This window comes from Wenjunlia tyrosinilytica, from assembly GCF_014646055.1.
Classification (GTDB): Bacteria; Actinomycetota; Actinomycetes; order Streptomycetales; family Streptomycetaceae; genus Wenjunlia; species Wenjunlia tyrosinilytica.
This window is the reverse complement of the sequence record NZ_BMMS01000017.1, coordinates 57672-173014: the sequence shown is the minus strand read 5'-3', so window position 1 is coordinate 173014 and position 115343 is coordinate 57672. Positions and strand designations below refer to the sequence as shown.

The window sequence follows — 115343 nt, the reverse complement described above, 5'->3', positions numbered from 1 at the left end:
GGACCGGGTACGGCGCACATCTCGTCCGGGGCAGGCACACCTACGAGCCTCCACCGCCGAAATTACCACGCCGGTCGGCAGGGGCACCGGGACCCGACAGGCCGCCCCGGCGTCCCGCCGCCCTCGGTCGGCGGGACGCCGGGCCACTTGCCGGCGCCGCGGCCAAGGCGCTAGGTCGGCCCCCGGAAGGCGGGAAAGGTGGTGCGAGTGGCGAGGAGCCACGCGTCGTGGCCCGTCAGGACCGGCGGCGAGGTCTGCCGCGTTTGCCGGCGCCGGGGCGGCCGGAACCCTGCCGGGGGTTCTTGCCGGTCGGCTTGCCGGCTGAGGGCTTCTGCCGTGTCCCGCCCTTCTCGGGGCGCTTGCTCTTGGGCTGCGCCGGTGTCAGGGGGCGACCGCGGGTGCTGTTGACGGTCCGCCCGCGGACGATCCCGATGAATTCCTCCACCAGATCCGTGGTCCGGTCCTCCAGCCACGACAGTGCGATGCGTGACTGGGGACCATCCGTCATCGGCCGATATGTGAGGTCCTTGCGGTGGTGGAGGCGGGCGAGCGACTGCGGGACGACGAGGAGCCCCACTCCCGCCGCCACCAGCTCGATGGCGTCACCGGTCGTGGCCGGGCGCTCGTTCGCCGACTGTCCCGGCCGGTGCTCCCATTCGAGGGCGTCGTCGAGGGGGTGCATCACGATCTCGTCGGCCAGATCGTCGGCGGACACCTCTTCGACCGCCGCCACCACGTGGTCCTTGGGGACGACGACCACCGTGGTCTCGGTGTAGAGGGGGATCGCACTGAGCCCCGTCCGGTCGATCGGCAGCCGCACGAGACCCGCGTCGGCACCTCCGGCGCGCAAGAGGTCCGACGCTTCGGCGGCGGAGGCCGGAACAAGGGTCAGCGGGACCTCGGGCAGCCGCTCGTCCCAGGTCCGCAGCCATTTGGTGGGCGTCACGCCCGGGACGTACGCGAGCCGAAACGAAGGGGGTGCTTGCGAGCCTGTCACTTGGCCAGGCTACCGGTCGTGGTCGGAGGCACCGCACCCGCTCGATACCCTGGACACCATGACGTCGCACAAGACCGCCCAGACGATGAAGCCCGCGACCGCGGCGAAGAAACTGGGTGTGTACCTCGAGGCCACCCCCGCCGAGTTCCAGGAGGGTGTCGTCTCGCGCACCGAGTTGAGTGCGCTCCAGGCCGATCCGCCGGAGTGGCTGGTGGAACTGCGACGCGACGGCCCGCACCCCCGGCCGGTGGTCGCGGCCAAGCTGGGCGTCTCCATCTCGGGCCTCGCGCGGGGTGGGGTCACCGAGGCTCTCACCACGGACCAGATCGAGGCGTTGAAGGCGGAGCGTCCCGAGTGGCTCCAGCGTGAGCGTGCCATCCAGGCCGAGGTCCGGAAGGAAGCGGTGCGCATCAAGGACAAGAAGACGGAAACGGCCTAGGTGACGGTGCCGTCGCGGCGGTGGAGGGCCGCGGCGATGTGGATGAACGAGCGGATGAGCGGACCGGGTTCGGCGCTGTTCCAGGCGATGACGAGGTGACTCGGCGGTTTGTCGGTCAGGGGGACCGTTGTGAGGCCCTCGGGAAGGCCCACGCCGTCGCCGAGCGGTATCAGCCCCACGGTGCCGTTCCAGAGGACGGACTGCAGGCACTCGTGCGCCGTCCGTACGACCGGACCGTCACGATGGCGGCCGCTCTCCGCCGGTCCGCTCCAGAAGGCCTGCCACACCGGGTCCGTGCCCTCCGGCAGCCGGAACCATCGGCGGCCGGTGAGATCGTCCGAGCACAGGCTGTCGCGGTCGGCCAGCGGGTCGTCGACGCGGAGGACCACGCCGACGGGGTCCGAGCGCAGGACGCGGGTGGTGATGCCGGTGTCGTCGAACGGTGCTCGGGTCAGGGCCACGTCGACGAGGCCGGCCCGCAGTCCGGTGGTGGGGTCGGTCAGGTCGGCCTCGCGGATGCGGACGCGGACGCCGGGGTGGCGTTGCCGGTAGGCCGTGGCGAGTCGGGTGCCGACCTGCTCGGCGCTGTCGGCGAGGGTGCCGACGGTCAGGGTGTCGGCGCCGGCCGCCACCGCCACCCGGGCGCGCACCTCGTCCGCCTGCGCGAGCAGCGCGCGTGCCTCGTCGTAGAGCGAGATCCCGGCGGGGGTGAGGGCCACCCCGGTGGGGGAGCGGAGCAGCAAGGCGCAGCCGAGGTCGGTCTCCAGTTGCTTGACGGCCCGGCTCAGTGGGGGCTGGGTCATCCGCAGCCGCGCGGCGGCCCTGCCGAAGTGGAGTTCTTCAGCGACCGCCACGAAGTAGCGCAGTGTGCGTAGCTCCATCACCGGCAAGGATACCGGGACGGTATCGGCCGCACAGGATCGGTCTTGGACGCCTCGGGCGCCCTCGCGATGGAGTTGGGGCGTACCCGCAACGCTTACGGAGTCGCCATGGCCGAACACACGATGCCGGAACCCGTCGTCCACATCACGGGTGTACGGGAACTCGCCCATGACCTGGTGGTCATCCCGGAACGGCGGGTGCAACTCGTGCCGAACATCGGCGTCATCGGCGGGCAGCACTCCGTTCTGGTGGTCGAGACGGGCATGGGTCCTCGCAATGCCGAGAAGGTGCTGGAGTTCGCCAGGGACTACGCCAGGGGGCGCAAGCTGTATCTGACGACGACGCACTTTCACCCCGAGCACGCGTTCGGAGCGCAGGTCTTCGCGGGGGAGGCGACGTACCTGGTCAATCGGGACCAGGCCGAGGACCTGAAGGTGAAGGGCCCCGGCTACGCGGAGATGTTCAAGGAGCTCGGCGAACCGGTCGCACACCAGTTGGAGGGCGTCGAACTGGCGCGGGCCGACATCGTCTACGACCAGGCGTACGACCTCGATCTGGGCGGCCGGGTGGTGCGCCTGCGGGCCACCGGGCGGGCGCACAGCAAGGGCGACCAGGTGGTCGAGGTGCCGGACGCGGACGTTCTGTTCACGGGCGACCTCGTGGAAGCCGGGCAGTTCGCCATCTTCCCGTGGTTCCCTCCGTACGACACCGATGTCTCGGGCACCCGCTGGCTCGCGGTCATGGAACGCCTCGCAGCCGCGGGCCCCCGGGTGGTCGTGCCCGGCCACGGTGATGTCGGGGGCCCGCGGTTGCTGGCTGATGTCCGCGACTACCTCCGACTCCTCAGGGACGAGACCTGGGTCCGCCGCGATTCGGCGGTCGGCGAGCAGGCGATCGTCGAAGAGATCTCGGCGCTGATGATCCAGCGGCACCCGGACTGGGCAGGGCAGGAGTGGATCGAAAAGGGTGTCGGCTGCCTGTGCTCCGAGCATCGGGACGTCGCCCGGTGAGGGTACGGGTGCCGGTGGCGGCCGGGGAGCCGTCGGTCAGCGGTCGCCCACGCCGCCGCGTGGTACAGCGCCGCCGCCTCGCCGCGCGAGGCGACTCCCGACTTGGTCAGGATCTTCGCCACGTGGAACTTCACCGTGGACCGATCATCAGGATCTGAGCCGAGCGGCATGGATGTCCACGTGCCGTGCGTCGGCCGGGGGCATCCGCACGCGGGGCGCGGCGGCCGGTCGCAGGACTCGGCCGCCGCATGCCCAACGGCATCGGGACCCCGGGGCCGCCACGTGGTCCGGCACCGGGTCAGCGGTATTCGAGGTCGATGACCTGGTAGAAGGCGTTGCCCGTGTCGGCCACCTCCCACACGGCGAGCATCACCTGGTGGCCGGCGGGACGCTCGGGCAGGCGCATGATGTGTGTTGTCGGGTTCTCCGGCATGAGGTCGTCGCAGGACCAGTAGGGCTGGCAGGACAACTGGACGGAGTGGAAGGGCTCGCCCTCGAACTGGGCCCGGGTCAGGGGCGCGGACGGGTCCCAGCCGGGCCGGGTGAGGAAGTAGTTCCAACGGCGGGTCTTGTGCGGTGCGTGGAAGTTCCAGCTGATCTCAAGAGTCTGGCCCGCGTTGACCGGGTGCTTGGTCCAGTCGGTGCGTGGCTCGTCGAGCTTCATGGCGAAGTCCTTGCCGGCGCTGGCGATCCGGCCGTCCTCCGGCGGCTGCGCATTGACGGTGTCGTCAGGAGCGTAGGGGTCCCTGAGGCCCGCCTCCGTCGCTGGGAAGAACTTGCCCGCTTCCAGCCCGGCCGCCTGCCACGGCTCCAGGTAGATGTCGGCGCGGGACGGCGGCTCGCTCACCGATCCATGACGGGGTGCGTTGCTCACACTCTTCTCCAACCAGTCGAGGCGATGTGCGCCAAGAGTAATCACTTGGATGCGAAGAGTCGCTACCGCTGGTGGGCGTGCGTGTCGCCGTCCCCGAGGACGGCACCGTCCGCGACGCCGGGGCCGCGTGCGCCCACTGACCGGGAGCACCGGATCCGGCGGTGTTCCCGCCGCTCCCGACAGGCGCGGGCGCCCCGGTGGCGGAGGGCTTGTGGCGCCGGCAGGACGCCGCCCGCAGCGTGAAGCCGGCCACCACGGCCAGGTGTTCCCGGCTCGACCCAAGGGGCCCGCTTCCGCCCGACGTCCAGCTCTGCCACTCTGTGGTGCCCATGAGGACCACACAGGCATGGAGCCGTCTCCTGATGACGGCGGCCGGGGCGGCCGTGGCATTTTCCCTGGCCGCGTGCGGCGGCGGCCATGCGCCTTCCGGGGCAAAGGCGCCGCACGGCGACTTATCGAACTCCTCCATGGACGGCGGTGGGACGCGGTCGCAGGCTCCGCCCCAGGCCTTCGCGCCGGAGGCCATCGCATCGTTCAGCGGGCGCTGGCCCCGCCCGACGCTTCGAGGCGGCATCGCCGACTTCCTGACCCTCGGCGACCGTCTCGCGTACACGTACGACGTCGAGGACGTCGGCATCACCGCCTACCGGCTGGACACGGGGGAGATCGCCTGGCACAAGGCCGTGCAGGACGGCGACTCCGTGGCACAGGCGCCGCGTCTGGCAGGCACCGCGGTGGTGGGTGCCTTCGGCACGAGCACGGCGGGGTCGGGCACCTCCGCGGGCGGGCACACGGTCACGGTCGTCGCCTACGACGCCGCCACGGGAAGGCAGCTGTGGGCGCGTGAGGTGGAGAAGGGCAAGGGCACTTCGGCGGCGAGCCCTCGTGTGGTCGGGGCGGACGATCGGCGGGTACTGGTCTCCGTGTCCGAGGAGGGCTACTCGCAGACCCCTCCCATGAGCGCCCTGCTCGACACCCGGACCGGTCGAGTGGTGTGGACGGACCGGGACTTCGACGGCATCGACCTGGAGAAGTCGGTGGCCGTGGGGACGCGCGACGACGGCGATTTCGCCGGCAGGTCGACCGCTGACGGCCGTCGGATGTGGAAGCGGCAACTGGTCACCGGCGAGGCGTTGACGGCGGATCCGGGCCCCGGGCTGACGCTGGCGAACGGGATCGGGGCGGGTGAGAGCCGCCTCGTCGACCCGGTCACGGGCAAGGCGAGGCTGGACATGGGCGACGCGACGGTACGCGACTGCCACTACGACGGATGGACGACGACGGTCTGCTCGGGCGCCGACGGTTCCGGCTCCGCGGCCATCACGGCGGTGGACCTGCCCACCGGCCGTGTGCTGTGGCGCCTGCCGGACAGGACGGCGAACCGGATCGCGCCGGAGGTGACGACGGCATGGCACGGTGTCGTCTACGCCGAGGCCGACGCCCCCATGACACTCGACGCCCGCACGGGCAAGGACCTCCGCACGGACGTCGGCGCCGCCCCGTCCGTGGTCAACCACCGCTTCGGGCTCGGCTACGAGGACACGGAGGGAATCGTCGAGGTCTACCGCGCCAAGGGATGAACGGCCCGTGCGGCGGTGGGGTGCTCGGGGCAGGGGCCGGAACAGTTCAACGGCCGGTCGCGGACGGTGCGGCGCAGGTCGTCGACCCAGGCGTCCGGGATCTCCCGGGGGATGAAGTGGCCGCCGCTGTCGCGGGCGGTGAGGTTGACGTGCTTGTACCAGTCGGCGCGGTCGCTGGAGAGCCGGCTGTGGATCCGCTGTTCGCCGGTCGTGAGACGTTCTCCACGCTGCCGCCGTTGTCGCTCCAACCGGCCCAGCGCCGCGGAATCCGGCGAGCGGGCCGACGGGGCAGTCGCTGAGCCCGCACGCCACCGAGACCAGCGCCGGACGCCGATCTGCCGGCCGGCGTCCTCGGTCGGTCCGGTCGGCATCGTGCTCATCCTTCCTCGGAGCGGGCGCGCAGGGCCCGTACCTTGTGGCGGTTGCCGCAGTGCTCCATGGAGCACCAGCGGCGGCGGCCGGGGCGTGAGGTGTCGACGTAGACCAGGTGGCAGTCGTCGGCGGCGCAGGTGCGGATGCGGTGCGCGAGGGGGCCGGTCAGCAGGTCGACGGCGTCGCGGGCGACGGTGGAGATCAGATGCGTTCCGCCGGCGGTCCCGGCCCACTGCCGCTGTCCGCCCGGCCCGATCGCGGGCGCCAGCGGCGGGCGGGCGGCGGCTTCATTGACGACCTCCAGGTCGTGGGGCGGATAGGGCTCCCCGCCCGTGCGGGCGAGGACCGCCCGGAACAGCGCGTCCCGCAGCCGTCGGGCGTGCGCCACGTCGGCGGCGGAGATCTCGAGAGCGGGCGCCGGCGCGAGCCGCGACCGGTCCACCCAGGCGGCCAGGTCGGCGGGCCGGTGCAGCACCTCGTACCGGCGGAAGGGGCCGGGGCCGCCGGTGGTCAGCAGTTCCAGGCAGAGCGCGCCGGGGTCGAACCGGTAGGCGGCCCCGGTGCGGGAGCGCAATATCAGCCCTCTGGTTGCGGCGGCATCCATGTAACCAATATAACTGGTTACATGGCACTGAGCTGGAAGCTGGTCGTCGACAGCACGAACGCACCCGCGCTCGCGGACTTCTGGGCCGCGGCGCTCGAGTACGAGGTGGAGGACCCGAGCGCCCTGATCGAGCAGTTGCTGGGCGCCGGTCACATCGGCGAAGAGGCGGTTGTCGAGCACCGGGGCCGCAAGACGTTCCGCGGCTACGCCGCGATCCGCCATCCCGAGGACCCGTTCGACGAGACCAGCGGCATCGGCCGCGGTCGGCGCCTGCTCTTCCAGGACGTACCCGAGGGCAAGACGGGCAAGAACCGCCTGCACCTGGACATCCACAGCGAACCCGGCGGCCTGGAAGCCCTGGTGACCCGGCTGGAAGGCCTGGGGGCGACCCGCGTCCATGAGATGGACAAGGGCCCGGCGGGCCACTGGTGGGTGATGCGGGACCCCGAGGGGAACGAGTTCTGCGTGGCGTAGCTCCGGCGCCCCGCAGCCGGCGGAGGACACCTCCATCCTGGTCCCGGGCCTGGTCACCTGGCCCGGTCGCCGGGGTACCCCCGCCCGCAACGACGCACCGCCGCCCGCGGAGGTGGGCGGCGGTGCGCTGCCGGTTCCGCGAGTGCGCTCAGCCCTCGATGCGGTGCTGCGTCCAGAACGAGGTCAGGTCCGTGCCCGTGGCGGCCTGGGCCGCGGCCTTGAACTCGGCCGTGGTGGAGACGCCGTACCAGTGCGAGGTGGCGTAGTCCTTCAGCAGCTTGGCCATGACGGTGTCGCCGAGCACACGTCGCAGGTCGTGCAGGGCGCACTTGCCGTAGTTGTAGACGACGGTGGAGTACCGGGAGGAGTGGGCGTCCCAGTAGGCCATCGAGTTGGTGATCTTCTCGGCCGCGGAGGCCCACGAGACGCTGTTCCAGCAGCCGGTGCCGGTCTTGTTCAGCGCCAGGTCGGTGCCGTAGTCGGTGAACGCCTCGTCGAGCCACGGGCTGGTGTACTCGTCGTCGCCGACGATTCCGTACCACCACTGGTGGCCGATCTCGTGGGTGAGGGCCGTGGTGCTCACCAGGTCGAGAACGAACCCGGGGTACTCCATCCCGCCGAACCAGAAGTTGTTGTCGATCACCGCGTCCAACTCGCCGTACGGGTAGGCGCCGAACCGCGAGGCATGGGCGTCGACGGCGGACTTGGCGGTGGTGAGCATCGACTGGGCACTGGAGGAGCTGATCCCCGAGACGGAGTAGACATTGACCGGCGTGCCGGAGGCCGAGGTGCCGGAGATCTTGGTGAACGGGCCCGCGGCCCAGGCGAAGTCACGGACCTTGGTGGCGGTGGCGGTCGTGACGGTGCGTCCGCTGGAGCCGGGGGTGTCGACGGAGGCGCCGGTCGCCGGGACGAGCAGGCCGTTCGGGTGGTCGAGGGCGACGCTGAAGTCGGAGGCCAGGGAGTAGAACGACTCACCGTTGTTGGTGTAGGGGTCGAGATGCCAGTCGGCGCCGTCCTTGACCGCGAGTACGGGAAGGGCGTTGCCGATGAAGCTGAAGGCCCCGTCGTGGCCGAAGCGGTCGGCGCCGCTGGGCACGGTGATGCCGAGGTCGAAGCCGATCGTGGCCTTCTGGCCCTGCGCCAGCGGTCCGGGCAGGGTGACCTTGAGGGAGGTGCAGTCGCCCGACAGGCCGCCCGCGGTGCCCCCGGTGACGTTGGTCACCGAGATGGGCGTGGAGGCGCATGTGCCGTGGGCGTTGTCCCACAGCCTCAGATACACCTCGCCGAGCGGGGAGGAGGAGGCATTGGTGAAGGTGGCGCTCTGGTGGCCGGTCCAGACGGTGCCGTCGGTGTTGCTGGTCAGATTGACCGTGTAGGCGGGTGAGGAGGGGGTGCGGGTGGAGTCCGCGGGCGGGGTGGTGTCGCCCGAGGTGTCGAGGGCGACGTCGTCGATGACGAAGCTCGTCTGCAGACTGAAGTCCTCGGTGCCGGTGAACGCGACGGCCACGGTCCGGCCCGCGAAGGCCGACACGTCGAACGACTTCTGCGCGTAGCCGGTGTTCTTGTTCAGGTTCGAGTACGTCGCCAGCGTGGTGCCGCCGATCTTCGCCGTGAGCTTGTCGTACGCCGTGGACGAGGTCGTCTCGGCGGTGTCGATGTGCAGCCAGAAGGAGAGCTTGGCGCTGCCGCATCCGGACGGGATCGTGACGTTCTGCGAGAGGGTGTCGGTGTGTGTGCCGCCGACGCCGTTCAGCCAGGCGAAGGTCGTGCCGCCGTGAGCGGTCTGCCCGGCTCGGCTGGTGATCACGGCGGACGTCTGGCTCCAGGGCGAAGTGCCGCTCTCGAACCCGCCGTTGGCGACCACCTGCGTCGGGGTGCAGGCCGCAGCCGCCTTCGGGCCTGCCGGTGCCGCGGCCGTCGCCGGGGCGGCGGGGAGTGCGGCGGCGGCCAGCGCGGCGAGGGCGAGTGCGCTCGCTGCCAGGGCCTTTCGGGGGGATGCTCTCACGCGGAACTCCTTTGCGGCGGCCGGGATTCCCGGTCTGCTCGATGGCGGCCCGGACGGCTTGGGTGCGCCGGAGGGCAGCCGTGGGCTGTGCGAAGCGGTTGCGCGGGTCCCTGGAAGGTGAGATCGCAGCCGTCTCCCCGGTGGGGGCGACGGCTGCCGGAAGCCTGGCAGATTTGACCCAGACATGCCATCAGTGGGGGGTAAAGTGTTCACCTCGCGGGCCCACCGTGGCCTCCACGCTCCGCGCGGCCGCTTCGAGCGGGAGACCGGTCCGGGGTTCCGCTTCGACGGCTTCATGCGCGACTTCGTCGCCCGGGGCGCGGGGCGCACACCGGGCGCGACCGGTCGGCGGTCGCGCCCGCGGCGCATCGGATCGAGCGGGGCGCCCTTCCTGGCACACGTGGCACGCTCGGCCGCTCGGCCGGTCGTCGGCGCCGGGGCCCTGCTCGGCCTACGCGGCGCGATCAGCCCTTCGTCGGCACCGGTGCCGTCGGCTCGGGCAGACCGCCCGGACCCTCCCACGACGCCCCACGCGGGCCGGGCAGCGGCACCTGGCTCTGCTCACGCACCACAACGGTGCGGACGGGCAGCGGGATGTCGATGCCCTCCGCCTGGTACCGCCGATGCAGCCGTTTGATGAACTCATGCTTGATCACGTACTGATCGCTGAACTCCAGGGCCCGCAGGATGACCGAGAAGTCGATGCCCGATTCCCCGAACGTGTGGAAGCGCACGGCCGGTTCGTGGTCGGGGACACCGCCCGTCACCTCGGCCATCACGTCTTCGGCGACCTGCGAGGTCACCCGCTCCACGTGCTCGAGGTCGCTTCCGTAGCCGACCCTCGCCTGGACCAGGATCGACATCTGCTGTTCGGGCTGGTGGAAGTTGGTCATGATGGCGTCGGCGAGCTTGGCGTTGGGGATGATCACCAGGTTGTCGGGCAGTTGCCGCACCACGGTGTTCCGCCAGTTGATGTCGACGACGTAGCCCTCCTCACCGCTGCTGAGCCGGATGTAGTGGCCCGGCTGCACCGTTTTCGACGCCAGGATGTGCACTCCGGCGAACAGGTTGGCCAGTGTGTCCTGGAGGGCGAGGGCGACCGCCAGACCGCCCACGCCGAGGGCGGTGAGCAGCGGGGCGATCGAGATCCCCAGCGTCTCCAGCAGGACCAGGACGCCCATCGCCAGTACGGCTATGCGCGTGAGGTTGACGAAGATGGTGGCTGTGCCGGCCACACCGGAGCGGGACAGCGCCAGCGACCGCACCAGGTCGGCGACAACGCGAGCCGCCGTGGTCGTGGCGACCAGGATGAGCGTGGCGATCAGCACCTGGTCGACGTTGTGGCCGACGGTCGGGGTCAGCGGCAGAGCGGCGGCGGCTGCCGCGGCACCCGCGGTCAGCGCCGCCCAAGGGGCCAGCGCGGACAGCGTGTCGACGATGATGTCGTCGCCGCTCCAGCGCGTCCTGCGCGCCCGCTCGCCCAGCCACCGCAGCGCCAGCCGCAGAAGGACGCCCGATGCGGCACCGGCGGCGAGCGCGGCCCCGACGACCATCAGGTCGTGCAGGGTGACGGCCCGGTTCACCGGGTCCCCCTTCCCGGCGCGAAGGGTGCGCCCGGTCGGCAACCATGCTGTCGGGGCCTGCCCGGTCCCGGTCGCAAGGCGGCTGTGGCCGCCGGGAGTTCGGTGTGCTGCGTCGTCACTCGTCACCTGCTCATGCCTGGTTGTCTCGGTCACGTCGCAGCACGGACGGCCGGCGCGACGCGATCTGCCATCCTGCCTCATCCGGGGAGCCCGTCGTGAGCGCGGCACCCGCGCACGCGCCTGCCTTCGGCCGTGGGCCGTCCCACGACGGAACGCTCCACGTCCACTACCTCACGGCAACCGCCGACCTCACGGGCATCTGGCGGATCACCCCGGGCGGCTGGGTCACGCGCTTCGCCGCGACCCGGCCTTCATCCGGCGCGCAGAGACGGTCCTCGCCGCCCTGAACCCCAGCAGCCGGGTCGTGTGCTGCGGGCGCCGTGTCGACCGTCCTCGCGCCAGCACCGCCGGCGCATCCACCGCCGTGAGAGCCTGAGTGGAACGCTGGCCCTCAAGGAGGCAGGCTGTACCTATGCGGTCGATTCTCCGCTTGTCTTATTCACCGCGGGCGGGCGGTCACGGCCGGATCCTGTTCACATTCGCGCAGTGTGTGCCCTTCGTGATCGCACTCCTGGTGGTGGCCATCGAGCTGACCCCTGCGCACTTTCTGTACACCGGCCCCCTCCTCACGGCGACGCCCGCGCTGGCCGCGGTGACCTCGGGCCCCAAAGGCACCATGGCGGCAGCGTGCGTCGCCCTGGCCGTCAGCGTGACCACCGCCACGTACAACCAGGCCTGGGGCACCCAGCAGGTGTACACGAACTTCCTGGCCATCCTGCTGGTCTCCGTGGCCAGCGTCACGACCAGTAGCGCCATGCACACGCGCAGGCAGATCGAGCTCAACCAGGTCCGCCGGATCGCCGTGGCCGCCCAGGAAGTCCTTCTGCGGCCGGTACCTCCCCGGCTGGGTTCCGTGCGGGCGGCCAGCATGTACCTCGCGGCCGAGGTGGGGGCGCAGATCGGCGGTGACCTGTACGAGGCCGTGCAGACCCGCTACGGGGTCCGGATGATCATCGGGGACGTCCGGGGCAAGGGGTTGCCCGCCGTGCGAGTGGCCGCGGCGGTGCTGGGCGCGTTCCGCGAAGCCGTGCACTACGAGGACGAACTGGTCGAGGTGATGGACCACTGCGCGGCCGCGATGCAACGGGAGTGCGCCACCGTCTCCAGTGAAACCGATCCGGAAGCCGAGACGAGCCGGACGGAGTGCTTCGTCACCGTGCTGGTGGCCCAGGTGCCGGACAGCCCCGTCGTCCAGCTGGTCAACCGGGGTCATCCGCCCCCGCTGCTGCTGCGGCAGGGCCGGGTCGAGGCCCTGATGCCCCTCACACCGCTGCCCCCGCTCGGCCTGGAGGACTTCCTCAGCGGTCCTCCCACCAAGCCGGACAGCTATCCCTTCGTCCCCGGCGACCGGTTGCTGCTCTACACCGACGGAGTGATCGAGGCCCGCAGCCCCGACAATGACTTCTTCGCCCTGCCCGAGGCCATGCAAGCGATACGCGCCCGCACCCCGCCGGAGTTCCTGGAAGAGCTTCACCAGGGCTTGATCCGCCACACCCAGGCCCGTCTGACCGACGATGTGGCGATGATCCTCGCCGACCGGCTCGACGCCGAGCCATGACTCGACGCCGAGCGATGAGTGGAAATCTCATCCGCCTCGCCAGATGTTGTCGAAGGCCGCGTCCTCGACGGTTCGCCGTTGCCGTACGGCCTCCAGTTCCAGCACCGCGGTATTGACCGCCGCCAGCACGGTCTCGACCGCGTCGTCGGTCGTGGTCGTGAAGTCCGCCGCCGGCTTGCCGTCAATCCCGACAGCCGCCGCAAGGGCAGCGAGGACGGGTTCATCCGATCTCCAGCGGTCGACAGCCCGGCGGCGAGCGGGCGAATCGACCAGCGCGATCCGCGGAGTCCACGACGGCATCCAGCGGCGGCGTTGCCGAGTGAGCTGCCCGTCCGCCTCGAGGACGGCCGCATAGGCCGAGGACAGGCCGCGGCCTCTGCGCCACAGCCAGTCGTCGACCGACTCGTACGGCTCCTGCCGGGTGAGCGACGAGGCGGCCTCGTCCAACAGGCGATCACCTGTCGTCGGCGGTTGACCGGGCACGATGTGACCACCGTCCAGCGCGACGGCCCGGACCCCGAGGAGGTCGATCACCTCGGCTCCCGCGAGTGCGAGCGAAAGCTCACCTCGCTCCACAGGACGGCTGGATTCCACGTCCAAGGCGACGATCAACAGGTCCCGCGGTGTGGTCATGAGAGGCTCCACGTCTCGGACATCACCAAACGATACGTCGCTGAGCGGGCCCCGGCGAGCGCCGCGCCCGTGGCATGGCCGGGCCCCTCGCCGCGACCGTGCCGCCGCCGCGGCGAGGGCCCCGTACGCGCCGCCGCTCCCGCCGCCGCGTCGGCCCCGCTGCCGAAGCCCTGGACGGCGGCGGATCCTCTAGGCGCGTGGGTCGTCGCTTCCCCGGCGGCGGTGGGTGTTCCAGGTCCTGGCCCGGCGCACCAGTAACGGGCCGGTGGTGAGGATGAGGCCGGCGAGCAGGTTGCCGGCGAGGTCGTGGAGGACGAACGCGTACACCTTCACCCCACCGCCCCGGCAGTGGTCGGTACGGGTGCAATGCGGCGAATCGGGTGCGGTCGTCGGGTGTGTTTGAGCATGCTGGTCTCCTACAGCGGCAGGTGGGGTGGCCCGGCTGCGGGGTCCGCTCCGAAGCCGGTACACCTACCGTCGGGGACCGCGAATTCATCCTCAAGGGGTGAAAAAACTGAAATAACCGCAGGTCAGGGGTGAAACAATTCCGCTGCGGCGACAGAAGGGGGAGACCGGTGTCCGAGGAGAGCGGGGGCGGGTTGGTCCGCAGGTCCGGGCGGGGGCGTCCGCGCAGCGCCCTGGCCTCCGATCTGCCCGAGCCGGTGCGTGCGTTCGCCGATGTGATGCGGGAGCAGTTCTTCGACCGGATGAAGGAGCTCGGCTACGACTACAAGGCGATCAGCACCAAACTGGGGCCCGGATTCAGCCCCACCACACTGAGCCGGATCGCCAACGGGGAACGGGTGCCCAACCGCGACGTCCTCGAGGCGATCTTGGACCTGATTGAGGAGGTCGCCGGGGACGCCTTGACCAAGCCGGTGCGCGAGCACGTGAGGCAGGTGTACTACCGGGCCGCGGCTGTGGCCAAGCCGACGAAGCTGTTCAGGGACTATCTGTTCGACGACAAGGTCGAGGACGTCCAGGCGCGCAACGACCATCAGCGGCGCAACGAGCTGGCCGCCCGCGCCGCACCGGAGGGCGAGTCCTCCGACGAGGAACCTTCGGTGGGGGAGGAACTGGGGGAGGACCACCCGGCGGTGCAGGTGCACAACGAGGCCGTGCAGCTGGTCGAGGAGGCGGTGGAGGAGCAGATTCCCTTGGTCCGCCAGCCGCTGGTGCCGCCGGATCCACCGGGAGACTCCGGCCTGCGCTCCACGGTGGAGGCCATCCTCGACCGGACCGATCAGATCCTGAAGGTGCTGCGGCAGTCGGTGGCCCGCGACATCGCCCGCCTCGAAGCCGCCGAAGACCATGCGGACCGCACCGGCCCGCCCCCCGGCGCCTTACCCGACAACCGCCCGCTCCCGCCGCCCCCGCGACCGCAGCGCCCCTGGGCCGGGGCAACGCTGGCCGTCGTCGTGCTCGTTGTGCTGACAGCAGGCGCTGTGCGCTTCGGCCCGGAACTGCTGGACCGACAGCAACCGGCTGACACGGGCAAGGCCGCAACGGGCGGCCCCACCACGGGCGGCTCCACGTCGCCCCGACAGACAACCAGCGGCGGTGACGGTGGCGGCGGTCATGGCGGCGGCGGCACCTCCCACGCCACCACTGCGCCACGGCCGACAGCCACCCGGACGGACCGCAGGCCGTCAACCCATGGGTCCGCCTCCAAGCGCCCTTCCTCGCCGCCGCCTGTGACCGACCCGCCTGCGGAGGAGTTCACGGCCTCCGCCCCGGAGCACCTGGGCCCGGCGGACGGGAGCGTGCTGACCAACTATCCGCGCAATACCACGCTGGAGTGGGCGCGGAAGGAGAAGGCTGTCTCGTACCGGTACGAGGTGGAGTGCATGTGCTCGGGTGTGTGGGTCACCTCGTTCAACGACACCACCAACGGTACTTCGTTCACCTTCGACTGGTACGGCGACCAGCAGGGCCGATGGCACATCACGGCCATCGCCGCCGACGGCACGGAAAGCGATACCAGCAACTGGTGGTACTTCACCTACGACACCTCCGCGCAGGCCGCGCCGAGCAGTTGAGCCCGCGGTGCCGGCGCGGCGGGGCCGAAAGGGCTCTGGAGCGGCTCCACGGTCTCTTTGGCGTAGGGTCTCCGGGCGACGGCGCTGGTGCGGCTCGTCCTCGAAGGGCCCGACTCGTGGAGCTCGACGGCCCCGCGGCCGCGGCCGGTTCCCGACCCCCTAAATATGCATCTTGGATACCACTTGCTAGTCTCCCGGTGTGCGGTTGACGAAGTTCACCGACCTGGCGCTGCGTGTGACCATGCGTCTGGCGGTCGTGGATGACACGGAGGTGCCCACCTCGAGGGAGGTGGCGGACTCCGTGGCCGCGCCGTACACCCACGTCGCCAAGGTCGTGAGCCGCCTCCAGCATCTGGGAGTGCTCGAAGCCAGGCGCGGGCGCGGCGGCGGGCTGGAGCTCACGGGCCGGGGCCGGGCGGCCTCGGTCGGCTGGCTGGTGCGCGAGCTCGAGGGTGCGGGTGACGTGGTCGGCTGCGAGGATCCATCGGCGCCGTGCCCCTTGCGTGGTGCGTGCCGTCTGCGTACCGCGCTGCGTGAGGCGCAGGAGGCGTTCTTCCGCGTGCTCGATCCTTTGACGGTGCAGGACCTGGTCGGCACCCCCGCGCGACCGGTGCTCGTGCGACTGCTCACTTCACCGCCCGTGTAGAGATCCGGAGGCGAGGCCCCCGTGGCCGCGATTCCGCACACAAGAAAATACGCATCTGTGATGCATGTTCAGGAGGTCGTGATGCTGTCCGAGAAGTCCGCCGCTGTCGTGCGCACCACCCTGCCCCTCGTGGGCGCCTCGATCGACGAGATCACTTCGGTCTTCTACCGAAGGATGTTCGAGGCGCACCCCGAGTTGCTGCGGGACCTGTTCAACCGGGGCAACCAGGTCAACGGCACACAGAGCAGGGCACTGGCCGGCTCCATAGCGGGCTTCGCGGCCATGCTCGTCCACGACCCCGGCCGCCGCCCCGACCAGCTCCTCGCCCGCATCGCCCACAAGCACGCCTCCCTGGGCATCACCGCCCAGCAGTACACGATCGTCCACCGCCACTTGTTCGAGGCCATCGGCGCCGTGCTCGGCGACGCGGTCACCTCGGAGGTCGCCGCGGCGTGGGACGAGGTCTACTGGCTGATGGCGGGAGCGCTCATCGCCATGGAGACCCGCCTGTACGCCGAGGCGGGGGTCGCCGACGGGGACGTCTGGCGGCGCTGGCGGGTCGTCGGCCGACTGGAGGAGACGGACGAGGTCGTCACCTTCATGCTCCGCCCGGCCGACCGCGCTCCGGCACCGCTGTTCCGGCCCGGGCAGTACGTCTCGGTGCGGGCCGAACTGCCGGACGGGGCACGCCAGATACGCCAGTACAGCCTGTCCTGCGCTCCCGGAGGCACCGACCGCTGGATCTCGGTGAAGCGGATCAGGGGCGCCGTGGACGGCGAGGTGTCCAACTGGCTCCACGACAAAGTCGACGAGGGCGATGTCCTCAGCGTCAGCGCACCGTTCGGGGATGTGGTCCTGGACGACGGTGACAGCCCGGTCCTGCTCGCCTCGGCGGGAATCGGCAGCACCCCGATGATCAGCATGCTGGCCCATCTGGCCGCCACCGGTGCCACCCGCCCGGTGACCGTGGTGCACGCCGACCGCTGCGAGCGCACCCACCCCTTCCGCGGCGACCTGGCGCTGCTCACCGACAAGCTCCCGAACGCCACCGCGCATGTCTGGTACGAGCACCCCGAGGGCCCCTGGCCGGCCGAGCGCACCGGTCTGGCCGACCTGTCGGCCATCGAGATCGCCGACGGCACGCAGGTGCTCATGTGCGGACCGGTGCCGTTCATGCGCTCGATCAGGGGCCAGCTTCTGGAGCGGGGAGTGCCGGCCTCACGCATCCACTACGAGGCGTTCGGGCCCGACCTGGGTCTGTGAGGCGGGGCGGGGGCCGGCCGCGGCGCCGCCGTGGCGCCGCGACGTGGGCGCAGCCCGGCCGGGTGATCGCCCGCCGCAGCCGCTGAAGGTGCCCGTGGCGGTCAGGTGAAGGGGCCGTCGGCGATGAAGCGGCGGAGGTGGCGGGCGAAGGTCTCGGCTTCGCCGGGTGGCCAGGAGCTGAGGCTTGCCGCGATGCGGTCGGCCAAGCGCCGACGCAGTGCCTCCACGGTTCGTCGGCCGTGGTCGGTCAGGACCAGGAGTGCCGCTCGCCGGTCGGAGGGGTCGGGTTCACGCCGCACGAGCCCGGCGTCCTCGAGCCTGGAGGCGCGGCGGGTGACACCGGAGCGGTCGAGTCCCACGTCCCGGGCCAGTTCGGCGGCGCTGCGGGGACCGGTCCGGGCCAGCGCGCTCAGGAGCGGATAGGTCAGCTCGTCCACCGCCTCACCCATGCCTTCGGTCAGGGTGCGATGCAGCCGTGCGCGGGTGGCGCGCTTGAGCAGTGTGCCCAGCGCCTCGGCGATCTGCCGGCCTGCGTCATCCTCCACCCCGCCACAATAGCGTGCGCCGCGCACGCATGTGGTGTTACCGTGAGCGGGAAGCGTGCGCGGCGCACGCATATTCGGGATATGCGCTTCGAAAGGGATTGCCATGAACCGCAGCCGCATGGCCGTTGCCCTCACCGACCTCCTGTTCACTCCTGGGCTGGAACTGCACGAGGCCGCCGACCGGCACTTCGCTCCCGACCACCGCCAGCGCACGGACGGGGCATGGGACGACCGCGACGGCTTCCTCGAGCACATCGCCCATCTGCGCACGGTCGTGGCCGAAGGCTCCATCGAAGTGCACGACGAGCTCTGCGACGGCACCCTGTACGCCGATCGCCACACGGTCCACATCACAAAGAACGACGGATCCACCGTGCGCATGGAGGTCTACTTGTTCGGTGAACTCGCACCCGACGGCCGCTTCCGGCGCATCGAAGAGATCACGCTGATGCTCGAGGGCTCGGAAGCGGACCGGCGCACGGGCAGCGCCCGCTGAGGGAGAAGCCGTCCAAACCGTGTGCGTGCGCCAGGTCGGCCGCGCGGCTTTCTGTGGCACGCCACGCGGCCGACCTCCTCCTCCCGTTCCTGCTACGACGCGTCGAGCACCGTCCCGGTCAGCACCGGTCCTCCGTCCCGCGGCTCTTCGGTGTCGTCGGCCAACTGGAAGCGGACCGCCTCGGCCCGCTCCCGGACCTGATCCTTGACCGTGGGCACGCTCACCTCGGCACTCCTCCTGCCCGCCGGGACGGACACCCGGAGGTAGAGGTACTCCAGCTTGGACAACGGGCGCTCGGGATCGGGGGATTCACCGGAGTGCTCCTGCAGCCACTGCGGGTCGACGTCCTTCGTGGACAGTTCGGGCCCGCCGGTGACCGGCCGTACCACGAACAGCGACTCCACATCCATGTCGGCCGCCGCGGACAGGTCCACCCGCCACTTCAGGGGCTTGCCCTCAGTGACCCGGTCGGCGAGCGGCGTCACGGTGACCTTGGGCTTCGGGTCGTCGTTCTCGGCCGTGACCCCGCCCCGGTAGGAGCCGATCACCGAGGTGTGGACCGCCTTCACCAGCACGTCGTGCCGAACGTCCCAGTTGTAGCGGGTGTTGCCCTTGACCTGCACCGGCACCTCGATGTCGTGGCCGCCCGGCCGCACGGTCACCAACCGGTCCTTGGCCTTGCCCGTCACCGGGTCGAGGACGTACAGGCGCACCTGCCCGCTGCCGTGCCCGGACACCCGCACCGGCACCCGGTAGGTGCGCACTCCGGAGTCGCCCTCCTTCACCGCCAGGCGGCCGATGTCGACGCGCGGCAGCGCCGCCGTCCGCACCGCGGGGGTGCCGGGGCGCCAGCCCCAGGCGTCCATCAGCCAGGCGCGGCCCGAGCGCGTGCGCGGCGTCAGCTCCAAGGTCGCCACGTGGCGCAGGTCGAGACCGGCGCGGCGGGCGGCGGTGAGCGGTACACGCAGCTCGCGCGCCCAGTAGGAGGCGGTCCGCACGGTGCCCGGCAGCCCGTCCGCGCGGACGCGGCCGAGCTTCGCCCTGCGGCCGGAGGCGTCGGCGATGGACACCTCCATCCGGGTCCCGGAGGTGTTCGGCGGCACGATCACGCGCAGCGCCAGGTCCTTGGCGCCGTCGAGCGAGACGGGCTCGGCGGGCCGTACCCGCACCGCGGACCCCGCGGCGGACCAGCGCAGCGCCACCGCACGGCGGCCGGTCTCCCGGTCGGTCTCCCACTCGGCGAAGTGCGGCGATGCGCCGACCGTGCCGGATGCGAGGCAGGCGGCGGACGGGTGTGGGTCCACCGCCGAGCACAGCCGACCGCCGCCGGTCACCGAGACCGGGCCGTCCGGCAGGAAACCGCCGGTGCGCCTGGCGCCGACGGCGTGCGTGAGCACCCGCGCGGGATCCGCGGAGGGCGCCCTGGAGCCCGAGCCGTCGAGCAGCGGGCGCACCCGGTCGTCCCCGGCGAGGAACAGCCGTGCCGCCGCGGCGATGTATGTGGCGCCGGCCCTGTGCTGCCGGTCGGCGGTCAGGCGGGTCCCGGTGCCGGGGGAGCACACCGGGTCCCTGTGGTCGGGGTCGTCCCCGAAGTCGTCGTCGGCGGGCGCCTGCGCCTTGCCCGGCGTCCACTCGGTGTTGAAGAAGTTGTGGTTGGCGCCGACCACGTACACGGCGCTGTGCAGTGCGGTGCCGCGGCTGACGCCGCGGGTGCCGTCGATGTACACCTCGCCCTGCAGGTCGGAGACGTCGCCGTCGCAGCCCGGCAGGATCGTCACCGACGGCACGTCGGCGACCGGATTCTGGCCGAAGATCGTCGGGCCGATGAGGACCGTGCCGCCGATGTGCCATCGGGCCGGGCCGCGGGCGCCGTCCTGGTCGGCGGGCGGCGGATGGACGCTGTCCATGGCGGCGCGGTTCACGCCCTCGCCGCCGCGTGAGTGTCCGACGAGCAGGACGCGCGACAGGTCTGCCTTCGGTGCCTTGCGTACGACGTCCGGTGCCGAGGCCGGGTGGGCGGCCCAGTCGGCCCAGCGGGACAGGTGCAGCCGCACCAGCGAGGAACGGGCCTGCGCGCCGCCGTCCTCGGCGGCCCAGTCCTGGCTGTTGATTCCGTTGGCCGAGATCGACACCGTCACATAGCCCTGCGAGGCCAGAAGCCTCTGGTCCTGGAGATAGCCCCGGTGGCTCGGGATCGGCTTCGTACCGGTCGGGCATGGCCAGTCGCCGGTGACGTCGCCGTGAGGCTTGTAGCAGGTCGAGTGGCGGCCGTGCAGGAACAGCGCGAACGGGCGGCGGCCGGTGGCCCCCTTCGGCGCGACCACCACGGCGCGCATCTCGACCGGCACCGAAAGGCCGGGCAGCCGTACCGGGTTGAGGTTGTACTCGCCGGTGACGGTGCGGTACGAACCCGGCTTGCCCGGGTCGACGCTGCCCGCCGGGGCCTGTGCGGACGGCTGCTTCGGCACGGAGACGCGGTCGTGCGGTTGCGGCCGCGTGCCGGGGGCGTCCAGTCGCCTACCGGAGGCCCGGACTTGAAGGCCCTTCAGATCAGCGGTCCGCATGCCCTCCAGACCGAGGTGGAACGTGCGCCCGTCCCTTCCGGGCTGCGGCCGCCCGAGCAGCCGATGCCCGGTGTAGAACCCGACACGTGCGTCCCCCATGGGCACCGGCGTGTCCGACCGCCACACCAGCTCCCGGGCGGCCCCCTTCCCGGTGATCCGCCAACCCGGCGGAAGTCCGCCGCCGTTGTCGGCCGCTGCGGTGAACGGCCGGTTTCCGGGCGGTTGCTGTGCCGACGCCGGTATGGGCGCCGCCCCCGCCAGGGCGAGCACCGCCACGGCAGTGACCCCTGTTCGTCGGGCACGGAACAATGGTCCCCTCCTTGAAAACCCATGCTCGGGCGCCCGTCGGTCCCGGGGCCTCTCGCCTTCCGGATGACGGGATGTGAAGGCCGCGGGTTGCCGGTGAGGAGCGGAGCGGGGGAACCCGACGACGCGATCACGCCAACAATTGCGTCAGCGGGCACCGATTCCCACGGGCCGGACGCTCGGGAACTGCCTGGCCGGACGCTCGGGAGCCGCGTGAGCGGGGTCGGGCTCCAGGATTTGCACATCAGGGTTTGTAGACCTTGCCCGGTTCCGCCACGGCGGGCGCGAGCAGCTGGGGAACGGTGACGAAGGTGTAGCCACGGTTCTTGAGTTCCTTGACGATGCCCGGGACGGCCGGGACGGTTCCCTTGTAGATGTCGTGCAGGAGGATGATGCCGTCGCGTCCGGCCGCATCGAGGATGCGGCGGGTGATGAGGGCGGGGTCGGTGGTGGAGTAGTCCTTCGCGGTGGCGCTCCACAGCACCTGTGCCAGGCCCAGTTCCTTGCTGACCCGGGAGACCTCGTCGTTTGTGCGTCCCTGCGGAGGGCGCATCAGAGTGGGCTTGCGTCCGGTGATCCGCTCAACGGCGTCCTGTGTTCCGGACAGCTCCGCGCGTATGCCGTCCGCGCCCTGATCGGTGAGGATCCTGTGCGACCAGGTGTGGTTGGCCACCTCGTGACCCTCGGCCGCCATGCGCCGCACGGTGCCGGGGTACCGCAGGACATGGTTCCTGCCGAGCAGGAAGAAGGTCGCCCGTACCTTCTCCTCCTTGAGGATGTCCAGCAGGCGGGGTGTGTCCTCGCCGGGACCCGCGTCGAAGGTCAGAGCGATGCACTTGGCCCTTCGGCAGTCGACCTGGCCGGCGGGGACGGCCTTGGAGTGGGCGTTCGCCCGGGCTTCGCTCGGCGAGATGCGTTGCGGCCACAAGGAACTCGCCGTCAGGGAGGCGGCCGCCAGGACGGCTGCCGCCGCGCTCAACCAGCCTGCTCTCTTCTTCCAGGGCATGGCAAAGCTCGCTTTCGTTCAGTGGTGGGTGAGGTTCGGTGAGAGCGCTCGGGTGCGGAGGGTCTCCGGTGGGTCCGCGGTCCCGCGGCCGCGCGCGGTTTCACAGGGGTTGGCGGTGACGGTGATCGGGCCGCAGGTGCCTGCGCGGCCACGCCGTGGGCCGCGCGGGCCGTGCCGCCGCCGTGGCCGCGGATGGTCGCTTTCCTGGCGTTGACACTATGCGCGCAGGTCAGCGGGGGTATCGGCGGGAAGTTCAGATCCCGAGAGGCGGAAGTAGCGTCTCGGGGCGACCCGCACCCCTACCAAAGTCTCGTCGCTCCCCGGAGGGCTCTCGTTCGGCGTATTCGTCGCCTATGTTGACGGGCATGCAATCCCAGTTCCGCGGGAGAGCGCTCGACCTGCTGATCGTGCTGCTGGCCGCCGGCCTTTCCCTGGCGGTGATCCAGCTGACCGGGCGCGGCTTGGCGCTCTTCCCGCAGTTCACGTTCGAGTCCTTGGCCTACCCGCTGAACGCGCTTGGGCTCGGCGAAGCCTCCGACCAGTGGGTGCTGGGCGTGGCCGCCTGCGGTGTGCTGTGGTGGCGGCGCAGGTGGCCGGCCGCCCTGGCGGTCGGGCTCACGGTGGCCGGTCTGTCCTGCCCGCTCGTGATCCCGGCGACGGTGGCGCTGTTCTCCGTGGCGGTGTACCGCCCGCCGGTGATCACGGCGTGGGTGGCCGGTCTCGCCTGCGCCCCCGTAGTGCTGTACTACGTCCTGCTGGCCCACTACGTCGGGCCCCCCGCGACCACCGTCGAGCGCCTGGTTCCCGGACTGGCCGCGATGGCACTGATCGCGGTGGCGGTCGGGTGGGGACTGTTCGTCCGCTCCTTGCACGAGCGTGCCGAGCGCGCGGAGGCCGAGGCGGCGTTGCGCGCCGAGCAGGCGCAGCGGACGGCCCGGGAGGAGATGGCGCGGGAGATGCACGACGTGCTGGCGCACCGGTTGTCGCTGCTGAGCGTGCACGCCGGGGCCCTGGAGTTCAATCCGGGGGCGACCCGCAGCGAGATCGAGCACACGGCCGCGGTGATCCGGGACAGCGCGCACAGGGCGCTGCAGGACCTGCGTACGGTCATCGGTGTCCTGCGGGCACCCACAGCCGAGGAGACCGGCGCCCCGCCTCCCCAGCCCGAGATGGCGGATCTCGAGAGACTGGCACAGGAGTCGCGCGATGCCGGTATGCGGGTCCGGATCGACCAGCGGGTCACCGATGCGGACGCCGTGCCGGCACTCACCGGCCGGACCGTCTACCGCATCGTCCAGGAAGGACTGACCAACGCCCGCAAGCACGCCCCCGGCGCGGCGGTGCGCATTGAGATCACCGGCGGTCCGCCGGACGGGCTGACGCTCCTCGTGTGCAATCGCGCGACGCGCGACGGGACGCGGACCCCCATCCCCGGCAGCGGGCAGGGACTGATCGGTCTGGCCGAGCGCGCCACGCTGGCCGGCGGTCGGCTGGAGCACGGCCGGACCGGTGACGACTACCGTCTGCGGGCCTGGCTACCGTGGGCCACATGATCCGCATCCTGCTCGTCGACGACGACCCTCTCGTCCGCTCCGGCCTGCGCCTGCTGTTCGCCGGTGCACCCGACATCGAGGTCGTCGCCGAGGCCGCCGATGGCAGCGAGGTCCTGCCGCTGGTCCGCGCACTCGCGCCCGACCTGGTGCTCATGGACATCCGCATGCCGACGATGGACGGGCTGGCCGCGACCAAGGCGCTCCGAGGTCCCGCGCCTTCTCCGGAGATCGTGATGCTGACAACCTTCCACTCGGACGAGAACGTCCTGAGCGCGCTGCGCGCCGGAGCGGCCGGCTTCCTGCTGAAGGACACCCCGCCGCGGGAGATCGTCGACGCGGTACGCAAGGTCGCGGCGGGGGATCCGGTGCTCTCACCCCCGGTGATCCAGCAGCTGATCAGCGCGGTCGCCACGGACACGGGTGAGAAGCGGCACGGCGCACGGGCGCGCCTGGGCCTCCTCGGTGAGCGCGAACGGGAAGTGGCCGCCGCCGTGGGAAAGGGCCGGACGAACGCCGAGATCGCGGCCGAGTTGTTCATCAGCGTCCCCACGGTGAAGGCACACGTCTCCAACATCCTCACCAAGCTGGACCTCAACAACCGGGTCCAGATCGCGATGCTCATCCACGACGCGGCACTGTGACGGCCGGCCGACTCCGGGGGGCGAGCGCGCCGTACTCGGCCGGTTCACCCACCCGGTGGCCGCATGAGGCGCGGCCGTCCTCGCCGCCCGCGCCTCGTGCCCGCCCGACCGCCGGAGGTGGGGGAGCGGTCGGCCGATCAGGTCACCAGCCGATGCCGAGGGTCAAGGCTGTCGGGGGGTTGGCGTTGTTCAGGATCTGTACGGACGACTGGTCGTTGATGTCGTCGTAGGGGAAGCCGTATGCCCGCTTGTCGATGCCTATCGTGTGGAAGAAGCCGGCGTAGTCGTTCTTGGGCGTGCTGGTGTAGTAGGCCGACGGCGTGTACCAGTTGGCCGTGTTCTGCGCGACTCCTCGGTTGAACGCGGCGCAGAACTCCGCGCCGAGTTGTTTCTCGGTGTCGCTGCCGGAGGCCAGAGCGCCCGCGCAGGCCACCACGTCGGGTGAGGTCGGCTTGGCCAGGGTGAAGGGGCCCGCGCCGTTCTTGGTGAAGGTGAGGGCGTTGCCGCTGACCCGCCCGGTGAACGTCTCTCCCAGCCGGGTGAGGGTGAACTGATGGGTGGTGTAGTAGGACCAGGTCTGGTCGATGTACGACTGGAGGTGGTTCGCCTGCGAGCCACCGGCCAGGAACAGGTTCGACGAGCGTGGCGCCACGATGCGGTAGGTGTTCTGCAACGGCTTGAACGCCGCCCCCACGGAGGCCGCGTACTGCGACATGACCTGGGCGCGGCTCAGCGTGATGCCGGCGGTGCTGTCGTAGCCGCTCGACGTCTGCTGCAGCCGGGAGGTCATGGGGAAGCCGAACTGGTCCACCTGCGTGGTGTTTCCGCCGAACGCCACCTGGCCGTGGATATAGGTGTACTCGTACCAGTCGTAGTACACGTCGCTGTTGGGGTCGGCGGAGTTGCGCAGGTCAGGGCCGCCCCAGCCCTGGTCGTCGGGCGAGACCGGGATGTACATCGGCGAGCCCAGCGAGATGTAGATCCGTCCTCCTCGGATCTGTGTGGGCGACGGGACCGAGCCCGCCTGGGAGAGGGTGAACGACATATTCGGGTAGTTCACGCCGTTCTTGGTGAGGTGCCCGGGCGCGGTCGCGCCCAGGTGGCTGATGTGGGCCATTGTCCCGTCGGGCTTCATGTACGACCACTGACCGGGCGTGACCTGCCCCAGTACCGTCACATAGACCTGTGAATCGCCGTAGGCGCCATGGGTGTTGTTCTGGAAGGCGATGGGGAAGGAGCCGGCCCCGGCCCCTCCTCCACCACCGCTACCTTCGCCGCTGCCCGCCGTATAGGTGAAGTGCGGTGTGACGTGGAGCGGTCCGCCCTTGTCGTAGGTGAACCAGTACTCCAGCGTCGACCCGCTGCTGAGGCCGCTGACCGTCTGCTGCCACGTACCCCCGTTGTCGGTCATCCGGAAGTCCTGCTCGCCGCCGCCGTTGGGCAGGTAGTGCACGTCCACGAGGGCGGAGGGGGTGGTCGGCTTGAACCAGATCTGCGCCGAGCCGGTGGCCTGCGAGGTGACTCCTTGGGTGTAGTCCGCGGCTGCCTCCGCTTCGACGGCGTCCGCCGTCCCGAGGCCGAGCAGTGCGAACACGGTCAGTACGGCGATCAGAAGCCGCCCGATCACGGAACGCGATCCCGCTGGTCGGCGACCGGCGAGAGGGGTGGGGGGATGTGCCGTCATGAGTGTGCCTTCCGGGCGATTGAGGACAGCGGCCGCGGTACCGGTGGTGCGCGGCCCCGCCAGGAGTCGGATCGGAGATCGAGGTCGGGTGCGAGCAGGGTTTGAGAGCGCTGGTTTTGAGAGCGCTCTCAACTCCGCCCGGATACAGTGCTCTCAGAGCGCGGTTGGGTCAAGAGATGAAACGGTAAACGGTGACATTCATCTTCAATGCTTCATCTTGTGAACGTATGGCCGACGGCACAGGGAGAGAGCTCTGTCCGATCATTGAGGAGGGCGTCAACAGCGACAACGGCGCTGGTGCGGTCCCGGCGCCGACTCAGGAGAGTCCGCCGAACGCGGTGCCCGTCCTGAGGCTCGCCAGAGCCGCGCGGGACGGTGCGTCGGCCTTGCGGTAGATCGCGGACAGTTGGGTCTCGACCGTACGGCGGCTGAGGCAGAGCCTGGTCGCGACGGCCTGGTTGCTCAGTCCCTCCGCGACGGGTTCGGCGACCTCGGGTTCGCGTGCCGTCAACTGGGCGGGCTGTGCGGGAGGCCGGGGGGAGTCGTCCAGGACCTGGGTACGTATCAGCTCGGCCAGGTCGGCCGCACCGGCGACTCGCACAGTCCGGTGAGGTGGGGCGGTGCGGCGGGGGAGCGGGCCGGGGACGACCTGGGACGGGGTGTGGTGGTGTGACCGCCTGCCCTCCGGACTGGGCGGCCGGGCCGCGCGACGCTGCTCCGCCGACGGCGGCCGCGCTTCCCTGATGGCGCGTGATGGTCGAGCGGTCCGCGCCGAACCAGCGGCCCAGCACGTCATGTGTCGTGCCATGACTCAGGTGCGTCAACGTGGCCGGCAGCCGATGGGCGAACACGGAGATTTCCACGACACCTTGCGGTGGGCTACGGGTCCGAGCGCATCGTAGAAATTTCTTCGAGGAATATTGACATGGCTAGAAACCTCTGCGATTTTCTTGGTCAAGCCGCTGAGCCCACCGAACCGCTCACTCGGTAGCCCGACCGGGCGGAGGCACCAGGTGAAGGCGACGGCACCGAGGGCCACCCGCTACAGCGAACCGGCGCCCGGCGGGCGGCAACCCTCCCCAGCACCCCCAGCACGTCGAGAAAAGGCAACCTCATGGCACACCGCGTCAAGCTACGCTGCAGTGCGCTCGCGGCCTCGTCCGCGGGAATCGGCCTGACCCTGCTGCTCACCTCATGCGGGAGCGGCGTCGGGGCCCACAACGACGGGAAGACGATCGTCGGGCTGATCACCAAGACCAACGACAATCCGTTCTACGTGAAGATGCGCGAGGGTGCGCAGAAGAAGGCCGACGAGCTCGGCGTGGACCTGAGGACCTTCGCCGGCAAGGGCCAGGCCGACAACGATTCGCAGGTCAAGGCCGTGGAGAACCTGGTGGCGGCGGGCGCCAAGGGCATTTTGATCACCCCGGCGGACTCCAGCGCGATCATTCCCGCCCTCGACCGGGCCCGTAAGGCAGGCGTCATGGTCGTCGCCCTGGACTCGCCGACGGATCCGGCCTCCGCGGTGGACGGGACCTTTGCCACCGACAACCGGCTGGCCGGCCGCATGATCGGCAAGTGGGCCAAGTCGCGGATGGCGGGCAAGCCTGTGCACATCGCCCTCCTGGACCTCAGCCCCGAGCAGGTCAAGGTCGACGTCCTGCGGGACCAGGGCTTCCTGGAAGGCTTCGGTATCGATGTCGGCAATCCGGAGCGGATCGGCGATGAACGCGACTCGCGGATCGTCGGTCACGAGGTGACCGGGGCGAACGAGGAGGGCGGGCGCGGCGCCATGGAGAAGCTGCTGCAGAAGGACCGGTCCATCAACCTCGTCTACACCATCAACGAGCCCGCCGCCGCCGGCGCGTACCAGGCGATCAAGGCGGCCGGCAAGCAGAAGGACATCACCCTTGTGTCCGTCGACGGCGGCTGTCCCGGCGTCAAGAACGTGGCCGCCGGCATCATAGGCGCTACGTCGATGCAGTTCCCCGTGAAGATGGCCGCCGAGGGCGTCGCCGCCGTGGCCGCGTACGCCAAGGACGGCAGCAAACCCTCCAGCCCACGCGGACGGGACTTCACCGACACCGGAGTCGCCCTCATCACGGACACCCCCGCGGCCGGCCTGGATTCCAAGAAGTCGGACTGGGGCCTGACCCACTGCTGGGGCTAGGTCCTGTCCGCCGGACAGTACCTCGGGCGCGTCCGGCACTCGGCGCCGTCGCAGGCCTCACGGCCGAGGCCGGCATCTGCCGGGCAGCCCGCCCATTCCGCCTCGGACACGGGCCGGTTGCCGCCGCCCCCGGCAGCCGGTCCGGACCCCGGCGGCGCGCGGCGGCCTCCCCGGCCGCGCCGACCGCACCCCCAGACATCTCACACCGTTTCCAGGAGTTGACCGTGGCGCACGACACCGTCACCCCACACGCCGCAGACCCTCCCGCCACGCGGTCGGCGAAGCACGGCCTGATCGCTCGCGGACAGGCGGCCCTGCACACCAAGCCCCTCCTCGGCCCGCTCGTCGTCCTCCTCCTCGCCTCGCTGTTCTTCAGCGTCTGGGTGGGCTCCCGGTTCAGCGACCCGCTCAACATCTCGCTCATCGTCCAGCAGGTGCAGATCATCGGCATGGTCGGCATCGCGCAGACGCTGGTCGTGCTGACGGCCGGCATCGACCTGTCGGTCGGCGCCATCACCGTCCTCGCCTCCGTGGTGATGGGCAAGCTCGCGGTCGACAGCGGCCTGCCCGTGCTGCCGGCCCTGCTCCTCGGCCTCGTCACCGGCGGTGTCTGCGGCGGCCTCAACGGCACGCTGGTCACACGGTTCCGCATTCCCCCCTTCATCGCCACGCTCGGCACCCTCAGCGTCTTCTCCGCACTCACCCTCTTCTACTCGCAGAGCGAGACGATCCGTGCCCAGGATGTGCCGTCCCTGCTGAGCTGGCCGGGCCGCTCCATCCACGTCCTGGGCACCGAGGTGACGTACAGCTCGTTGCTGATGGTCGGCTGTTTCGCCACCGTCGCCTATCTGCTTCGGGGCACCGCGTGGGGCGCGCATCTGCACGCGGTGGGCGACAACCCCGACGGGGCACGCCTCAGCGGGATCCGCACCGACCGAGTACTGCTCAGCGTCTATGTCGTGGCCGGGGTGATCTGCGGGCTCGCCGCGTGGTTCCTCATCGGCCGGATCGGCTCGGTCAGCCCGCAGGCGGGCGAGAACCTCAACCTCCAGTCCATCACCGCCGTCGTCATCGGCGGCACCAGCCTCTTCGGCGGCCGTGGCCATGTCCTCGGCACCCTCCTGGGCTCCCTCATCGTGGGCGTGTTCAGCAGCGGCCTGGCCCTGGCCGGGGTGGAGGCCCTGTGGCAGGTCTTCACCGTCGGCGTCCTGGTCGTCGTGGCCGTCGCCGCCGACCAGTGGATCCGGAAGGTGACCGCATGAAAGCCGGCGACACCGCCACCGGCGTGCCCGCCCTGGAGGCGCGCGGCCTGGTCAAGCGCTACGGACACGTCACCGCCCTCGGCGGAGCCGACGTCGACCTGCGCGCCGGCGAGGTCCTCGCCGTCATCGGCGACAACGGCGCCGGCAAGTCGACCCTCATCAAGTGCCTCTCGGGCGCGGAGATCCCCGACGCCGGGCAGATCCGCCTCTTCGGGGAGCCGGTGCGGTTCCGCAGTCCTCTGGACGCGCGCGACCACGGCCTGGAGACCGTCTACCAGAACCTGGCCGTCGCCCCCTCCCGGGACATCCCGGCCAACCTCTTCCTCGGCCGCGAGCGCCGCAAGCCCGGCCCGCTCGGCAGCGTCCTGCGCCTGCTGGACAAGAAGCGGATGCGGGAGGAGACCCAGGAACTGCTCACCTCCCTCGGACTGCTGACCATCCAGAACTTCTCCCAGCCGGTGGAGACCCTCTCGGGCGGGCAGCGGCAGGGTGTCGCGGTCGCACGCGCCGCCTGCTTCGGCAGCCGGGTGATCATCATGGACGAGCCGACGGCGGCGCTCGGAGTGCGCGAATCCCAACGAGTCCTCGACCTCATCCGCGAGATCAGCGGCCGGGGGGTGCCGGTCATCCTGATCAGCCACGACATGCCGCATGTCTTCGACGTCGCCGACCGCATCCACATCCAGCGGCTGGGCCGGCGCGTCGCCCTCGTGAACACCTGTGACATCTCGATGCCGGACGCCGTCGCGCTGATGACCGGAGCGCTGCATCCGGCGGAGATCGACGGCAGATCCCGCGTGGAACACCCGTGACGGCACATACCGGCCACATCATCACGTTACGGAAACGGACGAACGCGTGAACGTCGACCCCCGCGGCCTCGTGGAACTGTGCGCAGGCACCGGCGCAACCGCCGGCTCCTGCCTGCCCGGACCCACCACGTCCGAGGGGCCGGCCACTTCGTGGCCGAACCCGGCGCGGACGACAGCGCCAGGTCCGCCGATGAACTCGTCGACGCGTTCGTCCGGGAACACCGCCGCACCTCGCTGCTGCGCCGCCACCACTGAGGAGGTCGCCAACATGATCGTCTGTCTCAGCACACCGCAGTGCTCGGCCACCATCGGCGCCTGCCGCTGCGTGGACGGCGGCACCCGCCGGTCCGTGATCCGAGGGGGCCGCCATGCACAACACGCCCTGTAGGCATCCCGGCGCCCGGTCCGCCCCGAACCTGCGCCCGGTGCCCTGCGACGCCGTCTCCGGCGCCTTCCCGGCCCCCGCGGGGACCCGGGCCGACGAGGTGGCGCTGTGGTGGCTCGGCCAGGCCGGGTTCGCCCTGCGTCACCGAGAGCGTCTCCTCCTGATCGACCCGTATCTGTCCGACACTCTCGCCGACAAGTACCGCGGCACGCTCTTCCCGCATGTGCGGATGCACCCCGTCCCGGTGGCGCCGGACACCATCCGCGGCGTCACCGCGGTCCTGTGCACCCACGGCCACACCGACCACATGGACCCGGGCACGATCCGCGCCCTGCTGCGGCACAACGACCCACGCTTCGTGGTGCCGCGCGCCGAGCGGAAGCGGGCGCTGGAACGCGGTGTCCCCGCCACCCGCCTGACCGGCACCACCGCGGGCGAGCGCCTCGAGCTGGACGGCATCACCGTCCAACCGGTCCCCGCCGCCCACGAGCGCCTCGAGCAGGACGAGAACGGGGACCACCGCTTCCTCGGATACGTGCTCACCATCGCCGGGATCCGTGTCTACCACTCCGGCGACTGCGTCCCCTACGACGGTCAGGCCGAGCTGCTGCGCGACCTACGCGTCGATCTCGCGCTGCTGCCCGTCAACGGCCGCGACGCCTACCGCACCGACAACGGCGTCCCCGGCAACTTCACCGTCCAGGAAGCGGCCGAGCTGTGCGAGACGGCCGGGATCCCGCGGTTGCTGTGCCACCACTTCGGCCTGTTCGACTTCAACACCGTCGATCCGGACGACGCCCGCGACGAACTTCGCCGCCGTGCCGCGCCACTGTCCTGGACCGTGCCGGACGTCGGCGGCGCCTACGTCCTGACCCCGGGCGACATCACCGCGAAAGAGATCCGATGAACCCCCGTGAGCTCCTCGAGGAACTGCGCCGAATCCGGCTCGTCCCGGTCGTCACCCTGCCCCACGTACGCCACGCCGGCCCGCTCGGCGAGACGCTTCACGAGGCGGGGCTCCCGGTCGCCGAGATCACCTTCCGCACCCGGGCGGCCGAGCAGGGGATCGCCACCCTGCGGGCCCGCCACCCCGGGCTGCTGGTCGGCGCCGGAACGGTACTGGACCGCGCGACCGTGGACCGCGCCGCCGACGCGGGGGCCCAGTTCGTGGTGGCGCCGGGATTCAACCCGGACGTCGTGGACTACTGCCGCGAGCGGGAGATCCCCGTCGTCCCGGGCGTCAACAGCCCCACCGGCATCGAGGCGGCCCTGGCCAAGGGGCTGCCGCTGGTGAAGTACTTCCCGGCCGAGGCGTCGGGAGGGCTGCGGCTGCTGGACGCCATGGCCGCCCCGTACGGCGAGGTGGCGTTCATGCCCACGGGCGGCCTGACGCCCCACAACCTTCCCGACTACCTGAGCCGGCCGCAGGTGGCCGCGTGCGGAGGCACCTGGATCGCCACCGCGGGCCTGCTGACCGAGGGGGCGTACGAGGCCATCGGACGCAACGCCCGCCGCGCGGTGGAGATCGCCGCCGCGGCCACCCCCTGAACCATGCCCCTCGCGCGCCCCGGCGCGCGAAACCGACCACGTACGCCGTCACACCCACAAGGGGATCCCATGACCACCACCTACGAACCCGCCCCCGGCACCGCGCTGGAGGGCAAGGTCGCCATCGTCACAGGCGGCGCCTCCGGCATCGGCGAGGCCGTCGGACGGATCTTCGCCGCCAACCGGGCCAAGGTCCTCCTGGTGGACAACGATGGCGACCGACTCCAGCAGATCGTCACCTCCATCCGGTCCAAGGGCGGCATCTGCGTGGGCGTCGAGGCCGACGTCACCGAGGAGGAGCAGGTCCAGGACTTCTTCCGGTCCGCCGTGCAGGAGTGGGGCCGCGTCGACCTCCTCGTCAACAGCGCCGGCCGCGACTCCCTCTCGCCCCCGGTGACCGAGGTGACGCTGGAGGAGTGGAACAAGACCATCGGCCCCAACCTGACCGCGGTCTTCCTGTGCTGCCGCGAGGCCTTCCGTGTCATGGAGAAACAGCCCACCGGCGGGCGCATCATCAACATGGGGTCCTCCTCCGCACGGCTGGCATCCGGACCCGGCCACAGCCCCTACCGCGCCTCCAAGCACGGAATGATGGGGTTCAGCAAGAACATCCTGCTCGAGGGCAAGGACAAGAACATCGGTGTGACGGTGATCAACCCGTCACACGTCAAGACCCCCATGACCGAGATCATCGACAAGGGCCTGTACGACGGCGACATCCCCGCCTACCTCGACGGCTGGCTGGACGAGAAGGAGCTCGCCGAGGGCGTCCACGCCAGCTGCATCGACGTCGACAACGTCGCCGAGATCTCCCTGTGCGTCGCCACGCGCACGCCCGACGTCACCATCCCCCAGATCGCGCTCTACCCGACCCACAAGGCGCACCGCTACGGCATGGAAGTCTGAGGCAGGCGAGCGATGAAGGCAGCAGTACTGCAATCCGGGGGCGTCCTCACCTTTACCGACGTCCCCGCCCCCGCCCCCGTGGGTGACCGCTCCGTGCTCGTCCGCGTCGGCGGTGTGGGCGTGTGCGGCTCGGACGTGCTGAGATACGGCCGAGGCAAGGCGTACCACTACCCCCTCGTCCTGGGCCACGAGTTCTCCGCGGTGGTCGAGGAGGCGCCGCCGGGAAGCCGCTTCGCCCCCGGAGACCGCGCCGCGGTCTTCCCCCTGCTGCCCGACCCGGCGGACCCGATGACGCAGATCGGCGAGTACGCCGTCAGCTCCGGCTACGACTACTACGGGTCGCGGCGCGACGGCGCGATGGCCGAGTTCCTGCACGTCCCCGAGGCCAATCTGGTGCCGGTGGAACGGGATGTGCCACTGATCCACGCCGCCATGGTGGAACCCGCGGCGGTCGCCCTGCACGCCATGCTGAAGTTCCGGCTGCCGGCCCATGCCACCGCGCTGGTGATCGGGGCCGGACCGATCGGCGCGCTGGCCGCCCAGTGGCTCCGCATCCTCGGCGCCAGCGAGGTGTACGTGGCCGACGTCGACGAGCGCAAGCGCACCGTGATGGCCGGCCTCGGCTTCCCGGTCATCGACGCGTCCGCCGGTGACACCGTGGACGCCGTCCGTGAGCTGACCGGCGGCCGGGGCGTGGACTGCGCGGTGGAGGCCGGCGGCCTGCCCGCCACCCTCGTCCAGGCCATCACCGCGGCCGCCCCGCTCGGCCAGGTCGTGCTCCTCGGCGACCTGTCCGGCGACCTGACCCTGCCGCGCGCCCTGGTCTCCTCCGTCCTCCGCCGTGAGCTGCGCATCTACGGCACCTGGAACTCCAGGATCACCCCGGCCGGACGCAGCGAGTGGGACATGGTGGTCCGCCACCTCGGCCGTGACCTGAAGGTGGCGCCGCTGATCAGCCACACCCCCCGCCTGGAGGAGGCAGCCGCGATGTTCGCGGACATGTTCGAGCGCCGCACCTGGTACAACAAGGTCGTCTTCGCGGTCGCTGACGAGGCGCAGGCCGAGTCGATCCGGCCCGGTGCCGTCGGAGGTGTCTTGTGAAGGCCGCCGTTCTGCACCGGCCGGGCGCGCTGACCGTGGAGGAGGTGGCCGAGCCCACCGCCGGTGACGACGAGCTGCTGGTGCGGGTACGGGCGGCCTCCATCTGCGGCACCGACCTGCGCATCCTCAAGCACGGCCACTTCAAGATCCCGGACGGACAGCGCCGGGTGCTGGGCCACGAGGTCGCCGGAGACGTGGCGGCGGTCGGCCCGCGGGTGACCGGGTTCCGCGAGGGCATGCGGGTCAGCGTCACCCCGAACGTGGGCTGCGGCCGATGCGACATGTGCCGCAGCGGCTACAACAACATGTGCCCGGACTACGAGGCGTTCGGCATCAGCATCGACGGCGGCTTCCAGGAACTGCTGCGGGTGCCCGGCTTCGCCGTCCAGCGCGGCAACGTCTTCCACGTCCCCGATGGCCTCTCGTACGCCGAGGCGGCCCTGGTGGAACCGTTCTCCTGCTGCTACAGCGGGCAGCGCGGGCTCAGGGTGGGACCCGAGGACGTCGTGGTCATCACCGGGGCGGGCCCCATCGGCGCGTTTCATGTGCTGCTCGGCAAGCTCGCCGGTGCCCGCAAGGTGATCATCTCCAACCGCAGCCGTCCTCGCCTGGACCTGGCCGCCCGGCTCGGCGCCGACGTATGCGTCAGCGTCCGCGAGCGGGACCTGGCCGAGGTCGTACGGGAGCACACCGGCGGCCGGGGCGCGGACGTGGTCATCACGGCGGTGTCCGACCGACAGGTGCAGGCACAGGCCGTGGAACTGCTCGCCGCCCACGGCCGGCTCAATTACTTCGCGGGACTCGGCGCCGCGCAGACCGTCCCCGTCGACACCAACACCGTGCACTACAAGGGGCTCACCCTCACCGGGACGACTGGCTCGACCAACGGCGACTACGGCCGCTGCCTGCGGCTGGTCGGCGAGCGCCGCGTCGATCTGTCACCGCTGGTCAGCGAGGTGTTCCCGGTGGAAGAGATCCATGACGCATTCGCCTACGCGGCCTCAGGAGCCGGAATGAAGGCGGTGGTCGCGTTCGACGGCGACCCCCGCGCCACCGCGCCGCACCCCGCGGCATCAGGGGAGGGCAGGGAGAACCCATGACACACCGTTATGTCATGGCCTTCGACGCCGGCACCACCGGCATCCGGGCCATCCTCTTCGACAGGACGGGCGACATCGCAGCCGCCGCCAGCCAGGAGTTCCCGCAGATCTACCCGCGGCCCGGCTGGGTCGAGCACAATCCGCTGGACATCTGGAACACCCAGGTGACCGTCGCCAAGCAGGTGCTGGCCCAGGCCGAGTGCGGTGCCGAGGCCGTCGCCGCCATCGGCGTCACCAACCAGCGTGAAACCGTGGTGGTCTGGGACCGAGCCACCGGGGAGCCCGTCCACAACGCGATCGTGTGGCAGGACCGCCGCACCGCCGCCCTGTGCGAACAGCTCAAGGCCCGCGGACTTGACGAACACGTCAGGCGGACCACCGGGCTGATCATCGACGCCTACTTCTCCGGCACCAAGGTGAAGTGGATCCTCGACCACGTTCCCGGCGCGCGGGAGCGCGCCGAGCGCGGCGAGCTCGCCTTCGGCACCGTCGACACCTGGTTGATCTGGAACCTGACCGGCGGCGCCGCGCACGTCACCGACTACACCAATGCCTCGCGCACCATGCTGTTCGACATCACCCGTCTCGACTGGGACGGGCGGCTGCTCGACGAGCTCGACATCCCCCGCTCGATCCTGCCCGACGTCCGCCCCACCAGCGAGGTCTACGGCCATACCGAGGAGTCCGTGCTGCTCGGCGCCCGCATCCCGGTCGCCGCCGCCGTCGGCGACCAGCAGGGCGCGCTTTTCGGCCAGGCGTGCTTCGAGGCGGGCATGGTGAAGGCGACGTACGGCACCGGAGCCTCGCTGGTCCTCAACACCGGCGCCGACCCGGTCTTCAGCAGCAGCGGCATGCTCACCACCATCGCCTGGGGGGTCGACGGCGGCGTCCGGTACGCCCTGGAAGGTCTGATCTTCGTGGCCGCCGCCTCCATCCAGTGGCTGCGCGACGAACTGCAGATCATCTACGACGCCGAGGACACCGAGTACGCCGCCCGCGGTGTGCCCGACACCAACGGCGTCTACGTCGTGCCGGCCTTCGTGGGGCTCGCCGCCCCGTACTGGGACCAGTACGCCCGAGGCGCCATCCTCGGCCTGACCCGCGGCGCCAACCGCAAGCACATCATCCGCGCCACCTTGGAATCCATCGCCTACCAGATCCGCGACGTCATCACCTGCATGGAGACCGACTCGGGCATCCCCGCCCGGGAGATCAAGGTCGACGGCGGCGCCACCGCCAACAACTTCCTCATGCAGTTCCAGGCGGACATCCTCGACGTCCCCGTGCTGCGCCCGACCGTCATCGAGTCCTCTGCCCGGGGCGCGGCGTTCCTCGCCGGCCTCGCCACCGGGTTCTGGAACGACCGGGCCGAGCTGGCCGGCACCTTCCGGCTCGACCGCCGCTTCGACTCCGCGATGGACCGCGCGAGGGCCGACCGGCTCTACGGCGGCTGGCAGCGGGCGGTGGGCCGCGCCCGGGACTGGGAAGAGCACTGACCCGGCCGGTCCCCCCGGCTCCTCGAAGGAGAACCGACATGCCGCGGACGTACGAACCCGCCGCACGCCCGACGATGTACTTCATCGGCGTCACCACCACCAAGTCGTCCATCATGAAGGTCTTTCCGGCTTGGGCGCGCGAGCTGGACCTCGACGCCGTCATCCAGGGCATCGACCTTCCGCTGGACGACACCCCCGACCACTACCGGGAGGTCGTCGAATTCATCAAGAAGGACCCCAACTCGCTCGGCGCCCTGGTCACCACCCACAAGCTCAACCTCTACAAGGCCGCTCACGACCTGTTCGACGGCGTCGGCCGGGACACCGGGCTGCTGGACGAGGTCAGCAGCATCTCCAAGCGCGGCGGCCGGCTGTGGGGCCACGCCATGGACCCCGTCACCAGCGGCCTGGCCCTGGAGGACATCGTCCCCGACGGCTACTGGTCCCGTACCGGAGGAGCCGAGATGCTCCTGCTCGGGGCGGGTGGCTCCGCTCTCGCCCTCACCCTGTATCTGCACAACCGCGCGACGGCCGGACACGACGTCCCCTCCCGCATCGTGGTCACCAACCGCCGCGAGGCGAGGCTGCGAGAGATGCGCACCGTCCACGAACGCCTCGGATTCGCCATTCCGGTGGAATACCACCTGACCCCCGAACCACGGGACAACGACGAACAGCTGCGCACCCTCGCCGCCCGCTCCGTCGTGGTCAACGCGACCGGACTCGGCAAGGACCGGCCCGGCTCTCCGCTGACCGGCTCGGCCGTCTTCCCTCTGGGCGGCATCGCCTGGGACTTCAACTACCGCGGAGACCTGCTCTTCCTCGACCAGGCCCGGGCCCAGCGGGCCGCCCGGGAACTGCGTGTGGTCGACGGCTGGCTGTACTTCATCCACGGCTGGACCCGCGTCATCGCTGAGGTCTTCCACACCGATATCGCCACCCACGGCCCCGCCTTCGAGCGGCTGTCCCGCATCGCCCGCGACGTCACCCAGGAGAACACATGAGCGCCATCGCCCCCCGGCCCGCGATCGTCACCGACTTCAGCCTCGTCACCGGCCTGTCGCAGAGCAGGACCCCCCTCCAGCGCCGCATATCCGCCATGGCCGGCATGTACGCCGACCAGGGGGCCGCACAGCGTCTGGCCCAAGAGGACGTCCTGGTCTACGAGTTCTTCGACATGGGCGTCCCCGACAGCCCGGGCGAGGTGGCCTACGGCACCAGCATCACCTATCCGGGCAAGGTCGGTGACGAGTACTTCATGACCAAGGGCCACTTCCACTCGGTACTCGACACCGCCGAGATCTACTACTGCCTGCGCGGCCGGGGTCTGCTGATGATGGAGAACCCCGAGGGCGATGTGCAGTGGGAGGAACTCACCCCCGGCAAGGGCGTCTACGTCCCCGGCCGGTACGCCCACCGCTCCATCAACACCTCGCCCGACGAGCCGCTGATCACTTTCTTCGCCTTCCCCGGCCACGCCGGACACGACTACGGCACCATCGAGTCCAAGGGGTTCCGCAAGATCGTGGTGGAACGAGACGGCGCCCCGCTCGTCGTGGACAACCCGCAGTGGGCGCAGTGACCTGCCGGATCGCCGTGACGCCCCGCTCGCTGTCCCAGGGCGGCCACCCTGCCCTGGCCGCCCTGGAGGCGGCGGGCTACGACCTCCTGTTCCCCACCCCCGGGCGCCAGCCCACCCGCGAGGAACAACTGCAGTTCCTGCCCACCTGCGTCGGCTACCTCGCCGGGGTCGAGCCGATCACTCGTGAAGTGCTGGCCGCGGCCCGTGGCCTCAAGGTCATCAGCCGCAACGGGGTGGGGGTCGACTCCGTCGACCTGACCGCCGCCGCCGAGCAGGGGGTCGCCGTCGAGACCACCGCAGGAGCCAATGCGCAGGGCGTCGCCGAACTCGCCATCGCCCTCATGCTCGCCGGGCAGCGCCACATCCCGCCGCAGGACGCGGCGCTCAAGGTGGACCGGTGGCAGCGCATCGAGGGCCGGGAGGTGGCGGGACGCACCCTCGGCGTCGTGGGGTGCGGGCAGATCGGCCGCCGGGTCGTACAGCTCGGCCTCGGGCTCGGCATGTCCGTTCGCGCCTTCGACGCCTGGCCCGATCCGCGGTTCACCCCTGCCGGGGACTTCTCGTACACCACCATGCGGGGCCTGCTCGCCCGGTCGGACGCGGTGACCCTGCACTGTCCGCCCGCTGAGCGGCCACTCATCGACAAGGACGCCATCGCCGCCATGCGGCCCGGCGCCTATCTGGTCAACACGGCCCGGTCGAGCCTGGTCGACGACGGCGCGGTCCTCGAAGCCCTCGTCGGGGGCAGGCTCGCCGGGTACGCCACCGATGTGTACGACCAGGAACCGCCCGCGCCCCAGGAACTGCTCCACCACCCTCGGGTGATCACTACGCCCCATATCGGGGGGTACACCACGGAGAGCGTGGAACGCGCCACCCGCGCGGCGGTGGAGAATCTGCTACGCGTTCTTACCGCCGCTTTCTGAGACCACGGAGCGAGTCATGGCTGTCCCGGCAGATGAGGCCGGCAATGTGCTGCGTCTCATCACCAGCAAGCTGCCGTACCTACCGGGCGCGCTGCGCCAGATCGGCGAGTACCTGCTGGCCCATCCCCAGCAGGCGCAGTCGATGACCATTTCACAATTGGCCTCGGCCTGTGGAGTGGCCGAGTCGACGGTCTCCCGGTTCGTGCGCGAGTTGCGCATGGACAGCTACCACTCGCTCCGCCTCAGCCTCGCCGAGGCCACCTTCGCCACCCGCTCGGCGGGCGCGGGCCGGGACGAGGAGTTCGTCTACGAGGGCATCCTCCGCGGCGACGAGGCTCCCGCCATCGTGGGCAAGATCGAGCGCAGCAGCCGCCAGGCGCTGATGCAGACCGCCAAGCAGGTCAGCGGCGACGCCATCGGTCGGGCCGTCGATCTCCTGCACGACGCGGCCGCGGTGGTGTTCTGCTGCATGGGCTCCTCCAGCATCGCGGCGGAAGAGGGGGTCATGCGGTTCACCCGGGCGGGCAAGAAGTGCCTGCTCTACCGCGACCAGAGCGTGCAGGTCATGCTGGCCACCATTCTGACCCCGCAGGACGTCCTGATCGGCATCAGCGACTCCGGCCAGTCCACCGCGATCGTGGAAGCCATGCGGCTTGCCCGGCGGACCGGCGCCACCTCCATCGGTATCACTTCCGCCCAGGACAGTCCCCTCGCGGAGCTCAGCGATGTGCCGCTGTTCACCTCCAACGTCACGGGGGAGGGGCTGTACGGAGAGTCCGTCACCTCCAAGTGGGGCCAACTCCTCCTGATCGACATCCTCTACGCCACCTACGCCGCACGCCACTTCGACGACACTCTCCAGCACCTCAAGGAGACGTACGAGGCGGGCATCCGCCACTCCCGATTCCCCGCACACCCGCCGACGGAGGGCTGACGGGCGAACCGCGCCGCCCTTCGATGCGCTGGACGGGCTCATGGCCGCGGTCCGGGCGCGCGAAGGGCGGCGGCGGGCAGCTGTGCCAGAGGATCACTCCGCGGCGGTGGTTGAGTCGGCGGTGGCCGGTCGACCACGACGTCGTGGCATTCATGCGTAGCGGTCGCACTCGTGGTGAGCACGACCGACGGTGGGGGCTTCATCCCGCTGGGCCACGAGCGACGGGGACCCCTTCGCGCCTTCTCGCGACCCATCAGAGTGGAGTCGGCGCCCGATGTCCCAGAACATCCATCCGGCTGAACTCGGGCAAGAACGCCGTGGATTCGGACGGGGCCCCGGCCGCTACGCCATTGATATACACGTCGCGGAACCAGCACACCGTTGCTGCGACAAGAAAATGAGGTGACTCCCATGACGCCTTCCCGCACCCCTCACGTCGACCCGGCAGCGCCCGCTCGGGCAGCGCCACCGAGGGCTCACGGCCCGGACCGGATCGCCGTGATGGCCGACGGGCCCGCCGCCGGCACTGCCACTCTCGGTCCAGACCTGCGGATCCTGGCCGTGGACAGCAGCTTCATCAGGTACTTCGGTAGATCCTCCGCGGAGCTGTGCGGCCTCAACCTGTACGAGCTGCTGCATCCCAGTTCCCTGCCCGTCCTGCGCGAGCACTTCCTGCGTCTGCGCGACGGGCGGCGGTCCCGCTTCACCCAACACGTCCTCGCACGCGGTTCGCGGGACGAGGTCTTCCCGGGCGTGCTGACCGGCGTGCCCGTCCAGGGCCGGTCCGACCAGCGGTCGGCCGTCATCGTCCTCGTCAAACCGGACGGTCGGGTGGCCGATGAACCGCCCTCCACCCGGCACCGGATACTGCTGTCACCGGTGGAGGCCCGGATACTCGAAGGGGTGGCCGAGGGTACCTCCACCGTGCAGATGGCCGCCAAGCTCTATCTCAGCAGGCAGGGCGTCGAGTACCACGTGGCATCGCTGTTCCGGAAGATGAAGGCGCCCAACCGCGCGGCCCTGGTCTCGCGCGCGCACTCGGTGGGCATGCTGACCGTGGGCGCCTGGCCGCCCCGGGTGGTCCCGGACTACGTGAAATGACCCTCTTCCGCAGGTCTCCAGCAGGTCTCCCGCAAGGGGGGCGGGCCGGTTACCGGGCGAGTCCGTCATGCGCCACCCGCCCCGGTACCCGTTGACCCATTCACTTGCTAAACGTTCAGCCAGTTTCTAAGGTGGGGTCATGGACGACGCCGCCCCTGGGGCACTTGGCTCATTGGCCGACGGCCTGGCGCGGAGCAGCCGCTTGCCCCGCCTCACGCCATTGCCGGAACAGGACTGGGATGCGCGAGCGCGTGGGCTGTTGGCCGGCGCTCCGCGGGATCCCGGAGGGCGGGTGCCCAATATCTTCTCCACGTTGGTCCGCCACCCGGACCTCTACGCCGCCTTCATGCCTTTCGGCGCTCAGTTGCTGCGCGGCGGGCTGCTGCCCGGAAGGGTGCGGGAACTGCTGGTCCTGCGCACCGCGCACAACACCGGGGCCGCATACGAGTGGGGACGGCATCTGCCGCTGGCCGAGGCCGAGGGTCTCACCGCCGACGATGTCGCCCGCATCGCGCAGGGTCCGGAGGACACGGGATGGACGGACCTCGACAGGCATCTGCTCCGGGCCGCCGATCAGCTCCACAGCGACGCCCGGATCTCGGCCGGCACCTGGAATGCTCTGGCGTCCCGCTACGGAGAGGCCGAGCTGATAGAGATCGCCATGCTCGTCGGCCAGTACCACATGGTGGCGTTCTTCCTGAACTCCGCCGGCGTGCAGCTGGACCCCGGCTTCGAACCCTTCGAGGCGACCGCAGGGGTGGAACGGACGCACACCGATGACTGAGCTCCGCAAACCGCAGGCGGAGGAACGCGGCCTGGCAGGGCGCAGGCTCCTGGTGATCGGCGCGGGCACACGTGCGGACGAGGATCCGCACGCACCCGTCGGCAACGGGCGGGCCATATCCGTGCTTGCCGCCCGCGAGGGAGCCAAGGTGGCCTGCGCCGACGTCGTGCCCGAGGCGGCGGACGCCACCGCGAAGCTCGTGACCGCCGAGGGGCGTCGCGGGACCGCTCTGACAGCCGATGCCACCGACCCCGACCAGGTCGGCGCCTTGGTCGCCGAGGCGGCCCGCGAGCTCGGAGGCCTGGACGCGCTCGTGGTGAATGTCGGAATCGGGCTCGGCGCCGGTTTGGCGGGCTCCTCACTCGAGGACTGGGACCGCGTTCTGTCCCTCAATCTGCGCGCGCCCTTCCTCGCCGCGAAATACGGCCTGCCGGTGATGGAGGAGGGCGGCGCCATCGTCTTCATGGGGTCGGTTGCCGCCCTGCGTGCCGCTACCGGTTCGCCCGCGTACGACAGCTCCAAAGCGGGTCTGCTGGGTCTGGCCCGGCATGTCGCCAAGGAGGGCGCCGCCCGCCGTATCCGCGCCAACGTGGTGGTGCCGGGCCTGATCGACACTCCGATGGGCCGCCAGGCGTCCGCCGCACGTGCCTCCAGGACGGCCTCCTCCGCCCGGATCCCGCTCGGCCGCCAGGGCACTGCCTGGGAGGTGGCCCAGGCCGTCACGTTCCTGCTGTCCGACCGCGCCTCCTACATCACGGGCCAGCAGCTGATCGTGGACGGCGGACTGAGTGCGGTCTGACCGCACCTCACCGGTCGGCCGGTGTGCGCTGCCGGGCTCCCACGTGCGGCCCTGACGGCTGGGGTCAGCCCTTCCTCTTCCCGGGGGCGAGCGCCAGCAGCACCATCTCTCGGGCCGCTCGGCCGACTTCCTCCAGGCGGACGCGGGAGGGGTCCACCTGGTACTGGAGCAGAACGCCCCGGGCCAGGCTCTCCAGCAGGAACGCCTGCGCCCGCGGATCCACGCCCGGGCGGATGCTCCCGTCGGCGATTCCCTGCCGAATGTCGTCCTCCACGCCGGTGCGGACCAGGTCGAGTTGACCGGCCAGGGGCGGTTGCGCGGCCTCGCCCGAGCTGCCGACAGCCTCGACCAGCAGCACCAGCAGCGCGCGGGCCCGCACCCCCGGGCCCGGCTCCGCCAGAGCGGAGAAGTACTGTTCCAACTTGGCCAGTACGGCTTCGAACCCCGTCATGTGTTCGTATCCCGGCAGTGCCCGGAGCCGGTCGAGGAAGACCTCGCGGATGTCGTGGACGACCGCCTCGACGAGTCCGGCCTTGGAACTGAAGTGGTAGTTGACCATGCCGCGGCTGACCCCGGCGCGGTCACCGACCTTCTTCACCGTCAAGCCCCGGTAGCCCTCCTCCGCGAGGATCCCCAGCGCCGCGTCGAGCAGCCTGCGTCGCGAGGCCTCCCGCTGGTCGTCGCGCATCGTCGCAACAGGGCCGTTCGGCGTCGTGGTATCAGTCATCGCCCCAGCATTGTCCCATCCACCCTGGTCAGCTGCTCGAAACGCGCCCGTGGACGTCTGTACGTCATCCACGTCGGAGTGCCGCAGGCGTGCTGGACGCGGGCGGCACCGGGTCGGAACTCTGCGCCCAGCCGCTGAGCCCGGGCCATTCGGCTTCCGTTCGCGGTTTCCCTGTCACGCCTGTGGACAACGCCTGCTCCGAATGGAACGCTCACTACAGAGCCGCCCACTGCAGAGCCGTTGCCGGGCCCGGGGGAGATGTCGTGCCCATCGCGCCGTACGGATGCGGCGGCTCGTACGACCTGGCGCAACAGAGCCGGCGCAACAGCGCGGTCCGACGGACCCGGCACCGCCTCGCCATCGCAATGCCGGTCAGCATCCCTCAGCGGACGGGAGTTCACCCGATGAGAAACCGCACCCGCTCAGCCATGCCCGCCGCGGTGTTACTCGTCATGGCGGCGTATCTGCCCACCCCGGCCTCCGCCAACGAAGCGCGGGGGGAATCCGGGCCCGGAGAGTTCACCGTGGACACCACCGCCGACGCCGTGGACGCCGACCCGTCGGACGGCGAGTGCCGCACGCGGACGGGAGGTTGCAGCCTGCGTGCCGCGGTCATGGCCGCCAACGCCCGGCCGGGCAGCACGATCACGCTGCCCGCCGGCCGGTACCGGCTGACCATCCCGCCCAACCCCCGCCTCATCATCGGCTCGCACCCCGATCCGAGCACCGGTGACCTGAACGTCAACGCTCCCACCACGATCAGGGGAGCGGGGGCGCGCACGACTGTCATCGACGCCAACCGCATCGACCGGGCCTTCCGCATGCGGGCGGACAGCCGACTGTCCGACCTCACCATCATCGGGGGAGTGGCCAGGCAGCGCGAACTTCCCTTCACCGACACCGGTGGCGGCGCGATAGCCAACGGTCGGCACATGACCCTCAAGAGCGTCGCCGTGACCGGGAACTCCGCCGGCTACGGCGGCGGCATCTTCAACGTCCCCGGCTCGCACCTCGACCTGATCGACAGCACGGTCAGCGGCAACACCGCCGGGGAGGCCGGGGGCATCAGATTCGACGACGGCGGCACGGTGACGAATTCGACGATCTCCGACAACCGGGTGACCGACCCCGGCGACCGCCCCGGAAGCCTGGGCGGCTACGGCGGAGGCCTGGACATCCGCGGCCTCGGGCACGTACAGATCCTCAACTCCACGGTGACCGGCAACAGCGCGACCGACGGCGGCGGCGGGATCAATATCGCCCCCGCCTATCTGGACAGCCTGCCCCCGCCGATCACCGACATCATCGATCTCCCACTGGGACACCTCACCCTGCGGAACTCGATCATCGCAGGCAACACCGGGGCGGGAACACCGGCCGACTGCGATCGCGTCTTCGCGGACATCGCCTCAAACGGGCACAACATCGACAGCGACGGCAGCTGCGGCCTGACCGGCGAGGGTGACCTGCCCAGCCGTACCGCGCTGGTCGGCCCCCTCGCCGACAACGGCGGGCCCACGGACCCGCACGCGCTGCTGCCGGGCAGCCCCGCGCTCGACGCGGCTGCCGAGTGCCCCGCCACCGACCAGCGCGGAATCCCCCGTCCTCAGGGCGCCGCCTGCGACATCGGCGCGTACGAACGCACGCGGTGACACCCGTGGCCCGGTCCGGGAGGCAAGCATCACGCTCGCCCGGCGGCGCCTCCCTCACCGAAGGCAGCCCTCACCGGTGACAGACGGAGCGAAAGGAGACTTCATGAGATCCCGCAGCGTCCGCACCCCCGCCACCACCCGTGCCCTGACCGCCCTCGCGGCCCTGCTGTGCACGATCACGGTGCCTGCCGCGGCCCGCGCCGACTCCGCCCACACCCCGCTGGTCGTCCATACCGCCCAGGGGCCGGTGCGCGGTGCGGCCGGTCCCGATGGCGGCAGGGTCTTCCACGGCATCCCCTTCGCCGCCCCACCGACAGGGCAGCTGCGCTGGCGACCGCCCCGGCCACCGGAACCCTGGTCCGGCGTACGCGACGCGACCACCCCGGCCGCCCCCTGTGCCCAGTCACCACTGACGCTGCTCCCCGACGGCGGGCCGGTCCTGCCCGGCGAGTCCAACCGGACCGGCAGCACATCGGAGGACTGCCTGTACCTCAATGTGCGGGCCCCGGCCCGCACCGTCGGCAGGAACCTGCCGGTGCTGGTCTGGTTGCACGGGGGCGGCAACACCTTCGGCGCCGGGAGCGACTACGACGGCTCGGTCCTCGCGGCCCGCGGTGTGGTGGTGGTCACGGTCAACTACCGGCTCGGAGCGCTCGGCTTCCTCGCCCACCCCGCCCTGTCCGCCGAGAGTCACGACCGTGCTTCGGGCGACTACGGCCTGATGGACCAGCAGGCCGCGCTGCGCTGGGTCCGCCGCAACATCGGGGCGTTCGGCGGCGACCGCGACAGGATCACTCTCGGCGGCCAGTCGGCCGGATCCGCGGACACCTGCCTCCACATCGCCTCGCCGACCGCGAAGGGCCTGTTCCGCCGGGCGATCCAGCAGAGCGGCAGCTGCACATCGGACGGCGCCCCGACCCCGCTCACCCTGAGCGCGGCCGAGGACCGAGGGCGGAGCCTCGCCGCGTCGGTCGGCTGCGCCGACCCACAGGCCGCGGCGGCCTGCCTGCGTGCCGTACCCGCCACGGAGCTCATCCGCGCAGCCCCCGGGGCCGCATCCCTGTGGACGCCCAACACCGGGCCGCGCATCCTGCCCGTCCCACCGCGGACGGCGTGGTCCACCGGGCAGGTCAACGCGGTCCCCACCCTGAGCGGCAGCACCCATGACGAGTACCGGTACTTCACAGCGCTCTACGTCGACCTGCTCGGGGGCGGTCCGCTCACGCCCCGCAGTTACGCCGCCCTGATCAGGCGCGAGCACGCCGACCGGGCGGACGCCGTCCTCGACGCCTACCCGGCTTCAGCGTTTCCCTCACCCGATCTTGCCTACTCCGCGGTCGGCACCGACCAGCGGTTCAGCTGTCCGGCGCGGGCGGACAGCCGCCTCTACAGCGGCAGGGCACCCGTCTACGCGTACGAGTTCGACGATCCCGGCGCACCCCCCTTCATCCCGGCGCCGTACACCCCGCAGGGCGCCTTCCACGCCGCAGAGCTCGCCTACCTGTTCCCCATGGACGCCTTGCCCCTCACCAGTCCTGCCCAGCGTCGGCTGTCGGAGACCATGGCCGGCTACTGGGCCAGGTTCGCCGCCACCGGCAGTCCCAACGGGCCGGGCGCCCCGCCCTGGCCGCGGTACACCCCCGACAGCGACCGCATCCAGGTCTTGGCCCCGGACCGGACCGCTCCCACCACCGCATTCGCAGCCGACCACCGCTGCGCGTTCTGGCAGTCGCCCGGCGTCCCCTGAGCGAAGGAGGACAACGTAACTCAGGGGTGCCCCACACGCGGCGTCTTCCCGGCTGGGACGCCGCTGCGGTGGGCCGCCAGGGCCCGCAACGCGACACGCAGCGGCTCGATGTCCAGGGAAGCGGCCGGTTCGAACCAGCGAGCGACGGCGGTTCCGCTCGCCGTTCTCAAGGTGAAGCGGGCCAGTTCCTCCGACACCTCGGGGCGGTCGCCGAGGTCGAAGACCCGGCTGAGGGCCCCCCGGGCCCAGGCCATCAGGGTGTCGCGGTAGCGGTGCAGTTCGGCGACGGCCTCCGCACTGGCGCTCTGCTGCAGCATGCTCAGCCCCAGCAGCAGCTTCGTCCCGTGCGGATGGCGCTGGAACACCACCGTCAGCGCTTCGAGGAAGCTGTCCAGCCGCTGCGCAACGTCCGCGCCGGGGACGTCGATCGAGGGCAGGGCCGTCTCCAGGGTGATCCTGGCGCGCTGCAGCACGGCGACGTAGATGCCGTCCTTGCTGCCGAAGTGCCAGTAGATGGAGCTGGCGGGGAGCCCGCAGGCGGCGGAGATCATCGATATGGAGGTGGCCGCATAGCCGTGCCGGGACATGAGGTCGGTGGCGGTGTCGAGAATCGCCTCGCGGGAGCGCGTGCCGCGGTCGTGTGCCGGTGCCTCCGTCATGCTCCCGACTGTAGGGCGTCTTTCAGCAGCGGTTCTCGATAAACCAAGACTGCGGGCGTCCCAAATGAGGGCCGGTCCGTGCGCAGCACGACCGGGCCGACGTCGGCAGTGAGCGCCGGCCCAGGGGTGGTCCTCGTACGTGGCGACGGGCAGGGCGGGTGGACGTCACTCGACTGCGCCGCGGTGGCTCGACTGCACCGCGGCGGCTTTCGGACATCCGGTGGATCACGACGACATGGTCGGTGCCCGCGCGGATACCGTCCGATGACAGGGGATCGCCGTCAAGGGACGGGGAGTGCTGATGGGCAAGGGCCTGGTGTGCAGTGCGGTGGGGGCCGCCGTCGGCGTGGGCACGCTCGCGGCGCGGATCATGGCCGCCAGGATCGAACGCAATCCTGATCCTGGGACGAGCCGAAACAGCTGAGAGGACTCGTCCAACGGTGCCCGTGAGAGACGTGGTCAGGTGCCGACGTAGGCCGCGAGATGCTCGCCGGTGAGGGTGGAACGGGCGGCGACGAGGTCGGCGGGTGTGCCCTCGAAGACGATCCGGCCGCCGTCGTGGCCGGCGCCGGGGCCGAGGTCGATGATCCAGTCGGCATGTGCCATCACCGCCAGGTGGTGCTCGACGACGATGACCGACTTGCCGGAGTCGACGAGCCGGTCGAGCAGGCCGAGCAACTGCTCGACGTCGGCGAGGTGCAGACCTGCGGTCGGCTCGTCGAGGACGTACACGCCGCCCTTCTCGGCCATGTGGGTGGCCAGCTTGAGCCGCTGCCGCTCGCCTCCGGACAGCGTGGTGAGCGGCTGGCCGAGGCTGAGGTAGCCGAGGCCGACGTCGGCGAGACGGCCGAGGATGCGATGCGCGGTCGGCGTGCCGGCCTCACCGGCGCCGAAGAACTCCTCGGCCTCGGTCACCGACATCGCGAGCACCTCGCTGATGTCGCGGCCGCCGAGGTGGTACTCGAGCACCGATGCCTGGAACCGCTTCCCCTCGCACTCCTCGCAGGTGGTGGCGACGCCGGCCAGCATCGCCAGATCGGTGTAGACGACGCCGGCGCCGTTGCAGGTCGGGCAGGCGCCCTCGGAGTTGGCACTGAACAGCGCCGGCTTCACGCCGTTGGCCTTCGCGAACGCCTTGCGGATCGGGTCGAGCAGTCCCGTGTAGGTCGCCGGGTTGCTCCGGCGCGAGCCCTTGATGGCGCCCTGGTCGACCGAGACCACACCCGCGCCGGCCGGGAGCGACCCGTGCACCAGCGAGCTCTTGCCGGAACCCGCCACGCCGGTGACGACGGTCAGCACTCCGAGGGGGATGTCGATGTCCACGCCTTGCAGGTTGTGCTCCGTCGCGCCGCGGACCTCCAGCGTGCCGGTGGGCTTGCGCACCGCCTCCTTCAGGGCGGCCCGGTCGCCGAGATGGCGGCCGGTGACGGTGCCGCCGGCCCGCAGCCCCTCGACCGTGCCCTCGAAGCAGACGGTGCCGCCCGCCGTACCGGCGCCGGGGCCGAGGTCGACGACGTGGTCGGCGATCGCGATCGTCTGCGGCTTGTGCTCCACGACGAGCACCGTGTTGCCCTTGTCCCGCAGCCGCAGCAGCAGATCGTTCATCCGGCTGATGTCATGGGGGTGCAGGCCCGTGGTGGGCTCGTCGAAGACGTAGGTGGTGTCGGTGAGCGAGGAGCCGAGGTGGCGGATCATCTTGACGCGCTGTGCCTCGCCGCCCGACAGCGTCCCCGACGGCCGATCCAGCGCCAGGTAGCCGAGGCCGATCTCCGCGAACGAGTCGAGGGTCTGCTGCAGCGCGGCGAGCAGCGGCGCCACCGACGGCTCGTCGAGGCCGCGGACCCATTCCGCCAGGTCGGTGATCTGCATCGCGCAGGCGTCGGCGATGCTGATCCCGTTGATCTTCGACGACCGGGCGCCCTCGCTGAGCCGGGTGCCGTCGCACTCGGGACAGGTGGTGAAGGTGACCGCCCGGTCCACGAATGCCCGGATGTGCGGCTGCATCGCCTCCCGGTCCTTGGAGAGAAACGACTTCTGGATCTTGGGGATCAGCCCCTCGTAGGTGAGGTTCACGCCCTCGACCTTCACCTTCGTCGGCTCCCGGTGGAGGAAGTCGTGCATCTCCTTCTTGGTGAACTCCCGGATCGGCTTGTGCGGGTCGAGGAGTCCCGACTCGGCGTAGACCCGCACGGTCCAGAAGCTGTCCGACTTCCAGCCGGGGATGGTGAACGCGCCCTCGGCGATCGACTTGGAGTCGTCGTAGAGCTGGGTGAGGTCGATGTCGGAGACCGTGCCGCGGCCTTCGCAACGCGTACACATGCCGCCGGTGCGGGAGTAGGTCGCCTTCACCGCCTTCCTGGCACCGCGCTCGACGGTGATCGCGCCGCTCGCCCGGACCGAGGCGGTGTTGAAGGAGTACGCGCTGGGCGGGCCGATGTGCGGCTCCCCGAGCCGGCTGAAGAGGATGCGCAGCATCGCGTTGGCGTCGGTGGCGGTGCCGACGGTGGAGCGGGGGTCGGCGCCGATCCGCTGCTGGTCGACGATGATCGCGGTCGTCAGCCCGTCGAGGACGTCGACCTCGGGCCGCGCCAGCGTCGGCATGAAACCCTGCACGAAGGCGCTGTACGTCTCATTGATCAGCCGCTGCGACTCCGCGGCGATCGTGTTGAACACCAGCGAGCTCTTGCCCGAGCCGGAGACACCGGTGAACACCGTCAGCCGCCGCTTCGGAATCTCGATGCTGACGTCCTTGAGGTTGTTCTCGCGGGCACCGTGCACGCGGATCAGATCGTGGCTGTCGGCAGGGTGCGGCTCAGGCGACTGCGTGTCCGTCCTCGGGGCCAGGCTCATCGTGTCTCCCTCTCGTACGAAGCCGCCTTCGCGGCCCTTTCCGGCGTCGCCCGACGCCATCCAACCAGCTTCGAACAGGACGTCTGGCTTTCCTTGGCCTCGGCCCTTGGAGTCTCCGGACCCGGCCACGCTGCGCACCGGAGGAGCTCGGCTGCGCCTCGAGGTCCGGCACGTGCCGGTAGGCCACCGGTGAGGTCGTGCGGAGTCGTGGTGGCGATGTCCATGGCGGTCACGCTAGCTGTGGCCCGGTGGCCCGCGCTTCTCGAATCCTGATCGGTTCGATCACCTGTTCCGCTACGCACGCCGGCATCCCCGCGGTCGAGCGTTCCGCGTGGCGCCGACAGGTGCTGGGCGGCATACCGACCGCGGGAAAGTCGCAACGGGTCGCCTCAGTGACCGATGTCGTGGTCGCCCGCCTCGACGAGTCCGCTCTCGTAGGCGAAGATCACGATCTGGACGCGGTCACGCAGACCAAGTTTGGTGAGGATGCTCGACACGTGCGATTTGACGGTGGCCGGTCCGATGAAGAGCTGGGTGGCGATCTCCGAGTTGCTCGCGCCCCGAGCGACGGCGACCACGATCTCGCCTTCGCGGCCGGTGAGTCGCGCCAGGCGGCCCGCCACCGAGGTGCTGACGACACGTCGCTCCGCGAACTGGTCGATGAGGCGCCGGGTGATCGACGGTGCCAGCAGCGCCCCGCCCTCGGCCACGGTACGCACGGCGGTGGCGAGCTGCTCGGGGGGAATGTCCTTGAGCACGAAGGCGCTGGCACCGGCACGCAGCGCCTTGTAGACGTATTCGTCCGGATCGAATGTGGTCAGGATCAGCACCCGCACGTCCCAGTCCGCCTCCCGCAGGATCCGGGAGGCGGCCTCGATGCCGTCCATGCCCGGCATGCGGATGTCCATGAGGATCACGTCCGGACGGTGCTTGTGCGCCGCCTCGACGGCCTCGAGTCCGGTGCCGGCCTCGGCCATGACCTCGATGTCGTCATGGACCCGCAGAATCATGACGAAGCCCCGGCGGACCAGCGCCTGGTCGTCCACGACGACGACACGGATGCTCACGCGGGCTCTCCTCCAGTGGGCAGACGGGCGGCGAGCCGGAAACCGCCGCCGGGCCGCGGCCCCGCGTCGAGGCTGCCGCCGAGGAGCAATGCCCTCTCCCGCATGCCGACGATGCCATGGCCGGTCACAGCACCGTGGGCGCCGGCGGACACCGATTGGACGGCGGCTCCGCGACCGTCGTCGAGCACTTCGATGCTCAGGCCGCCACTCTCGCAGCTCAGGCGCACCTCGGCGCGGGTCCGCGGTCCGCTGTGCTTGAGCACGTTGGTCAGTGCCTCCTGGATGATGCGGTACCCCGACAGCTCCACGCGAGCCGGGAGAGCAGCGTGGACACCGCCGGTGACCGAGACGTCCAGACCTGCCTCGCGGACCTGTTCGACGAGCTGGTGGAGGTCGGCCAGCCGGGGCTGGGGGCCCAGCAGGTCGCGGTCGGCTCCCGGCCGCAGTACCCCCAGCAGGTGACGCAGCTCGTCCAGCGCCTGGCGCCCGGCCTGCTCCACCGCCGCCATCGCTTCGAGGGCCTCCTGGGGAGCGTCGGCGGCCACCATCCGGGCCGCACCCGCCTGCACCGTCATCATGCTCACCCGGTGGGCGACCACGTCGTGCAGCTCGCGGGCGATGTGGGTGCGCTCCTCGGCGACGATCCGGCGCGCCTCGGCGGCCTGTTCCTCGCGGAGGCGGGCGGCGCGCTCCGCGCGCAGTCGCAGACGCCGCCCGATGTACCAGGCCACGAACATGACCGCGGCGCCGAAGCCGATGTCCCCCCAGGGGAAGGAGCGCAGCAGGCCGTCGATCACGACCCCGGTGACGGCGGCGGCGATGGCCGCGGCGGTGCCGAGGCGGCTCCGCCGGGTGTCCGCGGCGTATCGCCCGGCGCTGTACAGCGCCACGATCACGACCCCGCCGAGGTTGGAGTAGCTGCTGCCCAGCGTCGGCCCCCAGGCGACGAGCGCCACGGACAGGACCGCGACAGGTTCGCGTCGACGCCGGTAGAGCGCCCCGCCCGCCACGGCGAACAGGATCAGGACCGGGACGGGCACCTCGGTGATCGGGCGGATGCCGACCGCGTCGCCCGGTGCCTCGTCCCGCACGAATGCCGTGGCCAGGAGCAGGGCGGCCGCGAGGACGGCGTCCGCCCCCCGCGGCCACCGGGTGAAGGGCCCGCGGAACCTGCCCGGCACGCCGCGGGCCGGCGTCTCCGAGGGCAGCGTCGTGCGGTTCATCATCGCTCCGTCAACAGGATCCGGCGCCCCGGCGCTGGTCATCGGGGTCCTTCGGGCAAGTCATCGTAGGTCCGGGCCGCAGGCGTAGTCACCCGCCTGTGGGCGGATCCCCGGCTCACCCGTCAGGGGGAGGTACCGCCGCACTCCGCCCGTCCCGAGCGGGAGCCCCGGACCCGTCCGGTGGCGGGGGACAGCACCGCCGCCGGAACCCACGATGGAAGAGCTCACGAATTGCCTCCGGTGCGCCACGGACCGGCGGCGGACGGCGGCCATCTCTCACAGGAGCCCACACACCCATGAACCGATTCACCCGTCGCATCGGCAGGGCGAGCGCCCGCCGACCATGGGTCACCATCGCCACCTGGGCGGTCGCCCTCCTCCTCGTGCTGCCCCTGGCCGGCGCGGTCGGCGGCTCATTCGTCGACGACCTGGTCGCTCCCGGCAGCCAGAGCGAGAAGGCGATGCGGCTGCTCCAAGAGCGCTTCCCGGAAGCGTCCGGTGGCAGCGCCATGGCGGTCTTCGCCGCGCCGGACGGGGAGCGACTGGAGCGCCACCGGCACGCCGTCGACGCCGCGGTCGCCCGGATCGCCGACGTGGACCACGTCACCACCGCGGCCGATCCCTTCACCGCCGACACGCTCTCGCCCGACGGACGTATCGGCTTCGCCCGGATCACATTCGACGTGCCCGCGATGGACGTGGACCCCGCGGACATCGAGGCCCTGGCCGACGCGATCGAGCCCGCACGGGGGGACGGAGTCGTCGCCGAGCTGGGCGGTGACGCCGTGTTCATCAACGCCAAGACGGAGACATCGGGTGCGGAGGCTGCGGGGCTGCTGACCGCACTCGTCATCCTGGTGGTGGCGTTCGGGACGATCGTGGCCGCACTGGTGCCGATCGCGCTGGCCCTGGTGGCCGTCGCCGCGGGCCTGGGCAGCGTCATGCTGCTGGCCAACGCCATGGACGTCTCCACCGCCGCCCCCACGATCGGTGCGATGATCGGCCTGGGCATCGGCATCGACTACGCCCTGTTCATCATGGCCCGCCACCGCGAGAACCGCGCAGCCGGCCAGGACAACGCCACCGCGCTGTCGAACGCCATGGGGTCCTCGGGCGCGGCGGTCCTGTTCGCCGGAGGCGCCGTCATCGTGGCGATGGCCGCTCTCGCGCTGACCGGCCTGGGCTTCCTGACATCGATCGGCCTCAGTACCGCCCTGGTCGTTCTCTTCGCCGTGGCGACCGCCCTGACGTTGCTGCCTGCTCTGCTGTCGCTCCTGGGCGACCGTGTCCACCAAGGGCGCCGCCGGGGCCGCGAGCGCCCCGTGAAGAAGTCCGAGGACACGGCATGGTGGCGCTTCGCCCACCGTGTGTCCGGCCGACCGTGGCGCCACCTGCTCGCCGCGGCCGCGGTCCTGCTCGCCCTGGCCGCCCCCGCGCTGCGCATGGAGACCGGCTTCCCCGACGCGGGCGACGACTCCACGAGCACCACCCACCGCCGCGCCTACGACCTGCTGGCCGAGGGCTTCGGCCCGGGCTTCAACGCCCCCCTTCTGATCGTCGTCGACCTGACCCGCCCCGGTGCCGACGCCGAGGACGTCCCCGCACTTTCCCGGCGCATCGCCGCCGACCCCGGCATCGCCACGGTCGGCGATCCGCAGACCTCGCCGGCCGGGGACACCGTCGTGCTGCCCACGCTCCCGACCACCGCCCCCGCGGACGCCGAGACCTCCCGGACCCTTGAGCGTGTCCGCGATCTCGTCCCCGGCAACGTCGCCGTATCCGGCCTGACCGCCATGACCGACGACCTCACCGAGCAACTCGCCGACACCCTGCCGGTCTTCATCGCCGCGATTCTGGCAGCGTCGTTCCTGCTGCTGATGGTGCTGTTCCGCTCCGTCGCACTGCCACTGAAGGCCGCCGTGGTCAACCTGTTGTCGATCGGCGGGGCATACGGCGTGGTGGTCGCCGTCTTCCAGTGGGGCTGGCTCGGGGCCCTGTTCAACCTGAAGGGCACCTTCCCGATCGCCTCGCCCATGCCGACGATCTTCTTCGCCGTCCTGTTCGCCCTGTCCATGGACTACGAGGTGTTCCTGCTCTCGCGTGTCCGCGAGGAGTACGACGCCACGGGGAACACGACCGAGTCGGTGGCACGCGGCATGGCGGCCACGGGCCGTGTGATCACCTCCGCCGCTCTGATCATGACAGTGGTGTTCCTCAGCTTCGTCGCCAACCCGTCGCCGCTCGTCAAGATGATGGGCCTGGGTCTGGCGACAGCGATCGTGCTCGACGCGACGGTCGTCCGCATGGTGCTCGTGCCCGCGGCCATGGCGCTGATGGGGCGCGCGACCTGGTGGCTGCCCCGCTGGCTCGACCATCGGCTGCCCCGCATCGGCGTCGAGGACACCGACCGGCAGCCTCAGCCCGAGCCGGTGCTCGCTCACGCGGCCGGGAGCCGCTGAAGCTGAGCCGCAGAACGCGGCGGCGCGCGCGTGCGTACTGCTTGCCCGCCATGCGGCGCGACGCTGACCGGGGGGAGTCGAACTGCGCCGCATGCACGACGAGCCGCCCACGTCCGCGCCGTTCGGCGAACCATTGCTCTGGACCGCCTGTTCCGCCGGGTCCACCGAGCAGTAGTTTCCGCGCGGTTGCGGTGCGCCGGTCTCCCAGTCCCGGTCGAGATGATCCGATAGGAATGCGCTATCCGCAACTTGAATGACCTGAATGGGTGAAGTGTCGGCTTAGTTCGAATATCGAGGATTGGCGGGGAACTCGGACTCGCGGCCTGCTCAATACGGTTGCTGAGCCGCTGTCTCGCACAGCGGCCAGCCGCCAACCCACGACAGGCAACAGGATCCGCAGTGAAATGAGGTGGCAGCTGTGAGCGCGTCATACCCTGACGGGAGCCCTGGGTTCCTCAGCAAGCCCAAGATGCCGAAGCTTGCCAACGGCCTGCCCAGCATCGTCTACGCCCAGGCCTCACCCCGCTCGATCGGCGGCACCTCGCTGTTCGAGGCCGACACCACCACCGCGCGTACGGCGCAGGCGGTCCAGTCCGAGCCCCGCATCGTGGACCAGGCCGCGCAGCAACTGCGCGCCGCCGGGTTCACCGTGCTCGAGGCCCCGCGCGCCCGAGGCGGCACACACGAACTCGCTCCTGAGGTGACACTCAACATCTCCGGGCCCCCCGACCTCTACGAGCGTGCCTTCCACTGCACGTTGGAGCCCCAGGAACGGCCGGTGCTCAAGGAGCACAGGAGAGAAGATCTCGCCACCTTCGTGGAATGCCCTCAGACCGAGATGCCGGGCCTCATAGACACGGCAGACACCGACTTCGCCAACGTCCTCGAAGGAGTCGCCCTCGAGGAGCCCCGGTTCTTCTTCGCCACCGCGCTTGCCCCGCCAAGGGCCTACTGGCACCTGGACGTCCCAGGCGACGTATCGCTGGGGTGCAACGCCGACAGAGCCCACCGCAGTGGCATCACCGGTGCGGGCATCAAGGTGGTCATGACCGACTCGGGCCACTTCGCGCACCCGTACTACGCAGCACGCGGCTACAACGTGGAACCCGTCGTACTGGGACCGGGCGCCACCGCGCCGGCCGACGACGAGAGCGGCCACGGTACCGCCGAATCCGCGAACATCTTCGCCATCGCGCCGGACGTGGACTTCACGATGGTCAAAATGAGTTTCTTCAACACCATCGGCGCCTTCAACAGAGCAGTCGCACTGAACCCGCACGTCATCAGCAACAGCTGGGGATCGAGCAAGCGGCGTCCGAACGAGTTCAGCGCGGCGGATCAGGCCATGGCCGCCGCGATCGCCGTGGCCGTCGCACGCGGGATCATCGTGGTCTTCTCTGCGGGAAACGGTCATTTCGGCTTCCCGGGCCAGCATCCCGACGTCATCTCCGCAGGCGGTGTCTTCATGTCACCCGACGGAACCCTGCGCGCATCCGACTACTCCAGCGGCTTCGCCAGCGAGATCTTCGTCGGACGCAACTCTCCCGACCTGTGCGGGCTCGTCGGCATGCTGCCCAGGGCGGCCTACATCATGCTGCCGGTGCAGCCCAACGACGACATCGACCGCGACCTCGCCGGGAACCACCACCCCGACGGCGACGAGACCCCGGCCGACGACGGCTGGGCGGCCATCAGCGGCACATCCGCCGCCGCCCCGCAGATCGCCGGCGCCTGCGCCCTGGTCAAAGAGGCCAACCCGCAGCTGACCCCGTCGCAGGTCCGCGACATCCTGCGCCGCACAGCCCGCGACGTGGCCGCAGGAAACTGCTTTGTCCGGGACGGCATGGGACACGCGGCGGTCCCGGGCCCGGACCTGGCCACCGGCACCGGTCTTGTCGACGCCCACGCAGCCGTCGTAGCCGCCCAGCAGCCGTAGAAACCCAACCTCCGGCAGTGGCACCCGGTACGCCGCGCCATGGTTCTAGGGAGTCGTCCGTGCCATGACCACCGCGCCCGGAGACCACGAGCAGGCTCTTTCAGCACTCGTCATCCTGCGCCCGCCCGGGGAAGGACCGGTCGTGGACCGGCTCACCGCCGACCGTGTCCACCAACTCATCCCCTCCCCGAGCGTGGTGCAGACGGTCACCGAATGGTTCGCGTCACGCGGCTTCGACGTCGGCGAAGCAGTAGGCATCTCCTTCGCGCTCACCGGACCGCGTTCCCTCTTCGAAGACACCTTCCACCTCCCTGCCGGCAGACCCGGGTACGAACCCCTCGGCCTTGACGCCCTGCCCCAGGACGTGGCTCGGCACATCAGCACCATCACCTTCGCTCCACCCCCCGAATTCGGCCCCGACAACCCCTGAACATCCTCGACCGCGCGGCCTCGGCCGCCATCGTTTGGAAGTACCGGTAGCGAGAAGCGGGGCGGGCCGGGCCGGGCATTCCGCCGTTCGGCGCAAGGACCGGCTCGACAGGGGGCGCGCCCGCGTGTTCTTCGGCCATGGGCCGAAGGCGGCACAGACAATACGACCGTGGATGACGCCGGCGTCGCAGCACCTCGAACGAACCCGGGCAACGCGCTCATGTGGCTGACGTGCTCCACAATCAGCGTGACAGCCACGATCCTCGCGGCTCGGTTGGCGGCCAGATCCAGTGGTCCGACCCCGCCGCACGCCGAGGACGTCGCCGAGTCGGATGAGAAGTACAAAATGGCTTACGATGCCGCACTCCGCAGACTCACGCAGCAGGAAGGAACTCTCGGAAACCTCAGAGTTCGGGCAGCGGGACTGCTGACAGTCGCTGGAGCCATTGCGACGTTCACCTCGACGATCGGACTGATCGGTACGGACAACCCCATCTCGTCATGGTGGGCACTTTGGCTTCTCCTGACCTTGACCGTCATCCTCTATTGCGCACTCAGGAGCCTCCTTCCGGTCCGCCGTGGTTGGAGTTACGGGGCACCCGCAAAGGACCTCCTCGACCACGAGGGCGATGATATCCAGCTCCGCCTGGACGCAACCATGGGAATGGTGCAGGGCGTCAAGGACAATGAGGATATTCTGGTGGGTCGGTCCCGCTACTATGAGATCGGTGCGTGTCTTTTGGTCGTGGAGGTTGCCCTGGCGGTAGCGGCTTCCGTGGCTTCCAAGTGATGGGACGAATTCGATGAACAGTGGTGGCGAGGCCGAATCGCCTTTGCGGACAGGCCTGAACGAAACCCCTGGGCGTATCGCCAACCCGATTCCTCCGGAGAAGGGGGTGGCTTACGCGGAGGGCCTTTTGTCGCGAGTCGAGAGGCGGCTCGGCAGTCGGGAGGCGGCCGAGGATGCTTTTGTCGCCGTAATTGGAGCAATCGCCGAGAGTGAAATCACTCCCACCAATTTTGCTGATCTCTTTGTGGCGCCCCTGCAGGGGGATGAGCTTGCGCATGAAATCTCATACAGCGATTTCAACGATCTTTTTGCGCCGTCCCAGGGAGCGCAAGCCGATGAGGTGACGGCGAAGAAGACCTACGCCAAGAAGACGCCTGCCAAGGCGGCCGAATCGAAGTCGAAGAAGAAAGCGGCAGCAAAGAAGGCCGCAGCAAGGAAGGCCGCGGTCAAGGAGGCATCCGCGAAGAAGATGTCCGACAAGAAGGCGGCAGCAAAGAAGGCTGCAGCCAAGAAGCCGACCGCCAAGAAGTCGTCCGATAGGAAGGCGGCAGCAAAGAAGGCTGCAGCAAAGAAGTCGTCCGCCAAGAAGTCGTCCGATAGGAAGGCGGCAGCAAAGAAGGCGGCAGCAAAGAAGTCGTCCGCCAAGAAGTCCTCCTCCGGCTGACCCGGGCCACCAGGGGCCGGTGCGTCGTCCCTCTCAGTTGGACGGCGGTGCTTCCCGCAGCTCGACGTACTCGATCACCGCACTGTCCGCGTGTCGCGCGGTCAGGTTCCGGCCGGTGGGCACGTCATTCGGACCGGAAAGGATCTCAGCACCGTGCGCACTCAAGTCGCGCTCGGCTTCAGCAAGGTCGTCGACCGCAACAGTCGCCTGGACGCTCCTGAACGGGGCAAGCGCCTCCGGAGATCCGGCGACGACGAGGAAGTCGCCGATGGCCGCCAGTTCCAACTCGCCATACGAGAAACGCCGTAGCGGGCCAGAGCCCGTGAGCTCGGTCAGGAGCGGCAAAGCCCGGTCGAGGTCGTCCACATACAACCGGGCGGGGCCATGGCCCGGGTTGCGGGCCGGTTCGGGCGCGGGTGGAACCAGGTGCGACCGCCCGGGCCTTCGGGACGTCCACTGTGAGCTCCGCAGCAGGAGGGACCCGCCGGCGCACGGCGCCGACGCAGGGGCGGCGTCGTCACCGAGCACCGGCAGAGTGCGCGCCGGCCGCGCGGTGCTCTCGTCGGAAGCGGCCGGGAGCGACCCCGAAGGTGCGCTTGAAAGCGTTGGAAAAGGCGAATTCCGAGGTGTACCCGACCTGCTGGGCCACAGTGGCGAGGGGAGAGTCGCCGGCGCTCAGGATCCGCGCCGCGGTGCTCAGTCGCCACCAGGTCAGGTAGGCCATCGGTGGCTGCCCTACGAACGAGGTGAAGCGCTTGGCGAAGGCCGTTCGGGACATCCCGACCTCGTTGCTCAGGTCCTGGACGGTCCATGGCCGCGCGGGGTCCCGGTGGAGGTGGTTAAGCGCGGCCGCGACCGCCGGATCGGTGAGCGCGGCGAGCCAGCCGGTGCTGGGCCGGCGGGCGGATTCCTCGTCCATCCATGCGCGCAGGAGGTAGACCAGGAGCAGGTCCAGGAGGGCGGGCAGCGTGGCGTCCGCTCCCCGCCGGGGATCCGTCAGTTCGGTGGCCAGAAGGTCGACCGCGGTGCGCAGGGCCGGGTGGTGGCCGGGCCGGGCGGGGAGGTGGACGATGTCTGGGAGCGCATGCAGGAACGGGTGCGCCCTTCCCCGGTCGAGACGGTACGCGCCGCACAGCAGGAGCGTGTCATCGTGAGTCAGTTCGTCAGTCATGTCGCCGGGGAGGTCGCCCACCTGCCCCGGTTGCACGTCGAGGGGCAGGTCCGCCGCCGCCCGGTCCGCGCTGTCGCTCATGCCGTGCATCGTTCCGTGTGGCAGGAACACCACGTCACCGGAGGTGAGCAGTCTCGCGGAGTCGTCCGCGGGGAGCAGCCAGCAACTGCCCCGCAGAACGATGTGGAACCCCGCGCCCGGGTACGGCCCGAATCGGCTGCCCCACGCCCCGCTGCGTCGCGAGCGGGTGAACTTCGCCCGGCCGACCCGCATGGTGGCAATGACGTCGCTGAACACGTCCATGAACTGGAATCTACCGTGAAGCCGCCCTTGAGCACGATGGCGTATGTTCTGCCCCCTTCCACGCATGGAAGAGTCCCGGACGGTCCCCATACGGTCGGTGGCAACACACCAGTGCCACTCACCGGAGGGAATTCAGACATGACCGCCTACGTCGTCATCGACCTCGACATCGACGATCCGGAGGGCTTCCAGCGGTACATCGACGGGGTGACACCCCTCATCGACAGGGCGGGCGGGCGCAATGTGCTGATCGACGACAACGCCCTGGTGCTCGAAGGGGACTGGCGCCCCGCGACCCTGGTCATCCATCACTTCCCGTCCAAAGCCGCGCTCCAGGAGTTCTGGGACTCCCCGGAGTACCAGCCGCTGAAGGTGCTCCGCCGCGAGTACTCGACGGTCAAGGTGGTGGTCGGCGAAAGTGCCTGACGCCTCGCCCCCCGGTTACCACGCCCAAGCGGACTCCACCGCTGCGGCCCCGCCCGTAGCCGGGGGCCGTGACGCCCTTCGGCTCAGCCCGATTCCTCGACGTGGCGGCCCTTGTGACTGTTCTTGAGCAAGGCCGTCGCCGTCCAGGTTCAGCCCGGCGACTCAGGAGGATCTACTTCCGCCGACACCGATGCTGTCACCCTCGCGCCAGAGCCTCCGGACGCGGCCGGGGCCGGGGCCGGTCAGGCATCGTGCGTTCCAGCCACCGGCGGTGTTCGACGCCAGGTCAGCCGGTGGTGTCTCCTTGGGCCTACTTGGATTCGACCCGTCCGAGCGGGCTGGAGGCGGCCGTCAGCGCGTCACGCGCTGTCTGCCATGCGGGATCCCCGGGGTAGAGCTCGGTGCGGAGATAGGCCCAGGTGAGCCGTTGGACCGCGGACACTCGCTCGGGGCTCTCGTCCGTGGTTTCGGCGACGTCATATCCAGACACCCCGCCGAGCCCGTGCTCTGCGTCGAACAGGGTGAGCAGGGACTTGGGGCCGGTGGAGAGGAAGTACGGATCGGTGTGCCATTCCGGGCCCCGAACCGTCAGGTGGGCAGAGGCGTCCTTGTCGCCTGCGACCACGAGCGCGGGCGTCGTCATCGTGGAGAAGTCCGGGGTCAGGAGGAAAGGAAAATCCTTGGCCGCGGACTCGGTGAGGGCATCGCCGCCTCTGCCGGGCGCGGCGAGCAGTACACCCGCCTTGATCCGGGGCTCGAGCAGGTTCACTTCCGTCCCGTCGTGCGGATCGGTGAGCCGGGCGCCCAGCAGCAGGCTCGCGGTGTGCCCGCCCATCGAGTGCCCGGCCACGGCGACCCTGGTTCGGTCCAAGCGCCCGAGGAACTGCGGGACAGCGGCCTCGATCACGTCGAACCGGTCGAGGATGTGCTTCATGTCCTCGGCCCGTGATCGCCAGTACAGGGGTGCCCCGGGGGTGTCGGGAGCGAGGGTCAGCGTCCTTGAGCTCAGATGGGTGGGCTGGATCACCGCGAAGCCGTGTGCCGCCCAGAAGTTGGCGAGGGGGGCGTAGCCGTTCAGTGAGGAGAGGTGGTTCGAGTGGCCCTGACCGTGCGAGAGCAGGACGACCGGCAGGTCGCTCCCGGTCACGGGCGCGGAGACTCGCACCTCCAGGTCCACGGCTCGGCCGGGAGCCGGCAGCACTACCGGACCGACCGAGAGGACGGGAGTGGGCGGGCTGAAGGTGTCGGCCGTGTCGGCCGGTTCACTCATGATGGGTATGTCCCTTCGATGGCCACCGCTGCCGATCTCGTTCGGTCGGCGGCGGGTGAGGCGGTCGGGAGCGTCCGGCTTCGGCTAGCCTGGAAGCGGAACGTTGCTCCGATTAACATACGGAACAGTGTTCCGTTTTGTCAACGGCCGTCGTAAGGAGAGCGCGGTGCCCGCTGAGAACCAGCCCGGACAGGGGCCTGCCCGAACCAAACGGGCCGACGCGCTGCGCAACCAGCAGGCACTGCTCGACGCCGCCGCCGCGGTGTTCGTCACCTCCGGCGTCGATGCGCCCATCCGTGAGATCGCGGCCGGAGCGGGCGTCGGGCTGGGGACGATCTACCGCCACTTCCCGACTCGGGCGGATCTCGTCGTCGCCGTCTACCGCCACCAGGTCGAGGCATGCGCCGAGGCCGGCCCGAGTCTGCTGGGCAGTGCGGACGCCCCGCTCGCAGCACTGCGTCAGTGGGTCGATCTCTTCGTCGACTTCCTGGTCACCAAGCACGGACTCGCCAACGCGATGCAATCGGACAGCAGCGGCTTCGAAGCGCTGCACACCTACTTCCTCGACCGCTTGGTGCCCGTCTGCGCGCAATTGCTCGATGCCGCAGTCGACGCCGGCGAGATCAGGCCCGGTACGCACGCCTACGAATTGATGCGCGGCATCGGCAACCTGTGCATCGGACGTGACAGCGACCCCCGCTACGACCCCCGCCGATTGGTCGAACTGCTCCTTCGGGGTATGTCCGAAGTACGTACGAGCCCGTGAGGTGACAGACGGGCGGGGGCTCGTTCCGGGGAGCCGGCCCCTCCGAACGGTCCGGGATGGACAAGGTCCGGGATGAGGTGCGGAATTGCAGTTGTGGCCGCCCGGATCATGGCGAACTCGGCCTGCTGGTGGTGAGCGATACTCCGACAGATCAAATGGGGCGGCTGGACCTCGCGTTATGTATCAATCGCACAGTCAGGGCCATCCACCGATCCTCTTGTCGTTAGTCTGGCGGCGGTCTGTGAGGCGCAAGCGCGCGCAACCCCTCGTGCGGCAGTCCCGCATTCGTGTCACCGGACCTGAAATGTCTTGGGGAGGTTCAAATTGGCACAACGTGAGCGCTTGACTCAGATCGCGGCCCGTCACAGGACAGAGAATTCGCGAGCGCAGGATCGGGCGCGATGGGTCGACAGGGCTCAAGTGGGCGCAGTCGTTGTGGCTGGAATCGGCTTGGTCCTGAGTGGGTATGGCGGGATTCTCCAGTCGCAGGCCACTCAGGACCAACTGGAACAAAGCCGCGAGCAGGATCGGATCCGAATCGAGGAACAAGCGGCACTGTTCGACTCGGCCATCCAACTGAGCAAGAACAAGATGAGCACCGCTCTCGCGCTGTCGAACTACTCCCTCAGGAGCGTCAGGGGTGTCGTCGTTCTGACTTCGGACTCCGATCAGGCACGATGGGCATTCAAGTTTCCGAACGTCCCTCCGTGCACCCGTTGGACGCTGGACATGCAGGACGTCAAACGGGCCAGGCTGAGCGTACTCAAGGATGATTGGGAGCCCTGGTTGCGTACTCTCGACGCAACGGCCTTCAAGGACTGGCGCGGAAGACCGTGGCGACTTGACCGTGACGGCACGCTGAAGAGTGATTACGTCCACAAGTCCCCGGACAGGGACGACAAACGCCCTGGCTACAGGTTCGCCATCAGTGGTCACGATATGCTCGTCCTCGCGAAGCAGCAGTCACTTCCTGACTGCTAGAGCCGCCCCTGCCACAACCATCGAAGGCGAAAGGCCGGGCTGTGCTCGCACCGACCTGAACGTCGGTGCCCGCAGGCGTCGGCGGACAGCGTGGCTCGACCCGGAACCAGCGCCGTCGCAGACCCTCCCTGCGCGCGGGGGGCGCGCCCCGCAACTGCCGATCGGACGGGACTTTGCCGGAGCACGCCGATCTCGGTGCGTGCTGGTCGGTGGCGCGTGAGAGTGTGGGCGGGACCTGGTGGGTGGTTGGAGGGGCGGGGTGTGGTGGAGTCGGCGGAGTCGAGGCGCCTGGTGCGGCTGACTGGGGTTCACCGAGTGCTGGTCGGCGTGGTCGTGGCCGGTGCTGTGGTGATCGCGGGGATCGGGTTCCTCGGTTCGTACGACGCCGTGCGTGACCTGGCGGTGCGTAAGGGCTTCGGGTCGTTCGCGTATGTCTTCCCCGTCGGTGTCGATGCCGGGATTGTGGTACTGCTGGCGCTGGATCTGCTGCTGGCCTGGCTGCGGATCCCGTTCCCATTGCTGCGGCAGGCTGCCTGGCTGCTGACGGCCGCCACGATCGCCTTCAACGGCGCGGCGTCGTGGCCGGATGCGCTGGGGGTGGGCATGCACGCGGTGATCCCGCTGCTGTTCATCGTCGCGGTGGAGGCCGCGCGGCACGCGGTGGGCCGGGTCGCGGACATCACCGCCGACCGGCACATGGAATCGGTGCGCCTGGCCCGGTGGCTGCTCGCCCCCGTGCCGACCTTCCGGCTGTGGCGGCGGATGAGGTTGTGGGAGTTGCGCTCGTACGACCAGGTCATCGCACTGGAGCGGGAGCGCCTGGTGTACCGGGCCCGGCTGCGGGCCCGGTACGGGCGGGCGTGGCGGCGCCAGGCTCCGACGGAGGCGCTGATGCCGCTGCGGCTGGCACGGTTGGGGGTGCCGCTGACGCAGACCGGACCCCAGGGCCTGGCCGCGGCAGGCATCCAGATCACGAGTGCTACCGCAGAGCCCCTGCAGCCGCTGGAGCCCCTGGAGCCCGCGGCAGCGGCTGCCCCGGCCCTGCAAGCCGCCCCAGGTGGCCAAGGGCCGAGCTCGGTGGCCGAGCCCGACCCGGGCGCGGCCTTGCTCGAGGACGCCGCAGCCGGCGTGCGAGAGCCCAGGGACCTTCCCCCTGCCGACCACGGCCGCATCGCTGCCCCGGCTGTCGCGCTCCGCGAGTCCGCGGTCCGCCGTGCCGTGATCAGCGTGCCCGCAGACCCGGAACAACTTGCCCCGGCCCCTCCTTCGGCGTCGGCGGGCGGTCCACCGCCCATGGACCGGCAGTCGAGCCAGGCGCAGCTCAGCACGGTGGACCGGTACTACCGGGCGTGGGCCCAGTACCTGCGGACCTTCGGCACGGAGCCGACCGGCGGCCAACTGTCCGACTTCCTCGCCGACCGCGGCTTCACCGGACGCTCCGGCGGGGCCGTCAGCCCCTCCACGCTGCGCCGCTACCTGCCCGAGTTCCGCATCTACACGGCGTGGCAGTACCTGAAGGGCCGGGGCAGCGAGCCGACCGCGCAGGAGGTCACCCGGCTGCTGGCCGAGCGGGGGATCAGCGGGGCGCCGTACACGGCACCGAGGATCGAGCCGCTCCTGGACGACTTCCCCCGCCGCCGCGCCGCCCTGGCCGGTGACCTGGCCGACAGCACCGCCTGACTGCCCGATCGCGATACCGCCTCGACGGGGTCGTGCCCTGTGGCGACGGAGTGAGCGGAGTGGGATCGCGGCAGTGCGGATGGGCTGTCATCGGGGTCGAGGCCATACGGCCACAGATGGGGACCGCCGTCTGTGGAAGGTGAGGTGCCCGTGGTAGGGGAGCTGCCAGTGGAAGGGGAACTGCCAGTGCTCCAGTCCGGAGAGCCGGGGATCCCACGCCGCCTGACGTGGCCCGTGCAAGCGGTTGGGCTCCATCGCCGGGCTTTCGGCGGTGGAGCCCAACGGCCGTGCAACGGTTGTCCTGACGCACCCGCGAAGGCCTTGATGCCGCCGCAGCCGAACTCGACAGCCGGCGCGACACCTCCATGCCGCTCAAGGCTCATGCCGGTGCACGGCCCAGGGTCCACGAAGGGTGCTGCGGCTCTATCGCTGCTGTGACGCGACGCCGACCACCGGTGCGCACCCGTATGTCCCGAATTCCCCTTATCCGGCGGGTGGAAGGATCCGCTGCGCGGCCAGCCGGTCGAAGAGTCCGAGGAAGCGTTGCTCGGAGTCGTAGCAGTCACCGAACCCGGCCTGCCGGATCTTGACGGTGGAGCTGACGTTGTCGAAGTCGGCGTGGAAGAGGAAGTCGCCGAACCCCCATCCGACCAGGTCCCGCCACGGTGTCGGCCGCAGGCCGTGCCTCTTGGCCAGTCGGTGCCACACTTCCTCCTTGTCCGCCATGTGCTCGCTGAGCGAGAGCGGCTGCGGCTCGGCGAGGGGCATGGCGAAGTGGCGGGCGACGGACGGCCACACATGGCGCCACCTGAACTGGTCGCCGTTGGTGACATTGAAAGTCTCCCCGGCGGCGGCCGGGCTGTCGCCCGCCCAGACCGTCGCCCGTGCCAGCAGCTCGGCGTCGGTCACCTGGTAGAGCGCGTCGTAGGCGGCGTGGCTTCCGGGGAACCGCAGGGGGAGCCCGAGCTCCCGGCAGATCGAGGCGTACACGCCGATCACCATCAGCAGGTTCATCGGGTTGCCCACGGCGTAGCCGACAACTCCCTCGGGGCGCAGGATGGTGAAGGTGAAGCCACGTTCCTCGGCGACCTGGCGCAGCAGGTCCTCCTGGTCGTAGTAGAAGTTGGGGCCGAGCAGGCGTGGATCGTCCTCCCTGGCAGGCGTCTTGAAGTGGCCGAGATGGGCACCGTATGCCTTGCCGCCCTGGTAGAGGGTGACATGGCGCAGCGGCGCCCCGGCCGCGTCGAGGGCGTCGAGGGTGTGGTCGAGGAGAGCGACGTTGGGCGCTATCTGCTCGCCGAGTGTGCCCTGCTCGCTGTAGGCGGCGAAGACCAGATGCGTGGTGTCGCCCGCCGCGGCGAGTCCGGCCCGGGCGGCTCCCCGGTCGGCGAGGTCCACTGGCAGATGCTCCCAGGTGGCGTCCTGGGGGGTCCGGCGGCTCACGCCCCGGACCAGTCGGCCCGGTTGCAGGGCGTACTGGGCCGCGGCGTGCCTGCCGATGACGCCGCCGGCCCCGGCGACCAGGACGCTTCCGGGCGTCGCTGATGTGTTCATGCTCTCCACCTCGTGAGTCGGTCGGGGGTGCGCCGCCGCGTGGGGACGGCTGTTCATCGGCCGCGTCCGCCGTCCGGCGACAGATGCGCGAGCAGCCGCTCGGCGGGCGCGTCGGGATCCGGGGCGCCGGGTGCCCGCCAGCGCTCGGCGAGCCGGGTGAGCCCGTCAGCCATCGGCGCGTACAGGGACGCGGAGCCGGGTGCGGCCACCGCGGCGGCCGCCGCGTCCAGTTCGGCCGCGCGGCGCCCGGCGTGCAGCCGGTTGCTGGTCAGGAAGTCGTGGGCGACCGTCCGGTAGGGCGTACGAAGTGAGCGCTCGACCGACCACAGCGCGATGCCTTCCGGGTCCAGGTCACGCGCCTGCGCCATCAGCTCTATGGTGAGCACCTCGAGCGGCTTCATCACCAGCGAGCGCAGCAGTTTGACCTGTGCCGCGGTCCCCACCTCGGGGCCCGCGGAGGCGATCTCCAGCCCCAGGCCGGCCAGTGCGGCCGCCGCCGTGTCCTGGCGCGGGCCGGACAGGCAGACCAGTGGGATGTCAGCGGTGATCGCGTCCAGCAAGGTGGCGTCCACGTAGCGCCCGTCCGGCAGGTGGCGGGCCGCGCTCCGCTTGGCCTTCGGCTCCGCGGAGCTGATGTCGACCAGGTGCGTGTCGCGCCCGGCGGCCCGGCCCACCGCCTGGGCGGCGGCGACGCAGGCCGCGGCGGGTACGGCCGAGAGCACCCAGTCGGCCGCGGCGACCGCCCCGGCGGCGGAGTCGGCGGCCCGGTGCCCGGCGCATCGGTCGGGGAGCGGGTCATAGACCACCACCCGCCGTCCCGCGCGCTCCAGAGCGTCCGCGAACCGCTGCCCCACAGGGCCCATCCCCAGCACTGCCCAACTCATAGCTCTCGCTTTCGGATAGGGGTGTCCGGTATCAGTGGCCGGCGATGAGTCCGCCGTCGACCCTGATCCGTGAGCCTGTGACGAACGAGGCGGGCTCGCCGCACAGGAAGGCGGCGACCGCGGCGAACTCCTCAGGGCGGCCGTACCGGCCTGCCGGGATCTTGCCGCGCGACGCCGCGGCGACTTCCTCGGGTGTGCGTCCGGTGCGCGCGGCGGCGGCCCGGTCCAGCGAGGCGACACGCTGCGTGGCGATCCGCCCGGGGAGCAGAAGGTTGACCGTGACGCCGTCGGCGGCGACCTCGCCGGCCACCGTCTTGAGCAGTCCGGCCAGCCCCGCCCGGTAGGTGTTGGAGAGCGCCAGGCCGGGCAGCGGCTCCTCGACCCCGCTGGAGCCGATCGCCACCACCCGCCCCCAGCCTCGGCGCCGCATGCCGGGCAGCACGAGTGTCAGCAGGCGGTGCGCGGACAGCAGGAGCAGTTCGTGCGCGGCGGCCAGTTGCTCCTCGGTGGTCTCGGTGGCCGCCGCCATGGGCGGCCCTCCGCTGTTGAGCACGAGGATGTCCACCGGCCCGTAGCGGGACTCGCAGGCCTGCACCACACGGCGGGGCGCATCCGGGTCGGTGAGGTCGGCGGTGAGCCCGACGGCGGCGGGCAGCCCCGCCGCGGCGGCAGCGGCCCGCTCCTCGTCGCGGCCGAAGAGCACCACCCGGGCCCCCTCGGCGGCCAGCGCGGCGGCAGTGGCCAGGCCGAGGCCGCCGGTCGCGGCGGCCACGAGCGCGGTACGGCCCTCGATACCCAGGTCCATCAGAGTCCAGCCATGGACTCGACCGCCGCCAGGTGTGCTGCGGCCGAGGCCGCCATCCCGGCGGGCAGGGGCGGGGCGGGCAGCCGCACCCCCGCCTCGGCGATCACCCCGCGCCGCTGCAGGAGCTCCTTGCGCACAGCCAGCCCGATGCCTGGCACGGCTTCGAAGTTGACCAGCGGCAGCCAGGGGGCCAGCGTCGCGCGCGCCGCCGGGAAGCCGCCGGTGTGCCAGGCACCGACGGTGGCGACGAGGGCTTCGGGGAAGGAGAACCCTGTCATCACCCCGGCGGCGCCCGCCGCGAGTTCGTCCAGCAGGCCGACCCCGCCCAGCCCGCCGAAGACCGGGACCCTGGTGTGCTTGGCGAGGGCGGCGACAGCCGGCGCGGTCGGCGCGGCCTCGGCCTTGACCCCGACCACGAAGGGGCAGTTCGCGACGACCTCGCCGAGAGTGGTGCGATCGATCCGGACGCCGCTGTGCAGGGGGTAGTCCTGTACGACGACGCCGGCACCGCACGCGTCGTGCACGGCGCCCAGGTGACGCGCGAGGGCGTCCCCGTCGGCGGTGTTGACCTGGACCATGACACCGGCGCACCCGCCACCCAGCGCGGCGACCGCCTCGGCGGCCTGCTCCGCGGCCGGCCGGGTGGCCAGCGCGGTCAGCCCCGCCACGACGGGCAGTGCGCCCCGTGCCGCGGCGACTGCCGACAGCACCTCGCGCCGCTCCGCCGGGGTGAGCGAGGCGGCCTCGCCGAAGACCCCGAGCGCGGTCAGCCCGGTGGCTCCGCAGTCGTGGTAGAGGCGGACCAGCCGCTCCACCGACGTCCGGTCGACCCTGAGGTCGGGGCCATGGAACGGCGTGGCGAGCACGCCCCATACCCCGCGGGCCAGTGCTGCGGATCGGCTCACCGTTGGATCTCCTTCGCTGCACGCTGAAGCGGGAGTTCCGCCTCGGCCATGAGCGTGCCCGGCGGCCCCCGGCCGGGACATGGGGGAGTGCCCATACTTCAGGGGTGGGGGCTGTGGTTCGCCACACCTGTGGTGTCGGCCACGTCGGCGACCATCAGGGCGAGTTGGATCTCCAGACGTGCCCGGGGATCGGCGAGGTCCACGCCCAGCAGGCTCTCCAGCCGTGCCACCCGGTTGAGGACGGTGTTGGCGTGCACCATCAGCTCGGCGCCCACCTCACTGGTGCGCCCGCCGTGTTCCAGGTAGGCCCGGAGCGTTCGGAGCAGATCGGTGCCGCGCCGCTCGTCGTGGGCGCGCAGCGGTGCCAGCGTGGTGGACGCGAACTCCAGCAGGGGCTCGGGGTCGGAGCTGCGCAGGAGCACGGTGTAGAGCCCGAACTCGGTGAGATCGACAACCCGTCCGGCCGCAGCGCCGTGGGTGGCCAGGCGCAGCGCGCCCCTCGCCACGGCGAAGGCCGCCGGATAGTCGCCGAGGTCCGCGCAGGGCTCGGCGAGTACCACGGTGGCCACCGAGTCGGGGGCCAGCCGCTCCAGTTCGGCGCGCCACCGCCCGGCCACCTCCCGGGGACTGCGGATGCTCGTCGACGCGGTGGGCAGCAGCATGATGCCGGCGTCCTGGCGCAGTCCCACCAGCGGCTTGGGCCGGATGCCGTCGGTGGCCCGCAACGCCGCCGAGACCATGCGCCGCCCCGACACCTCCGGCTCGCGCGGTCCGCTCCTGCCGGTGTCCAGGGAGGCGACGAGCACCCGGTGCGGCCCGGACAGGTCGTGGCCCAGGTTCTCCGCCAGCGCGAGAAGATCCGCGGGCCGGTGGGCGCCCTCACCCAGCATCAGGTCGGTCAGCACGTCGCGGGAGAGCCGCAGTTCGACCTCCAGCGCCGTGCGCCGCTTGAGCATTTCCATGGCGACCACCAGGCCGCCGCGTTCGACGGCCCGGCGCTCCAGGGGGCCGAGACCCTGCGAGGGGGCCCGTACCCACAGCCTGGCCACCACCTCGTTGCCGATCACCACCGGGCCCACCCAGAAGTCGTCCCCTGCCTCCCCGTCGCTCTTCTCGGGTCGCACGGCCGTGACCTGCCTGCGGGCGTGGACGGTGTCCAGCGCGGTGGCCACCGCGGGGTCGGAGTCCGAGGGCAGCGGCATCGCCCGGCGGCTGAGGAAGTCCGCGTGCACCAGCTCCGTTCCGGAGGCGTCCTCGATCGCCACCGGGGCGCGGAGCACCCGGGCGAGAGCCTGCACCACGTTGTCCAGCCCCTGGTCGGCGAGGACCACCCGCATGAGCTGGCGGTGCATGCGGTCGGCCCGCTCCAGCACCTTCTGATGGCGCTGCAGGGCATGGTTGCTCTCCTCCAGCCTGGCCAGGGCCTGCCGCTCCCGGCGGCGCAGCTCCGCGGTGTGGATGGCCACGCCGGCCTGTCCGGCCATCAGCTCGACCGCGTCGCGTTCGTCGCGGGTGAGCTTGCCCGGCCGACGGCTGTAGCAGGTCAGGACGCCGACCACCTCGCCCTCGACCACCATCGGCACGGCGACCATCGACCGGTAGCCCTGCTCCTCGGCGATCGAGCGCCACGGGGCGAAGGCCGCGTCCGCCACGCTCGCCACCTCGATGGTGTGCCGCTCCCGGAACGCGCGGCTGGAAGGGCTGTCGTAGTAGTCGTCCCCTGGCCGGAGCCGGATGGGCCGGTCGGTGTTGACGTGCTCCACATAGCTGGGTTCGAGTCCGAAGGACCCCGCGATGAGCAGGCTCTGGTGCTCGGCGTCGTGCAGTTGCACCGAGCAGAAGTCGTACCCGGTCAGCTCCGACGTGCGGGCGGCGATCAGATCGAGGAGTCCGGCACCGCTGTCCGAGTTGACCATTCTGGTGATCTCGGCGACCGCGTCCGACCAGCTCCGCAGCCGCTCGAGTTCCGTGTCGTGATCCATCACGGATGCCTCCAGCTGTGGCTGATCACAAGCCCCTCGCGGAAAGTCTAGGCGGGCTCCCATGGGACGGGAAGCCGAAGGGGCGCATCGTTTCACCTGGATATCGAGTGATTTGCCCCGCTCGGAGCGGTCGGCCGGGCGGCCCCCCGCAGGTCGGCATCGAGGAACCACCATGGTCTCTGCATCACCCCCTTCGCGCGGCGCGGTCCGTGCCGACATCCGTCCGGCCACGAGCCGCCTTCCGCTCGGCCACGAGTCCAACCCCGGAGCCCGTGCCCGCTCGGCCGCCCGGGAACTGGTGGCCGCGGCGGGATTGTCGGCCTCCCCGGACCCCTTGCTCCGCGACACGGCGGACTCCGCCGTGCTCACCGTCTCGGAACTGGTGACCAACGCCGGGCGGCACGGCGGCGGTGCCGTCGAGATGCGCATGGGGTGGGACGGGCGGGCCCTCACGATCGAGGTCGACGACCGCAGCGGCACGCTCCCCGCCCTGGTCCCCGAATCCGGGCGCGGCGCGTACGGGGGATACGGCCTGTGCCTGGTCGACCAGCTCGCCGAGACCTGGGGGGCGGTGCGGCGCCCGTTCGGCAAGACGGTCCACGCGCGCCTGGTCTGCGCACCGGACACCGCCGCGGCCCCCGTGGGCGAGCCCGCCGCCCCGCGCTCGGCGGGTACCTGTGACGGCCCACAACCGCGGGAGGGAAAGACGGGGAACGGCCACATAGGACCCGCCCCGGCGCGGCGGCATGGTTTCGGCCAGGCAAACGGCGTATTGCAGGCGCCGACACAGGGAGGCCGACGTGCTCACAGCACATGAGCAGGCCGTAACGGCAGTGCAGCCGCTGCTGGACTGCCGCAGGCTCACCAAGCGGTTCAACTCGGTCACGGTGGTCGACGGCGTCGACCTGGCGCTGCACGGCGGCGAGGTCCACGCCCTGCTCGGCGAGAACGGCGCGGGAAAGTCCACGGTGATCAAGATGCTCGCCGGGGTGTACCGGGCCGACGACGGCGAGATCCAGCGCCGCGGAGTGCCCCTCGCCATCGGCGAGGACCTGGACATCGCGTTCATCCACCAGGACCTCGGCCTGGTCGAGACGCTCTCGGTGGCCGAGAACATCGCCCTGACCGTCGGATATCCGCGGCGGGCGGGGCTGATCAGCTGGCGGGCCGCGGCCCGGCGGGCCCGGGAGGTCCTCGACCTGCTGCACGCCGAGATCGACGTGGACGAGCCGGTGTCCTCGCTCGCCCCCGGCGCGCGGTCCATCGTGGCCATCGCCCGGGCGCTCGCCCAGCGCCGCGACGTGGTGGTGCTGGACGAGCCGACCGCGACCCTGCCGGAGGAGGATGTGGCCGCCCTGCTGGCGGTCCTGGGCCGCCTGCGCGACCAGGGCGTGGGCGCGCTCTATGTGACGCACCGGCTCGATGAGGTCTTCCGCATCGCCGACCGGGTCTCGGTGCTGCGCGACGGGCAGCTGGTCTGGCAGGGGCGTACGGCCGACACCGACCCCGACGCGCTGGTCGGCGCCATCGTGGGCCGGCCGCTGGGAGAGGTCTTCCCCCGCCCCGAGCCGCCCCGGGAACAGACACTGCTCGCGCTGCGGGACGTGCGCACCCCCGCCGCCGGACCGGTGTCGTTCCGGCTGCGCCGCGCGGAGGTGTTCGGACTCGCCGGGCTGCGCGGCGCGGGCCAGGAGGAGATCGGGCGGGCCCTGTTCGGCCTGACCGCACTGCGCGGCGGCACGGTCGAGTGGGAGGGCCGGGAGGGGTGCCCCGGCTCGGTGCGGGAGGCGCTCGCCCAGGGTATCGGCTTCGTGTCCAGCAACCGGGCCGAGGAGTCCCTGGCCGCCGACCTGACCGCCGCGGAGAACCTCTTCCTCAACCCCCGCCGGCGCGGCGCCGGAGCCTTGCGCCCCCGGCCGCGGGCGGCAGAGCGCGCGGCGGCGAAGGAGCTGATCGACCGGTTCCGCGTACGGCCGGCCGACCCTGACCGCCCGGTCCAGACCTTCTCCGGCGGCAACCAGCAGAAGCTGGTGCTGGCCCGCTGGCTGAGCAGCCCCATCCGCCTGCTCGTGCTGGAGGAGCCGACCATCGGCGTCGACATCGGCGCCAAGGCCGAGATCTACCGGCTGCTGCGGGAGTTCACCGCCGCCGGCAACACCGTGCTGGTCATCTCCTCCGACTTCGAGGAGGTCGCCGGAATCTGCCACCGCGCCCTCGTCCTCAACCGGGGCCGCGCCGGCCGGCTGCTGGAGGGCGAGCAGCTCACCCCGGCCACGCTGATCGCGGCCGCCTCACACGGCCCCGCTCGAACGGAGAACTCGCGATGACCGCCACCGCGCCCACGACCTTGCCACCCTCCCCGCGGAGCGTGCCCACGCGTCCGCGCCGGCTGTCCCTTCAGCGCCTGATCGGGACGCACGGGCTGCTGGTGCTGCTCGTCGTGCTGGTGATCGTGTTCAGCCTGGCACTGCCCGACACCTTTCCCACCGCGTTCAACGCCCGCACCATCCTGGCCGACAAGGCCGCCGTGGGATTCATCGCGCTGGCCGTGATGGTGCCCATGACCGCCGGTCAGTTCGACCTGTCGGTCGGCTATCTGCTCGGGCTCACCCATATCCTCGCCGTCGGCCTCCAGGTCCGCTCCGGGCTGCCCTGGCCGCTGGTCGTCGTCGTGGTGCTCGCCGTCGGCGCGCTGGTCGGGCTGGTCAACGGCCTCCTGGTGGAAGTGGCGAAGATCAACTCGTTCATCGCCACCCTCGGCATGGGGACCATCCTGTTCGGGCTGTCCAACTGGTACACCGAGGGACAGCAGGTCACCGGCCGGCTCGCACCGGCGTTCCTGCGGCTGACGGCCACCGAGGTGGCCGGGATACCGATCGCCACGCTCTATGTCGCCGCTGTCGCGCTCGTGCTGTGGGTGGCGTACGAGTTCCTGCCCGTCGGCCGCAGGATGTACGCCTTGGGCGCCAACCCCAGGGCGGCCGCGCTCACCGGCATCTCCTCCCGCCGCAGCACCACCGGGGCGTTCATCCTCTCCGGAGTCCTCGCGGCCTGCGCCGGTGTGCTTGTCGCCTCCAAACTCCAGGTCGGGCAGGCCAACATCGGGCCGGAGTTCATGCTCCCCGGCTTCGTCGGGGCCTTCCTCGGCTCCACCTCGGTGCGCCCCGGCCGGGCCAATGTGTGGGGCACCGTCCTCGCCGTCCTGGTCCTGGCCGTCGGCATCTCCGGTCTGGAACAGCTGGGCCAGGCCTTCTTCGTCGAACCCCTCTTCAACGGCAGCACGCTGGTGCTCGCGGTCGGCCTGTCCGGCTTCGCCCAGCGGCGGCGCGTCCGCGCCACCGCCGCCGCGGCCGCGCGTGCCGCGTCGAGCCCGCCCGCCGCCGATCCGCAGACCGCTGAACCGTCCCCGTCCCCGTCCTCCACCATCCCCTCCGCCACCCCCACGTCCACCCCCACCACCCCCACCACCGGGAGATCATGATGCGTCCGTACCGCTCCACCAGATCCACCAGACCGCTCGCCGCCGCTGCCGCCGCCGGGACCATGCTCCTGCTGGCCGCCTGCTCCAGCACCATGGGGAAGACCTCGGACGGAGGCGACGGCGCGAAGAACCCGTCGGCGTCCGGCTCCTGCTCCATCTACCCCGCCGTCCGCAAGGCCTTCGACGAGGCCCAGTCCGTGTCCACCACCTGGACCGGCCCGACCACCGGTCCGAAGGCGGAAGGCGGCAAGTTCATCGTCTACGTCTCCACCGACGAGCGCAACGGCGGCGCGCACGGCGTCGGCCAGGGCGTGCGGCAGGCCGCCAAGGCCATCGGCTGGCGCTTCCAGATCATCGACGGCAAGGGAACGGTCTCCGACCAGGCGGCCGCGCTGAACCAGGCGATCGCCCTGCGGCCGGACGGCATCGTGCTCGGCTCGGTCGACGCCGCGGGCCAGAAGGACGCCATCCGCCGCGCCACCGCGCAGGGGATCAAGGTGGTCGGCTGGCACTCCGCCGCCGAACCCGGCCCCATCGCGGACCCCAAGGTCTTCACCAACCTGTCGACCGACCCCGCCGTGATCGGCCGGGCCACCAGCGACTGGGTGATAGCCACCTCCCACTGCCAGGCGGGCGTGGTCATCCTCACCGACTCCCAGTACAAGATCGCCCAGTTGAAGGCCGACGCCATGCGCAAGCGCGTCGAGGAGTGCAGCGAGTGCTCGATGCTGGAGACCATCGAGGTGCCGGTCGCTGACGTCTCCCAGCGGATGCCGCAGCTGATCACGTCCCTTGTCCAGCGCTACAAGGGCAAGCTCACCCACGTCATCGGTATCAATGACGGCTACTTCGACTACACCACCTCCTCGCTGCTCGCCGCCGGGGTCGGGAAGGACAAGATCCACTTCGGTGGCCAGGACGGCACCAAGGCCGCCTTCCAGCGCATCGCCGCCGGCGACTACCAGCAGGCCACCATTCCCGAGCCGCTGAACCTCCAGGGCTGGCAGACAGTCGACGAGCTCAACCGCGCCTTCGCCGGAAAGAAGCCCAGCGGCTTCGCCCCGCCCGGGCACGTGGTCGTGGCCGCCAACGTCCACAAGGCCGGAGGCGACAGCGGCACTTACGACCCGCCCAACGGCTACCGCGACCACTACCGGGACATCTGGGGCCGCTGAAGCCCGCACAGACCCCGTTCGCTTTCTCGCAGGGAGCACAGACGACCATGACGAGCGCCACCAGCGCCACCAGCGCCGGGACCGAGCCCGACTTCGCCTCCAACATCTCCTTCCTCGGCCACACCGACCAGGGCGGCCGCGCCGACGGCGTCCAGGTGATGGTTCACCGCGGTCACGCCTACGTGGGCCACATGTTCTCCAACGGCGTGACCGTGCTGGACGTGCGCGACCCGCGTGCCCCGAAGCCCGTGGCGTTCCTGCCCGCCCCGCCCGGCACCTGGAGCATCCACCTGCAGACCGCCGACGACCTTCTGCTGGTGATCAACGCGGCCAATCTCTTCGCGGCGCAGTCCTTCGCCGACGAATCCGCCTACTACGGCCGCTCTGTGGGAGCGGCCGCCGCCCGCTCCGGCGGGCACAGCGCCGGGATGCGCGTCTACGACATCAGCGAACCGGCCGAACCGCGGGAAATCGCGTTCATGCCCGTCGAAGGCGTCGGCCTGCACCGGCTGTGGTACGTCGGAGGCCGCTGGGCCTACGCCTCGGCGCTTTTGGACGGCTTCACCGACTACATCCTCCTCACCATCGACATGAGCGATCCGGCCCGGCCCCAGCCGGTGGGCCGCTGGTGGCTGCCCGGGATGCACACCGCCGGTGGCGAGGAGCCCGGCTGGGACACGGAGCGGTGGCGGTACGGTCTGCACCACGCCGTCGTCGCCGGCGACACCGCCTACGGCTGCTGGCGGGACGGAGGGCTGACCCTGCTGGACGTCTCCGACCGTGCGGCGCCCGCACTGATCGCCCACCGCAACTGGGCGCCACCGTTCGGCGGCGGCACCCACAGCGCGCTCCCGCTGCCCGACCGCGAGCTGCTGGTGGTGGCCGACGAGGGCATCGCCGACAACTGCGCCGACGGCCTCAAGCACACCTGGATCTTCGACATCCGGCAGCCGGACAACCCGGTCAGCATCGCCACCCTTCCCACCCCCGACGAGACCGACTACGTCGCCAAGGGCAGCCACTTCGGTCCGCACAACCTCCATGAGAACCGGCCGGGCTCCTTCGTCAGCAGCGACCTGGTCTTCGCCACCTACCAGAACGCCGGGGTACGCGTCTTCGACATCGGCGACGCCTTCCGGCCGCGCCAGACCGGTGCCTGGGTGCCCCCGCCCCCCCAGCGGATGTACGACGTGCGGCCCGGACGGCCCCAGGTCGTCCAAAGCTGCGACGTCTTCGTCGACCCCGAGGGCGTGATGTACATGACCGACTACAACGCAGGGCTGTACATCCTGCAGTACGACGGGGAGTGAGCGTGCCCGTGACGGCAACCCTTGACGCACGCCCCAGCGCGCCGAAGGGCCTGCTGGCCCAGCTCGCCTCCATCGTCGGCGGGTACCACGTGCTCAGCGACCCGGACCTGACCGCGGGCCATGAAGTCGACTGGACGGGGCGCTTCACCGGCCCCACCCCCGTCGTCGTCCGCCCCCGCAACCCGCACGAGGTGGCCGCGGTGCTTCGGGCCTGCGCCCAGTACCGCGTCCCGGTGATCCCCCAGGGCGGCAACACCGGCCTGGTCGGCGGCGGCGTCCCCCGGCAGGGCGAAGCCGTGCTCAGCACGACCCGGCTCACCGACCTGGAGCCGGTGGACCGGCTCTCGGGGCAGGTGACGGTAGGCGCCGGAGCCACCCTTGCCGCCGTGCAGCGGCATGTGCGGGAGGCCGGCTACGACATCGCCGTGGACCTGGCCGCCCGCGACAGCGCCACCATCGGCGGGATGGTGGCCACCAACGCGGGAGGGCTCCGGGTGCTGCGCTGGGGCCCGATGCGCAGCCAGGTCGTGGGTGTCGAGGCGGTCCTGGCGGACGGCAGGGTGATGAACCGCCTCTCCGGGCTGCCGAAGGACAGCTCCGGCTACGACCTGACGCAGCTGCTCGTGGGCAGCGAGGGTACCCTCGCCGTGATCACCCGGGTGCGGCTGCGGCTGATCCCGCTGTTCACCGACCGGGTCACCGTCCTGCTGGCCCTTCAGGACACCGCCACTGCCCTTCGGGTGCTGGCCCTGGTGCGGGGCAGTGTGCCCTCACTGGACTCTGCCGAGATCACCTACGCGGACGGCGTCGCGCTGGTCCACAAGCATCTGCGGCTGCCCTCGCCCTTTCGCACACCGACCCCGTACCCGGTCCATCTGCTGCTCGAGTGTGCGGCGCAGCGGGACCCCGCCGACGACCTGATCGAGGCCCTGGAACGCAGCCCCGACCTGCTGGACTCGGCCATCGCCACCGACGAGCCGTCCCGGCGCGCCCTGTGGGCGCACCGGGAGGGCCATACCGACGCCGTCAACGCCGCGGGGGTGCCGCTGAAGCTGGACGTCGCGGTCCCGTTGGAGGAGTTGGCGGCCTTCGAACAGGAGGTGCGCGGACTGACGGTCCGCCACGCGCCCGGTGCCCGGCTGGTGCTCTTCGGCCACCTGGCGGAGGGCAACTACCACGTCAACATCCTGGATGCCGGGGACCGCGACGAGGAGCTGAGCGAGGCCGTGCTCCGGGCCGTGGCCCGCCGGGGCGGCACCATCTCCGCCGAACACGGCATCGGGGTGGCCAAGGCGCGCTGGCTGTCCCTCACTCGCGCCGCGGTCGACCTGGATCTGGCCGCCGTCACCAAGCGGGCCTGGGATCCGGAGGCACTGCTCAACCCGGGCGTGCTCTTCTCGGCGGATCCCGCCTGAACGTCAGGAGATGTGAGTCAGTGAGCTTCCGACTCGTTGTGTGCGTGAAGTACGTGCCCGACGCCACCGCCGACCGCCGCTTCGCCCAGGACACCACGACCGACCGTGAGTCCGTCGACGGGCTGCTGTCCGAGCTGGACGAGCACGCCGTCGAGCAGGCCCTGCGCCTCGCCGAGGCCATCGGGGACGCCGAGGTGACCGCGCTGACCCTCGGCCCGGACGGCGCCGAGACCGCGCTGCGCAAGGCACTTGCCATGGGTGTGGACAAGGCCGTCCACGTCCAGGACGACGCCGTGCACGGGACCGATGTGATGGGCACCTCCGCGATCGTGGCCAGGGCGCTGGAGCTGACCGGTTACGACCTGGTGGTCTGCGGGATGGCCTCCACCGACGGCGCCATGGGGGTGCTCCCGGCACTGCTGGCCGAGCGGCTGGGCGTTCCGCAGCTGACCCTCCTGTCGGAGGTCGGTGTGGAGGACGGCGTGGTCCGGGGACGCCGCGACGGGGACGCCGCCACCGAGGATCTGCGGGCACCGCTGCCGGCCGTGGTCTCGGTCACCGACCGGTCCGGCGAGGCCCGCTACCCCTCCTTCAAGGGAGTCGTGGCCGCCAGGAAGAAGCCGGTGCGCCGCCTGGACCTGGCCGACCTGGGCATCGAGCCGGGCACCGTGGGCCTGCGCGGCGCCTGGACCGTGGTGGACCACATCGCCGCCCGCCCGCAGCGGCGGGCCGGAGCCGTCGTCGAGGACGACGGCGAGGGGGCGGGCGCCGGACAGCTCGCCGCGTTCCTGGCCGCCGGCGCCTTCATCTGACCATCCGACCGCCCGTCCGGCCCGGACCGCCCGGCGCAGGTCCGGCCCCGACCGCCCGCACGTCCGGCCCGAACCCAACGGTATGCATGGCGACCCGGCTCGGGCGCGGTGTACCGCAGTGCAGGAGACAACAGCCATGAGTGAAGTCCTCGTCCTGGTCGACCATGCGGACGGCCGAGTCCGCCCGCCCGCGCTGGAACTGCTGACGCTGGCCCGCCGCCTCGGTGAGCCCTCGGCGGTCGTGCTCGGCGCCTCGGACGGTGTGGACGGCATCGCCGGGCAGCTGCGCCGCTACGGTGCGGCGAAGGTGTACGCGGCCGACGGCGCGGCATTCGCCGACCATCCGGTGGTGCCCCAGGTGGACGCGCTGACCCGGATCGCCGAGACCGCCGGCGCGGCCGCGGTGCTGGTGACCTCCTCCCCGCAGGGCAGGGAGGTCGCAGCCAGGGTCGCGCTTCGGCTGGGCTCCGGGCTGATCACCGACGCGGTGGACGTGCGGGTCGGTGAGGCGGGCCCGGTCGCGGTCCAGTCGGTGTTCGCCGCGTCCTTCGAGATCACCTCGCGGATCTGCCACGGCATTCCCGTGATCGCCGTCAAGCCCAACGCCGCCACTGCCGAACCGGTCTGCGCGGACGCGGTGGCGGGCCCGGTGGAGCGGGTCGCCGTCGGCCCTCCCGACCCCGCCACCGTCGCGACGGTCGTCTCCCGTACCGTGCGCCCGGCAACCGACCGGCCCGAGCTGAGCGAGGCCGCGATCGTGGTGGCCGGCGGACGAGGTGTCGGCGGTGCCGACGGATTCGGCGTGATCGAGGAACTGGCCGACGCCCTCGGGGCGGCCGTCGGCGCCTCCCGCGCGGCGGTCGACGCCGGCTGGTACCCGCATGCGCATCAGATCGGCCAGACCGGCAGGACCGTCTCGCCCCAGCTCTACCTCGCCTCGGGCATCTCCGGTGCGATCCAGCACCTGGCGGGCATGCGGACTTCGAAGACCGTCGTCGCGGTCAACAAGGACCCGCAGGCGCCGATCTTCGACGTCGCCGACTTCGGAGTGGTGGGGGACCTGCTCGAGGTGCTCCCGAGGCTGACCGAGGAGACCAGGAGGCGCCGGGACTGAGGCACCGCGTGGTCGCCGGGCAGGGCGTGCCGTGATTGGCGAGGCCGCCGTGCCGGTGATCCACTTCTTCCATCGTCCGCTGGGATGCCATGGGTTGCCCTATGCTTAGGCTTGCCTAAGTTCCTGATCGCCAGGAGTGCCCGTCATACCGGAATGGACACGATGTCAGCTGCCGCAATCAGCAGCCCGAGAGCCGCGTCGGCGAGCCGCCGCATGGGATGGACGACTGCCGCCGCTGTCGCGCTGCTGTGTGCGGTGCTGCTCAGCCTCGCCGTCGGCGCCCGTCACATCGCCCCGGGTGAAGCGGTCCACGTCCTGCTGCACGGGGGAGAGGGCGAGGCCGCCGACATCATGTGGTCCCTGCGTGTGCCCCGGACCGTCGTCGGCGTGATGGTCGGCGTGGCGCTCGCTCTGGCGGGCACGGCCATTCAGGGCATCACCCGCAATCCCATAGGCGATCCCGGCGTCCTCGGCATCAGCCAGGGCGCCGCGGTGGGCGTCGTGCTCGCCATCTCCTTGGCCGGGGTGCACAGCCTCTCCGGCTATGTGTGGTTCGCCTTCGTCGGGGCCGCAGCGGCGTCGGTGGCCGTCTACGCCGTGGCCTCGAGCGGGCGCGGCGGGGCGACCCCGGTGAAGCTGGCGCTGGCCGGCGCGGCCATCAACGCCCTGCTCATCTCCGTCATCCAGGGGATGCTGACGACGGACGCCGCCACCCTGGACGAGTTCCGATTCTGGCAGGTGGGCTCGATCGCCGGCCGGGACGCCGCACTCGCCGGTCGGATCTGGCCCTTCCTCCTGGTCGGCACCGCCTTGGTGCTGTCCGTCGCCCGGGGACTGGACGCGCTGGCGTTGGGCGACGACGTCGCCAAGGGGCTCGGACAGAAGGTCGCGACCGTGCGGGTCGTGGGCGGGATCGGAGCGACCGTGCTCACCGGTGTCGGTGTCTGCGCCGCCGGGCCGATCGCCTTCGTGGGCCTCGCGGTTCCGCATATCGCGCGCGCCCTGGTGGGCGCCGACCACCGCTGGATCATGCCGATGGCTGCTTTGCTCGGCCCCGTGATGCTGCTGGTGTCCGATGTCCTGGGGCGGATCGTGTTCCCGCCGGGCGAGATACCGGCGGGCGTGATGACGGCCCTGACCGGTGTACCGTTCCTGATCGCCATGGTCCGCCGCAAAGCGGTGAGCGCATGACGACTTCTCTCATCGGCCGGCGTCCCGGTGATGCGCGTCCCGCCGGGTATGCGCTCGTCAGGCGCGGCCGGGCATCCTTCCTCGTTCACCGGCGCGCGGCCGTTGCCGCGGGCGCCATCGCGGTGCTGACGGCCGCCCTGTGCGTCGCGTACCTCTGCCTCGGCGAGAGGTACGTCGCGCCGACCGAGGTGCTCAACGTGCTGTTCGGCCAGGATTCCGGAGCGGACTTCGTCGTGGGTGAGTTGCGGCTGCCCCGGCTCGCTCTCGGATTGCTGGTCGGTGCCGCCTTCGGTGTCGGCGGTGCCCTGATCCAGACGGTCGCCCGCAATCCGCTCGCCAGCCCCGACATCATCGGTGTGTCCCAGGGCGCCAGTGCCCTGACCATCGGCGCGCTGACGTTCGGCGTCGGATCCTTCGGCGTGCTGCCGTACTTCTCGGTGGCGGGCGGGGTGCTCGCCGCTCTTGCCGTCTATCTCTTCGCGTGGCGCCGGGGCATGCACGCGGGACGGTTCGTACTCATCGGCATCGGCGTCGCCATCGCGCTCAGGTCCGTCGTTCACCTCTTCATCACCAAGGGGGACTACCTGGTCGCCCATCAGGCGCAGGTGTGGATCACGGGCTCGCTCAACGGGCGCGGCTGGGACGAGGCCGCACCGCTGGGGTGGACACTGCTCGCCCTGGCGCCCTGCGTGGTCTGGGCGGCACGGGCCCAGCGCAACACCGCGTTCGACGACGGCACGGCCACCGCGCTGGGTGTGCCGCTGCACCGGACGAGGTTCGGGCTCGCGTTGCTGGGCGTGCTGTTCGCGTCGCTGGCCACGGGTGCGGCCGGACCGGTGGACTTCGTGGCGCTGCTCGCTCCTCAGATCGCCCGCCGCCTGACGCGTACGGCCCAGATTCCGCTGCTGTGTTCGGCATTGCTCGGGGCCTTGATCGTGGTGGCCGCCGACCTGCCCGCACGCCTGCTGTTCGCGCCGGTCGAACTGCCCGTGGGGGTGCTGACCGCGGCCGTGGGCGCACCGTATCTGATCTGGCTGATAGTCCGCGGCCGTACTGGAGGAAGAGCGTGACCGAGAGCAGGCTGACCGCCCGCGACCTGACTTTGGCCTACGAGGAACGCACGGTGGTGGAGGGCCTCGATCTGGACGTTCCGCATGGCCGGGTCACCGTCGTCGTCGGCCCGAACGCCTGTGGCAAGTCCACCCTCCTGCGGGCACTGGGACGGCTGCTCAGGCCCCGCCGGGGCTCGGTGCTCCTGGACGGTGAGGCGCTGGACGGTATGCCCACCCGGACGATCGCGCAGTCCATCGGGCTGCTGCCGCAGACGCCGGTCGCACCGGAGGCGATCACAGTCGCCGATCTCGTCTCGCGGGGCCGCCAGCCGCACCAGCGCTGGTGGAGGCAGTGGTCGCAGGAGGACGAAAGGGCCGTCACCGACGCCATGGAACGCACGGACGTGGCCGCGCTCGCCGACCGCCCCGTCGACGAACTGTCGGGCGGTCAGCGGCAGCGCGTGTGGATCGCGATGGCACTCGCGCAGGAGACGGATCTGCTGCTGCTCGACGAACCGACCACGTATCTGGACATCTCCCACCAGGTGGAGGTGCTGGACCTCGTCCGGCAGCTCAACCACGAGCGGGGCCGGACGGTCGTCGCGGTGCTCCATGACCTCAACCAGGCGGCACGGTACGCCGACCACTTGGTGGCGATGAAGGCCGGGCGCATTGTCGCGCAGGGCCGGCCGTCGGACATCGTCACGGTGGATCTCGTGCGTGACGTCTTCGGCCTCGAATCGGTCGTGGTCCCGGATCCGGTGACCGGCAGCCCGCTGGTTGTGCCCGGTGCCCCCTGGCAGGAAGACGCCTCCGCCGCGGTCGCTGCCTGCGCGGAGGCCGGCTGAACTCCTCCGGGGGCCCTGGCATTCGCGTCGGCGTTGGTTCCGCTCGTTGCTGGATGGAGCACGGCGACCGCGCTGCCGCGCGGTCCGGGTTGCGGTGCTCGTGAGCTTGCCGCCATCATTGGCTAAGGTTAGCCTTACCTAAATCGATCCCGCGCGTTCTCATCGGGTCTGTCAGGAAGGCTCCCCACTCATGGCTCCAACCCTCAATCGTCGTGCCGTCACCGTGGCAGTCGCCGCCGCGCTCGCCGTCACCGCAACCGCGTGCGGCTCGGGCACGAGTGACGCCAAGCCGGCCGCCAAGGGCGGAAAGCACACCGTGACGACCGCCATGGGCAAGGTGGAGGTACCCGACAGTCCCAGGCGTGTGGTCGTGCTCGACACCGACGCCCTGGACTCGGCCGTCACCCTGGGCATCACGCCAGTCGGCGCGGTCACCGCGGAGGCCGGCGCGCCGATGTCCTCCTACCTCCCTCAGGACAGACTCAAGGGCATCAAGCCGGTCGGTCTGATCGCGGAGCCCAACCTCGAGGCGATCGACGGGCTGAACCCGGATCTGATCATCAGCAGCAAGGCGCGCGACGAGAAGAGTTACCAGGAGCTGTCCAAGATCGCGCCGACGGTCTTCACCGAGACCACCGGCCCGGACTGGAGGAAGAACTTCGCACTGCACGCCGACGTGCTGGGCAGGAAGGAAGAGGCCGAGCAGGTCGTCGCCGACTACGAAAAGCACGTGGCCGAGGTGACAGGGGCGCTCGGCGGCGCGGAGAAGGCCGCGAGGACGAAGGTCGGTTTCGTGCGCTTCATCGAAGGCGCGGACACTCGCCTGTACATGAACGACACATTCGTCGGCAGCATCCTGAAGGACCTCAAGGTCGGCCGCGCCGCGAACGTGGACAAGACCGGCTTCTCCGTCGACATCAGCCCGGAGCGGATCGGCGAGGGCAACGCCGACGTCATCTTCTACTCCACCTACGGCGACCCCGCGAAGGCCGAGGAGACGAGCGTCACCGGCGGCAAGCTGTGGAAGAACCTGGACGCCGTGAAGAACGACAAGGCCTTCAAGGTCGACGACAGCCTGTGGATGCTCGGCATCGGCTACACCGGTGCCGACCGGATCCTCGACGCGATGAAGAAGCACCTCGCATAGCGGGGGTACGCAGCGGCACGTCTGCGGCCCTGGCCACGGGAATTCCCGTGGCCAGGGCCGCAGACGCGTCGATCCCCCGCAGGGACGTCAAAGGCGCTCGAAGCCGCGCACCCGTTCCCAGTCCGTCACCGCGGTCTCGAACGCGGCAAGTTCGGTGCGTGCGGCCTGGGCATAGTGGCCCACGACCTGCTCGCCGAAGACCTTCGCCGCGATCTCGCTGGTCTCCCACCGGCGCAGGGCATCGGTGAGTGTGCCGGGCAGGCGCGGCACCGACGGATCGGCCAGGGCGTTGGCTGTGTGGGGGGCAGGCAGCGGGAGGCTGTTCTCGATGCCGTACAGGCCGGCGGCCACCGCGGCGGCGACGGCCAGGTAAGGGTTGGCGTCACCGCCGGGCACCCGGTGTTCGATGCGCAGCGAGTGGCCGGAGCCCACCACACGGACCGGGCAGGTCCGGTTGTCCCTGCCCCACGTGATGCCGGTGGGGGCGAACGCACCCGGCTGGAGCCGCTTGTAGGAGTTGATATTGGGTGCCATCAGCAGCGCGAAGTCGGAGAGGCAGGCCAGCTGCCCTGCCACGAAGTGGCGCATGAGGTCGGACATGCCGTCCTCGGCCGAAGGGTCGGCCAGCACGGCAGACCCGTCGGTGCCGCGCAGCGACAGGTGGATGTGGCAGCTGTTGCCCTCGCCCTCGTCGTACTTGGGCATGAAGGTGAGCGCGGCACACTCCTGCGCGGCGATCTGCTTGGCGCCGTTCTTGAAGACGACATGGTTGTCACAGGTGGCCATCGCCTCGTCGTAGCGGAAGACGATCTCGTACTGGCCGGCGTGGCACTCGCCGCGCGCCGTCTCCATCGTGAGACCGGCGCGCACCATCTCCCGGCGGATACGCCGTACCACGGGCTCCATCCCGGTGAGCCCCTGGAGGGAGTAGTCGACGTTGTAGGAGGTGGCCGTCTCCAGACCCTGGTAGCGGCGGTCCCAGGCATGGCGGTAGGACTCGCGGAAGACCAGGAACTCCAGTTCGGTGCCGGCGAAGGCGGTCAGCCCGCGCTCGGACAGCCGGTCGAGCTGGGTGCGCAGCACCTGCCGCGGAGCCACGGGGACTGCCTCGCCGCCCGGCCAGACCGCGTCGGCCAGGACCAAGGCGGTCCCCGGGTCCCAGGGCAGAGTACGCACGGTGGCCGGATCGGGACGCAGCACGAAGTCACCGAAACCGCTCCGCCAGGCGTCGATGGCGTAGCCCGGACCGGTGCTCATCTCGACATCCGAGGCGAGGAGGTAGACGCACGCGCTGAAGCCCTGTTCGGCCGCCTCGTCCAGGAAGTACGGAACGGACAGCCGACTGCCCTGGAGCCTGCCCTGGAGATCCGGGACGCCGACGATCACTTCCTCGACGCGTCCCTCCTCGGCCTCGGCGCGCAGCCGCTCGTACGGCGAGGTGGTCATGCCTGCTCCTGAAGATCGCGGCGGGTGGCGGTCGCGGTGGCGAGGGGGTTGGCGACGGTGCCGTGGACGACGTCGAAGCCCTCGTCCTTCTCGGCGCGGTCGTGGAAGCCGCCGCCGAGCAGTTGTTCACGGTTGAGCGCTACGCGGTCGAACTCGGCGGCGAGCAGGCCGAACTCGTCGAACCGCTGGGCGAGTTCCGGGAAGCGGGCGTGGTAGCGCTCGATCTCGGCGCGGACCATGGCCCAGAATTCCTCCTCCGGCACCCCGAGATGCTCGGCCGCGAGCGGGGCGAAGAACCGGAAGTGGCCCGCGAAGACGGCGCTGAGCAGGGAGTGGGCCAGTTCCCCGGCGGGCCAGCGCAGCAACAGCGCGTCGGCGCGCGCGGACAGGAGGGCGTACTCGGGCCGGCTTCCGGGCAGCAGGTTGACGTCCTCGGCGAAGTCCTTGACCGCGATGCCGATGGGGATCTCGCAGGCGTCGTAGAGGACCACGGTGTTCTCACCGTGCGGGCAGTACGCCACGCCGTACCGGTAGAGGTAGTGCAGCAGCCCGGGCAGCAGGGCGCCGAAGAAGCGCCGGAGCCAGGCGCGCGAGGTCAGTCCGGACCGCTCGACCAGTTCGCCGGCCAGCGCGCGGCCGTCGGATCCGACCTTGAGCAGGGCGGCCATCGTGCGGGCCCGCTCCCCGTCGCGGACCAGCGCGGCGACCGGCTCGCGCCAGACCGCGCCGAGGAGTTCGTGGTAGCGGTACGGGGCGTCCCGCACCGACTCGTACAGCGGATGGCGCACCGCTACGCCCGCCACCTCGCCGAGCGGGTGGAAGCGCAACTCGTCCCGCAGGCAGGCGTCCTCCTCGCGTATCGCATGCAGCCAGGCGCTCACATCGGGGGCCGCCTCGGTCGGCTTCGTGGACAGGCCGCGCCAGACCAGGGTGTTGCGGATGAGCAGCGGCACCTTCACATTCCGCCGGTGCGGGTGGTCCAGGTTGGCCAGGGTGCGGATGGACTGCAGCGGCCGGTAGCGGTCCGGGCCCTCGCCCAGCGGCACGAGCCGGCCGTCGGCGAGATACGGGGCGAACAGGGGCGCGACGGCCTCGTCCCAGTGGAAGGGGTGCACCGGCAGCCAGCAGAAGTCCGCCGGGGCGTGTCCGGTCTCGGCGCAGGACCGGCCGAGCGCGGCCGCGAACTGTTCGCGGGTGTCCGGGTCCAGTTCCTCGGTCAGCAGCGTGTCGCGGTCGAGGCCGGGGACGCCGGAGTACGAGGCGAGGCTGCTGTGCACGCCGGCCCACAGAAGACGGACCGACCCGCCTGCCTCGGGTGCGTAGGCGGCCGCGTCGGAGGCGGAGAATCCCAAGCGTCCCTTGTTGAGCAGCATGCACGGGTGACCCTCTTGATGGGCCTCCAGGTCCAGGTGGTCCAGATCCGCGAGTTCGGCGGCGGGCAGGGCACGGGAGATGACCTCGGCCTCGGCCCTGCGGGTGGCGGTCAGTTCACGCAGCACCTCCGCGGTGGTGGGGCCGTCCCAGCCGAGGACCGGACGGGCGTCGAGCAGCAGTCGTTCGGGACCGGCCTCGTCGGCGGGCGCCGGGTGCCGCCGCAGGGTGCTGGGCACGAGCCGCCAGGTGCCGAAGGTGCCACGGGCGGCACGGAAGGTCCAGTGGACTGCGTCGGCGAGGTCCAGCCGGTAGGCGTCCTCGGTGCCGGCGGAGGGGTCCGGTCGGGGAACGAGCAGTTCCTCGTACGCGAACTCCTCCACGGCCTTGACGAGCAGGCGCTCGCCCGCCCGGGCCCAGGCGTCACGTGTGGTGCGGTTCATCGGTGGTTCTCCTCGGAGTGCGCGGGGGACGCGTGGGGCACGGCAGCGGTCATCGCGGGGGCCCTGGGAAAGGAATCCGCCGCCGAGGGCCGGGCAGGTGCCGCCGCCTCCACGGCTTCGGCGGCGCCCGGCCACAGCGCCCGGTCCGGGGCGGCACCGCGGAAGCGCTTCAGGGACAGGGCGGCCGCGCACAACTGCCCGACGGCGGCGACGGCGAGCGGCAGTGCCAGGTCGTGGGCGACCGCGGCCGTGGCGGCCAGCGGCGCGGCCAGGAGACCGGCGGAACGAACGGTCTCGACGGCGGTGAACGCCGGGCCCCTGGTACCCGTCGCACGGAACATCCGCAGCTCGACGGCGACCTGGCCGAGACCGAGACCGACGCCGTACAGCAGCCGGCCGCCGGCCACCCCGGAAACGGAGTCGGCCAGCCACGTCCAGGCCATCCCGGCGGCGCCCACGGCCAGAGCCAGCGGCAGCAGCCGGTCCCCGAGCCGGTCGTGGCAGCGGCGCACCAGGGGAAGGACGGCCAGCGCGGAGACGCTCGGCAGGAAGAACAGCACGGCCGAGCCGATGGAGCCGCTGCCGAGGCCGTCGGAGAACTCGGTGAAGAACGGCCGCGCCACGTTGGCCGAGAAGTCGAACATGACCCCGATCAGTGCGGCGTAGGCGAGCACCGTGATCCGGCTCAGGCATCTCGATGCGGCGGGCGCCCGAGGGTGGGGCGGCGACGGCGCGGCGTCCGGTGCCTCCTCGGCAGCGGCGGTACCGGCCCCGGTGCCCGGGCGCCGCCCCAGGACGCGGTGGGTGAGCACCGCCAGCGCGGTGTCCACCAGCGCGAACGCCGAGATGCCGATGCGCGGCTGCGGGAGCGCGAGCACCCCGGCGCCCACCACGGTGGAGACCACGACGGAGAGGTGGAAGACGACCACGAGCGTGCACACCCCGGTCAGCCGGCCCCGCTCGCCGCCCGCCGAATCGTCGCCGTGCTCGGCGATGAAGGCCGGATAGGCCAGCAGCATCGCGCTGTTGGTCGTCACGATGAGCGTCGACAGCAGCGTGTACGCCGTGTAGTCCGGCGCGAGACCCAGCAGCAGATCCAGGACCGCCGACCCGCACAGCCCGGCGAGCACCAGCGTGTGCGGCGGCCGGCGCCGGGCCGCCAGCCCCCACAGGGGGAGGGCGGCCAGCCCGACGATGCGGCAGATCCAGATGTACAGCCCGGTGGCCTCCGGATCCTCGATGCCGTAGAGCCGCTCGAACAGCTGGGGCAGGAACGGTGTCAGGGCGGTCTCGGCGACCAGGTGCAGGCCGATCACCGAGATGAGGACCGTCTTCGCGTGGCGCCCCGGCCCTGCCGGGGCCGGCGCGCCGGCCTTCTGCCCGGCGGTCATCGCCCCGTCCCCGCCGGGGCGCTGGTGGCGGGCGAAACGGCCGTCGGCACCGCGGACTCCTGCGCTCGCGGTACGCCGAAGGTGGTGAACGCCTGCCGCGGGGAGAGGGGCAGCACCGTGCGTCCGGCGGCGGCGTTGAGGATGGTCGCGGCGCGCCAGGCACCGAGGGTGAGGTCGGGGGCGCCCACGCCGTGCGTGTGCGTCTCGGCGTTCTGGACGTAGAGCGCGCCCGAGACCCGCGGGTCGAGCGCGACCCGGTACTGTCCGTCGACCTGGTAGCGCCCCTTGCCGTCCCAGTCCACCATGTCCCCGATCCCGTCGAGGAAGGCGGGACGTGAGGCGGCGTAACCCGTGGCGGATACGACGGCGCAGGTCCGGATCTCGAACAGCGAGTCCTGCTGCCGGTTCCGGCAGGTGAGCAGGTAGCCGTCGCCGTCGGCGCGGGCCTCGACGAGCTCCACGCCCGGCTGCAGGGCGGCGCGCGGCTCGCCGCCGCCTATGGTCCGCTCGTACAGCTCGTCGTACATCTGCCCGAGGGTCTCCTCGCTCACGCCCTTGTAGAGCTGCCACTGTTCGCGCACCAGGTGCTCGCGGGCGGCTTCGGGGAGGTGGCGGAAGTAGCTGGTGTAGTCCGGGGTGAAGTGCTCCAGGCCGATCTTGGAGTACTCCATCGGCGCGAAGGCCGCGGTGCGAGCCAGCCAGCGCACGTAAGGGCCGCCCTGGCCGTTGCCGTCCTGGGTGCGCAGCAGGTCGAGCGCGACCTCGGCGCCGGACTGCCCCGCGCCGACGACCGTGACGTCGTCGGCCGCCGCGAGCCGGGCACGGTGGGCGCGGTAGTCGGCGCTGTGCAGCACCCGGCCCGTGTGGGCGTCGCTCAGCAGCGGGCGCAGCGGCTCGGGCACGACCGGGTCGGTGCCCACGCCCAGCACGACCTGGCGCGCCAGTACCCGTGTCCGGTCACCGTCGGCGCAGCGGTACACGACGGCGAAGGCGTTCGCGTTCTCGTCCCACTCCAGTGCGGTGACCCGGGCGTCGAACCTGCACGAGGCGAGCCGTTCGGCGACCCAGCGGCAGTAGTGGTCGTACTCGCGGCGCGGGATGTGGAAGCGCTCGGAGAAGAAGAACTTGAACATCCGGTCGTGGCAGCGGATGTAGTTCAGGTACGACCAGGGGCTGGTCGGGTCGGCCATCGTGACCAGGTCGGCCAGGAACGGCACCTGCAAGGTGGTGCCCTCCATCAGCAGACCGGGGTGCCAGGAGAACGCCGGCTTGGCGTCGAGGAACAGGGACCGGAAGCCGGGCACGCCGTCCGCCAGCGCCGCCAGGGACAGGTTGAACGGGCCGATACCGACGCCGACCAGGTCGAAGGGCAGCTCGTGGCCGGGGGCAGTCGAGGGAGCGGTCACCGCTGGGCCTCCGTGAGGGGATTGGGAAGATCGATGTAGACCGACTGGGTGTGGACGTCTCCGGTGAGCTCGTCAAGGCCGTCCACACAGGTCAGGTAGTTGCCCTTGCACCGCAGGACCGGGGCGTCGAGCAGCAGGTCCAGCAGGCCGGCGGCGGCGGGCTCGGTCGTGCGCAGCCGCTCCAGCACGCCCCGCAGCACCCGCAGCAGGTCCCCTTCGTCGGCCAGCCCCAGGGCGCCGAAGGCCCCGACGAGGCCGAGGAGGTTGTTGACGCCGAGGTAGTAGGCGACCCGCTCGTCGACGAACGTGTCGTCGAAGACCAGTTCCACGCCGTCGGTGGCGCCGGGCAGGAGCCGCTCGATGTCGGCGGTGCGGGAGGCGGCCAGGTAGTAGCCCTGACTGTCCCGGTACCAGCCGGCGCAGGGCAGCCCGTGGTCGTCGAGGGCGACCAGGGTGTTCTGATGGTGCGGCTCCAGGGCGATCCCGTACCGCGCCTGGAGGCGGATCAGGGGAACGGCCAGGACGTCCAGGTATCGGACCAGCCAGCGCCGCGACGCCTCGGCCACCGGGACACCGAGCGCGCGTGCGGCACGCTCGACCGCCTCGCACACCGCGGCCCGATGCCGGGGAGGGGTGCTGTCGCCAGGACCGGTGCGCTCGGCCAGCAGACCCGCCACGCACAGACCCTGGAGCCCTCCGCCGCGGAAGGGGTTGTCGCGGATCGCGGTCTCCAGACCCGTCTCCGGTCCGTCGGCGCCGGCCGAGACCCAGGCGAAGTCGCGCAGGACACCGAACCGCGGGTGCTCGGCGCGCAGCCAGTGCGCGGGGCCCGCGGCCAGCAGCTGCGCCGCCCGCACGCCCAGGCGCATCTCGCTGCGCAGGTTGTTGCGCCGGGAGTTGGTGATCCGCATGCCGAGGGACAGCTTCAGCATCACCTCGGCGTCGGGGCGGTGCACGGTCCGCACCGAGGACGTGGGGTACCAGTGGGGTCCGGCCGGGCCGAGCGGGCGCAGCAGTCCGGCGTCGACCAGCGCGGCGACCTCGGGGCGGGCCAGTACCTCGCGGGCCTGCCAGGGGTGCGCGGGAACCGGCACCATGCCGTCGGGCAGCTCCAGCCCGGCGGCGAGCGGGCGCAGCATCTCCTCGGGTCTGCGGCCGTCGGCGCTGCCGCCGACGACGGTATCGGGGTGGGCGGCGAACCAGTGCAGGCGGAAGGAGCCGCGCAGTTCCGGTGAGTACACCTCCAGTTCGGCGTCGGAGGCCTCCTCGCGGCTCTTGGGCGCGGGATGGAACGGATGCCCCAGCAGCAGCGCCTGCTCGCTGTCGAGGAACGGCGTCGGCCCCCGGCCGCCCTCGCCCTCGGCGCGCCGGCGGGCGATGTGCGCGGCGGTGCGCCGGGCGGAGTTCAGCACCCGGGCGCAGGCGTCGCCCCCGTGGTGCGGGAGCACGCCACGGCCCAGTGTGGTCTCGCGGATCAGCGCGGCGGCCACCAGCGCCGCGTCCGCCGGGACACCGCCGCCGTCCTCGGAGGTGACCAGCCGCGGAATGCCGAACCGGTGCCACCCGGTGGCCGACCGGTGCCGCACGGGCACCCGCAGCTCGAGCCGGTCGGCGGGAAGACGCAGCACGAGGGTCCGGCCGGTGGGCGGGACGTCGGTGCCCGTCTCCCGGACGTAGGCGCGCAGCAGTGACTCCATCGCCGCGGCGTCGCCCGCCCGGAGGGGGTCGGGGTCGTCCAGCGGGTCGGGGGCGGGCGCGCGAACCGGCCGCGCATCCCCGTCCGTGCCGTCCTGGGCGGCCGGGTCCGCGCAGGTGCGCCGGGCAGGTGTGCCGGGGGCGCGGTCGTCCTCGTACTCCACGGCGGTCGCGGTCGCGGTGGCAGCGGTGCTCGGCGAGGCGCCGTCCGTGCGGGTCACCCCCGCCGGACGGGGAACGGTGGGCCGGTTCACTGGCTTTCCTCCTCGGCCTGTCCCGCCGCGGCGACCGCGTGGAGCAGCCGTTCGACCTCGGCAGGCGTGGTGTGGGGGTTGAGCAGCGTGAGCTTGAGCCGGACCCGGCCGGGTCCTTCGCCCGGGAGTTCGGTGCGGCCGACGACGGCCCGGCCCTCACGCAGCAGCCTGCGCCGCAGCGCCGCGTTCACCCGGTCGGTGTCAGCGGGGTCGGCACCCTCGGGCACGTAGCGGAAGAGCAAGGCCGTCAGCACCGGGTCCGTGTGCAGTTCCAGCCGGGGATGGGCCCGCACGGCCCGCGCCGCGCCGCACGCGAGTTCATGGCAGGCGTTCACGAGCCGGCCCAGGCCGTCGCGGCCGAGCGTGCGCAGTGTGACGGCGATCTTGAAGGCGTCGGCGCGGCGGGTGGTCCGCAACGACAGGCCGAGCAGGCTGGGATAGCCGGCCTCCTCGTCGTCGGTCGGGTTGAGGTACACCGCACGCCGCGCGAGGGAGGCGTAGGTCTGTGCCCGCCGGACCAGGAAGACGCCCGCGGCGGCCGGCTGCCAGCCCAGCTTGTGCCAGTCCAGGGAGACGGAGTCGGCCAGAGCGATCCCGTCCAGCAGCGGGGAGAGCTCGTCGGACAGCAGGGCACCGCCGCCGTAGGCGGCGTCCACGTGCAGCCAGGCCCCGTACTCGGCGGCCAGCGCCGCGCAGGTCGGCAGCGGGTCGACCGCCCCGGTGTCGGTGGTGCCGGCGGTGGCCACGACCGCCAGTGGCAGTTCGCCGCGTGCGACGCGTTCGCGCAGTGCTGAGGCCAGTGCCTCCGGCTTCATGCGAAGGTCGCGGTCGACCGGGACGGGAACGACCGCGTCCTCGCCGAGACCCAGCAGGGCGGCCGACCGCTGGACCGAGAAGTGGGCGGCGGCCGAGGCGAAGACCCGCGGATGCGGACCCGTGCCGGACACACCGCTCAGCTCGACCTGACGCCCCGAGCGCCGGCCGAGGATCCGGTCACGGGCGAGCATGAGGCCCATGAGGTTGGATTCCGTGCCGCCGGAGGTGAGCACTCCCGTTGCCTGCGCCGGGTCGTACCCGACGAGCTCCGCCAGCTCCCGCAGCAGCGCGGTCTCCAGGGCCGTGGCGGCGGGGGCCTGGTCCCAGGAGTCCTGGGAGGGGTTGAGCGCGCAGACGGCGAGGTCGGCGGCCACGGCGACGGCCAGCGGGGGGCAGTGCAGGTGCGCGGCGCAGGACGGGTCGGCGGGATCGGCGCTGCCGTGAGCGAGCAGTTCGGTCAGCCGGGGGAGTGCGTCATCGCCTCCCGTTTCGGCGAAGACCCGCAGCACGTCCGCTTCGAGCTCGCCCGGCGTTCCGGCGGGAACCGGCCCGCCGCGCCGCACCGCGCCCTCGGCGAGGGCTTCCAGCACGCTCCGCAGCAGGGGTTCGAGCGCGCCGGGACCGTCCTGACCTCCGGACAGCGGGGCGGTGCGCGCGCGGGCCTTCGCTGGCAGGGCGGTGCGCAGCAGGCCGGCCGCGGCTTCGCCGAGAGCGTCGGGCCGGGCCGCAGGCGCCGGTGCGTGGCCTCGGCCGTTCCGGGAAGGCGTCGCACCCGCCCCGCCCCGTGCGTTGTGCTTGCCGTGGACGGCGGCCGGGGTGGTATCGGCGACCGCAGCGGTGGACCGCGGACCGTGGAGCTCACGTGTCATGCCTGGGCTCCCGCGAGCCGAGCGGCCGTCACCGAGGCGATGGCGTCGGTCAGCCGGTCCAGAACCGCTTCCACCTGCTCGTCGGTGACGGTCAGCGGGGGCAGCAGCCGTGCGGTCGAGTCGTAGCGGCCACCGAGTTCCACGATGAGGCCGCGCTCGAGGCAGGCGGCGCGCACCTGTGCGGCGATCCGGGGAGCGGCCGGGCGGGCACCGCACGCGTCCGGCTCGGCCTCGGGGTCGACCAGCTCGACACCGATCATCAGGCCGCGGCCGCGTACGTCACCGATCGCGGGCAGTTGGGAGCTCAGGGCCTCGAGACGTGCCGTCATCGCGGCGCCGACGGCCGCCGCCCGCTCCGCCAGGCCCTCCTTCGCGACGTACCGCAGGGTCGCGGTACCGGCCGCCATGGCGAGGGTGTTGCCACGGAAGGTGCCGGTGTGAGCGCCGGGCAGCCAGCCGTCGTAGTCCTCGTGGTAGACGATCACCGCGAGCGGCAGGCTGCCGCCGATCGCCTTGGACATCACCATCGCGTCCGGCACGATCCCGCTGTGCTCCACCGCCCAGAAGGCGCCCGTGCGTCCGACACCGGTCTGCACCTCGTCGGCGATCAGCGGGATCCCCCGCTCCGCCGTGATGCGGCGCATCTCGCGCAGCCAGGCGTCCGGTGCGGGCACCGCGCCACCCTCGCCCTGGACCGCTTCGACGATCATCGCGGCCGGCGGTACGACGCCGCCGTTGGGGTCGTCGAGCAGCCGCTCGGTGTACCGGGCGGACAACTGGGCACCGTGCTCGCCGCCGACACCGAACGGGCAACGGTAGGAGTACGGGTAGGGCAGCCTCGTCACGTCCGCGGCGATCCCCGGCACCGGCTGCTTGGTGGTGACACCGCCGGAGGCGGCCAGGGCGCCGGCCGTCATGCCGTGGTAGGCGCCCGTGAACGCGAGCAGTCCGCGCCGCCCGGTGGCGGTCTGCATCAGCTTGAACGCGGCCTCGACCGCGTCGGTCCCGGTGGGCCCGCAGAAGTGGATGCGGGCCCTGTCGGCGAAGCCGCTGGGCAAGGTGGCGAACAGCGCGTCGGTGAACGCGTCCTTCTCCGGCGTTGCCAGGTCCAGGACGTGCAGTGGGGCCCCGCTGGTGAGGGTCCGCTGAACAGCCTCCAGCACGATCGGATGGTTGTGGCCCAGGGCCAGCGTCCCGGCCCCCGAGAGGCAGTCGAGGTAGCGGCGGCCGTCGGTGCCCTCGACCGTCATGCCGTGCGCACGGGCGGGAACGATGGGGAAGCTGCGGGCGTAGGTGCGTGCGGAGGACTCGCGGCCGCGCTGACGCTCCAGGACGGCGTCGGCGCGGCGCACGGCGGCGGGGTCCGCGACGGTGGGGCGGACGTCGGTGAGGGCGGTGGGGCGGGCGGTCATGGTGTTCGGCTCCAAGGGGGATTGGGGGAGAAGGAAGGGCGGGCGCACGACGCCGCCGCCCCGATGGGGCTTGCGGTGGGGTGCGGCTTGTCCTGTGTCTCGGAGAACGTGCCCTGTGTCTCAGAGAAGGTGACGTTCGGCAGGGGGATGGCCGAGGAAGCGGTGCATGGCGAACTCCCACCCGTAGGAGCCCGCGCAGGGGAAGACGACGAGGTCTCCGGCGCGCGCACGGTCCACCAGGACGTCGCGGAGCAGGGTGTCCTCCGGGGTGCACAGCTCGCCGACCACGGTCACCCGTGAGTTCTCGGCCGCCGGCCGCGGACAGCCCTCGGGCCAGTTCTCGACGGGCAGTACCGCGATGTTGTGGACGATGTCCCAGGACGTGGGCAGCTGGAAGTGGTTGATGCCACCGCGCAGGACCAGGAACTGCTCGCCGTAGGACTGCTTCACATCCGTCACCTCCGCGGCGTACCAGCCGCAGTCGGCGACCAGGAAACGCCCGGGCTCCAGAACCACCTTCACCTGCGCGGGGACGTCGACCTGGCCGGCCAGTTCGCCGAAGCGGGCCACGTCGAAGGGCTTCTCGCCCTCGAACGCGACGCCGATGCCGCCGCCGATGTCGACATGCCGCAGGTCGATCCCGTTCCTCCGGGCGGTCCGTGTGCTCCACTCCACGCACCACCGCAAGTACGCGGCGTGCGACTCGGCGTCGAGGTTGTTGGAAGCGGCGTGGATGTGGAAGCCGGCCATGTCCAGGCCCGGCAGACGCATGGCCTCGCGCAGCACGTCGGGAACGTCCGGCTCCGCCACCCCGAACTGGGAGGGGACGCCTCCCATGTTCAGAGAACCGGTGACCGGGATGGTCGCCGGGTTGACGCGAAGCGCCACCCGGGCACGGACACCCTCGGCGACCGCGATCCTGCTGATCCGATGGAGTTCGAGCAGGCTCTCGGCATTGATTGCCTCGACTCCGGCCCGGACCAGGGCAGTGAGCACGGGAAGTGACTTCGCGGGGCCGGCGGCCACCACGGGAACCGGGGTGCTCGCGGCCACCGCCTTCGCGTGGACTGCGAGTTCGAGTTCGGCGCGGGAGGCGACCTCGAACCCGTCGACGTGCGGAGCGAGCGCCTCGACCACACCCGGGAAGGAGTTCGCCTTCACCGCGTAGTAGACGGCGGCCCATTCCGGAAGAGCGCTTCGCAACTCGCGAGCACGCTCGGCGGCGACCTCACCGTCGTACACATATGCCGACACCGGTACCTCGGCCCGGGTCAGCTCCAGCAATCGACGACACAGCGCGTCGGGGAGCACGTCCGCGGGGTAGGCGGATCGCGGGGCTGCGGACGGGGGAAGCTGAATGGACACGGCTCTGCCTCGGGTCGGGTCGGGAAGCGGAGGGGGACGGGTGGGAGCTCCGCGTGCGTATCAGGCGGTCAGGAACCAGCCGTCAGTTCGATATGACGCTTTCGCGTGACCGACCCGGCGGGCTCACTCCCGCGGCCCCGTCGTCGGGACCGCGTGGGACGACCGCTCCGTCGTGGTGCTCGGTCGAGAGCCCGGCCGTTGGTACCGCTCGTGCCTCAGCGAATGCGCTGTTCGAACGAGGCACGGATCCCCTCTCGGCGATGAGCTCTGGGGGGCCCGCAGGCGGGCCACCCTCCTTACTTAGGTGAGCCTAACCTAATGCATCATCGGCATGTTTCCAAGAGGGCCGTCCTGGCCTGCGCCATGAGGGGGAGCGCGCGGATGTGTGAACAGGGCATGCCGCACCGGGCGGGCCCGGGTCTCATCGGCAGCCGCCGCGTACCGGGAGTTCGTCGGCCTGTCCGGGTGGAGCCGTCGTGTACCGGCACGTCGACGATGTGGCGGCGTCCGCCGGCCGGAAGGTGCGCAGGAACGTCCTGAGAGCACGTTGGTTCTCCGGCAGGTTCCACGCCGCGGCGGGCACACTCCACTTGATGGCGTAGCCGTGCCCGCTGTCGACCACGAAGCCGCGGTTCAGGGTGCGGTAGTGGATTCCGTTGAAATCGAACGTCCACTCCCAGTCGGCGGCCTGATACCCCCGGTACTTCACCGACCGGATCTCGCCGATCCTGCTGTACCCGGGTGTGGACGCGCGCACGCTTCGTTCCAGCCTTCTCCAGGCCGTCAGCTGATCGGCCCCGGGCCGGTGCGTCCAGTCGACGAGGAGCCGGCGTGCGTCACCCTCGTCGCCGTACCTGGTGCCGGAGGAGAAGCCGTTGTTGCCGACGCGTTTCCAGCCCAGCGGCAGTGCGATGGAGAAGCCTTCGGGGTCGGTGGCCCGGTAGAAGCTCTCGGGCACTCCCGAGGGCTGGGGGCTCGCAGCGTCCGAGGCGCTCGGGTCGGCCGTCGGCGGTGCGGTGGATTCGTGCGCGGCGCCGCTGCCCTTCACGCCGCTCGACCCGCCACCGCCGCGCTGGGTGACCAGGACAAGGGCCAAGGCCCCGACCACAAGGACCGCCGAGGCGGCCAGCGCCGTGGTCCGGCAGCTGCGCCCGATCAACGCGGCTCGTGCGCGGCGCCGCATCACGGTGGGCAGCCCGGCCTGCGGCACCTGCCGCGGCGGCTCGGCGTCCTCGAGGAGGCGCAGTAGCGCTCTGCGCGCCACATCCGCGGTCAGCCGCTCGGCGGGAGCGCGTCTGAGCAGCCCTTCGATGGTCAGGGCCAGCGGCCCATCCGGCCACCGCACCACCGCGGGGCCGGCCATCGCGTTGAGCAGGGCGCCCGTCGACCACAGATCGCAGGCTGGATCAGGACGCCGGCCGCCCGTCTGCTCCGGCGAAGCGAACGGCCGCTCCTGGCCGCCCGACAGCGCGTCGATGGCGGCGGCCACTCCGAACTCGGTGAGCGTCACCTGCCCGTCCTCGTCCACCAGCACGCAGGAGGGTTCCAAGCCGCCGTGCACGAGCTGCTGTTTGTGGGCGGCCTCCAGGATGTCCAGCACCTGGAGCCCGATCTCGCAGACCTGGGCGGTCTTGAGCGGGGTGTTCCGCCGCAGCAGTTCGCCGACCGGTCGGCCCCGCCACGGGGCGGTCACGATCCACAGCAGTCCCTCCTGGGCGACCGCGTCGAGCACCCTGTGCACCCCCGGGTGGCGCAGTCGGCGGTCCGCCGCCCTGGCCGCCTTCAACACCCGTGCGACCAGGAGCCGTTGACGATCCGACTCCATGTCGGGCGGCAGCTTCCGCTCCCGGACCGTTACGGGGCGGTTGGTGGATATGTCGACAGCGCTCCAGACCGTGCCCGTCCCGCTGTGGACGACGGGATCGAGGAACCGGTACCTGCCATCGAGGAGTCTGCGCGCCAGGTCGTGCGGCTCGGTCATCTCCACCTCGGACCGCGTAGGGATGTCAGCTGAAGGTGTATACGAAGCCGGGCGGGCACGGACTCAAAGCGAGGAGCCACCGCGGCCGCCCGGCGGCCGCGGAAGACCCCCGGGGACGGGTGGGACGATGGACAGTCCCTCGTGCCCCCCGCCGTCCGCCGCCCCCGTCCCGCCTTCGAGGGCGAGCGCCTTGACGTGGGCGCACCGCGCACATATGGGTCGCGCCTGCGGAAGCTGATCGAGCCGCGCCACGGCGAAGGGGACGCGCCGAAGGTCCTCGTGTCGGAACACGGCGGCTACGCCCTGCGGTTACCGGCGGACGCGGTGGATCCCGAGTGGTTCCGGCGGGATATGGCCGCCGCGGATCCCGCCCCGGCAGCGGGCCGCCCGGGGCAGGCGCGGGACCTGCTGCGTGGGGCGCTTGCCCTGGGGGGAGCGGCCCATGGCAGGTCTCAGCGGTCCGGGCTTCGAGGCGGAAAGGGCCCGGCTGTCCGACCGGCGGCTCTGCCCCTGGAGAGGCGGCTCGCCCTGGGTGCCGAACTGGGTGAGCACGCCGCGGTGCTCGGCGAGTTGCGTGAGCTGACCGAGCGGCATCCCCTGCGGGAACGGCTGGGCGGTTTTGCTCATGCGGGTGTTGGCGCTGAGCGGCCAGAAGGCGGAGGCACTGGCCTCCACGAACGCACCAGGCGTGTCCTGGCAGCGCAGTTCGGCCTCGACCCCGGGTACGAGATGGCCGCACTGGCCAGGAGCCTGACTCGGCGCGAGGCCCGCGGTCCCGCTACCGCCGACGTCCCGAAGGACGGCACAGGCACCGTCCGCGGCGAGTTCCTGCGCCCCGCCCAACTGCCCCGCGATCTGGCCGACTTCACCGGCCGTGGCGCCGCCGTCGAGCAGGTGACCGGCGCACTGACCTCAGCCGTTGGCCACGCGGCTCCCGTCGTGGTGGCCTCGGGCATGGCCGGTGTGGGCAAAAGCGCACTGGCGGTGCATGCGCCGCGCACCTCGTGCGCGGCCACTTCCCGCACGGTCGGCTCTACGCCGATCCGCGCGCGCCGGACGGCCGTCCGGCCGACATCGCGGCGGTCCTGGGGCCGTTCCTCCGCGCGCTTCGGGGACCGGTCGATCCGATCCCGGGGCACGTGGCGGACCAGGTCTGCCTCCACCGGTCCGAGCTCGCCGAGCGGCGGGTCCTGATCGTCCTGGACGACGTGGCCGATCCGGGATCGATCGGCCCACTGCTGCCCGGCGGTGCGGCCTGCGCCACGCTGGTCAGCAGTGGCCGCAGGCCCTCGGCGCCGGCCGGTGCCCGCCACACACATCTGGACGTGCTGTCGCGGCGCGAGGCACTCGGATCACGCTCCGCTGCGGGTACTGAGCCCGTCGGGGGGCCGGAAGGAGCCGCAGCCCGGGGCCCCGAGGGCTCTCGCGCCGCTGTGATCGGCGCGAGAGCCCGTTCCCTACTGGGCGTCTCCGGCTTGGGCGCACTTGGCCAGGGACTTGGCTCCGGGCCTGCCCGACCGGTCGTCGCCCTTCCTGACATCGAAATCGAGGTCGATGTCTCCTATGTTGACGGCGTTGTTCAGCGCGATCCCGCCCAGAGCAGCCTGGATGTTCTTCAGTCCGCCGGTGTCGGACCAGATCTCGGACAGCCCTTTGTTCACGGCGGCCAGCTGCGCGTTCATCTGCTGGACGCCGGTCTTCCCGGCGCCCTGCGCGAACGTTCCCGGAGCCTTGGAGTCGACCGCCGTGACCTTCACCTTCGGCGCGACCGGGGCGCCGAGGTCGAGGTTGTCGATGACCATCGAGACCTGGCTCGCGGGCAGCGCCCGCAGCGCGTTGCCCAGGTCGTTCAGACTCTGCTGCTGCGCACCGGCGAACGCCAGGGCCTTGGCCAGGTCGTTGAACCCGAAGGAGATGTCCTTGCCCGCCGTGACCACCACGTCCGAGGACTTTTCGTTCCCGGACGAGCAGGCGTCGGCCGCGGTCTTGGGCCGATTCCCGCCTTCTCCAGCCATGGCCGCGCCTGTGGCGGCGACCGCGGAGATCAGGGCCGCGCTCGCCAGGGACGCTCCGAGGACGCGGCGCTTGTTCGTACGTGCTGCATGTGACATACGTCCACCTTGCAGGGTTGGGTACAGGGCCAGGAGCGGCCGTCCGGGCGGGCGGGGACCGCCGACCTCGGCGCCGTCACCTCAACAGCGCCTACCCGTCCGCCGGTCGCCCCTGGTGCGGCGCTCGCCCATGGCCGTCTCGGCTTCTGGACGGCGGCGTCGCGCAGTTGGATACGGATGCGCGGCTCGCATCACTCAACTCACGCCACTCTCGCCCCAAATTCGTGGTGGGCAGGCCGGCGGACCGGCCGTTGCCGGGCTGCCCGGAAGGCCGGTCCCGGCACCGGTGGCCTTGGCTTTTCGGCCACGGTGGGGGTGGCGGCGAACTCGGCGAGTTCCTCGGCCCGCCGGACCGACGGGTCGGCGGGCCGGCGACCTGATGGCGCGGCAGGAAGCGGGTGAACGCCGGCCAGTGGCGCGGCACGGCCCGAGCCGGCTTGGCCGAGGACGCGATCGGTGGGCGGCCGCCCGCCTTCTTCGGGGCGGCCGCGGGCAAGAATCCAGCGCCTGGCGAAGGCAAGCGCGAATGCGCACCCCGACTCTTTCCAGCGACCGCTGGGGGCAATGACGACGAGAACAACGGTGCCGTTGGCTCGGGCAGCGGCGTACGGAAACACCGGCACGCAATCCTGACCGATTCCACTGTGACGCCGCCGCCGCGAAGCGTGCTCCCCTTTGTACGGTGGCTTCGTGTCCGAAGTCAAACCGTGGTGCCTTGCCGGCCCGTGGTCTCCGGTCGGCAACCACGTCGACAACAGCGCCGAACTCCTATTCATCCGAACGGCCGGGATCCCCGCGGGCATCCGGAAGCGGGCACAGGTGCCGACTCCGGCCCGTGCCGCGTGCCGAATGGTTCACACGTCTGTCATGAAGATGGACGACCAAGGAAACCTTTTCCTCTTAAATTGTTCAAGGAAGGAGACCGAGGCAACATTTCCTGGTTCAATCGTTTCGATCCGTGCTACCTGCCTCGGCAACCCTGTTGATACCTGCTCATGACAGGCGAATCACCTGCAAAGGGAGCGGAGTGCGGCCGCGTGGTGCTCGTCGTCGAGTGGCCTGCCGTGTCGGTGATTCGGGGTCATGGCCTGCGCGAACTGCGCGCGGAGCGGAGGGCGCGCCCATCCGTCGCCCGCGCCCGGGTGACGGAGGATACTGCCTGCGGGATGCGGTTCTGACCGCGCTCTCAAGGTACGCATGGATTTCAGCCGTAAGGCCTGTCGGCGGTGAAGTTCCGAGCCGTTCCGGACATGGGTCACGCGGAACTCGCCTTCGGGCGGCTCAAGATCCCGGTGTTTTTACGGGGAAGCGGCCGCCGCCGCCGTGCGCGGTAGCGGAGGGCTCCCCTCCGCCGCCTGTCGCCGAATGCCTGGAATTGGACATCCGTGGCTGGCGCCCGGCCCTTGAGGGCTGTCTGTTTCTGATTCCCCGGCGGTTTCTCTGTGGTTCAGTTGCTGACGCCAGCGGTCGCCGTTCCTGGACTTTGAGGTTGCGGGCGTACATGCCTCTATGCCTCTGCGTCCGGGCGCGGATCGCCCGGGTGCCCGGAGGGTCGCGCTCCTTCCCGCCGGACGCGTTTCGGGAAGGTGGCACCGATTCATCGCCGCATGAATTTCGGCGCCTTTCGCTCCGTCGGCCGCTGCATGAACGCGGACGTGTCCTAATTGAAAGAGAGTGTTCGGTGAACCACAGCAGGTTAGAAGCCATCGGGTCCTACCTCCCCACGACGGTGATGGGCACCGGGGAACTCCTCGAACGTCTGGAGAAGGCGCCGACGTTCGACTTCGTCAAGATCACGGGTATGACCGAGCGTCGCGTCGCCGACGACACCGCCGAGGTCCCGGAGAACAGCCTCACGATGGCCGTGTCGGCGGCCCGGGACAGCCTGGACCGTTCGGCGTACGCGCCGCAGGAGCTCGACGTCGTGATCTCCTGCTCCATCAGCCGCATGTCGGACGGACGGCGCCTGCAGTTCGAGCCCTCCTTCGCCCACCGCGTCGCCGAGGAGATCGGCGCGCGCGACGCCGCCCGCTTCGACGTCTCCAACGCCTGCGCGGGCATGATGACCGGCGTCTACCTGCTGGACCGGATGATCCGGGGCGGTGCGGTGCGCAACGGCCTGGTGGTCAGCGGTGAGCACATCACCCCCATCGCCTTCACGGCCGCGCGCGAGATGGACGACAGCCGCGATCCGCAGTTCGCGTCGTTGTCCGTGGGCGACTCCGCCGTCGCCGTCGTGATGGACCGTGCCACCGACGACCGGGACATGATCCATGAGGTCGAGCTGATGACCTGCTCGCAGTACTCGCACCTGTGCCTGGGCATGCCCAGCGACGACACCGGCGATATCGCGATGTACACCGACAACAAGGAGATGCACGCGCGGGAGCGGCTCTCGCTGTGGCCGTCCTTCCACAGCGACAGGCTGGCCGAGCGCGGGAGCAGGTTCGCCGACGAGGGATACGACTTCATCATCCATCACCAGGTCGGCAGCCGGTTCGTCGACTTGATGAACACCATCGGTGAGCGCAGCTTCGAAACCCCCATGCCGCAGTCGCTCACCGTCGTCGACAAGCTCGCCAACACCGCGAGCACCTCGCACTATCTCGTGCTGCATCAGGCGCTCGCGGAGGGCCGAATACCCACAGGCTCGAAGGTGCTGATGGTGCCCGCCGCCTCAGGCGTGGTGACCGGTTTCCTGTCCGCGACCGTCTCCTCCCTGGAGGTGTGACCCATGGCCACCGTCATCACCTCGGCCGCACTCAGCCCGGCCGACGTCTCCGGCAGCTCGATCGGCCAGGCGGCCGCCGCAGGCCTCGTGTGCCTGGGACGGGCCGGGATCGACGCCGCGGACGTCGATGTCCTCATCAACGTCGGCGTCTACCGCGACCTCAACATCGTCGAGCCGTCCATCGCCGCGCTGATCTCGAAGCGCATCGGCATCAACCTCGATTACCTCCACTGGCCCGACCAGCGAGCGGGCTTCTCGTTCGACCTGATGAACGGGGCCTGCGGCATGCTCAACGCCGTGCAGGCAGCGGATGCCCTGCTCTCCACCGGCAGCGCCCGCCGGGTGATGGTGGTCTCCGCGGACACCCACCCGTCGATGGACCGGTCCCGCGCCGGCACGGACGAGTTCCCGTACGCGAGCACCGGAGCCGCCTTGCTCCTCGAGCACACCGACGACGATCGCGGCTTCGGCCGTGTGCACCACCGGTCCCTGCCGGGCAGGCACGGAGTCAACGGCTATCTCCCACTGCGCGAGGCCGGCCCCACGGGGCGAAACACCATCGTGATCGACCGCGACGACGACGTACTCGACCGCATGCTCGATCTCGCCGTCGACGCGGTCCTTGCGACGCTGGCGGCGCAGAACTCCGGGACCGACGACACGGGGCCGGTCGCCCTCGACCGCACCCTGCTGATCACCTCGCAGCCCTCGCCCGGGTTCGCCGCAGAGCTCGCCAAGCGCCTGGGCCTGGCACCCGGGTTCGCCGCACAGCTCGCCAAGCGCCTGGGCCTGCCGGCCGACGGCGCCGTCACCGTCGACGGCGTCCACGGCGATCCGCACACCTCGGCGCTCGTCCACGGCTACAAGCAGGCACAGGAGACCGATCAGCTCACGGGCCACGACCGGGTCCTGTTCGTGGCCGTCGGCGCGGGGCTGACCTCGGCCGCCGCCTTCTACCGGCTCGCGGACGACGGGACCCGCCGCTGATGCCCGCCGCAATCTCACGCTCCGGCCGGCGGGACTCCCCGCCGGCCGGGCTCCTCGCCCGGCACGCAACCCTTGCCCCCGACAGGCCGGCCGTCGTCCACCCCGACCGGCACCGCGGCGAACCGGGAGACCGATCGGCCTACGTCACGGTCTCCTACGGGGAACTCGCCTCCCGCGTCGCGGCCTGCGCCGCCGGCCTCGAGGCGCGCGGCATCCGCCGCGGCACCCGCACCGCCGTGCTGGTGCCGCCCGGCGGCGACCTGCTGACGCTGGTCTTCGCGATGATGCACACAGGCGCCGTACCGGTGGTGGTCGATCCCGGGATGGGATTGAACCGCATGCTCGACTGCATCCGCCGGGTGGGTGTGGAGGCCTTCATCGGCGTACCGTCGGCGCATGTGCTGCGCCGACTTCGCCCGCGCGCGTTCGCCGGGGTGCGCAGCCCGGTCACGGTGGGCCGCAGAGACGGCAGCGGACTGCGGGAGCTGATCGCCCTCGGCGCCGGCAGGGAGCATCTGCCCGCCGTGCAGAGCGGACCGGACGACCTCGCCATGATCGGCTACACCACCGGCAGCACCGGACCGGCCAAGCCCGTCGAGCTCACCGTCGGCATGCTGCGCGGGATGGCGGACAGCGTCGAGCAGGCCCACTTCACGGACGACATGGACACCACCTTGGTCACCATGCCGCTGATGGGACTGCTCGATCTGATGGCCGGGCGCACCGTGGTGGTGCCGAGGATGAACATGGCCAGGGTCGGCGCCGCCGACCCGGCAGCGCTCACCGACGCCATCTGCCGCTTCTCGGTGAACGCGATGTTCGCCTCCCCGGCGCTCCTTGCCCCGCTCGCGGCCCATCTGGCCGCCACCGGGACGCCGCTGCCCTCGCTGCGCCTGGTCATCTCCGGTGGCGCCCCGGTCAGCCCCGCACTGATGGGGCAGGTGCGCGCCGTACTGCCGGACGAGGCACGGGTGTACAGCACCTACGGCGCGACGGAGGCCCTGCCGATCGCGCTTCTGGAGAGCCGGGAGGCATGGGGCGGGCCTGCCAATGGGCCGGCCGCCGGTCTCGGCGTCTGCCTGGGCCGCGCCGCGCCCGGCGTCACCATCCGCACCATCGTGATCGGCGACGCACCCGTGGCCCACTGGACGCCCGCACTGGCGGTCGAGCCGGGGGAACTGGGCGAGATAGCCGTACGCGGCCCGGCGGTCAGCCCCCGGTACTTCCGCAGCCCGCGGGCCGACGCCGAGCACAAGATCCAGGACGGTGACGGCCGCTGGCACCGCACCGGCGATGTCGGTTGGATCGACGAGGAGGGACGCGTCTGGTTCTGCGGGCGCAAGAGCCACCGGGTCCGCACGGCCGACGGCGATCTGCACACGGTGCGATGCGAGAACGTCTTCAACGCCCATCCGCAGGTGCGGCGCACCGCCCTGGTGGGCGTCGGGCCGCACGGCCGGCAGCGACCGGTGATCTGCGTGGAACTCGTGCCGGGCACCGACACCCGCCAGTGGCCCCGGATCGAGGGCGAGTTGCGCGACCTGGGCGCGGCCAACTCCATGACCGCGTCGATCGCGGACTTCCTGCCGCACCCGGCGTTCCCGGTGGACATCCGTCACAATGCCAAGATCCGCAGGGAGTTGCTGACGGGCTGGGCCGAGGACCGGCTCACGGGAAGCCGCCGCCCGACCGCGGCGGACCTGGCGCTGCGCACCGTCCCGCTGGCCGGCTGGGCATACCTGGCGGCGTGGCCGCTGCTGCCCTGGGACCATCCGGCGCTCACCGCGCTGTGGTGGATCGACGCCTTGTTGAGCATCGTCGTCCATGCGGCGCAGATACCGGCCGCCCTGCGCGCGGAGCATGAGTTGGCCACCGGACGCGCACCACGGGCCACCGCCGCTCTCACCATGCTCTTCGGTGCGACGTGGTGGCGGACGGCCCGGCGCGGGAGGAAGGCCGCTTCGGCATGAGGGTTCTGGTGACGGGCGCGTCCGGCTTCCTGGGCAGCCACATCGTCGACGCCTGTGTACGGGCCGGTGACGAGGTGCGTGTGCTGGTACGAAAGGAGAGCGACCTCGGCCACCTGCGCACGGTGCCGGGCATCGAGTTCGCGTACGGGGACCTGCGGGACACCGCGTCACTGCGCGCCGCGGCGCTCGGCGTCGACGTGGTGCACCACAGCGCGGCCCGGGTCACGGACCGGGGTACCCGCGCCCAGTTCCGGGAGGAGAACGTCGAAGGCACCCGGCGCCTGATGACCGCGGCTCGGCAGGGCGGGGCACGCCGGTTCGTCTTCATCAGCAGTCCCAGCGCTCTGATGGGAATCCGCGACGGCGACCGGCTCGACATCGACGAGAGCGAACCCTATCCGCGGCGCTTCCTCAACCTCTACTCGGAGACGAAGGCCGCCGCGGAGCGGCTGGTGCTGGCCGCCGACCGCCCGGACTTCACGACGGTCGCGCTGCGTCCGCGGGCCGTGTGGGGCCCGCGCGACCACTCGGGCTTCCTGCCGCGGCTGCTCGCGAAAATGATGACCGGCAGCCTGCCGGACCTGTCCGGGGGCAGGCCGGTGTACGCCTCGCTCTGCCACTGCGACAACGCTGCCGCGGCCAGTGTCCGTGCGGCCCGGGCCGGCGGTGTCGGCGGCAGGGCGTACTTCGTCGCGGACCCCGAGCCGGTGGAGGTGTGGAGCACACTGGCCGACCTGGCCGCGCGCTTCGGCGGCACACCGCCCACCAAGCGGGTACCACTCGGGCTGCTGCGGGCCGTCGCCTTCACGGCCGACATGGTCTGGAAGCTGCCGCCGCTGGCCGAACGGACCTCGCCGCCCCTCTCCCGCTACTCGCTGGCCCTGCTGACCCGCTCGGCGACGTACGACACCTCGGCGGCGCGGCGTGATCTCACCGCACCGGTGGTGGACCACGAGACCGGCATGGAGCAGCTGACGGCATGGATCGACGCCGTCGGCGGCGTCGACGAGTTCGTCCGGAAGGTGAGGCAGCCATGAGGGGAACCGCTCGGCACCGTTGACCCATCGAGGGGCACCAGCACGTGGTCGCGGCCCCTTTGCGGCCGCGCGTTGCAGGAGCGACTTGTGCCCACGGTCCCGGAAGCGACCCGGCATGCGCGGAGCATGCCCGCCGATCCACCAGGCCCCGACACCGCGGTCACGCCCACTTCGTCGGGGCCTGGTGCCGGGCCGGCTTCCACCGGACCCGAATTACCGATCCAGTGCTTCCTCGAAGGAGTGTGAATTTGGACAGCGTACGCATCAGAGCAGGTGGACCGGACGACGCCGCCGCCACGACAGACCTGCTGGACACCGCCGTGGCATGGCTGGTGGATCAGGGCAGGACAGGGCAATGGGGATCGGCACCGTGGTCCTCGCAGCCGGCCTCGGTACGGCGCATCAGGCGGTACACCACCGACCTGACAGTGAGGGTGGCCGAACTGGAGGGCGCCGTCGTCGGCGTGTGCGTTCTGTCGGAAACGCCTCAGCCTTACGTGACGCCTGCCGACGAACGGGAGCTGTACATCATGCTGCTGGTGACGGCCCGGTCGTCGACCGGCCGGGGCATCGGCGCGACCCTCGTCGACGATGCCCGTGCCGAGGCCGTCCGGCGCGGGATCAGCCTGCTGCGAACAGACTGCTACGACGGTGACGGTGCCCTGGTCGAGCACTACCGCAAGCTGGGATTCCGTCCGGTGCGGTCGATTGACGTGCACGTTCCCGGGCGGGGGGAGCCGTGGCCGTGCAGGGTCCTGGAAACGCGCGTCTGACGCCGCCCGCGTCGAGCGCCACTTCGGATCGCCCTTTCGGATGACGCAACCCACATGACAAGGATATTCACGGCATGACGACATACCGGCACAGTCCCCCCACGGACGAGTCGCTGCGACCGCTTCCCTTCCGGCGTCCGATCTCCCCCAACGAGTGGATCTACCTTGCCGGTGAACGGTTGATTCCGCCGTTCGCCATCCAGATCGCGATCGAGGGGACCGGCACGATCCCCACCGAGGAGTTGCGCAAGGCCGTCGACCGGTCCGCGGCCGCCTGTCCCGGGGCACGGCTGGTACGACTCGGCAGGATGTGGATGGACAGCGGACGGGCGCCCGCCGTCCGCACCGTACGTTCGTTCGCCACGCAGTCTTCCCAGGTCCTCGACACGCGCGGTGGACCGAGCTGTGAGGTGGTGCTGCGCAAGGGGGAACGGCCCGCGCTGCTCTTTCGCGCCCACCACGCGGTGATGGACGGCCGCGGCGTCCTCGACTGGGTTTTGGACACGTTCCGGGCCCTGCGCGGGGAGGAGCCCCTGGGCGCGCCCTCGCCGCTGTACGACCTGGCGCTCCTTCAGGAACTGGCCGGAACGGGCAGACCGGCTCGGCGCTCTCGGCTGACGCCTCGATTCCGTTCCCCGTTCACCGGAACGGGCAGTGTCCGCGGTGGCGGATGGCTGGAGCGGATGGTCGACGGCTCGCACTCGGCGGTGATCGCCAAGGCCGCTGCCGCACTCACGGACGCCACCGGGGACCGCGCCCGCGTCATGGTGCCCGTGGACCTGCGCCGGCACCGCCGCGGCCTGCGCTCCACCGCCAACCTCAGCCTTCCGGTCCTCCTCGACGGCCGGCCCGGCGACCCCTGGGAGGAATGGCACCGGCGCCTCCTGCATGCCCTGGAGAACCACTGCGAACTCGCCCTGGGCGAGGAACGCGCCGCCCTTCGCCTCCCGCTCGGTCCCTTGAGTACCGCGCTGGGTCTGGCGCAGGTCGCGACCCGTGCTCTGGGCCGGTACCCGTGCACTGCCCTGATCACCCATCTGGGCCGCATCGAGGAAAAGGAGCTTCAGGCACCCGGGTTCGAGGCCACCGAGGTGTACTCCCTGCCGCAGCAGGTCCCCTTCGTCCCTCTGGCCCTGGTCGCGGCGGAGTTCCGCGGCGTCACCCGGCTCACCATGCCCGATCCCGGCACCGTTCGGGACACCCAGCGGGCACAGGGGCTTCTCGACGCCGTCGCCGAGAAGCTCGTACCCAAGGCCGACCGCGGCCCGGCGGTCAAGGGCCCCCGCCTTCACGGTCCGTCGGCGACACTCACCCGGATGCTGCACCGCCAGGTGGAGCGCACTCCCGAAGCGGTCGCCCTCACCGGGCCCGAGGGAACGCTGAGCTACGCGGAGCTCGACCGCCGCTCCGACGCCGTCGCCGCGGAACTGCGGCGGCACGGCGCAGGGCGCGGCTCCGTCGTCGGACTGCTCGGCGGCCGCACGGCCGCCGCCATCACCGGACTGTGGGGGATCCTCAAGGCCGGCGCCGCGTATCTGCCGCTGGACCCCAGACATCCCCGCACCCGCATCGCCTCGATCCTGGCGGACTCGGGCGCAGGCCTCTGCCTCGTCGGCCGCGAGCAGCAGGACCGGATCGGCCCGCACTGCCGTGCCCCCGTTCTGGATGACCTCATGGTGGCCTTCCTGTCCGAGGACGCGCCGGCCAGCGGGGCGATGCCCGGCCCGGGCGCCCCCACACCGCAGGACCTGGCGTACGTCATCTACACCTCCGGGTCGACGGGCAGGCCCAAGGGCGTCATGGTCGAGCACGGGGCGCTGGCGGACTACGCGTGCTGGGCGATCCGGCGCTACCGCATCGACGAGGACAGCCGGTTCGGGATGTTCACCTCGCTCGCCTTCGACCTGACCGGCACCGCGCACCTGCTACCGCTGCTGTCCGGCGGCAGTGTCGCACTCGTCCCCGAAGAGCCCGACCACGCCACTCTGACAAGGCTGCTCACCACCTCCGGCGCGAACGCCCTCAAACTCACCCCCGCCCACCTCGAACTCATCGCCGCTCTCGGCATCCGCCCCAAAGGCTTCCGCCTCCTGGTCGTCGGGGGCGAGCAACTGCGCGGCGCCACGGCCGCCCGTGCTCAGGAGATGTTCGGCCCGGACTGCCGAATCATCAACGAGTACGGCCCCACCGAGGCCACCATCGGCTGCATCGTCCACACCTTCGACCCGCGGCGCGACGCCGACCGGAACGCCGTCCCCATCGGCCTGCCCACCGACAACACCGCCGTCCACCTCCTGGGCCCCAGCGGCATTCCGGTTCCGCCCGGGGAGACGGGCGAGATACACCTCGCCGGCACCCAACTGGCACGCGGCTACCTCGGGCGTCCCGATCTGACCCGTGAACGGTTCCGCAACCTCGCCGACGGCACCCGCGTCTACCGCACCGGGGACCGGGCCCGGCTCACCCCCGACGGCGTACTGGAGTTCCTCGGCCGCACCGACGACCAGGTCTCCATACGAGGGCACCGCATCGAACCCGGTGAGGTCGATGCGGCGCTGGAGACCCACCCGGACGTCACCCGGGCCGTGGCCGTCGCCCGCCCCCCACGCCCGGGCGCGGAACCGGTCCTGTGCGCCTACATCACCGGGACGGCCACACCGGACGGCCTCCGCGAGCACGTCGCGCGGCTCCTGCCCTCCTACCTCGTCCCAGCCGCCGTGTGCGTCCTCGAGACCTTTCCGCTCACCACGAACGGGAAGATCGACACCGCCGCGCTGCCCGCCGCCTTCAGCACCGCGCAAACCACGCAGGCCCCCCGTACGGACGACCAGAGCCGACGGGATCCACTCGAGAAGGACGTGGCACAGATCTGGGCCAGGATCCTGGAGGCCGACCCGCAGACCATCCACCCCGACTCGAACTTCAGTCACCTCGGCGGTGACTCCCTGGAACTGCTGACGATGCTCCACCAGGTCGCGCGCGACCTCGTGGGCGAGCACGGCAAGGCAGCGTTCGAGTCCAAGCATCGCGATCTCATCGGCCGTCCCACTCTGAGGAGGATCTGCGAGGCAGCCCGCGCCTGCACCGCCCAGAACGATCTCGTGGAGTGACCCGCGAGGGCTGCGGTGTCCGGCTCGCAGCGCCCTCGCCATCGGCGGAAACCGCGATGGACATGGATGAAGGCTCCGGGCCGAAGGAAAACCGATCCGTCTCGCGACCAGGTCCGGAACGGGAACCCGTTTGGCGTCCCCATACGTCCGAGTGCCATGGACGGTGTATCAGGTTGGCGAATGCATGGTGGGAAGTACCGGCGGCCGCTCACGGGTGCCGACCGGCGCGGGACGGCTGCCGCCAGTGGAACGGCGGTCGGTGGTACGGCTGTTGCGCGAAGGAGCGAGTCTCGCGGAGAAGACGGGAAGGGGAGCGGGGACGCCGACGGGAATGCCGCGGACGGCGGGCAGGCGGGAGTTGGCGCTCACCCGGACGGCATGGGCCGGCGCCGGGGGCGCGGCGACCCGTCTTCACAGGGCGGTGGCCTGAGACCGGTGCAGGGCCGGGGTGCGTATGCGCGCCCGACGGACCTGGCGCGGCGAACCCGGACGTCCCCGCAGGGCGCGGACGGCCACCCGGCCGTGCCGCACCGGTTCGCAAGCGATCCGGCCCATTCGGACGCGGATCCGTCCACCGGCGGTGACCGCCGCCCCCGATCCCACGGCGGACGGCGCTTCAGGAGGACGAGGAGGGCGATGGCCCTCGCTCTTTCCATGCTGGTGATCGCGCCCTTGGGCCTGTACCTGTGGGCCGACGCCAGTCTCGACCGCAGGGTCGATCTCGGCTTGCTCCCGGACCGGCCGCCGCGGGGGAGGGGAACCAACTACCTCATCGTGGGGTCCGACAGCCGGAAGGGCCTGTCAGCGCAGGCCAAGAAGGAACTGCACACAGGATCGGCCGACGGCCGCCGCACCGATTCGATGATCCTGCTGCACACCGGCGCGCACGGCACCACGATGGTGAGTCTGCCGCGCGACTCCTGGGTGACGATCCCCCCGTTCATCCGGCCCGAGACCGGCACGCACCACCGCGCGGCGCCGGACAAGCTCAACGCCGCGTTCTCCATCGGCGGACCCGATCTGCTCGTGCGGACCGTGGAACGCAACACCGGCCTGCGCGTCGACCACTACGTGGAGATCGGCTTTCGGGGCTTCGTGGACATCGTGGACAAGGTCGGCGGCATACGGATGTGCCTGGACAAGGAGGTGAAGGACAAGGATTCGGGCGCCGACCTGAGCAGGGGCTGCCACACCCTCGACGGGGCGCAGTCCCTTGCCCTCGTCCGCGAGCGCCATCAAGAGGCCCAGGGCGATCTCGGCCGGACGAGGAACCAGCAGAGGTTCCTGTCCGCGCTCGCGGACAGGGCCTCCACACCGGAGGTCCTGTACAACCCCCGCAAGATCTACACGACCGCCGATGCGGCACTCGGCACGCTGAAGGTGGACAAGTCCATGGACCTGTGGGACCTGGCGTCGCTGCTTCGGGCGATGCGGAGCGTCACGCGCGGCAAGGGCGCGCGGGTCAATGTGCCGTTGTCCGCCGTGGGCGTCCCCAGCTCCAAGGGCAGCACGGTGAGGTGGGACAGGACCGAGGCGAACAAGCTCTTCACCGAGCTGAGGAGGGACCAGCCGGTGGGAGGTGAGAAGCACGGTTGACGGTGGCCCGCCCTCAGCCGTGGTCGGACTCCCCGGTGCGCCCGGTGGCCCGGCAGCCCATGGCCGCCCCTGACCGGCGTCCTCGGGTCGACCCGCCCGGCCTCCAGCCCGGAGCACCCGTGTGGCGCGGGGGTGTGCTTTGGGCTGTTCGGGTTGGCAGCGCCCGGCCCAGGGGGCGCCCCTGGCCCCTGTCACCCTACGAGGGGAGCCTGATCAGCACGATGCCGGGGAAACGCAAAGGGTGATCGAGGAGTGCGGCGGCGGCTCGGGCCGCCCGCCGATGTCCTGAAGGAGGAAAAAGTACCGTTCACCGTTCGAAGCAGCCGGGCGTAGTTGTCGAACGCCTGGGACAGCAGAGCAACCGCACGCCGCGCTGCAGGGCGGACATCCCGCGTTCTCCTTGTTCCGTTTCACGTATCTGCCTGCGAGGGAGCAGCGCATGACCGAGGCACAGCCCGCAAGGGACGGGGCCAGGGCGGCCGGGTCGGCGAGCGGCCGTCATCGTCCTCGTGATCACCGCTCCGGAGCGGTCGCGGACCTTCGGCGCATTGGGATCGATCCGGATTTCTGGTACCCGGTCGCCGTATCCGCGAGCGTACCGAGGAGCAAGACGTTCGCTGCCGTGTTCGCAGGCCACCGGATCGTCCTGTACCGCGGTGGGAGCGGCGAAGTCTATGCGCTGGAGGACCGGTGCGCCCACCGTCAGGTGCCACTGAGCATGGGTGCCGTGGAAGGCGAGGTCCTGCGCTGCTGTTATCACGCCTGGGCCTACCGCGGGAGCGGTCGCATCTCGCAGATCCCGTATCTTCCCAAGGGCGTCGACCGGCCGCCGCGCGGTGTACGGGCCTATCCGGTCCGCGAAGCGTACGGCCTGGTGTTCGTCTTTCCGGGCGATCCGGAGAAGGCGGACGCGGCAGCGCTGCCCGAGCTGCCGGAGTTCGATTCCGCCGGGTACAAGACCATGGCGTTCTCGCGAACCGTGCGCTGCCACTACTCGTTCATGCACGAAAATCTTCTCGACATGAATCACCAGTTCCTGCACCGGGGCGTTCTCGGCAAGGTCCAGCCCACGCTCCTCGGGTACGAAACGGGTCCGCGGTTCGTGGAGGCCAGGTACCTCTTCACCCCTGCCGGCGGGAAGAAGGACCGCGGCGCTGGTCTCCTCTCGGCCGAGGGGCTCAGTGGAGGCAGGAAACCCGACGTCATCACTGTCCGCACCGAGTACCCCTACCAGACGCTTCAAGCGGTCCCCGAGGGCGCCGAACTCCCGGCGTTCTCCCTATGGGCGGCCTACGTACCGGAAGACGCCGAACAGCGCACC

98 protein-coding genes and 1 riboswitch (2 of these 99 cut by a window edge) are annotated in these 115343 nt (G+C 71.0%); of the genes, 61 read left to right on the top strand and 37 right to left on the bottom strand.

Annotated elements, in window-relative coordinates; translation table 11 throughout:
* A riboswitch (guanidine-III (ykkC-III) riboswitch) is annotated at nucleotides 1-54 on the bottom strand (it extends 16 nt beyond the left edge of the window).
* A gap of 181 nt (nucleotides 55-235) precedes the next feature.
* Nucleotides 236-997, bottom strand: a complete 762-nt coding sequence (locus tag IEY86_RS20445) for a LysR substrate-binding domain-containing protein (protein WP_189133216.1) — start codon at nucleotides 995-997, stop codon at nucleotides 236-238.
* A gap of 58 nt (nucleotides 998-1055) precedes the next feature.
* Between IEY86_RS20445 and IEY86_RS20440 the strand changes: the two genes are divergently transcribed.
* Entirely contained in the window at nucleotides 1056-1436 is a 381-nt protein-coding gene (locus IEY86_RS20440) for a DUF5997 family protein (RefSeq protein ID WP_189133215.1), read from the top strand.
* On the opposite strand, the gene IEY86_RS20435 is transcribed toward IEY86_RS20440, so the two are convergent.
* Nucleotides 1433-2317, bottom strand: a complete 885-nt coding sequence (locus IEY86_RS20435; RefSeq protein WP_189133214.1) for a LysR family transcriptional regulator — start codon at nucleotides 2315-2317, stop codon at nucleotides 1433-1435. The two genes, IEY86_RS20440 and IEY86_RS20435, sit on opposite strands and share 4 nt — an antisense overlap.
* A 108-nt stretch (nucleotides 2318-2425) precedes the next feature.
* Here IEY86_RS20435 and IEY86_RS20430 point away from each other — a divergent pair, with 108 nt between their 5' ends.
* Nucleotides 2426-3328: an MBL fold metallo-hydrolase gene (locus IEY86_RS20430; protein ID WP_189133213.1), complete on the top strand. Its 903-nt coding sequence runs from the start codon at nucleotides 2426-2428 to the stop codon at nucleotides 3326-3328.
* Nucleotides 3329-3626: 298 nt separating this feature from the next.
* On the opposite strand, the gene IEY86_RS36605 is transcribed toward IEY86_RS20430, so the two are convergent.
* Nucleotides 3627-4202, bottom strand: coding sequence for a lytic polysaccharide monooxygenase auxiliary activity family 9 protein (locus IEY86_RS36605; RefSeq protein WP_229698616.1), 576 nt, complete (start codon nucleotides 4200-4202; stop codon nucleotides 3627-3629).
* A gap of 329 nt (nucleotides 4203-4531) precedes the next feature.
* Between IEY86_RS36605 and IEY86_RS20420 the strand changes: the two genes are divergently transcribed.
* A complete protein-coding gene (locus IEY86_RS20420) occupies nucleotides 4532-5782 on the top strand; it encodes an outer membrane protein assembly factor BamB family protein (protein ID WP_189133211.1) in 1251 nt (416 codons plus the stop codon).
* On the opposite strand, the gene IEY86_RS20415 is transcribed toward IEY86_RS20420, so the two are convergent.
* Together IEY86_RS20415 and IEY86_RS20410 are read right to left on the bottom strand one after the other, a co-directional pair.
* Nucleotides 5764-6153: a hypothetical protein gene (locus tag IEY86_RS20415; protein ID WP_189133210.1), complete on the bottom strand. Its 390-nt coding sequence runs from the start codon at nucleotides 6151-6153 to the stop codon at nucleotides 5764-5766. The genes IEY86_RS20420 and IEY86_RS20415 overlap by 19 nt on opposite strands.
* A 5-nt stretch (nucleotides 6154-6158) precedes the next feature.
* Nucleotides 6159-6758 carry a CGNR zinc finger domain-containing protein gene (locus IEY86_RS20410; RefSeq protein ID WP_189133209.1) on the bottom strand — a complete coding sequence of 200 codons (600 nt, stop codon included), beginning with the start codon at nucleotides 6756-6758 and terminating at the stop codon, nucleotides 6159-6161.
* 21 nt (nucleotides 6759-6779) lie between these two features.
* On the opposite strand from IEY86_RS20410, the gene IEY86_RS20405 reads away from it, so the two are divergent.
* Entirely contained in the window at nucleotides 6780-7232 is a 453-nt protein-coding gene (locus IEY86_RS20405) for a VOC family protein (RefSeq protein ID WP_189133208.1), read from the top strand.
* A gap of 148 nt (nucleotides 7233-7380) precedes the next feature.
* On the opposite strand, the gene IEY86_RS20400 is transcribed toward IEY86_RS20405, so the two are convergent.
* Nucleotides 7381-9240, bottom strand: coding sequence for a M1 family aminopeptidase (locus IEY86_RS20400; protein WP_189133207.1), 1860 nt, complete (start codon nucleotides 9238-9240; stop codon nucleotides 7381-7383).
* Nucleotides 9241-9704: 464 nt separating this feature from the next.
* A complete protein-coding gene (locus tag IEY86_RS20395) occupies nucleotides 9705-10823 on the bottom strand; it encodes a mechanosensitive ion channel family protein (protein ID WP_189133206.1) in 1119 nt (372 codons plus the stop codon).
* 215 nt (nucleotides 10824-11038) lie between these two features.
* Between IEY86_RS20395 and IEY86_RS20390 the strand changes: the two genes are divergently transcribed.
* Together IEY86_RS20390 and IEY86_RS20385 are read left to right on the top strand one after the other, a co-directional pair.
* A complete protein-coding gene (locus IEY86_RS20390; RefSeq protein WP_189133205.1) occupies nucleotides 11039-11230 on the top strand; it encodes a hypothetical protein in 192 nt (63 codons plus the stop codon).
* Nucleotides 11231-11433: 203 nt separating this feature from the next.
* Nucleotides 11434-12501 carry a PP2C family protein-serine/threonine phosphatase gene (locus IEY86_RS20385; RefSeq protein ID WP_308425156.1) on the top strand — a complete coding sequence of 356 codons (1068 nt, stop codon included), beginning with the start codon at nucleotides 11434-11436 and terminating at the stop codon, nucleotides 12499-12501.
* A gap of 27 nt (nucleotides 12502-12528) precedes the next feature.
* Here IEY86_RS20385 and IEY86_RS20380 read toward each other — a convergent pair whose 3' ends face one another.
* Together IEY86_RS20380 and IEY86_RS20375 are read right to left on the bottom strand one after the other, a co-directional pair.
* Nucleotides 12529-13134 carry a GOLPH3/VPS74 family protein gene (locus IEY86_RS20380; protein WP_189133203.1) on the bottom strand — a complete coding sequence of 202 codons (606 nt, stop codon included), beginning with the start codon at nucleotides 13132-13134 and terminating at the stop codon, nucleotides 12529-12531.
* Nucleotides 13135-13323: 189 nt separating this feature from the next.
* Nucleotides 13324-13467, bottom strand: coding sequence for a hypothetical protein (locus IEY86_RS20375; RefSeq protein WP_189133202.1), 144 nt, complete (start codon nucleotides 13465-13467; stop codon nucleotides 13324-13326).
* Nucleotides 13468-13709: 242 nt separating this feature from the next.
* Between IEY86_RS20375 and IEY86_RS37585 the strand changes: the two genes are divergently transcribed.
* The 3 genes from IEY86_RS37585 (at nucleotide 13710) to IEY86_RS20360 (ending at nucleotide 17082) form a co-directional block, all read left to right on the top strand.
* Complete coding sequence (locus IEY86_RS37585; protein ID WP_189133201.1) at nucleotides 13710-15173, top strand: helix-turn-helix domain-containing protein; 1464 nt, start codon at nucleotides 13710-13712, stop codon at nucleotides 15171-15173.
* Between the two features lie 199 nt (nucleotides 15174-15372).
* Nucleotides 15373-15819 (top strand): RrF2 family transcriptional regulator, encoded by a 447-nt coding sequence (locus IEY86_RS20365; protein WP_189133200.1) that lies wholly within the window; start codon nucleotides 15373-15375, stop codon nucleotides 15817-15819.
* 81 nt (nucleotides 15820-15900) lie between these two features.
* The gene (locus IEY86_RS20360) at nucleotides 15901-17082 is read left to right on the top strand and encodes a globin domain-containing protein (protein ID WP_189133259.1); all 1182 of its coding nucleotides are present in this window, start codon (nucleotides 15901-15903) and stop codon (nucleotides 17080-17082) included.
* Nucleotides 17083-17183: 101 nt separating this feature from the next.
* Here the strand turns inward: IEY86_RS20360 and IEY86_RS20355 are convergent, their stop codons facing one another.
* On the bottom strand, nucleotides 17184-17627 hold the full coding sequence (locus tag IEY86_RS20355; protein WP_189133199.1) for a MarR family winged helix-turn-helix transcriptional regulator: 444 nt from the start codon (nucleotides 17625-17627) through the stop codon (nucleotides 17184-17186).
* Nucleotides 17628-17730: 103 nt separating this feature from the next.
* Between IEY86_RS20355 and IEY86_RS20350 the strand changes: the two genes are divergently transcribed.
* Entirely contained in the window at nucleotides 17731-18123 is a 393-nt protein-coding gene (locus tag IEY86_RS20350) for a nuclear transport factor 2 family protein (protein WP_189133198.1), read from the top strand.
* A gap of 92 nt (nucleotides 18124-18215) precedes the next feature.
* On the opposite strand, the gene IEY86_RS20345 is transcribed toward IEY86_RS20350, so the two are convergent.
* Nucleotides 18216-20996 carry a hypothetical protein gene (locus IEY86_RS20345; RefSeq protein ID WP_189133197.1) on the bottom strand — a complete coding sequence of 927 codons (2781 nt, stop codon included), beginning with the start codon at nucleotides 20994-20996 and terminating at the stop codon, nucleotides 18216-18218.
* 241 nt (nucleotides 20997-21237) lie between these two features.
* Nucleotides 21238-21999 carry a polysaccharide deacetylase family protein gene (locus IEY86_RS20340; protein WP_189133196.1) on the bottom strand — a complete coding sequence of 254 codons (762 nt, stop codon included), beginning with the start codon at nucleotides 21997-21999 and terminating at the stop codon, nucleotides 21238-21240.
* 365 nt (nucleotides 22000-22364) lie between these two features.
* On the opposite strand from IEY86_RS20340, the gene IEY86_RS20335 reads away from it, so the two are divergent.
* Nucleotides 22365-23552 (top strand): sensor histidine kinase, encoded by a 1188-nt coding sequence (locus IEY86_RS20335; RefSeq protein WP_189133195.1) that lies wholly within the window; start codon nucleotides 22365-22367, stop codon nucleotides 23550-23552.
* Entirely contained in the window at nucleotides 23549-24193 is a 645-nt protein-coding gene (locus IEY86_RS20330) for a response regulator (RefSeq protein WP_189133194.1), read from the top strand. Before IEY86_RS20335 ends, IEY86_RS20330 begins: the two co-directional genes overlap by 4 nt.
* Before the next feature lie 142 nt (nucleotides 24194-24335).
* On the opposite strand, the gene IEY86_RS20325 is transcribed toward IEY86_RS20330, so the two are convergent.
* Nucleotides 24336-25820, bottom strand: a complete 1485-nt coding sequence (locus tag IEY86_RS20325) for a glycoside hydrolase family 64 protein (RefSeq protein WP_189133193.1) — start codon at nucleotides 25818-25820, stop codon at nucleotides 24336-24338.
* A gap of 373 nt (nucleotides 25821-26193) precedes the next feature.
* Nucleotides 26194-26478 carry a response regulator transcription factor gene (locus tag IEY86_RS36595; protein WP_229698615.1) on the bottom strand — a complete coding sequence of 95 codons (285 nt, stop codon included), beginning with the start codon at nucleotides 26476-26478 and terminating at the stop codon, nucleotides 26194-26196.
* Between the two features lie 513 nt (nucleotides 26479-26991).
* Here IEY86_RS36595 and IEY86_RS20315 point away from each other — a divergent pair.
* The 16 genes from IEY86_RS20315 (at nucleotide 26992) to IEY86_RS20240 (ending at nucleotide 42783) form a co-directional block, all read left to right on the top strand.
* Nucleotides 26992-28047, top strand: a complete 1056-nt coding sequence (locus tag IEY86_RS20315) for a substrate-binding domain-containing protein (protein ID WP_189133191.1) — start codon at nucleotides 26992-26994, stop codon at nucleotides 28045-28047.
* 224 nt (nucleotides 28048-28271) lie between these two features.
* Complete coding sequence (locus tag IEY86_RS20310; protein ID WP_229698614.1) at nucleotides 28272-29309, top strand: ABC transporter permease; 1038 nt, start codon at nucleotides 28272-28274, stop codon at nucleotides 29307-29309.
* The gene (locus tag IEY86_RS20305; protein ID WP_189133189.1) at nucleotides 29306-30121 is read left to right on the top strand and encodes an ATP-binding cassette domain-containing protein; all 816 of its coding nucleotides are present in this window, start codon (nucleotides 29306-29308) and stop codon (nucleotides 30119-30121) included. The genes IEY86_RS20310 and IEY86_RS20305 overlap by 4 nt, the downstream gene beginning before the upstream one ends.
* Before the next feature lie 368 nt (nucleotides 30122-30489).
* Nucleotides 30490-31413: an MBL fold metallo-hydrolase gene (locus tag IEY86_RS20300; RefSeq protein ID WP_189133188.1), complete on the top strand. Its 924-nt coding sequence runs from the start codon at nucleotides 30490-30492 to the stop codon at nucleotides 31411-31413.
* Nucleotides 31410-32054 carry a bifunctional 4-hydroxy-2-oxoglutarate aldolase/2-dehydro-3-deoxy-phosphogluconate aldolase gene (eda, locus tag IEY86_RS20295; RefSeq protein WP_189133187.1) on the top strand — a complete coding sequence of 215 codons (645 nt, stop codon included), beginning with the start codon at nucleotides 31410-31412 and terminating at the stop codon, nucleotides 32052-32054. The genes IEY86_RS20300 and eda overlap by 4 nt, the downstream gene beginning before the upstream one ends.
* Before the next feature lie 69 nt (nucleotides 32055-32123).
* Nucleotides 32124-32960, top strand: a complete 837-nt coding sequence (locus IEY86_RS20290; protein WP_189133186.1) for an SDR family oxidoreductase — start codon at nucleotides 32124-32126, stop codon at nucleotides 32958-32960.
* Nucleotides 32961-32972: 12 nt separating this feature from the next.
* Nucleotides 32973-34061 (top strand): galactitol-1-phosphate 5-dehydrogenase, encoded by a 1089-nt coding sequence (locus IEY86_RS20285; RefSeq protein WP_189133185.1) that lies wholly within the window; start codon nucleotides 32973-32975, stop codon nucleotides 34059-34061.
* Nucleotides 34058-35161, top strand: a complete 1104-nt coding sequence (locus tag IEY86_RS20280; protein WP_189133184.1) for a zinc-dependent dehydrogenase — start codon at nucleotides 34058-34060, stop codon at nucleotides 35159-35161. Before IEY86_RS20285 ends, IEY86_RS20280 begins: the two co-directional genes overlap by 4 nt.
* Complete coding sequence (glpK, locus tag IEY86_RS20275; RefSeq protein ID WP_189133183.1) at nucleotides 35158-36657, top strand: glycerol kinase GlpK; 1500 nt, start codon at nucleotides 35158-35160, stop codon at nucleotides 36655-36657. The genes IEY86_RS20280 and glpK overlap by 4 nt, the downstream gene beginning before the upstream one ends.
* A 38-nt stretch (nucleotides 36658-36695) precedes the next feature.
* A complete protein-coding gene (locus IEY86_RS20270) occupies nucleotides 36696-37661 on the top strand; it encodes a shikimate dehydrogenase family protein (protein WP_189133182.1) in 966 nt (321 codons plus the stop codon).
* Nucleotides 37658-38239 (top strand): glucose-6-phosphate isomerase, encoded by a 582-nt coding sequence (locus tag IEY86_RS20265; protein WP_189133181.1) that lies wholly within the window; start codon nucleotides 37658-37660, stop codon nucleotides 38237-38239. Before IEY86_RS20270 ends, IEY86_RS20265 begins: the two co-directional genes overlap by 4 nt.
* Nucleotides 38227-39165, top strand: a complete 939-nt coding sequence (locus IEY86_RS20260; RefSeq protein WP_229698613.1) for a phosphoglycerate dehydrogenase — start codon at nucleotides 38227-38229, stop codon at nucleotides 39163-39165. The genes IEY86_RS20265 and IEY86_RS20260 overlap by 13 nt, the downstream gene beginning before the upstream one ends.
* A gap of 16 nt (nucleotides 39166-39181) precedes the next feature.
* Entirely contained in the window at nucleotides 39182-40099 is a 918-nt protein-coding gene (locus IEY86_RS20255) for a MurR/RpiR family transcriptional regulator (RefSeq protein ID WP_189133180.1), read from the top strand.
* 411 nt (nucleotides 40100-40510) lie between these two features.
* Nucleotides 40511-41200 (top strand): LuxR family transcriptional regulator, encoded by a 690-nt coding sequence (locus IEY86_RS20250; RefSeq protein ID WP_229698612.1) that lies wholly within the window; start codon nucleotides 40511-40513, stop codon nucleotides 41198-41200.
* Nucleotides 41201-41492: 292 nt separating this feature from the next.
* Nucleotides 41493-41984: a carboxymuconolactone decarboxylase family protein gene (locus IEY86_RS20245; protein WP_229698611.1), complete on the top strand. Its 492-nt coding sequence runs from the start codon at nucleotides 41493-41495 to the stop codon at nucleotides 41982-41984.
* Complete coding sequence (locus IEY86_RS20240; protein ID WP_189133178.1) at nucleotides 41977-42783, top strand: SDR family NAD(P)-dependent oxidoreductase; 807 nt, start codon at nucleotides 41977-41979, stop codon at nucleotides 42781-42783. The genes IEY86_RS20245 and IEY86_RS20240 overlap by 8 nt, the downstream gene beginning before the upstream one ends.
* Before the next feature lie 64 nt (nucleotides 42784-42847).
* On the opposite strand, the gene IEY86_RS20235 is transcribed toward IEY86_RS20240, so the two are convergent.
* Nucleotides 42848-43510, bottom strand: coding sequence for a TetR/AcrR family transcriptional regulator (locus IEY86_RS20235; protein WP_189133177.1), 663 nt, complete (start codon nucleotides 43508-43510; stop codon nucleotides 42848-42850).
* Between the two features lie 404 nt (nucleotides 43511-43914).
* Here IEY86_RS20235 and IEY86_RS20230 point away from each other — a divergent pair, with 404 nt between their 5' ends.
* Nucleotides 43915-45162, top strand: coding sequence for a CSLREA domain-containing protein (locus tag IEY86_RS20230; RefSeq protein ID WP_189133176.1), 1248 nt, complete (start codon nucleotides 43915-43917; stop codon nucleotides 45160-45162).
* A 103-nt stretch (nucleotides 45163-45265) separates the two neighbouring features.
* Nucleotides 45266-46909: a carboxylesterase/lipase family protein gene (locus IEY86_RS20225; RefSeq protein ID WP_189133175.1), complete on the top strand. Its 1644-nt coding sequence runs from the start codon at nucleotides 45266-45268 to the stop codon at nucleotides 46907-46909.
* 20 nt (nucleotides 46910-46929) lie between these two features.
* On the opposite strand, the gene IEY86_RS20220 is transcribed toward IEY86_RS20225, so the two are convergent.
* Complete coding sequence (locus IEY86_RS20220; RefSeq protein WP_189133174.1) at nucleotides 46930-47568, bottom strand: TetR/AcrR family transcriptional regulator; 639 nt, start codon at nucleotides 47566-47568, stop codon at nucleotides 46930-46932.
* A gap of 301 nt (nucleotides 47569-47869) precedes the next feature.
* Here IEY86_RS20220 and IEY86_RS37580 point away from each other — a divergent pair, with 301 nt between their 5' ends.
* Entirely contained in the window at nucleotides 47870-47992 is a 123-nt protein-coding gene (locus tag IEY86_RS37580; RefSeq protein WP_265805075.1) for a hypothetical protein, read from the top strand.
* Between the two features lie 35 nt (nucleotides 47993-48027).
* On the opposite strand, the gene IEY86_RS20215 is transcribed toward IEY86_RS37580, so the two are convergent.
* The 3 genes from IEY86_RS20215 to IEY86_RS20205 form a co-directional block, all read right to left on the bottom strand.
* Nucleotides 48028-50418 (bottom strand): ATP-binding cassette domain-containing protein, encoded by a 2391-nt coding sequence (locus IEY86_RS20215; protein WP_189133173.1) that lies wholly within the window; start codon nucleotides 50416-50418, stop codon nucleotides 48028-48030.
* Between the two features lie 389 nt (nucleotides 50419-50807).
* Nucleotides 50808-51485, bottom strand: coding sequence for a response regulator transcription factor (locus tag IEY86_RS20210; RefSeq protein WP_189133172.1), 678 nt, complete (start codon nucleotides 51483-51485; stop codon nucleotides 50808-50810).
* Complete coding sequence (locus IEY86_RS20205; RefSeq protein WP_229698610.1) at nucleotides 51482-52750, bottom strand: sensor histidine kinase; 1269 nt, start codon at nucleotides 52748-52750, stop codon at nucleotides 51482-51484. Before IEY86_RS20205 ends, IEY86_RS20210 begins: the two co-directional genes overlap by 4 nt.
* Nucleotides 52751-53004: 254 nt before the next feature.
* On the opposite strand from IEY86_RS20205, the gene IEY86_RS20200 reads away from it, so the two are divergent.
* The 5 genes from IEY86_RS20200 (at nucleotide 53005) to IEY86_RS20180 (ending at nucleotide 58986) form a co-directional block, all read left to right on the top strand.
* Nucleotides 53005-55167, top strand: a complete 2163-nt coding sequence (locus IEY86_RS20200) for an MMPL family transporter (RefSeq protein WP_189133171.1) — start codon at nucleotides 53005-53007, stop codon at nucleotides 55165-55167.
* A gap of 469 nt (nucleotides 55168-55636) precedes the next feature.
* Nucleotides 55637-57103: a S8 family serine peptidase gene (locus tag IEY86_RS20195; RefSeq protein ID WP_229698609.1), complete on the top strand. Its 1467-nt coding sequence runs from the start codon at nucleotides 55637-55639 to the stop codon at nucleotides 57101-57103.
* Between the two features lie 64 nt (nucleotides 57104-57167).
* Entirely contained in the window at nucleotides 57168-57533 is a 366-nt protein-coding gene (locus tag IEY86_RS20190) for a hypothetical protein (protein WP_189133169.1), read from the top strand.
* 168 nt (nucleotides 57534-57701) lie between these two features.
* On the top strand, nucleotides 57702-58322 hold the full coding sequence (locus IEY86_RS20185; RefSeq protein ID WP_189133168.1) for a hypothetical protein: 621 nt from the start codon (nucleotides 57702-57704) through the stop codon (nucleotides 58320-58322).
* Nucleotides 58323-58335: 13 nt separating this feature from the next.
* Entirely contained in the window at nucleotides 58336-58986 is a 651-nt protein-coding gene (locus tag IEY86_RS20180; RefSeq protein ID WP_189133167.1) for a histone H1-like repetitive region-containing protein, read from the top strand.
* Between the two features lie 33 nt (nucleotides 58987-59019).
* Here IEY86_RS20180 and IEY86_RS20175 read toward each other — a convergent pair whose 3' ends face one another.
* Nucleotides 59020-59352 (bottom strand): VOC family protein, encoded by a 333-nt coding sequence (locus IEY86_RS20175; protein WP_229698608.1) that lies wholly within the window; start codon nucleotides 59350-59352, stop codon nucleotides 59020-59022.
* A 151-nt stretch (nucleotides 59353-59503) separates the two neighbouring features.
* Complete coding sequence (locus IEY86_RS20170; RefSeq protein WP_189133166.1) at nucleotides 59504-60460, bottom strand: AraC family transcriptional regulator; 957 nt, start codon at nucleotides 60458-60460, stop codon at nucleotides 59504-59506.
* 138 nt (nucleotides 60461-60598) lie between these two features.
* Here IEY86_RS20170 and IEY86_RS20165 point away from each other — a divergent pair, with 138 nt between their 5' ends.
* Nucleotides 60599-60886 carry a DUF1330 domain-containing protein gene (locus IEY86_RS20165; RefSeq protein ID WP_189133165.1) on the top strand — a complete coding sequence of 96 codons (288 nt, stop codon included), beginning with the start codon at nucleotides 60599-60601 and terminating at the stop codon, nucleotides 60884-60886.
* A 310-nt stretch (nucleotides 60887-61196) separates the two neighbouring features.
* Here the strand turns inward: IEY86_RS20165 and IEY86_RS20160 are convergent, their stop codons facing one another.
* Nucleotides 61197-62156: an alpha/beta hydrolase family protein gene (locus IEY86_RS20160; protein ID WP_189133164.1), complete on the bottom strand. Its 960-nt coding sequence runs from the start codon at nucleotides 62154-62156 to the stop codon at nucleotides 61197-61199.
* 166 nt (nucleotides 62157-62322) lie between these two features.
* Between IEY86_RS20160 and IEY86_RS20155 the strand changes: the two genes are divergently transcribed.
* The 3 genes from IEY86_RS20155 to IEY86_RS36585 all read left to right on the top strand — a co-directional run bounded on the left by IEY86_RS20155 (nucleotide 62323) and on the right by IEY86_RS36585 (nucleotide 65583).
* Nucleotides 62323-62922 (top strand): TetR/AcrR family transcriptional regulator, encoded by a 600-nt coding sequence (locus IEY86_RS20155; protein WP_189133163.1) that lies wholly within the window; start codon nucleotides 62323-62325, stop codon nucleotides 62920-62922.
* Between the two features lie 420 nt (nucleotides 62923-63342).
* Nucleotides 63343-63903 carry a hypothetical protein gene (locus tag IEY86_RS20150; RefSeq protein ID WP_189133162.1) on the top strand — a complete coding sequence of 187 codons (561 nt, stop codon included), beginning with the start codon at nucleotides 63343-63345 and terminating at the stop codon, nucleotides 63901-63903.
* A 261-nt stretch (nucleotides 63904-64164) separates the two neighbouring features.
* Nucleotides 64165-65583, top strand: coding sequence for a DUF2637 domain-containing protein (locus IEY86_RS36585; RefSeq protein ID WP_373287059.1), 1419 nt, complete (start codon nucleotides 64165-64167; stop codon nucleotides 65581-65583).
* A gap of 483 nt (nucleotides 65584-66066) precedes the next feature.
* On the opposite strand, the gene IEY86_RS20140 is transcribed toward IEY86_RS36585, so the two are convergent.
* From IEY86_RS20140 to IEY86_RS20120, 5 genes are all read right to left on the bottom strand, one after another.
* On the bottom strand, nucleotides 66067-67137 hold the full coding sequence (locus IEY86_RS20140) for an SDR family oxidoreductase (protein WP_189133161.1): 1071 nt from the start codon (nucleotides 67135-67137) through the stop codon (nucleotides 66067-66069).
* Nucleotides 67138-67190: 53 nt separating this feature from the next.
* A complete protein-coding gene (locus IEY86_RS20135) occupies nucleotides 67191-68021 on the bottom strand; it encodes an NAD(P)-binding domain-containing protein (protein ID WP_189133160.1) in 831 nt (276 codons plus the stop codon).
* A gap of 31 nt (nucleotides 68022-68052) precedes the next feature.
* Nucleotides 68053-68826 (bottom strand): SDR family oxidoreductase, encoded by a 774-nt coding sequence (locus tag IEY86_RS20130; RefSeq protein WP_189133159.1) that lies wholly within the window; start codon nucleotides 68824-68826, stop codon nucleotides 68053-68055.
* Nucleotides 68826-69731 carry a dihydrodipicolinate synthase family protein gene (locus IEY86_RS20125; protein ID WP_229698607.1) on the bottom strand — a complete coding sequence of 302 codons (906 nt, stop codon included), beginning with the start codon at nucleotides 69729-69731 and terminating at the stop codon, nucleotides 68826-68828. Before IEY86_RS20125 ends, IEY86_RS20130 begins: the two co-directional genes overlap by 1 nt.
* A 98-nt stretch (nucleotides 69732-69829) precedes the next feature.
* On the bottom strand, nucleotides 69830-71713 hold the full coding sequence (locus IEY86_RS20120) for a helix-turn-helix domain-containing protein (protein ID WP_189133157.1): 1884 nt from the start codon (nucleotides 71711-71713) through the stop codon (nucleotides 69830-69832).
* Between the two features lie 172 nt (nucleotides 71714-71885).
* Here IEY86_RS20120 and IEY86_RS20115 point away from each other — a divergent pair, with 172 nt between their 5' ends.
* The 12 genes from IEY86_RS20115 to IEY86_RS20060 all read left to right on the top strand — a co-directional run bounded on the left by IEY86_RS20115 (nucleotide 71886) and on the right by IEY86_RS20060 (nucleotide 85258).
* Nucleotides 71886-72530 carry an ATP-binding protein gene (locus IEY86_RS20115; RefSeq protein WP_189133156.1) on the top strand — a complete coding sequence of 215 codons (645 nt, stop codon included), beginning with the start codon at nucleotides 71886-71888 and terminating at the stop codon, nucleotides 72528-72530.
* The gene (locus IEY86_RS20110; RefSeq protein ID WP_229698606.1) at nucleotides 72514-74040 is read left to right on the top strand and encodes a sugar ABC transporter ATP-binding protein; all 1527 of its coding nucleotides are present in this window, start codon (nucleotides 72514-72516) and stop codon (nucleotides 74038-74040) included. Before IEY86_RS20115 ends, IEY86_RS20110 begins: the two co-directional genes overlap by 17 nt.
* Complete coding sequence (locus IEY86_RS37575) at nucleotides 74037-75194, top strand: ABC transporter permease (protein WP_189133154.1); 1158 nt, start codon at nucleotides 74037-74039, stop codon at nucleotides 75192-75194. Before IEY86_RS20110 ends, IEY86_RS37575 begins: the two co-directional genes overlap by 4 nt.
* On the top strand, nucleotides 75191-76369 hold the full coding sequence (locus IEY86_RS20100) for a substrate-binding domain-containing protein (RefSeq protein ID WP_189133153.1): 1179 nt from the start codon (nucleotides 75191-75193) through the stop codon (nucleotides 76367-76369). The genes IEY86_RS37575 and IEY86_RS20100 overlap by 4 nt, the downstream gene beginning before the upstream one ends.
* Before the next feature lie 47 nt (nucleotides 76370-76416).
* Nucleotides 76417-77679: an LVIVD repeat-containing protein gene (locus IEY86_RS20095; RefSeq protein ID WP_189133152.1), complete on the top strand. Its 1263-nt coding sequence runs from the start codon at nucleotides 76417-76419 to the stop codon at nucleotides 77677-77679.
* Between the two features lie 8 nt (nucleotides 77680-77687).
* Nucleotides 77688-79094, top strand: coding sequence for an FAD-binding oxidoreductase (locus tag IEY86_RS20090; RefSeq protein WP_229698605.1), 1407 nt, complete (start codon nucleotides 77688-77690; stop codon nucleotides 79092-79094).
* Between the two features lie 20 nt (nucleotides 79095-79114).
* Nucleotides 79115-79906, top strand: a complete 792-nt coding sequence (locus IEY86_RS20085; protein WP_189133151.1) for an electron transfer flavoprotein subunit beta/FixA family protein — start codon at nucleotides 79115-79117, stop codon at nucleotides 79904-79906.
* Nucleotides 79907-80042: 136 nt separating this feature from the next.
* The gene (locus tag IEY86_RS20080; protein ID WP_189133150.1) at nucleotides 80043-81020 is read left to right on the top strand and encodes an electron transfer flavoprotein subunit alpha/FixB family protein; all 978 of its coding nucleotides are present in this window, start codon (nucleotides 80043-80045) and stop codon (nucleotides 81018-81020) included.
* A 162-nt stretch (nucleotides 81021-81182) separates the two neighbouring features.
* Complete coding sequence (locus IEY86_RS20075) at nucleotides 81183-82211, top strand: FecCD family ABC transporter permease (RefSeq protein WP_189133149.1); 1029 nt, start codon at nucleotides 81183-81185, stop codon at nucleotides 82209-82211.
* Nucleotides 82208-83281, top strand: a complete 1074-nt coding sequence (locus IEY86_RS20070) for a FecCD family ABC transporter permease (RefSeq protein WP_189133148.1) — start codon at nucleotides 82208-82210, stop codon at nucleotides 83279-83281. Before IEY86_RS20075 ends, IEY86_RS20070 begins: the two co-directional genes overlap by 4 nt.
* A complete protein-coding gene (locus IEY86_RS20065; RefSeq protein ID WP_189133147.1) occupies nucleotides 83278-84111 on the top strand; it encodes an ABC transporter ATP-binding protein in 834 nt (277 codons plus the stop codon). The genes IEY86_RS20070 and IEY86_RS20065 overlap by 4 nt, the downstream gene beginning before the upstream one ends.
* A gap of 190 nt (nucleotides 84112-84301) precedes the next feature.
* Nucleotides 84302-85258 carry an ABC transporter substrate-binding protein gene (locus IEY86_RS20060; protein ID WP_189133146.1) on the top strand — a complete coding sequence of 319 codons (957 nt, stop codon included), beginning with the start codon at nucleotides 84302-84304 and terminating at the stop codon, nucleotides 85256-85258.
* An 87-nt stretch (nucleotides 85259-85345) separates the two neighbouring features.
* Here the strand turns inward: IEY86_RS20060 and IEY86_RS20055 are convergent, their stop codons facing one another.
* The 9 genes from IEY86_RS20055 to IEY86_RS20015 all read right to left on the bottom strand — a co-directional run bounded on the left by IEY86_RS20055 (nucleotide 85346) and on the right by IEY86_RS20015 (nucleotide 99707).
* On the bottom strand, nucleotides 85346-86704 hold the full coding sequence (locus IEY86_RS20055; RefSeq protein ID WP_189133145.1) for a glutamine synthetase family protein: 1359 nt from the start codon (nucleotides 86702-86704) through the stop codon (nucleotides 85346-85348).
* On the bottom strand, nucleotides 86701-88518 hold the full coding sequence (locus IEY86_RS20050; RefSeq protein ID WP_189133144.1) for an IucA/IucC family protein: 1818 nt from the start codon (nucleotides 88516-88518) through the stop codon (nucleotides 86701-86703). The genes IEY86_RS20055 and IEY86_RS20050 overlap by 4 nt, the downstream gene beginning before the upstream one ends.
* Nucleotides 88515-89909, bottom strand: a complete 1395-nt coding sequence (locus tag IEY86_RS20045) for an MFS transporter (RefSeq protein ID WP_189133143.1) — start codon at nucleotides 89907-89909, stop codon at nucleotides 88515-88517. Before IEY86_RS20045 ends, IEY86_RS20050 begins: the two co-directional genes overlap by 4 nt.
* Nucleotides 89906-91315 (bottom strand): lysine N(6)-hydroxylase/L-ornithine N(5)-oxygenase family protein, encoded by a 1410-nt coding sequence (locus IEY86_RS20040; protein ID WP_229698604.1) that lies wholly within the window; start codon nucleotides 91313-91315, stop codon nucleotides 89906-89908. Before IEY86_RS20040 ends, IEY86_RS20045 begins: the two co-directional genes overlap by 4 nt.
* The gene (locus IEY86_RS20035) at nucleotides 91312-93264 is read right to left on the bottom strand and encodes an IucA/IucC family protein (protein WP_229698603.1); all 1953 of its coding nucleotides are present in this window, start codon (nucleotides 93262-93264) and stop codon (nucleotides 91312-91314) included. The genes IEY86_RS20040 and IEY86_RS20035 overlap by 4 nt, the downstream gene beginning before the upstream one ends.
* On the bottom strand, nucleotides 93261-94949 hold the full coding sequence (locus IEY86_RS20030; protein WP_189133142.1) for a pyridoxal phosphate-dependent decarboxylase family protein: 1689 nt from the start codon (nucleotides 94947-94949) through the stop codon (nucleotides 93261-93263). The genes IEY86_RS20035 and IEY86_RS20030 overlap by 4 nt, the downstream gene beginning before the upstream one ends.
* Nucleotides 94946-96361 carry a diaminobutyrate--2-oxoglutarate transaminase gene (locus IEY86_RS20025; protein WP_189133141.1) on the bottom strand — a complete coding sequence of 472 codons (1416 nt, stop codon included), beginning with the start codon at nucleotides 96359-96361 and terminating at the stop codon, nucleotides 94946-94948. Before IEY86_RS20025 ends, IEY86_RS20030 begins: the two co-directional genes overlap by 4 nt.
* Before the next feature lie 120 nt (nucleotides 96362-96481).
* Nucleotides 96482-97726 (bottom strand): type III PLP-dependent enzyme domain-containing protein, encoded by a 1245-nt coding sequence (locus tag IEY86_RS20020; protein WP_229698602.1) that lies wholly within the window; start codon nucleotides 97724-97726, stop codon nucleotides 96482-96484.
* Between the two features lie 421 nt (nucleotides 97727-98147).
* Nucleotides 98148-99707: a serine/threonine protein kinase gene (locus IEY86_RS20015; RefSeq protein WP_189133140.1), complete on the bottom strand. Its 1560-nt coding sequence runs from the start codon at nucleotides 99705-99707 to the stop codon at nucleotides 98148-98150.
* 141 nt (nucleotides 99708-99848) lie between these two features.
* On the opposite strand from IEY86_RS20015, the gene IEY86_RS20010 reads away from it, so the two are divergent.
* Nucleotides 99849-100901 carry an AfsR/SARP family transcriptional regulator gene (locus tag IEY86_RS20010; RefSeq protein WP_189133139.1) on the top strand — a complete coding sequence of 351 codons (1053 nt, stop codon included), beginning with the start codon at nucleotides 99849-99851 and terminating at the stop codon, nucleotides 100899-100901.
* Between the two features lie 263 nt (nucleotides 100902-101164).
* On the opposite strand, the gene IEY86_RS20005 is transcribed toward IEY86_RS20010, so the two are convergent.
* Nucleotides 101165-101818, bottom strand: coding sequence for a hypothetical protein (locus tag IEY86_RS20005; RefSeq protein ID WP_189133138.1), 654 nt, complete (start codon nucleotides 101816-101818; stop codon nucleotides 101165-101167).
* Nucleotides 101819-103550: 1732 nt separating this feature from the next.
* On the opposite strand from IEY86_RS20005, the gene IEY86_RS20000 reads away from it, so the two are divergent.
* The 8 genes from IEY86_RS20000 to IEY86_RS19965 form a co-directional block, all read left to right on the top strand.
* Nucleotides 103551-104549, top strand: coding sequence for a 3-oxoacyl-ACP synthase III family protein (locus IEY86_RS20000; protein ID WP_189133137.1), 999 nt, complete (start codon nucleotides 103551-103553; stop codon nucleotides 104547-104549).
* Between the two features lie 3 nt (nucleotides 104550-104552).
* Nucleotides 104553-105536, top strand: a complete 984-nt coding sequence (locus tag IEY86_RS19995; RefSeq protein ID WP_189133136.1) for a beta-ketoacyl-[acyl-carrier-protein] synthase family protein — start codon at nucleotides 104553-104555, stop codon at nucleotides 105534-105536.
* A complete protein-coding gene (locus IEY86_RS19990; protein WP_189133135.1) occupies nucleotides 105536-107506 on the top strand; it encodes a fatty acid CoA ligase family protein in 1971 nt (656 codons plus the stop codon). The genes IEY86_RS19995 and IEY86_RS19990 overlap by 1 nt, the downstream gene beginning before the upstream one ends.
* Nucleotides 107503-108543: an NAD-dependent epimerase/dehydratase family protein gene (locus IEY86_RS19985; protein WP_189133134.1), complete on the top strand. Its 1041-nt coding sequence runs from the start codon at nucleotides 107503-107505 to the stop codon at nucleotides 108541-108543. Before IEY86_RS19990 ends, IEY86_RS19985 begins: the two co-directional genes overlap by 4 nt.
* A gap of 248 nt (nucleotides 108544-108791) precedes the next feature.
* Nucleotides 108792-109316 carry a GNAT family N-acetyltransferase gene (locus IEY86_RS19980; protein ID WP_229698601.1) on the top strand — a complete coding sequence of 175 codons (525 nt, stop codon included), beginning with the start codon at nucleotides 108792-108794 and terminating at the stop codon, nucleotides 109314-109316.
* Nucleotides 109317-109390: 74 nt separating this feature from the next.
* Nucleotides 109391-112426, top strand: coding sequence for a non-ribosomal peptide synthetase (locus tag IEY86_RS19975; RefSeq protein WP_189133133.1), 3036 nt, complete (start codon nucleotides 109391-109393; stop codon nucleotides 112424-112426).
* Between the two features lie 636 nt (nucleotides 112427-113062).
* A complete protein-coding gene (locus IEY86_RS19970; protein WP_189133132.1) occupies nucleotides 113063-114022 on the top strand; it encodes an LCP family protein in 960 nt (319 codons plus the stop codon).
* Between the two features lie 439 nt (nucleotides 114023-114461).
* On the top strand, nucleotides 114462-115343 hold the 5' portion of the coding sequence (locus IEY86_RS19965) for a Rieske 2Fe-2S domain-containing protein (protein ID WP_189133131.1). 255 nt of this gene lie beyond the right edge of the window; 882 of the gene's 1137 nt are visible here — the first part of the coding sequence; it begins with the start codon at nucleotides 114462-114464; its stop codon lies beyond the right edge, outside the window.

What these genes read in the sequence shown, in the direction of transcription:
- IEY86_RS20240 (WP_189133178.1), top strand. Translation starts at nt 41,977, where the DNA reads ATGACTGAGCTCCGCAAACCGCAGGCGGAGGAACGCGGCCTGGCAGGG.
- IEY86_RS20205 (WP_229698610.1), bottom strand. Translation starts at nt 52,750, where the DNA reads ATGACCAGCGCCGGGGCGCCGGATCCTGTTGACGGAGCGATGATGAAC.
- glpK (WP_189133183.1), top strand. Translation starts at nt 35,158, where the DNA reads ATGACACACCGTTATGTCATGGCCTTCGACGCCGGCACCACCGGCATC.
- IEY86_RS20215 (WP_189133173.1), bottom strand. Translation starts at nt 50,418, where the DNA reads ATGAGCCTGGCCCCGAGGACGGACACGCAGTCGCCTGAGCCGCACCCT.
- IEY86_RS20360 (WP_189133259.1), top strand. Translation starts at nt 15,901, where the DNA reads ATGCTGTCCGAGAAGTCCGCCGCTGTCGTGCGCACCACCCTGCCCCTC.
- IEY86_RS20045 (WP_189133143.1), bottom strand. Translation starts at nt 89,909, where the DNA reads ATGACCGCCGGGCAGAAGGCCGGCGCGCCGGCCCCGGCAGGGCCGGGG.
- IEY86_RS20160 (WP_189133164.1), bottom strand. Translation starts at nt 62,156, where the DNA reads ATGAGTGAACCGGCCGACACGGCCGACACCTTCAGCCCGCCCACTCCC.
- IEY86_RS20050 (WP_189133144.1), bottom strand. Translation starts at nt 88,518, where the DNA reads ATGAACCGCACCACACGTGACGCCTGGGCCCGGGCGGGCGAGCGCCTG.
- IEY86_RS19995 (WP_189133136.1), top strand. Translation starts at nt 104,553, where the DNA reads ATGGCCACCGTCATCACCTCGGCCGCACTCAGCCCGGCCGACGTCTCC.
- IEY86_RS20015 (WP_189133140.1), bottom strand. Translation starts at nt 99,707, where the DNA reads ATGACCGAGCCGCACGACCTGGCGCGCAGACTCCTCGATGGCAGGTAC.
- IEY86_RS20130 (WP_189133159.1), bottom strand. Translation starts at nt 68,826, where the DNA reads ATGGACCTGGGTATCGAGGGCCGTACCGCGCTCGTGGCCGCCGCGACC.
- IEY86_RS20025 (WP_189133141.1), bottom strand. Translation starts at nt 96,361, where the DNA reads ATGACCGCCCGCCCCACCGCCCTCACCGACGTCCGCCCCACCGTCGCG.
- IEY86_RS20440 (WP_189133215.1), top strand. Translation starts at nt 1,056, where the DNA reads ATGACGTCGCACAAGACCGCCCAGACGATGAAGCCCGCGACCGCGGCG.
- IEY86_RS20250 (WP_229698612.1), top strand. Translation starts at nt 40,511, where the DNA reads ATGACGCCTTCCCGCACCCCTCACGTCGACCCGGCAGCGCCCGCTCGG.
- IEY86_RS20285 (WP_189133185.1), top strand. Translation starts at nt 32,973, where the DNA reads ATGAAGGCAGCAGTACTGCAATCCGGGGGCGTCCTCACCTTTACCGAC.
- IEY86_RS20180 (WP_189133167.1), top strand. Translation starts at nt 58,336, where the DNA reads ATGAACAGTGGTGGCGAGGCCGAATCGCCTTTGCGGACAGGCCTGAAC.
- IEY86_RS20315 (WP_189133191.1), top strand. Translation starts at nt 26,992, where the DNA reads ATGGCACACCGCGTCAAGCTACGCTGCAGTGCGCTCGCGGCCTCGTCC.
- IEY86_RS20005 (WP_189133138.1), bottom strand. Translation starts at nt 101,818, where the DNA reads ATGTCACATGCAGCACGTACGAACAAGCGCCGCGTCCTCGGAGCGTCC.
- IEY86_RS20435 (WP_189133214.1), bottom strand. Translation starts at nt 2,317, where the DNA reads ATGGAGCTACGCACACTGCGCTACTTCGTGGCGGTCGCTGAAGAACTC.
- IEY86_RS20170 (WP_189133166.1), bottom strand. Translation starts at nt 60,460, where the DNA reads ATGGACGTGTTCAGCGACGTCATTGCCACCATGCGGGTCGGCCGGGCG.
- IEY86_RS19970 (WP_189133132.1), top strand. Translation starts at nt 113,063, where the DNA reads ATGGCCCTCGCTCTTTCCATGCTGGTGATCGCGCCCTTGGGCCTGTAC.
- IEY86_RS20340 (WP_189133196.1), bottom strand. Translation starts at nt 21,999, where the DNA reads ATGCCCTGGAAGAAGAGAGCAGGCTGGTTGAGCGCGGCGGCAGCCGTC.
- IEY86_RS20230 (WP_189133176.1), top strand. Translation starts at nt 43,915, where the DNA reads ATGAGAAACCGCACCCGCTCAGCCATGCCCGCCGCGGTGTTACTCGTC.
- eda (WP_189133187.1), top strand. Translation starts at nt 31,410, where the DNA reads ATGAACCCCCGTGAGCTCCTCGAGGAACTGCGCCGAATCCGGCTCGTC.
- IEY86_RS19990 (WP_189133135.1), top strand. Translation starts at nt 105,536, where the DNA reads ATGCCCGCCGCAATCTCACGCTCCGGCCGGCGGGACTCCCCGCCGGCC.
- IEY86_RS20070 (WP_189133148.1), top strand. Translation starts at nt 82,208, where the DNA reads ATGACGACTTCTCTCATCGGCCGGCGTCCCGGTGATGCGCGTCCCGCC.
- IEY86_RS20420 (WP_189133211.1), top strand. Translation starts at nt 4,532, where the DNA reads ATGAGGACCACACAGGCATGGAGCCGTCTCCTGATGACGGCGGCCGGG.
- IEY86_RS37575 (WP_189133154.1), top strand. Translation starts at nt 74,037, where the DNA reads ATGACCGCCACCGCGCCCACGACCTTGCCACCCTCCCCGCGGAGCGTG.
- IEY86_RS20255 (WP_189133180.1), top strand. Translation starts at nt 39,182, where the DNA reads ATGGCTGTCCCGGCAGATGAGGCCGGCAATGTGCTGCGTCTCATCACC.
- IEY86_RS20330 (WP_189133194.1), top strand. Translation starts at nt 23,549, where the DNA reads ATGATCCGCATCCTGCTCGTCGACGACGACCCTCTCGTCCGCTCCGGC.
- IEY86_RS20270 (WP_189133182.1), top strand. Translation starts at nt 36,696, where the DNA reads ATGCCGCGGACGTACGAACCCGCCGCACGCCCGACGATGTACTTCATC.
- IEY86_RS20115 (WP_189133156.1), top strand. Translation starts at nt 71,886, where the DNA reads ATGGTCTCTGCATCACCCCCTTCGCGCGGCGCGGTCCGTGCCGACATC.
- IEY86_RS20350 (WP_189133198.1), top strand. Translation starts at nt 17,731, where the DNA reads ATGAACCGCAGCCGCATGGCCGTTGCCCTCACCGACCTCCTGTTCACT.
- IEY86_RS20290 (WP_189133186.1), top strand. Translation starts at nt 32,124, where the DNA reads ATGACCACCACCTACGAACCCGCCCCCGGCACCGCGCTGGAGGGCAAG.
- IEY86_RS37580 (WP_265805075.1), top strand. Translation starts at nt 47,870, where the DNA reads ATGGGCAAGGGCCTGGTGTGCAGTGCGGTGGGGGCCGCCGTCGGCGTG.
- IEY86_RS20300 (WP_189133188.1), top strand. Translation starts at nt 30,490, where the DNA reads ATGCACAACACGCCCTGTAGGCATCCCGGCGCCCGGTCCGCCCCGAAC.
- IEY86_RS20030 (WP_189133142.1), bottom strand. Translation starts at nt 94,949, where the DNA reads ATGACACGTGAGCTCCACGGTCCGCGGTCCACCGCTGCGGTCGCCGAT.
- IEY86_RS20335 (WP_189133195.1), top strand. Translation starts at nt 22,365, where the DNA reads ATGCAATCCCAGTTCCGCGGGAGAGCGCTCGACCTGCTGATCGTGCTG.
- IEY86_RS20135 (WP_189133160.1), bottom strand. Translation starts at nt 68,021, where the DNA reads ATGAGTTGGGCAGTGCTGGGGATGGGCCCTGTGGGGCAGCGGTTCGCG.
- IEY86_RS20060 (WP_189133146.1), top strand. Translation starts at nt 84,302, where the DNA reads ATGGCTCCAACCCTCAATCGTCGTGCCGTCACCGTGGCAGTCGCCGCC.
- IEY86_RS19975 (WP_189133133.1), top strand. Translation starts at nt 109,391, where the DNA reads ATGACGACATACCGGCACAGTCCCCCCACGGACGAGTCGCTGCGACCG.
- IEY86_RS20000 (WP_189133137.1), top strand. Translation starts at nt 103,551, where the DNA reads ATGGGCACCGGGGAACTCCTCGAACGTCTGGAGAAGGCGCCGACGTTC.
- IEY86_RS20055 (WP_189133145.1), bottom strand. Translation starts at nt 86,704, where the DNA reads ATGACCACCTCGCCGTACGAGCGGCTGCGCGCCGAGGCCGAGGAGGGA.
- IEY86_RS20430 (WP_189133213.1), top strand. Translation starts at nt 2,426, where the DNA reads ATGGCCGAACACACGATGCCGGAACCCGTCGTCCACATCACGGGTGTA.
- IEY86_RS20080 (WP_189133150.1), top strand. Translation starts at nt 80,043, where the DNA reads ATGAGTGAAGTCCTCGTCCTGGTCGACCATGCGGACGGCCGAGTCCGC.
- IEY86_RS20225 (WP_189133175.1), top strand. Translation starts at nt 45,266, where the DNA reads ATGAGATCCCGCAGCGTCCGCACCCCCGCCACCACCCGTGCCCTGACC.
- IEY86_RS20405 (WP_189133208.1), top strand. Translation starts at nt 6,780, where the DNA reads ATGGCACTGAGCTGGAAGCTGGTCGTCGACAGCACGAACGCACCCGCG.
- IEY86_RS20415 (WP_189133210.1), bottom strand. Translation starts at nt 6,153, where the DNA reads ATGCCGACCGGACCGACCGAGGACGCCGGCCGGCAGATCGGCGTCCGG.
- IEY86_RS20380 (WP_189133203.1), bottom strand. Translation starts at nt 13,134, where the DNA reads ATGACCACACCGCGGGACCTGTTGATCGTCGCCTTGGACGTGGAATCC.
- IEY86_RS20410 (WP_189133209.1), bottom strand. Translation starts at nt 6,758, where the DNA reads ATGGATGCCGCCGCAACCAGAGGGCTGATATTGCGCTCCCGCACCGGG.
- IEY86_RS20195 (WP_229698609.1), top strand. Translation starts at nt 55,637, where the DNA reads ATGCCGAAGCTTGCCAACGGCCTGCCCAGCATCGTCTACGCCCAGGCC.
- IEY86_RS20165 (WP_189133165.1), top strand. Translation starts at nt 60,599, where the DNA reads ATGACCGCCTACGTCGTCATCGACCTCGACATCGACGATCCGGAGGGC.
- IEY86_RS20265 (WP_189133181.1), top strand. Translation starts at nt 37,658, where the DNA reads ATGAGCGCCATCGCCCCCCGGCCCGCGATCGTCACCGACTTCAGCCTC.
- IEY86_RS20190 (WP_189133169.1), top strand. Translation starts at nt 57,168, where the DNA reads ATGACCACCGCGCCCGGAGACCACGAGCAGGCTCTTTCAGCACTCGTC.
- IEY86_RS19985 (WP_189133134.1), top strand. Translation starts at nt 107,503, where the DNA reads ATGAGGGTTCTGGTGACGGGCGCGTCCGGCTTCCTGGGCAGCCACATC.
- IEY86_RS20235 (WP_189133177.1), bottom strand. Translation starts at nt 43,510, where the DNA reads ATGACTGATACCACGACGCCGAACGGCCCTGTTGCGACGATGCGCGAC.
- IEY86_RS20140 (WP_189133161.1), bottom strand. Translation starts at nt 67,137, where the DNA reads ATGAACACATCAGCGACGCCCGGAAGCGTCCTGGTCGCCGGGGCCGGC.
- IEY86_RS20075 (WP_189133149.1), top strand. Translation starts at nt 81,183, where the DNA reads ATGTCAGCTGCCGCAATCAGCAGCCCGAGAGCCGCGTCGGCGAGCCGC.
- IEY86_RS20305 (WP_189133189.1), top strand. Translation starts at nt 29,306, where the DNA reads ATGAAAGCCGGCGACACCGCCACCGGCGTGCCCGCCCTGGAGGCGCGC.
- IEY86_RS20220 (WP_189133174.1), bottom strand. Translation starts at nt 47,568, where the DNA reads ATGACGGAGGCACCGGCACACGACCGCGGCACGCGCTCCCGCGAGGCG.
- IEY86_RS20095 (WP_189133152.1), top strand. Translation starts at nt 76,417, where the DNA reads ATGACGAGCGCCACCAGCGCCACCAGCGCCGGGACCGAGCCCGACTTC.
- IEY86_RS20120 (WP_189133157.1), bottom strand. Translation starts at nt 71,713, where the DNA reads ATGGATCACGACACGGAACTCGAGCGGCTGCGGAGCTGGTCGGACGCG.
- IEY86_RS20200 (WP_189133171.1), top strand. Translation starts at nt 53,005, where the DNA reads ATGAACCGATTCACCCGTCGCATCGGCAGGGCGAGCGCCCGCCGACCA.
- IEY86_RS20100 (WP_189133153.1), top strand. Translation starts at nt 75,191, where the DNA reads ATGATGCGTCCGTACCGCTCCACCAGATCCACCAGACCGCTCGCCGCC.